Origin of the sequence: Celeribacter baekdonensis, from assembly GCF_003047105.1 — a bacterium.
In the GTDB taxonomy this organism is placed as follows: domain Bacteria; phylum Pseudomonadota; class Alphaproteobacteria; order Rhodobacterales; family Rhodobacteraceae; genus Celeribacter; species Celeribacter baekdonensis_B.
Map to the genome: position 1 here is coordinate 1 of NZ_CP028477.1, position 114,506 is coordinate 114,506.

A 114,506-nucleotide genomic window follows, 5' to 3' on the forward strand; every position below is an offset into this window, starting at 1 on the left:
TGTCGGTACGGACCTTCCAGTGCTGGGGTGCCAATGATGGCGAGGTCAAGCTTTGCATCAAGCAGGTCTGGGGGGCGGCGGTGTAGCGTGACATCGACAGTCAGCCGGGATAAAGCTCCAGGAACTCGATCAAGAGCGGTAGCAGCACTCGCCGACCGTACGAATGCGGCGCAGAAATTCGCATGGTCCGGAGATACGCGGGAGCTCTCCGTGGGCGACGCGCATCACTCGGCGCGGGCGTCCAACATGTGTCGTACATGAGGTATCAGTTCCTCCGCTTCTCTCGTCGGGTACATTCGCCGGGTGGAACGAATGAAAAGCTGAATTCCCAGAGAGGCTTCGAGCGCGGCGATCTGCTTGCTGACCGTAGCCTGCGGAACGTTCAATGCTCGTGAGGTCTGGGAAAAATTCCTGCGATCCATGAGTTCGGCGAAGATTTCGTAGGCCTGAAGCCGATCGCTCATATCGATTTATTCCATTTTTGATAAGTCATATGCGATAATTTATCTTTCATTGACCGACCTGTCGATCTATTTTTACACAGGAGATCAAGGGAGGAAGCTATGACAAAGAAAATTGCCATCATTGGTGCGGGCACTGCGGGCTGCAACTGGGCTCTACCTGCTGCAAAAAGGGATCACACCACGTCTGTACACAGACCGTGCTCCGAGGACTACGCAGGTTCGCGATTGATGAACACGGTCGCCCACCACCATGTTACGGTCGAGCGTGAGGATTATACTCGGATGCAATCACTGGCCATCGAAGGAATACGGCTATTTCGGTCACTACTACTACATCGCACGCCGGACCCGATCCATATCTTGGCGACTTGGCGCAACCCAGCCGCGCCGTCGACTACCGCATCTATCAGCCGGCGCTCTTGCAAGACTATATCGACCGCGGCGGCGAGGTGGTTTACGGTCCTGTTGAGCATGACCAGATCGAATGCATTTCTGACGAGAGCGACTTACCGTAATTTGTACCGGCAAAGGCGCGATCGGACAGATGTTTGGCCGCGATGACAGCTACTCTCCTTACGAACGCCCGCAACGAATGCTCTGCGTCGGTTTGTTCAAAGGCATCGCTGAGACCGAAACGCGCGCTGTGACGATGTATTTTTTCTCCTGGCGCGGCGAACTTATCGAGATCCCGACGTGGTCGTTCAACGGGTTCTGCAAGGCTCTCGTCTTTGAAAACCACATTGGCGGAGATCTTGAGATCCTCGCCCGCACCAAATATGATGATGACCCGCGTGCGTTCCTTGATCTGATGCTCGAGAAGATCAAAGCACACTACCCGACTCTTTATGCGCGCATTGATCGCGATGAGTTCGATCTTGCCAATTCGCCAATGGATATTTTGCAGGGCGGTGTCACCCCCACTGTTCGCAAGAGCCACACGCGGCTTGGCAATGAAAGTTGGCAATTGCCCTGGGTGACGTCCATGCTGTCGTTGATCCGGTGCTGGGCAAGGGGCCAATATGGCATCCTATGCTGCGGTCATTCTTGGTGAGGAGATCGTTGAAAACGACGTCTTCGACCAGCGTTCCTAGAGAAGTTCGATGCACGCCGTGGCGACCGCGTCGTATGCGCAACCCGCTGGACAAACTACATGCTCGACAATTTGGCGTCTCTCGATCCGAGTCTGTTGGAGTTCATCGGCGGCATGGCGCAAAACGCGCACTGGCAGATCAGTTCACCGAAGGCTTCAACCATCCTGAGCGTCAGTGGGATATCTTCTCCAGCCCTGAGCGTGTGAGGTCCACCATAGCAAGCGCACAGCAGGCGATGGCGGCCGAGTGAGGAAAATCGGTGCAGCGTGCAACCTGCGCCAGTTTTTGCCAGGGTTTTGCTAGGAAAAAATAGATTATGAAAACCAAACTAATCTGCGCGCAGCACTGCTTGCTGCAACCGCCACACATGTGCAGGCTCAGGATGCTGGGCCCTGGTCGCTACGGCTCGGGTTGTCGCATATCGGGATGAATGAAAGCGCCGACATTTCACTGGGAGTGCTACGGTTCCGGGCGCGAGCTTCACCACTGACGATGATTTGACGCGACAATTGGCATCGGATATCGCTTTTCGGAGCGTTTTTCGGCAGAGTTAACTGTTGGTATCCCACCCACCGCACCTTGAACGGTTCAGGGCCACTCTCTGGCCTCGAATTGGGCAAGGTCACTTATGGGCCGGCCACATTGACCGGACTCTATCATTTCCCTGAATTCGGCAATGGCCTTGATGCCTATGTCGGCGGCGGCGTGAATTATACGATTATTTTTGACACGAGTGATGGCGCGATTGATGGCTTCGACGTGGACAATGCGTTTGCGCCGATCATTCAGGCTGGAATTGAGGGACCCTTGGGCAACAAGACGGGATGGTTCCTCGATGCGAAGTACATCGCACTTGAGACCAAGGCGCGTGGTACCGTTGGTGGGGTGCCAGCAGAAGCAGACATTACGCTTGATCCCCTGATCGTAACTGCGGGCGTCGTCGTACACTTTTAAATTTAAAAGCATTGACGCTCATCATTTCTCACAGGGCAAGCAAGAAAAAAGGAGAAGATCATGGTTGATGATCAAACATTTCGCGCGGCTCTCGCTGAATTGGCTGCGGGGTAAACATCGTAACCACTCGCCTCGGAGAGGAGCGCCGAGGCATCACAGCGACCGCTGTCTGTTCAGTATGCGCAGAGCCCGCAACAATTCTGGCCTGCACTAACCAAAACACCGGGACCTTCAAGATGATCCGCGACGCGGGTCATTTCGCAGTCAATATTCTCGATTATGAACACCAGAACACTGCTGAAACTTTCGCCGGGCGGAGTGGGCTTCAAGGCGATGATCGGTTTGAGTCGTCGGCTTGGGCAAATGGAGATGTCCTGGGATGCCAGTTCTGAATGGCGCAACCGCCTTGGAATGCGAAATTTCAGAGATCGTCAATTCCGGGACGCATGCAGTAATATTCGGTCGCGTAGTTGGCGCCAAGGTTCAGGGTATCACGCCCTTGGTTTACCATGGCGGTAGCTTTCGCGGCCTGACCGACGCCAACAAACGGGTGCCAGCCTGAGATTTCCGGGTTCGTAGAAAAAATGTCACGGACCATCAACACTAAGGGAGGATACTATGACTGACGAACACGTCGAACCGTGGAAGCTTACACTCCGCGACATTATGGCCGGGAACGGTGTACTGATGATTTTTGCTGCACTGGTGGGTGGGCTTGGCTACTGGATGTTCTTGCTGGGCGGCTTCGAGATTGTCCCGGGCTTTTTCGTCTCCTTTCAACTGCCCGGCACCGAACATGGATGGCGCGGAACCCATACCGGGCCAGTCTTGAACGGTCTTATGACAATCGCAGTCGCATTTGTTATACCTCATCTGAATTTCTCGGAAAAATGGGGTAAGATTTGGGGCTGGATCGTCATGCTGGACGGTTGGTCGAACGTTGTTTTCTATTGGGGATCCAACTTTTCGCCGAACCGGGCCCTAGCATTTGGCGACACGCCAATCGGCCCGTCCAACATTTTCAGCTTCATCGGACTCGCTCCGGCGTATGTGTTCGGCGTGCTGAACATGATCGCTCTGGTGGCGATTGGGCGTCAGGCAATAATCGTCGCAAAATCGCGCCGTGACAGAGGTGACCTCGCTGTAGGGACCCGCGGCGTCGTTTGACGGCAATGCCTCATCTCATAAAAGGAGGGATCTATGTATTGTCTTTGCGTTGAATATCCCACCCCGGTCGACCCGGACTACTTTAGGAACTATTACGATACGAGGCATCTCCCACTTGCGCAGCGACTCCCAGGTCTGATTTCCTACGAAGTGGCCTATCCTTCGCCGCTTAGGGAAGGTGCGCACTCGCCCTTCTGTGTCTTTCGCGCCTATTTCGCGTCGCCTGACGACATGCAGAAGGCCCTGTTTTCGGAAGAGGGGTCGGAAGTTGCCAGCGATGTGCCGAACTACTCGCCGAATGGGTGTCATATGTTTCACCATCCGGTCAATCTCACAAAGCAGGCTGCGGCATGACGCGGGTTCACAGCACAAATCCGCGTTGCATGGGAAAGTTGGCAGCGAGCCTGTTGGCCAATTCCTATCCCGCGTTTTGCACTTCTTCAGAGGAAATTCCACCATGTCCACGACATTAAGCCCGAACGTCCCATGTCCACAAATGGGGCGACCTTTCCTGTCCTCAACCCCTCGTCGGGTGAGGTAGCAGGATATGCCCCGAACGCCTCGCTCGCCGATCTCGATATTGCAGTGGCCGCTGCACAAGCCGCATTTAAAACTTGGTCCAAACTGTCTTCTGACGAGCTTCAAGCATATTGTGAAAAGGTCGCGACCACGATTGGCGAACATGCCGAGGAGCTGGCCGTTCTGATCACCAAGGAACAGGGCAAGCCTCTGAACGGACTTGGCTCGCGCTGGGAACTCGGTGGCGCGCAGGCTTGGGCCGGCTATTCCGCAAGCCTGTCGCTGCCAGTCAAGATCCTTCAAGACAATAACGAGGGCCATGTCGAACTGCACCGTAAACCCCTTGGCGTGGTCGGCTCCATCACCCCGTGGAACTTCCCCGTGATGATCGCGATTTGGCACATCATGCCGGCGCTGCGCACCGGCAATACCGTGGTGGTCAAGCCCTCACCCTTAACGCCACTTTCAACCATACGTCTTGGGGAGATTATGAGTGAGGTCCTGCCCTCAGGCGTGGTCAATGTCGTGACCGGCGACGACAAGGCGCTCAACCTCGGAGCCGCCATGTCGGCCCACACGGGCATCCGCAAGATCGTTTTCACCGGCTCTTGCGCGACGGGTCAGAAGGTCATGCAATCGGCCGCCGAAACCATGAAGCGTCTAACGCTGGAGATGGGCGGCAATGACGCCGGTATCGTCCTTCCCGATGCTGATCCCAAGGCGATTGCAGAGGGGCTGTTTTGGGGCGCGTTCATCAACAACGGCCAGACTTGCGCGGCCATGAAGCGCCTGTATGTACACGACTCGATCTATGACGAGGTCTGCGAAAACCTGGTCGCCTTTGCCAAGAACATTCCGGTCGGCGACGGGATGAACGAGGACAGCGTCCTTGGGCCGATTCAGAACGCCATGCAATTCGACAAGGTGCGGCGGCTTGTCGATGCGGGCGAGTCTGAGGGCCGGGTGCTTCTCGGCGGCGTGCCAGGCGAGGGTCTGTTCTTTCCGCCCACCATCATCGCCGACCTGTCGCAAGACAACCTTCTGGTCACCGAGGAGCAGTTTGGCCCGGTGCTTCCTGTGATCCGCTACACGGATGTGGAAAAGGCCATCGCGGCGGCGAATGACTCAAACAATGGTCTGGGAGGCTCGATCTGGACCTCCGACATCGAGAAAGGCCGCGAACTTGCCAAGCGGATGGAATGCGGATCGGTCTGGATCAACAAGCACGGTGCCATCCAGCCAAACGCGCCTTTCGGTGGGGTTAAGCAATCTGGCCTTGGGGTCGAGTTTGGCGAAGAGGGTCTCGCTGAGTATACTGATATTCAGGTGATCTTCTCTTAAACTTAGGATCGCAAAATCAAAGGAGCGGAACTCGAGATCGATCCGCTTCCACTTTCACGGATCGAATTCCCCCTCGGTTCGGGTAAGTTAAAATATTTGTATGGTCCAACCGAATGAAGGAGATCTGAGTGCTGGAATATCTTTAAATGTTCAACTCTCATTGAAAAAGAGCCAAAGAAAGGGAAGCCCGGGTGCCGGGCTTGAAAGGATAGAGAGAGTCTCATCCGGGCCCGGCGTGACAAGGACCCTGACCATGGCCAAGACCACTACCGGACCGAAACCCGCCACCGCGACGAAAACCGAAGCCGCCGGATTGGCAACGCCCGCCAGCGCTTCCGATATCCGCCTGATCCCGCTCGACCAGTTGGAACCCAGCCCGCTCAATGTCCGCAAAGTCGCCACAAGTGAGAAGGATGACGCGGAACTCTTCGCAAGTATTCGAGAGACTGGCATCAAGCAAAATCTGGTGGTCCATGCGCTGTCAGAGACACGTTTTGCGGTCGATGCTGGTGGTCGCCGTCTCAAGGCGCTGAAGCAGCTTGCCGATGACGGTATCATCCCCGCAGATCATCCTGTGCCCTGCCTCGTCGAAGATGAGCGCAATGCCATCCTCACCTCCGCCACAGAAAACCTCCAGCGGGTAGCGATGCATCCGGCTGACCAATTCGAGGCTTTTGAGGCGATGATCGCCGAGGGACGCAGCGAGGACGAGATTGCGCTGAAGTTCGGCGTTTCCGTCGACCTGGTGCGCCGCCGCCTCAAACTCGCCCGTGTCGCGCCGGAGATCATCGAGCAGTTTCGCGCGGGCGATTTGACCCTCGAATGCGTGATGGCCTTCACGCTGACCGACGACCATGATCGCCAACTGGCGGTCTGGAACGCGGTAAAGGGCGGCTATCACATCCATCCCCAGAGCATCAAACGCCACCTGACCGAGACCGCGCATTCCGCCAACTCGGCCCTCGGGCGCTTTGTCGGTATCGAGGCCTATGAGGCGGCCGGTGGCGTCCTGCTGCGCGATCTCTTCGACGATCGTGCCAGCGCCCATATGGAAAACCCCGAGCTCCTAGAGCGTCTCGCCATCGAAAAACTGCAGGCTGCGGCCAAACCCTTCGAGGCGGAGTGGAAATGGGTCGAGGTGCATCTCTCGGTGGATTACGGCGCGTTTCGCAGTTTCGGGCGGGTCTATCCGCGGGACATCGAACCCGATCCGGACCTGCTTGCCGAAGAAGAGCGTCTCGTCGCACGCGAAGAAGAACTGGCGGCGCAGAATGACGGTGAGGATTGGACGGACGCCGAGACCGACGAATACTATGCCATCGAGCCGCGTTTGCGTGAGATTGAAGCCCTTCAGCGCGAACGGCAGCCCTATGCCGACGAGGATCGCGCCATCGCCGGCGTGGTTCTGACCATCGGCCATGACGGGGCGTTGCGCGTCGAGAAGGGCCTCGTGCGGCCCGAGGATATTCCCGCCGCGCCCGAACCTGACGAGACCACCGCAGATGCGGATGGCGCCCCCTCCCCTGCCCACCCACACGTGACGCCGCCGACCTCCTCCACGCCGGTGCCGAGCTCCGACCCGGCCGCGACGTTGCGCAAGGCGGACGGGATTTCAGCGAGCCTCGCCGACGATCTGCGTGCGACGCGCCAGCATATCCTGCGGGCGCATCTGGCGGCGGATTTCGAGGTGGCGTTCGATGCGATGCTCTATGCGCTCTGCGAGCAGGCTCTGGGGCGGTCCTACAACAACGAGGCGCTCGACATCTCGATCCGGCCTTTCCAGGCGCAGAACCGCGAGGTGCTGCATGGGGATACTGTCGCCCAGAAGATGCTCGAGGCACTGGAACAGGACCTCGCCACCGACTGGATGAAGCTGGAGAAGCCCGAGGACTTCCGTGCGATGTCGGCGCTGCCTGTCGCAGACAAGCAGGCGCTCTTCGCCTGGGCATCAGGTCTGGCGCTCAAACCGCAGCTTTCCTCCGACAATCGCCCCTCCCCGATCATCGAGGAGATTGGCGCGCGTCTTGACGTCGATTTGGCGGCCTGCTGGCGCCCGACCGCGCAGAACTACTGGGGTCGGGTCAACAAGGGCCATGCAGTGGCCACGGCGCGCAAGCTGATCGGCGCGGATTACGCCGAGGATCGCAATCGCGAGCGCAAGGCTGATCTCGCGGCCGCGATGGAGCGGGCTTTCGCGGAAACGGCCGGGCAGACGGAAGGTTTCGACGCCGCCACGGTCGCCAGGACGACACGCTGGCTGCCCGAAGGCATGGTGTTTGCCGGTGCGGCGGACGTCGGTGCCGACATGGTTGGTGATGCGTCGGAGACCGACGAAGGGGACGTGCCCGCCACCGATCCTCTGACCGAGGCGGAGAGCGACGAACCGTCATCCTTGCCCGCCTTCCTCAGTGGGCATGCGGCCTGACGAAGCAAACACCGATCTGATTGCCACATGAGCTTTGGGCCGCCCTCACATCGAGGGCGGCTCTTTCCGGCTGACGGGTTGCCTACAGCCGATATCGGATCGGCTGGCCCGTCCCGGAGATATCCCATGACCACCACACTCGACCTTGACCCTGTGCGGGAAGCCGCGCTGATCGCCGCGCAGAATGACGCGTTTCGACGTTCCATCCTTGGCAATACCCCGGTCGCCGATGCCCCGCAGGGCCAGTTCGTGATGACACGCGGCGTCGCGGCACTTGGGCCCGACGCCCAACTGGAACTCACCGGCCGCGTCGCCGCGTTCGACGGGTTCAATGCCGATAGCGACCCGCAGGGCTGGCACGAGATGGGGGTCATCGAATTCAATGGCACGACGATCTGGTTCAAGCTCGACCTCTATGACGTCGACTACCAATACGGCTCGCCGGAGCCCTCCGACCCCGAACAGACGCGGCGGATTCTGACCCTGCTTCTGCCGTCGGAATACTGACGCCCTCCGTCCCTAATCACCGCCCCGGACCACCCTTGCACAAAGGGCGGTCCTTTCGGGCTGGCGGGTTTCCAAGGGCCGCGATGGTTGCGTCCCGCCCGCCGCAGGAGACCAGACATGCCCAAGACACTCGACTACCAGATCACTCTGTACCCGGCTCATCGCGATGGCGCATTTGTCGTCACCCAGTTCCAGATGTTGGGGAGCTACCCCGAGAAGCGCGTCCAGGCTGCGGGCATGGATGACCTTATCGACAAGGTGACGCAGTTCGCGATGGAGCATGGCGAGAGCTGCAGTGCCTCGGTGCGCTGCCTCGCCCCGCGCAAACCGCCCGGGTTCAAACGTGCGACCGAGAACCTCTATTTCAACCTGGTTGACCGGACGACTGAGAAACGCGGCGACGCCGCGGCCTGAAGCCTCCCCAACGGAAACCTCCGGGGCGGCCTCGCGCAACGGTCGCCCTCCCCTTCCCTTAATTCCAAAGGACCAAAGACATGACACAAGTGAATGATTTCTACACGCAGATGCTCGAATCTCAGAGACGGGCTGCCGAACAGCGGGTCGAGACCCGCGCGGCGCTCCTTACCGAGCTGCGCGCCCTCGGTGTGAGGAGCATCAAGGTGCAATACGAAGGCTACGGCGACTCCGGCAATGTCGAGGATGTCGTCGTGAGCCCTGACACGATCACCCTGACAGAAGAGTTGCGGCACCGGGTCGAAGACTTCGGCTGGGACTTCGCCTATGCGCTGAGCCCCGGTTTCGAGAACAACGAAGGCGGCTATGGCGAACTGACCTGGGCGCTCGAGGTGGACAAGATCGGTGTCAGCCACTCGAACCGCTATATCGAGACCGACACCACCGAACACGAGGGGCTCTGACATGGCGCATCCCCTCCACCACGCCGAAAGCTCTGCCCGCAAGTTCGGCGGCGTGCCTGAAGATTATCAGCATGTGCATGACTGGTTTGACTCATCCAAAGAGCACCTCGCGATCTTTACGCATCGTGCACACCGGCACCACGCGCTCGGGATCTTCGAGGCCGAACGACTGTTTGGGCGCAGCCTGACCAACAGCGCTGGCCGGGTCGTCCCGATCCGCTGGATTGGTGAGCAGCATGTGCGCGAAGACTGTCAGGGCCGTATTCCATCGCTGGCGGATTGGCTCGGACGCATTCAGCCGGAACCATGGATGGCCAATGGCCGGATCGACAACGATCCAACGCAGATCGGCAGCGATCCGCGCGCGGCCTGGATCGAAGCAGTCGCCAATCACCAGACCATTCTCGGCTTTGAGGATTGGCTGCTGAAGGTCTCGGTTGAGCACACCCAGCATCGCCAGAACCGCGCCGCCGCCTGAGCCGCCGGGCGGCAAGCTTACGAACCATCTGACCACGTCCAGATCGACCCGCTCGAGCCGCAACCGGCTCAGCGGGTCGATTTCGTTTCAAGAAAGGAGATCGAGATGCACGACCCGGTCCATCAGGAGGCCTACCAGGGCCACACCATCAAAATCTACCATGATCCCGATACTGAGAGCCCACGGGAGTGGTCCAATCTCGGCACGCTGATTTGCTGGCACCGACGCTATCGGCTGGGTGACAGCCATCAGTTCGACAACCCCGAGGCGTTCCTGCGCGACCTCTCGGGCGTCTCGGCGCTGAGGGAACTTTCAATCGAACAGCTGCGCGACCGCGCCGCGCGCAAGGCAATCCTTTTGCCCGTGTTTCTCTATGATCACTCTGGCCTCGCGATGAACACCATCGGGTTTCACTGCCCGTGGGATTCCGGTCAGGTGGGCTTCATCTACGTGACGCTCGCGGCGGTCCGGACGGAGTTTGGCGTGGAACGTGTCACCAAGGCGTTGCGCGAAAAGGCCGAAGACATCCTGCGCGGTGAAATCGTCAGCTACGACGCCTATCTCGACGGGCGGGTCTATGGCTATGTGATTGAGCAGGACGGCGAAGAGGTCGATGCCTGCTGGGGGGTCGTCGGCGATTATGTGACCGACTGTTTGCCGGAGGCACGGCGTGCGGTGCCTGATCATGAGCCGAAACAGTCAACATATTCCGATATGGCTCAGGCCCACCCATAGGCAAATCGGTCTGCTACGGCGGGCAGGATTTACAGCGCGGCCTTAGCAAGCTTGATGTTCCGTCAATGCTGCAATGCAGAAATAACATAGGGCAGCTATTGTGCAGGCGCAGCATGGCCCCTATCTTAAGTCATGTGATCAGTTCCTCCTCCTCCCTGAGCTGATCCAGAATAATCGGCGGCATCCACCTCCTCCCGGATGCCGCCTTTTTATTTTGTGGCGATTTCACAATCGGCGGATTCGGGCCACTAAACGCTCAACACTCTGAGGTATCAACAGGTTTTAGAACTCGGTTGTGTTCGATGTCTGGCTGCAGGTCTCTCGAACAGCAACAGAAGTTCCCTACCTGAGACTGGCTTGTAATACGGCGCTCATCGTTTGCGGTGTCCGCCCGAGGATACGTGACAGTGTGGGATCGACCGTTGAGAATTCACCCGCCCGCGCCGCGCGGTAGTAGCCCAACATAACGGCGGTTGAGCCTTCTGGAACACCGGAGGCCCGCGCATTTGCTTGCAGGACATCTTCGCTGATCAAAACGCGTTCGACAGGCCTGCCCATTATCTGACCCGCGCGCTCCGCCAGCTCGGCAAGGTCGAGCGCTTCAGCCCCGGTCAACGGCGGCGTCGGGCCGTCAATCACCTCCTGCCCCGCGAGCAAGGCTGCATCCACCGCAGCGAGATCGTCATGGGTCGTCCACGCGACTTTCCCATCTTGCGGGGCAGCCAATCGCCCCGCTTTCAAGCCCTTGGCATTCATCATCACGGCACTCGCCGCGTAAAAACCGTGGCGCAAGGCCGTCCATGACATCCCCGATGTCGCGAGCATCGCTTCCGTTGCCGCATGATCGCGACCCGGAGAGAAATGCGAGTCCGGCGAACTGGACACCTGACTGGTGTAAAATATGCGTTCCACCCCAATGTCGCGGGCCACGTCGATGGCCGTCGCGTGTTGTGGCAAAGGATTTCCCCCGCTCGCTGCAGCGTTCGAAGACACGAGAAGCAAGTGTTCGGCCCCGTCCCAAGCGTGGCGCAAACTCTCTGGATCGTTATAATCGCCTTGGCGTACGCGCACACCAAGCGCCGTGAATGCCTCGGCATTTGTGGTGTCGCGGACACTGATCCCGATGCGCTCGGCGGCGACGTGATGCAGCAGATTTTCAACAATTTTGCGGCCAAGCTGGCCCGTTGCCCCGGTCACAATCAACATGGCTTTGTCCTTTCCATTTCTGTTTGCCGGACCCACATATCGGCCGGCACCGGTTACACTAGGAGTATCCACTGTTCTTTGTGCCTTTGATAATCTGACAAATATCGAATAGTCTGTTCTCCATGAAGAACAGTATATCCCAAGACGATCTGATCGTGTTTTTGACGGTCCTTGACGAGGGGGCTTTCGAGCGGCCGCGCGGCGTCTCGGGGTTGCGCCGTCAAACGTCAGCACGACGGTGTCCCGCATCGAGACACAGCTCGGTGTCCCGCTTCTGTTGCGCACGACGCGCAGCATGCGGGCGACGGACCAAGGCCTAGCACTGGCCGCACGGATCGCGCCACTGATGGCCGAGGTGCGCGCGGCTTGTGCTGAAACTGCAAGCTCGACGGGTCGGGTGAGCGGCCGGTTGAAGATCAATGTGCCGGGCGCGGTCATGCCCGATATCCTGCCGCCTATTATGGCCGCGTTTCAGCATCGACACCCGGCTGTGGAGGTCGAGCTTGTTGTCGACAACGGCTTGGTCGATATTGTTGCGTCTGATTGCGATGCGGGAATTCGCTACGGCGCATCGCTTGAAAAGGACATGATCTCCATCCCCATTGGACCGCGCCGCCAGCAGATCGCGCTCGCCGCCTCGCCCGCCTATGTGGAGGCACATGGTTGCCCAGAGACTCCTGCACAACTGACCACCCATGATGCGATCCGATATCGCCTGCCGGGTGGGCCTCTGCTCCCGTGGACATTGCAAGCCGGAGGTAAGGCCATCACGGTCGAGCCTGCCACACGCTTGGTCCTCAGCGTGAATGCCCTGAACTCTGGGTTGAGTTATGCCAGGGCGGGAATGGGGATCATCGCCATGTTCCGCAATTGGCTCGAGGACGATTTTCGCGCACAGACGCTTGTGCCGATCCTGAAAGAGCACTGGCATCCTTTGGATGGGCCAAGGCTCTACTACCCCAACCGGTTTACATCCAACGCGTTACGGGCATTCATTGAGACCTGCCAGAGTAAGGTCTCTGGGGATGAATAAGGTTGCAAATTACCAGTGAAAATTCGGCTGCTAGCACATTCTCTGTGAGCGCTGTTAGGACCTGCCCAAAAGAGCGAGAGGCAGGGCGGGAGGGGTGACCCCTCCCGGGTGAGAGAGTGCGCACGGGGTTTGGGGCCAACCCTCAACTCCGGAGATTGCCGATGAACGCTTACCCCCATTCCGCCCCGCTTGCGCCCGAGCCCGAGGCCCCTGTCCGCCCGGAAGCCTCGCGCTTCTCGCACAACCTGATCCAGGCTGCGAAAACCCTCGTGCCGCAGTTCGAAGCGGGCAAACCCGTCGATGCTGCAGCCCTGCGCGCCGCGATGGAAGATGCCTTTGGCGCTAGCGACACGAGCGGCGCCTGGGTCTGGAAGGATGCCTATGAGGCAGCCGAGATCGCCCAGATCCTGATTCTTTGGCGCTACGGCGCATTGATGCAGCGCCAGGCCGCCTCACCGCAGGCCTTCCTCACCATGATCGAACGCCTGGCCAGTCTGGCCCCGCCCCACACACGACGTTCCGAAGACAGTGTGCGTTTGCAACAATTCTCGACCCCCCTACCCCTTGCGGCCATTGTCGCGCAGGTTGCTGGGCTGCATGCTGACGATCTGGTGCTCGAGCCCTCGGCGGGCACCGGCATGCTGGCGATCTTCGCGCGGATCGCAGGCGCGCGACTGGCGTTGAACGAGCTTGCGGAAACCCGCCGCGCCTTGCTGGGGCACCTGTTCCCGAACACCGTCGTGTCGGATCACGATGCCGCCTCGATCGACGATCGTCTCGACCGGTCGATCACGCCTTCTGTCATCGTAATGAACCCGCCGTTTTCGGCTGCGAACCATGTTGAAGGCCAATTCCGGCAGGCCACCAGCCAGCATGTCCTGTCCGTCTTGGCGCGCCTCGCGCCGGGTGGGCGCCTTGTCGTCATCACTGGCGAGAGTTTTCGACCTTCCGCGAAATCCTTCCAGTCGACCTTTCAGCGGATCGCTTCAAGCGCCGATGTAGTGTTTTCCGCCGCGATTGAGGGCAAGGTCTTCGCGCGACATGGCACCACGGTCGACACGCGGCTCACCGTGATCGACAAGTGCGCGGTCGACGAACTTGAGACCCCAAAGGTCGACATCGACGCCGCCTATCATCCGATCTGTGACACGACCGCTGAACTTCTCTCCGCAGTTCTCACTCATTGCCCCGAGCGCCAGAGTCCCCAGCCCAGCCCGACTAGTTCGGCGCTATCGGTGCCATCCCGACCGACGCGCATCAACTTGCACGCCCTGCGCAACGCCGCTCGCAAGGAATCTCGTGCCCTCGCTGAGGAACGGGCAAAGCACCCGTTCGACGACATCGAGACGGCCTTGCTCGACTACCTACCGAAAGCTTGGAGCGAACCCGACGGCACGCTGCAGGATGCCGTCTACGAAGCCTATGATCTTCAGGCGATCCGGATCGACCGCGCGGCGGAGCATCCGACAGCACTTGTCCAATCCGCCGCCATGGCCTCGGTGCCACCACCCGTGCCGAGCTACCGTCCCGTCTTGCCGAAGACCCTCGTCGCGGATGGCCTTCTCTCCGCCCCGCAGCTTGAAAGCGTCATTTATGCAGGCAATGCGCATCAGACGCATCTCAAGGGCTGGTTCACGCGCGGCGAGATCGAAGGCCATCTGATGGCAGCGGCCGAGGGTGACGAGGGCGCCTTCCGCCTGCGCAAGGGCTGGTTCTTGGGCGATGGCACCGGCTGCGGCAAGGGCCGGCAAGTTGCGGGCATCATCCTCGACAATTGGCTACAAGGCCGCCGCAGGGCGGTCTGGGTCTCAAAAAGCGACAAGCTCATCGAAGATGCGCGGCGCGACTGGATGGCGCTCGGGGGGCGCGAGGGCGATATCGTGCCGCTCTCGAAGTTCCGCCAGGGCAGCGACATCCGCCTGCCCGAGGGTATCCTCTTCGTCACCTATGCCACGCTGCGTTCGGCCGAACGCGAGGGGAAAGCCTCCCGCCTTGACCAGGTCACGTCTTGGCTCGGCGACGGGTTCGACGGGGTCATTGCTTTCGATGAGAGCCACGCCATGGCGAATGCCGCCGGCGAAAAGTCCGACCGCGGCGACAAGAAGGCGTCCCAGCAGGGCCTCGCTGGCCTCGCGCTGCAAAATGCCCTGCCCGATGCGCGCGCGCTCTACGTCTCAGCCACCGGCGCGACGGTCGTCGGCAATCTCGCCTATGCTGCGCGTCTCGGCCTCTGGGGCACGGGAGATTTCCCCTTTGTGACACGGGCCGAGTTCGTCGCCGCGATGGAGGCCGGTGGCATTGCCGCCATGGAGATGATCTCGCGCGACCTGAAGGCGCTCGGGCTCTATCTCGCGCGGTCCCTTTCCTATGCCGGGGTCGAATACGACATGCTCGTGCACGAGCTGACACCCGCCCAAGTCGCGATCTATGACAGTTATGCCGACGCCTATCAGATTATTCACACCAACTTGGAGGCAGCGCTTCAAGCCTCGGGTGTTTCCTCTGAGACAGGCACGCTAAACGCCCAGGCGAAATCCGCGGCGCGCTCCGCTTTCGAGAGCAACAAGCAGCGCTTCTTCAATCATCTCATCACCGCCATGAAATGCCCTTCGCTCATCCGCTCGATCGAAGCGGATCTGGCGGCCGGTCATTCGGCGGTGATCCAGGTCGTCTCGACCAGCGAGGCGGTGATGGAACGCCGCCTAGAGGACATCCCACCCTCGGAATGGGACGACCTGCAGGTCGATTTTACCCCACGCGAGAACATCATGGACTACCTGATGCACAGCTTCCCGACGCAGCTCTTCGAGCCCTACACCGACGAAAACGGCGACCTGCGGTCTCGCCCTGCTCTCGACGGCGATGGCAACCCGATCATCTGCCGCGAGGCGGAGCGGCGGCGGGATGATCTGATCGAGCATCTGGGAGCTCTCGCCCCGGTGCAGGGTGCGCTCGACCAAATCCTTTGGCATTTCGGCGGAGACGCTGTGGCCGAGGTCACGGGGCGCAAGCGGCGCATCGTGAAGACGCGTGAAGGGCGGCTCAAGGTCGAGAACCGCCCCACCTCCTCCAATCTGGGAGAAACCCAAGCTTTCATGGATGACGCCAAGCGGATCCTGATCTTTTCCGATGCGGGGGGCACCGGGCGCAGCTATCACGCCGATCTCGGGGCAAAGAACCAGCGCCTCAGGGTGCACTACCTGCTGGAGCCCGGCTGGAAGGCCGACAATGCGATCCAGGGTCTTGGACGCACCAACCGCACAAACCAGGCGCAGCCGCCACTCTTCCGGCCAGTGGCGACCAATGTGAAAGGCGAGAAGCGGTTTCTCTCCACCATCGCGCGACGTCTCGACACGCTTGGGGCCATCACCAAGGGCCAGCGCGAGACGGGCGGGCAGAACATGTTCCGCGCCGAGGACAATCTCGAGAGCCCCTACGCACGCGCGGCGCTGCGGCAGTTCTTCTACAAACTGCGTGCAGGCAAGATCGAGGCCTGTTCCTACGCGAAGTTCCAGGAGATGACCGGTCTGACGCTCGATGAGGCGGACGGCACCATGAAAGAAAACCTGCCGCCGATCCAGCAGTTCCTGAACCGCTGTCTGGCGCTCCGCATCGACATGCAGGACGCGATCTTTGAGGCCTTCGGCGGGTTTCTTTCCGCCATCATCGAGGATGCGCGCCAGGCGGGCACGCTTGATGTCGGGCTAGAGACCCTGCGCGCGGAAAAGTTCGTGATCACCGATCGTAAGGTCATCTTCGAGCATGAGGCGACTGGCGCTGCGGCCACCGCCCTGACCGTGGAGCGCACGGATCGCAACGATCCGCTCACCCTGCCCCGGGTCAAGGCCATATGTGCCGATTCAGAAGGCGCGACGCTGTGCTGGAACACGACATCTAAACGCGCGGCGCTGATGGTGAAGGCGCCGGCCTGCATGGACGAGGACGGCGTGCCGATCCTTCGCGTGAAGCTCCTGCGGCCCATGGCGACCGAGATCCTCGCGCTCAGCGAGTTCTCGAAATCGCACTGGGATGAGATCGATGATGCGATGTTCGAGCAGCTCTGGCAGGCCGAGGTCGAGGCAGTGCCGGAATTCACCACGTCGAAAATCACTCTGATCTGCGGTCTTCTGCTGCCGATCTGGGACCGGCTGCCCGTCGACAACATGCGCATCTATCGTCTGCAGACCGAGGATGGAGAACGCGCCATCGGCCGTCTGGTCAGCCAGGAACAGCTTCTCAATGTTTACGCGCGCCTTGGCCTTGACTGCCAGATCGAGATGTCGCCTCAAGAGGTCTTCGCCGCGGTCATGGACGCGAAGACGACCCTCAGCCTGCTCTGCGGCTACCAGCTGCGCCGCTCATTGGTCATGGGACAGCCGAGGCTCGAGCTCATCGGCGCGTCGGGCGCGGCCCTGCCGGGACTGAAAGCCTTGGGTTGCTTCACCGAAGTGATCCAGTGGAAAACGCGGGTGTTCATCCCGGTGGATGGCGTCGATGTGGTGGCGCGCGTGCTCGCCGAGCATCCGGTTGGCGCCAGCGGTGCGGATGCTGCCGCATGAGCGCGCGGCGCAGTATCGCAGACCTCTCGGCCGATCTGGCAGACCGCGCCGAAAGTTTCTGCCGCCAGTATTTCCCCAAGGGGCGCAAGCAGGGCAATTATTGGCAGGTCGGCGATACCTCTGGCGCCAAGGGTCAGAGCCTCGCCATCCGGCTCCAGGCGCAAGGTGGTCGTAAAGCCGGGTCCTGGACCGATTACGCGACGGGGCAATATGGCGATCTGATCGACCTGCTGCATGAACGGCTCGGGTCGGTCACGCTGAAGGAAACGCTGAGGGAGGCCCGGTCCTTCCTCGGCGAGGCCCCCTGCCCTGCCGTACCTCGTGAAACCCCAAGGGCTGAGCGCCCGGATGCAGCCCCCAGCAAACGCATCGCGCGGGCGCGGAAACTCTTCGCCGCTGGCAAGCCGGTGTTCGGCACATTGGCTGCCACCTATCTGCAAGGGCGCGGCATCACACGTCTTGGTCCGGCCCTGCGCTATCACCCGCGGGTCTTCCTGCGGCAGGGCGAGGACGACCCGGATCCGCCGCAAAGGGCCCCTGCCCTGCTCGCGAAGATCACCGACAATCGGGGCCAGATCACCGGATGCGCGCGCACCTATCTCGACCTGTCCACCGGCGGGTTGGCCGAGATCGAGAGCCCTAAGCGGATCCTCGGGCAACTTCACGGTCATGCCATCCGCTTCTGGTCCGGCATCTCTCGCACTGATCTCATCGTCGGCGAAGGTCTCGAGAACACCCTCTCGATCGGCACGGCTCTGCCAGAGTTCGATCTCGCCTCCTGTCTCACCGCCACCCATCTCGGTCTCTTCATCCCGCTGCCGGGGATCAAGCGCATCTGGATCGCGCGGGACAATGACGAAGCTGGACGTAACGCATCAAAGAGATTACGTAACCGACTGGAATCGCTTGGAATTACCTGTGGTGATCTCGTGCCAAACATGGGTGATTTCAACGGCTATCTGCGGGCTTTCGGCAAGGATGCGCTGCGCCGGTCCCTGCTCAAGGCCATGAAAGCACAAGGTCTGGAGATTGAGGGCGGCTGACCGCCAACTTCCTCAGCGAAGTCCGAAAGGGCAAAGGTTCCGCCAGTTCGATCTGATCCCGTTTGGACAAGGGGAGCGATGGACCGGCGGGTCGGGGCCCAAGAAAGCTGAAAGAGGGGCCCCTCGCCCGGGCAGCAATGCGCCCCGAACCAGAAAATTCCCCTGCCCCACCACATGACCGTGGTGGGCCATTCCTCGCGGGAACAATTTTCCGGCCCGCGGCGCATTCTCCGCTGCGCTCCGATCCTGACGGATGCGGCCCGGTCGCCGCCGGTCCTGTTATCGCCCCATCCAAATCGGGTCAGATCAAACAGAGGAACCAGATAATGCCCCATCAGACAGACATCCAGGAGGAGACCGGCGTAACCTCCGCCATCCTCGACCACCTGGCACTTCATGGCGCAACGCCCGGGCCCGGCGATACCGATCATCGCCCCCTGCCCCAGCCCGACGAGGTCGAGCTCGCCATGGCGACCCTCTTCGACACGACCATCGGTCTCCTCACTGGCAGCCAGTTGGAAGACACTCTCGAAGAGGTGCTCTGGTCCCTCACTTCGATCTTCCATCGTCGGCTCACCCATATCCAGAAGCTTCTCGACGACAATGAATTCGAGGTCCGGGAAAGTATGGCCATCCAGGACGGCTCCGAGGTCGCCTCGGTCGAACTCGAGCGCCTCCAGATGATCGGGCTGAAGCTCTGGGACCATCGCGACGCTTTCGAGCAGATGCGCGATCTAGCCGTGGACCACTTCTCTGCCGCCACGGGCTCGCCCTGGCTGCCCCGCACCGGATCCAAGGTCTCGCATCGCGGCTTGACCTCCGCCGTGGTGGACAGCCGGGCCTATCTCTCGGCCAAGCGCCGCAAGGAGACCGAGGTGCATTGCCCTGAAGGCACTCGGATCGCTTTCTCAGGCGGTGACTATCACGCATATGATCTGATCTGGTCCGTCCTCGACGCTACGCACGCTAAATACCCCGACATGGTGCTCTTGCACGGTGGCACACCCAAAGGCGCCGAGATGATCGCGGCCCGTTGGGCAGATACCCGGGGTGTCACCCAGGTGGTCTTCAAACCCGACTGGAAGAGCCACGGCAAGGCCGCTCCCTTCAAGCGCAACGACAAGATGCTCGAGACCATGCCGCAGGGTCTGATCGCGACACCTGGTTCCGGTATCACCGAGAACATCGTCGACAAGGCCCGCAAGCTCGGGATCCGCATCAAGAGGATCGGGGCTTAGGCCCCGATTCACGCGCCGCGCAAGAGATCCTGCACGACAGAAGGCTTCTTTGCGATCAATGCGAGCAGTACCTGCGCCGGGCCTGTCGGTTGCCGACGTCCATGTTCCCAGTTCAGCAGCGTGCCTTTCGCGACGCCAATGCTCTTGGCGAACTCTGCCTGCGACAGGCCAGTTCGTTGCCGGACTTCGGCGACATCGACCTCCGCCACGGAAAGTTCATGTACCTTCGCGCCTGCCAAATCGCCATCTGCGAAGGCCAGAGCCTCTTCCAGCCCCTTGGTGATGGATTCGAATGCACTCATGTTGCGTCTCCATATTTCGCGACAAGCGCCTTGCTCATCTCTACCGCCGCGGCCTGCTCAGACTTCGACAGGTTGGCTTTCTCATTCTTGGCAAAGACCGTAATCAGAAAGATCGGCATATGGGTCCCGCCAAAGACATACACCGTCCTGAAGCCGCCGCTCTTTCCGCCCCCCTCTCTCGGGATGCGGACCTTCCGAAGTCCGCCGCCAAGAGAGACTCCAGCTTCCGGATTGGCGGCGATGAAGTCGATCGCGGCCTCTCGCTCCTGGTCCGACATGATTGCCTTGGCGCGCCTCTGAAATTCGGGCAGTTCGACCACTGTTTGCAATCGTGTCATCTCTTGTCCCATATAGGTTTCGGCAGTGTATGTGTCAATGACGTATAGCATGAGCACTGGAAGGACAAGTCGGCGACGCTTGCCGGAGCTAGAGAGGATGTCCCGTCCGTTGGTAGCGGCGGCCCTTGGTCAAATGTCCTGTCGCATTTTCTGACCTAGCCAACCAGCCGGGCTGTCATCTAGGGCTATTGGGTGGTTGCGGTGTCTCGTGGCGAGCCGGCCTTTCGTTCCACGCTCTTATCGCGCCGAGCACACCTCCGCATCGTGGGCGCTTCAGCGAAGACTATCGGCACGTTAGTGATCCTGGGGATGCGACTTTGACGTCTGGACTATGTCTCATCTTCGGAGAATTAGGAAGGAGCCAAGACCTTCGTGGCATCTCCCTCGGCTGTTCACCCTGTTTCATTCGCAGCCATCGCACTTCTCCTTTTGTCTGAGTTGCATGACATGCTGGTCGCAGCTGTCGTCCCGTCCACAAAGGTTGTCGCCGATCTTTTTCCCCTGACCCTGCGGGTTATTCCTCGCGGATCAAAAAGACCGGCGCCTGCCCCTCTCCAGCTCACGCTCCGCCTTCGGTGTGTCCGGGCCTTGGCCAGCTGCAAGGTGACCATCATTGCAACGCAAACAAGGAGAAGAGCAATGACCACGAACTGCATCAAATTCACCAGCGCCGACTTTGAGACCGCCAAGGGCGTCGGCTCCATCTCGACCCTGACTTTTGATCTCGACATCACGGTCGAACCCGTCGCGAGCGCGAACCCGATGGCCCCCACGCACCGCGTCCTCGGCCGCTCCCCGCGCGGCAAGCTGGTCGAGTGCGGCGGCATCTGGAAGAAGCAGAACAAGGAGACCGGCGCCGACTACTACACGCTGACCATCCGCGATCACGGCTTCAACGCCAATCTCGGCAAGGCCGCGAACCAGGACGATCTGTCCCTGCAGGCCGTCATCCCTTGGGGTCCCAAAGACGCCACCTGAAACCAAAGTTGGCGGGGGCTTACCTCCGCCAATTCGTTTACAGCTGTAAAATCAACCTAGATCGCGGTCGTGGATATAGTCTCTTCAAGCGTTGATAGACACTAAATAGAGGAAAAATCTTGACTTAGTCGCGTGAATCACTGCTTTTATCCCCAAGTGGCGCGAAAAAGGCCACATTTTCGAAATTGGGGCAACCAGATGATTCCTGTGACACCATTGGCAAGTGAGCGCCCTTCGGCTCTTGCAACGGAGATTTCCGAACGACTCAACGCTGCCATCAGGGAACATCTGCTCTCTGCTTTTGCCCCAGACAACACTAAGACGCTACGCTCTTTTTCGGCACCTGAGGCCGCTGAGCTCTTGGGAGTATCCGGACAGTTCATGCGAAAGGTTCACGCTGAGGGTACAATCCCTGAACCAGACGATATCCGGGGTGGCCGGCGCTACTATACAGCCCAAGAGATATGGGACGCGCGCGAAGTTCTAGAGAAGACCTCTCGGAAGAAAGGCCGTTATCTGCCTCGCCGCTCGGGAGAGGAGCAGTTGCAAATTTGGCAGCTGATGAATTTCAAAGGTGGTTCTAGTAAGAGCACGACGAGCGTCCACCTCGCTCACTACTTTGCTCTTCGAGGATATCGGGTCTTGGTTGTTGATCTGGATCCTCAGGGATCTCTCACATCAATGTGCGGGATCAGCCCTGAAATCGAGTTCGATGGACTGACTGTCTATGATGCGATCCGCTACGACGAGCCGGTGAACATGGCTGATGTCGTCGTTCCAACATACTTTCCAGGGCTCTCGATTGCGCCGTCCCGCTTGATGCTGTCTGAGTTTGAGACTGAGTCGGCCGTTCATTCGAACCCAGACCAACCATTCTTTACTCGTATCCGAAATGCTTTGGCACAGGTAGAAGATGATTTTGATCTGGTGTTGATGGACAGCCCGCCACAGCTTGGTTTCTTGACCATTGCTGGGATGGCTGCCGCTAGTTCTTTGATTGTCCCTCTAACGCCATCGATGTTGGACGTTTCGTCAACTGCTCAGTTTCTTGAGCTAGCCGGAGCGTATATGGGTGTGATTGAGGATGCTGGCGCAACTCTCCAATATGATCACTTCAAATTTCTGATCACGCGAGACGAACCGACGGACGTTCCCTCTCAGCAGCTAACGTCTTTCATGCGGGCTTTGTTTCAAGACCGTGTCATGTCGGCAACCGCCTTGAAGAGCACAGCGATCAGTGACGCGACCATGCTAAAGCAGTCGATTTATGAGGTGGTCCGTTCCGAAATGACACGGGCCACATATGACCGTGCAAAGGGTTCCATGGATGCTGTGGGACATGAGGTCGAAACGATGATCCAACAATCGTGGGGGCGTAAGTAATGGCTAGGAAATCACTTCGCGATATGTCCGGAATTGCAAATACGATCGCTCGTTCTGGCGGCGCGCCGTCAGAGAGGTCGTCGAAGACCAGTGCTCCGGCTTTGGGTGCCCTTCAAGGTTCTCTGGCATCTATCCGAGAAATTGATCCCAATATAATCGACGATTGGGGGCCAGTAGATCGCCTTGAAGAGTTTACAGCTGTAAACGTCGAAGACGATGACGAGAGCTTCGAAGGACTAAAGAACAGCATCCGAGAAGGTGGTCAGCAAGTGCCCATTCTCGTTCGGCGTTCAAAGGCGATTGAAGGGCATTTCGAGGCTATTTACGGGCGGCGGCGCTTAAAGGCCTGCCGCGAAATCGGAATCAAGGTTCGCGCGAACGTCCAAGATATCGACGATGCTACGGCTTTGCTGGCGAAAGGGCTGGAAAATGCCGCGCGCCGGAACCTCTCTTTTTACGAGAAGGCGCGGTTCGCCGTGGCCATCCAGACAGCGGGCCACGACGCGGCAACTGTTCGGCAGGTTCTCAATCTCTCTCCGTCGGGTCATTCGCACCTTACAAAGGTAACACAGAACGTCCCGGTCAAGATCGGCGACCTGATTGGCGCGGCACCAAAGTCCGGGCGTCCAAAATGGACGGAGCTGGCTGAATTATTTCTCTCAAAGAAGCTAACTGAACGCGTAGCGCTCGATATCTTGGCCAGAATCAGCGCCTCATCGGGTTCGGATGATCGCCTCGAATTTCTCATTAGGGAAGCGACTAAGCGCGGTGCGAAGACGTCGAGCGGGGTTAGAGAGATAACGCCGTTGGAAGGCGTGACTATCAAAGCTGGCCGCGGAACATTGTCATTGTCAGTCAAGAAGTCTGGCGCGAACGCTGAGTTTGCAACCTGGCTTGAGAGCAATCTCGCAGAGATAATCAAAAAATCCTATGCCGAATTTACAGATGTAAATTTGGTGGATGACAACTGAGGACGAGCAGAAAGGAGGAACGGCAAACAAAGAAAACCCCCGAAACCGGAGCTTCGAGGGCTGCTGCGCAGAGCGCAATTCTTAGATTAGACACCTGGAATCTAGCAGCCAACGAATCACCACACAAGAGAAAACGCTTCTGAGCGAACGGGATTTCTTTGTTGCTGGCATAAAGATGGAAAAAATTAGTGATGCTCCACAGGGAGCGGCTGAGACAGTCATGTCTCAGAACAAGAGAGTTATGTCTAACATAAGCCATCCGTCAGGGTGGCGAAAAGCAACGGCCGGGCTGGCTACGGCTGAGCAGCTTGCCCTAGCCGGTGAACGGGTGGCAGTACCCAAAACGCGGGCCTTCGTCGCCGTGAAGCGGGTGGGGGCCTACATTGGCCTCAAGGCAGGAGACATGATGCTCCTCGACACGCTCGGGGCCTTTACCCAGGCTCAAGACTGGGAGGAAGGGCAGCGTCCGATCGTCTGGGCGTCGAACGCCTATCTGACGGAGCAGACCGGGTTCTCGCTCTCCGCGCTCAAGCGCCATGCACGGCGGCTTGCTGAGATCGGCGTGATTTCCTTCCAGGATAGCCCCAATGGCAAGCGCTGGGGCCGCAGGAACGCAGATGGGCGTATCGTTGAGGCCTACGGCTTCGATCTGTCGCCGCTTTCGGCGCGTGTCGATGAGTTCGAGGGACTTCATGCCGAGTTGCAGGCCGAGCGCGAGCTCTGCCAGCGCCTGAAGCGTCAGATCACTGTGGCGCGCCGGATGATCCGAGCCCGGATCGAGGCGGCTATCAGCAACGCGCTGCGCGGGCCCTGGAGCCAATTCACGGGGCTCTTTGAGGAGCTCTTGGACCGTCTTCCGCGCCGTCAGGAAGCCTCCGAGCAGCTTGTACGTTTGCTCACCTGGTTCAAGGAACTCCAGGAACGGGTGGAGGCGGCCTATCTCAAAGCGACTGGCACGGCGAAGCTTGTGGAAAACACTGGTAATATTGATGCCCAAGTCATGGAGAAGACTCAAGAAATGAACCCCAAGGAGGCCATTTTCGAACCTCACATACTAACTACAAATCAACTTAATCCTGTAACTAGTAATTCCTCTGAAAAAGAGGAAACGGCGGGTGTGGTGCACAATCCTCTACCCGAAGAGCAGGTTGATAGGGATCTGGAAGACTGGGTTGCCGAGGTGCGCAAGAAGCGGATGGCGCTCGATCTGCCGACAATCATGCAAGCCTGTCCGGAATTCGCGTCCTGGGCCCGCAATATGGGTGGTTTCCTTAAGGATTGGGGCGATCTGCACCGGGTTGCCGGCCAGCTTAGGCCAATGATCGGTATCTCTGAGCATGCCTGGAACGTGGCGCAGGATCAAATGGGCACCCAGGTGGCCACGGCCGCGTTTGCGCTCGTTTTCGAGAAACACAGCGCAGGCGAGGTTGCCTCACCCGGCGGATATCTGCGGGGTATGCTCGAGAAAGACGGGGCAGGGGAGCTGCATCTCGAGCGCAGCTTTTATGGTAGGCTCAGTGGGCAGGCGGCATGACGTATTGATCAATAAGTGGCGTTGGCATATATTGCCAATAAAGGAGACCTGACCCATGGTGACACGCAACGTTGTCCTGACTGAAACCCAAGACCATCTGGTTCAAGCACTAGTGGCGTCCGGGCGCTACCAGAATGTGAGTGAAGCAATGCGCGCTGGCCTGAGGCTGCTCGAGCAGGAAGAGGCGCAGATCACGAGCATCCGCCAAGGGCTTCTCGAAGGTCTGGCGCAGGCCAAGGCGGGTGATCTTGCTGAGGGCAGTGGCAAAGATGCGATCCGTAGGGCCTTTGCGGCTGCGCACGCGCGTTCATGAGCCGATCCTTCCGGCTGACCCGTCGTGCGGAAGCCAGCCTCACTGAAATCGCCAGATGGACGGTCGAAACTTTCGGGCTGCGCCAAGCAGAGCTTTACGAGGCCGAATTGCTCAACCGCTGTGAAAGTATCCTGAATGGCCAAGCCCATAGTCGGAGTTGCGCAGTTCTCGTTGATGATGTCGAAGATCTGCGGTTCATAAGGGCAGGAGAGCATTTCCTGGTCTTTCTGGATCGATCGGACGAGGTCATCATCGTGGATATAATCCATTCCCGCAGCGATCTCCCTCGCCATGTTGCCTCACTTTCGGCTTTGAAGTCCGAGGACTCCTGATCCACGTCACAACCCGGCTGCCTTCGTCAGGTTCACCCGGAACCGGTCGCGGCGACGCTGATAGCGGCGGGTCATTTCGGCCGAGGCATGCCCGAGCTGTTTCTGGACGTAGCGCTCGTCGACTTCGGCAGAGCTGGCGAGACCGGCGCGCAAAGAATGGCCGGAAAACAGCGCCAGGCGCTCTTTCTCGGGCAGGTCAGATCGGATGCCGGCGTCCAGGACCGTGCGCTTGATCAGGCGCGCGACATGTTTATCGTTCAGTCTCGTTTCGGATGCCCTTTTGCCATCGCGCGAGGTGCCGACGAATACTGGGCCGAAGTTGATTTTCGCGAAGTGCAGCCATTGCTCGAGCGCGTGCACCGGGCAGGTTTGATCCTTGGAGCCGCGACCGACCTCGACCTCGCGCCAACCGGTCTTGGCGTTGAGCGTGAGCAGGGCACCTTTGTCCAGTACCTCAATCCAGCCGCCAGAGTCCGGCGTGTCGTCCTTGTGCACATCAAGACTGACGATTTCCGAGCGGCGCAGGCCGCCAGCATAACCCAAGAGCAGGATCGTCCGATCCCGCAGCCCGCGCAGATCGTAGGGCAGGGTGGCTACCATCACGAGAATGTCTTCGGCCAGGATCGCTTCTTTTTGCACAGGCGGGCGCGCATGCTTGCGCTTGATCCCGGCCAACACCGTGGCGATATGGCGGTTCTTGCGATCGAGGGAAAAGCCGCGCTGTGCGTAGTTCCAGGCGAGGCCCGAGAGGCGCCGGTCGATGGTGCTGACGGATAGCGCAGGGGAGGGGCCCGACCCGGAGGCCAGATCCGCCAGATAAAGCCCGATCATATCTGACGAAGGCGGCAGAGGCTCGGTGCCCTTCATCCGGCACCAGCGTGCAAAATGCGCCCAATCCTTCGCGTAGGCCTTCAGCGTGTTGTCGGAGGCGGCGGCACGCGCATAGTCGCGGGCGGTGTCCACCAGGTGATCGAGCGAGCCGGAGCCAGCCACATACGCGGGCAGGGCGATCCCATCGCTTCTGTCTTGACCTCTCTCGTCGCCTTGAGCATCATCAGACTTACTAGAGTGCGATGACATCGAATTCTTGTTGTCTGAGTCCATTCATTCCCCGAAAATGTCGGTCTGCCGGAATTCTTGAGACTGCGTTCCATGTGTTTTCAATAGCTTGCCTGTGTCGCATTTCTGAAACCGATTCAAGGTATGTGAGACTGGACGCCGATTTGAATCACCATTGGTGAGACTATCCGGCATCCATGCACTGAGTAAGTTATGTCCGATAATTTTCCAGCTGACAAGGATTGGGAAGAGGCGGAGTTTCGCGCCCGGGTGCTCGCGGAGCTGCCGGCCCAGCTGACTCAGGGCAATGTCGACTGGGCCATACGTCAGCTAAATGTCAGCCGATCCACGCTTTTTCGTCTGGTGAAGCAGTTCCGCGAGGACGGGCGGACCAGTGCACTTCTGCCGGACACCCGGGGCCCCAAACCTGGCATGCAGCCGCTGGACCCGGCGGTGGAAGAAATCGTGTCCCGCCACTTCAAGGGGCTTTATGCCACCCGCCGCAAACCTACCAGAACGCGGTTCTGGCGGGAGGTCGCCGCCGATTGTCGGGCTCAAGGGCTGGCACCGCCCTCGATCCGTCGTCTGGGGCGCTGGCTGGAGCAACATGACCAGGCTAAGCTGATGGCCCGGCGAGAGGGCAAGGACAAGGCCGACCGGCGCTATCTGGCCACGCCTGGGGGGCTGGTCGCCAACGATCCGCTGGATATCGTCCAGATCGACCACACCAAGGCTGACGTGACAGTGGTAGATCCGGTGACACGACGCCCGCTCGGTCGGCCAACGCTGACGGTCGCGATCGACGTGAATACCCGCATGGTTCTGGGCTTCCACTTGTCCCTGGAACCGCCCTCGCTGCTCTCCGTCGCCCTCTGCCTGACCCATGCGGTGATGGAGAAAATGCACTGGCTGACGGCGTGCGGGATCAGCACGGAGTGGCTGGCGCGGGGCATCCCGACCGCGATTTATGTGGACAATGGCGCGGAGTTCCATGCCCGGGCTTTTCAGCTTGCCTGTTCCGAATACCAGATCGACCTGCAGTACCGTCCGCCCGGCACGCCGCGCTATGGCGGGCATATCGAGCGGCTGATCGGCACGATGATGGGCGCGATTCACCTGCTGCCGGGCTCGCATTTCTCGAACATCTTCGAGCGCGGCGATCTCGATGCCGAAGCCGAGGCGGTGATGACCTTGCGCGAGCTGGAAACCTGGCTGGCGCTGGAAATCACCGGCTCCTACCACGCGCGGGTGCATAGCGCGTTGGAAATCACGCCCTCGGCGGCCTGGGCAACACGGGTGGACGAAGTCAGACTCCGTATACCCGCCGATCTGCGCCAGTTCTTGGTCGATTTTCTGCCGTCTGAGCAGCGGGTTTTGCAGCGCGACGGCCTGCATCTCTTCCACATCCGCTACTGGGCGGACGAGTTGCGTTGGCTGATGGGCCGGGAAAGCCGCAAGTTCACGCTCAAATACGATCCGCGCGATCTCTCGCGCATCTTCGTGCTGACAGAGAGTGGGATCATCGAAGCCCGACCTGCTGATCTGACACGGCCTGCGATCACGCTCTGGGAGCACCGCGCGGCGCGGCGGGCCCTGCGCGAGGCTGGACGTCATTCTGTGGACGAGGAGTTGATTTTCAGGACGATCGAGGCGCAGCGCGACCTCGTCGACACCGCGGTACGGCAGACCAAGGCCACGCGGCGTCATCAGGCGCGGCGGGCGCATCTGGCACCCCGGCGCATGATCGACGTGACACCGGATGACGCCGCGCGAGATGCCTTGCCCGCGCTGGAAGGGGAGGGGAGCCCGTTCCTCAGCCATCCCGGCTTCAAGGTCGAGGAATGGTACGACGATGACTGAGTTCCCGCATCTCTACCCGGGAGCCGGCAAGATCGCCGCGCTCAGCGCCGACGAGCGCATTCACCGGATTCGCGCCGACCGCTGGGTCTCCTATCCCAGGGCCGAGGCGGCCTTGGAGAAGCTGGAAACGCTGATGTCGTTTCCCGAGCGCGCCCGCATGCCGAACCTGCTCATTGTCGGTGACAGCGGCATGGGCAAGACGATGATCATCGAGAAGTTCACCCGCGATCACGCGTCGAGCTTCGACGAAGCCAGTGGACGGCTGCATATGCCGGTCGTTGCGGTGCAGATGGTCTCGGGGCCCGACGAGTCGCGCTTCTACCGCCGGATCCTGGCGGCGATTGGAGCCCCCGAGCCGCCGCGGGCGACACTATCTGTACTTGAGAGTCTGGCCTTGCGACTGCTCGCCGAATTGCGCCCGGGGATGCTGGTGATTGACGAGATCCACAGCCTGCAGGCGGGCACGATCCGCGAACAGGCGCGATTCCTGAACATGCTGCGCTTTCTGGGCAACGAGCTGCGCATCCCGCTGGTTTGCGTCGGCACCGCACAGGCCCGCAACGCGCTGCGCACCGATGATCAGCTGGTGCGTCGCTTCGAGGCCTTCGCATTGCCGCCCTGGCGGGAGGGCGAGGATCTGAACGGGCTGATGAGCACGCTCACGCGCACGCTGCCGCTTCGGCGCCAAAGCCAGATCGACGGACACGCGCTCGCGCGGATCATCAAGGTGACTGGCGGCATCACCTCGGGCATCTTTTCGATCCTGTCGCAGCTGGCGATCGCCGCCATCGAAAGCGGCGAGGAACGCATCCTCTCGCGCGATATTCTGGGTGGCGACCGGTTGCAGGCGGTCCTGGGAGAGCCGGTGTGACGGGGTGCGGGCGCCTGCCGGTTGTTTACGCCCCCGAGGTCGACGAACGACTGTCTTCCTGGGCCGCGCGCATGGCCCCGTTCTACGCCATGACGGTTTCGGAATTCGTTGCAGCGCTTGGCCTGAAGGGGCACGACGTGTTCGACCTGGAATGGCGTCTTTCGGAAGGGCAGGGGGCTCTGATCGCGGCTTGGACCGGCCTTTCGCCTGAGACCGTGCAGGCCATGACCTTCCGGGAGTTGGGGTCTGCGGCGCGCATGATGATCGCGCGGAAGAACCGGCATACGTGTCCGCTCTGTCCCGAAGAGCTGCATCGCAAATCCGCCGCGCTGCCGTGGCGATTCAGTTGCCCGGTGCATGCTGTGGAGTTTCGGGACGCGACCGGCGAGACCCTGTCCGACCGGTTCGGTGCGGATTGCTTTAAGAAACTTGAAGGGCATGCCGAGGCCGGTGCCGCGTATCTGGATGCCTGGGCGCGCAGCGCGGGGCAGGGAGACCTGGAAGCGCCCGAAGTGCTTCAGGTTCTGACGGCGCGGCATCGCCGGGCCTCGCCGCCGAATGTCGACGAGCAACCGCGGATGTCGCTCCAGACCCGGCGGGACTACCATGATTTCCTCACCACGCCGATCCTCCGGCAGGCGCTGACGGTCGTCGTTCCCGAATACGATCAGGTGGCGCCAGTCCTTACCAAGCCGGTGCGCCCCGGTCTCCACGCCCTGGCGCAGGGCTCGCTGTTACAGGCCTTCGCGCTGACGGTTGGCATCGACCGGATCATCGAGGATCCGGTCAAATGGGCGATCTCAATCAAGCTCATGAGCGACGCGGAAGGGCAGGGACGGGTCCGGGAAGCGCTCCGATCATGGCCACTCTCGTTGAGGCGACGCATCTCGGCCCGGTTCTGGCGCGCTGAGCGCGACGAGAGCGCACGCCAGTCTGCCGAAAAAGCCGCGAGACAGCGCCAGTCTCACAAATACCGCACCATCCAGTCTCATAAATACCGGTACAGAATCTCATGAACCCCGACTCGCTTTTCAGGGAAGTGCTTGAATCTCATGAATTCCGGCCATCCGACATCCGGGGTGTTTTTTGGGCGTTGCGGCATGCGTTTCCGGCCATTTCCATCTATGTCTGATAATGCAAACTTATTGGACATAAAAAGATCGTGCAAGGCGGGGCGGTTATTGTGCTATTGGCTGGCTTAAAGCGCCGTGATGATATAGGCTGCAGGCATGACATTTGCCCGACCGGATCACTCCATCGACCTAGACACACTACCCCGGATCCCTGCCTGGGTCACCTCCGCGCGTGCTGAAACCCTTGAAGATGTTGCGTTTTTGTCAGGTGCGGCGCTGAGCCACCTGCATGTAGTGATTGCAAGTGAAGCTGTCCCCCAAGCCTTGTTGCGGGACCGGCTGGCACTGCGCGCGGCGGAGGCTTGTGTTGCGTTTTCCGGGCGTTCGGAGTGGACAGGGGAGTTGCGAGATGCGGTGCACCTGATGCGCCCGGGCGATTTGCCGGGTCCGGCGGGCGAGGTTCTGCTCGCCTGGCGGCACGCGGTGGAACGGCCGGTGTCGGTCAAGGCTTTGGGTCGCGCCTTGCCCAGTGTCGCGCCGGCGCGGCTTGCGGCGTGGTTGGATGCGGGGCCCAGAGGCGGATGGCGGGCTCCGGTGACCCGTGCCGCGATGGTGCTGGAAGCGGTGCTGACGGACGAACGTCGCGCAGAGGCTGCGGCGCTGATCCTGGCGGATGCGGCGCTCGCCCAAGCGCTCGGTTGGACGCATCTCGTACCGCTTCTGGCCGCAGGCCTGAAACGCGCCGATCTGCGCAAGCGCGGTGACGACTTGCGGTTCGTCTGTCATCGCGCACTGGTCTTGTCAGTGGGCGAAGCCGTGCGCCTCGCCGCAGATCTCGCGCGGCGGGCGGCGCATTTGAAAGCGGTTGCGCCGAAGCTTCGCGCCAAGGGTGCGGGCGACGCGGTCGCGATGTTCCTGAGCCGCGATGCCGTGGCGCCTTCAGCCTTGCCTTTGCCGGATCGCGCCGCGCGGCGGCTCTGCGACCGGCTGGTCGACCTCGGCGCCGTACGCGAACTGACCGGGCGCGATACCTTCCGGCTCTATGGGGTGTGAGCATGGCGAAGGATCGCTCTGACCCTGAACTGGATCGCGAGCTGCCCGACCTGCCGCCAGAGTTGCGCTGGCAGGAATGGATGCGCCGGATCGAAGGAGTCCTCTTTGCCTCTGCCTCCCCTGTGTCGCGCGAGGACCTGGCTCGCGTGGTGGGGCAGGGGGCCTCAGTCGACTTGCTGGTCGAGGATCTCTCCGCCGAACTGGAAGGGCGAGCCTTCGAGATCGCCCAGGTCGCTGGCGGCTGGATGTTCCGGACGCGGGCGGCCTACGCGCCCGCGATCCGCGCGGCGGCAGATGTCGGCAATCAATTACTGGACTTGAGTGAATTCGACGTCGCGGTGCTGGCGGCCATCGCCTATCATCAGCCGATAACCCGCGACGGGTTGAAGGATATCTTTGGCAAGGAAATCAGTCGTGACCTGATCGGTCGGCTGCATGCGCGCGACCTGATCGGGACAGGGCCAAGGTCGCCGCGTCGGGGGGCGCCCTATACCTTCGTCACCACGGAGCAGTTCCTTGTTGCCTTCGGTTTGGAAAACCTGCGCGATCTTCCCGATCGGGAACAGTTGGAGGATGCGGGGGTTGTCGACCAAGCACCACAGGTCGATTTCGGGTGACGCATTGCCGATGCTGAGAGTGAAGTCCGCCGCTCTGCTTATGGTTTCATTTGCCGTGCAACGATTCTTCTGCGTTCTCCAAAAAGCCGCATGATTGCAATGTGAAAATCGTTTCATTATTTCTGAACGAAGCCTCGTGCAATTCTAGCGACAAGGCATTCCCTCCTCGTCGTTGTGGGCGGATTGTGTTGAAAAACTCTTGCTTGATCGAAGGGTCGATCGCTGATTTAATTCCTTTATTGATTGGGGGATTTGGCGATGATGGGACCAAAGCAGGAGGCGCAGGCGGCGCTGTTCTATGAGTTCTCACTGGAAGATCATGTCCCGAAAGATCACCTTTTGCGGTCGATTGATCGGTTCGTTGATCTGAGCAGTATCCGTGCGCATCTTTCAGACTTCTATAGTCACACCGGTCGCCCCTCTATCGATCCCGAGTTGCTGATCCGGATGTTGCTGGTTGGCTATTGTTTTGGCATCCGCTCTGAGCGTCGGCTTTGCGAGGAAGTCCATTTGAACCTTGCGTATCGCTGGTTCTGTCGCCTAGATCTGACCGACCGTATCCCTGATCATTCTAGCTTCTCCAAAAACCGTCACGGTCGGTTCCGCGAGAGTGATCTGCTGCGCCATGTATTCGAGATGACCGTTGCGCGCTGCATGCGAGAAGGGTTGGTGGGCGGTCAGGGCTTTGCTGTGGATGCCAGCTTAATCAGCGCGGATGTTCAGAAGCAGAACTCCAGCAATCCTGATGATTGGGCCGCGCGCGAGATCTCCCCAGACGATGCGCCACGTGCGGTGCGCGAGTATTTGGATACCTTGGACGACGAGGCTTTTGGGGCGGCGACCACCGTCAAACCCAAGTTCACTGCCCATGCCGATCCGGCGAGCCAATGGACTGCCGCACGCAAAGGCCCAGCATTTTTTGCCTATTCTACCAATTATCTGATCGACACCGATCACAGCATCATCATGGACGTAGATGCCAGCCGGTCCAACAAAACGGCCGAGGTCGGTGCCATGCGCAAGATGATCGACCGCACCGAAGAACGTTTTGATGTGAAGCCCGATTGGATTGCTGCGGACACCGCGTATGGATCAGAAGACAATCTTGTCTGGCTTGCGTTAAAGCGCCAAATCCTTCCCTTCATCCCCGTTTTTGATAAGGGCGAACGGAGGGATGGAACCTTCTCACGATCGGACTTCACATGGGATGAGGAGAACGACCGCTATATCTGTCCGGGCGGCAAAGAGATGAAACACACCTGGCGCACCTATTCTGACCCCGCGCGAAACGCGCCAAACTGGAAAGCCCGCAAGTATCGGGCGCTGAAGTCCGATTGCAGCGGGTGCGCGTTGAAGGAAAAGTGTTGTCCCAACGCAGAGGCCCGCGCAGTCCATCGCGAGAAATACGAGATCGTCAGAGACTTCGCCCGCCAATGCACTGCATCAGAGTTCAATGTCACGGCGCAGAAACGACGAAAAAAGGTCGAGATGCTCTTCGCCCACCTCAAACGCATCCTTGGCCTTGGACGGCTTCGATTACGTGGACCATGTGGCGCAAACGATGAATTCCTCCTCGCAGCAACCGCCCAAAACCTTCGCAAACTAGCCAAGATCTTTCCTGCACCGCAGCAAACGCGCAAAGCCTGATAGGAAAGGTGCTTACGCCGTGTTCAAAGCCCTACTTTCTGCGCCAGCAACACGTTGTTTTTCCACAGAATCGGCGGAAAGCGGTCATTCGCTGCGCCGGTCGCGGAGGTCAGCTACGGGTCGCTGGGTTAAACTGATCATGCCGGACAGTAAGCTTGCGGTTGCGTGACGAAGCAACACGGTGGATTGTGGCTGCAATTTCACCGCCCCGAACGACGTGCTTACAATCCACTGTAAGCAAATTTTGCATGAATTGTAGATAGGGAAATAGCGCTAGTGCGATCCGAAGAACAGTGCTTTCAAGAGTTGATGGAAGTTTGCCGAGCTCCTGGCTTTGCTCATGCGATCGCGATGTTCTGTTTCCGGGATAATTGGATCGGCTTCAAAGATCAGATGACCGGAAAGTTGCTTGCTGACAAGAAAACGCCGGAGCGCCTAATAAGAACTGAAATCGCGTCGTTGATCGGCGGCCTGCTCGGAGGCGCAGGTTCGACTGAACTCCCAGATCAAGCGGTGATGGTGAATTATCTAGAGCAAGCAGAACGCTTGCTTGAAGAAATTCATCAATGCATGGTCGCAGACGCTTTCTCTGACTTGAAGGCGCATAGTTCACCCCTTTCTACCGGAGAGGCAATCAGAGAAGCAGCGTTTTATGCGACCGAAAGCGCATATGCATTCCAGTACAAAGACTTCGCGGAAGTTCGCTACCAGCAGGATGAGCAATGGCTGGCAGGCAACGTAGGCTTCACGTTGAAAGACGCCAAGTTAATCGCCGATGTAATCGTTGATATCCAATCAAAAAAAGCGATGGATCACCTCGCAAATCTGAGGAAGACTGACCCTACGCTTTGGACGATGCTCCCGGCATTCGAGCTGGTACCGGAGGAAGTGAGTGGCGCTTCGGGTTTGCCCATAAAAACTGTTAAGAGGTTATTCGCTGCATTCTCATGTGATGTCAAAAATGAAAATGCGAACTTTCGATCAGTAACGGACTTCAATATTACTTCGGCAAAGCCCATCGTCCTCTTGGAAGGACAGTACTTTCTCTTTCAGTACGTCAGCCTTATGGAAGCGATTTATGAGTGTCCGGCTCACTGGATGTACCAAGACGCGGCATATAGAGCGGCGGCATCCCAAAATAAGGGCCACTTCACAGAGGCCATGACCTTCGATTTCCTGAAAAGGATTTTCGGCGAGGAGTATGTCTTCCAGAACCTGGACCTTTACAAAGGCATGAACAAAGTCGGCGAAATAGATGTTTACGTATCGTTTGGTGAGGTTGGGATCATCTGTCAGTGCAAGTCACAGAAGCTTACGGTCGCCTCCCGGAGCGGCAACTTAGTCAGAATCAAGAAAGATTTCCAGCTCGCAATTCAGGAGGCATATGATCAGTGCCGTGTGTGTTTTGATGGGCTTCTAGATCCGGATGTAATTGCAAAGGACGCTGCCGGAAATGTCGTGGACTTGCAGAGACCAGAGCGTGTCTTCCCGATTACGGTTATTTCAGATCACTTTCCGGCACTGAGCATTCAGGTTCGGCAATTCCTGGCAACGAATACTGCTGAAGGCTTTGAAGAACCGCTTTGCGTCGATCTATTCACCTTGGACGTGATATCGGAACTGGTCCCCTCTCCCATTCGGGTCTTAGCCTACCTAGAGCGCCGTTCCTTATACTACGATAGGATAATGACGACTAACGAATTGGGGGTACTTGGGTATTTCCTGAGAGTGAACCTTTGGCTCGAAAGTGAAAATGATTTTTTGAACCTAGATGACAGTCTGGCGAGCGATATTGATTCCGCCATGATCGTGCGGCGGGAAGGTCTACCTGGCAAAGATACTCCCGAAGGACTGCTGACGCGTTTCAAAGATACTTTTGTCGGCCATGTGATCGATGATGTTGATCGAAATCCGAACGCGCTCTGTGTTGAGTTGGGGCTGTCTCTACTGGAGATGGGAGAGGATGGGATCAACGATGTTGAGGCGTTGGTCTCACGGATGTCGGCACGAGGACGGGGTGACGTAACGCTACCTATGGAAAATCGTTCGTCAGGCCTGACCATCCACTGCAACTCTGATCCCCAATACATTGCCGAGCCTTCTCTGCGAAAGCACATGGTGCGTCGCAAGTATTATCAAAAGGCTGACAAATGGTTGGGTCTCAATGTTGATCCATCGACCAAGCTGGTACGTTTCGGCGCATATGCGCGGCAGAAGCACGTATTCAACTATGAACTGGAAGCATTGATGGCTTCAGCGCCGCCCTTGGTGAAAACTAAGGATGTCTTGCGAGGAGTGCCACGGCGAAAAGTTGGGCGGAACGAGAAGTGTCCGTGCGGAAGCGGCAAAAAGTACAAGCATTGCTGCGGCAAGGGCTAGACTCTGGACTTCGATAAAGTGCGCGACCGGACGCAATGGCTGTCGCCCTTCGCACCTTGAGCATACGGTGGCGCCACCTTCGGCGCGCTGGTAGCTAAATGGCTGACTCCGGCCATCCGTCGCCCCCTGCCTGAAAATCTGGAAAGGGCCGAATTAAGGCCGCAAATTTTTGACTTACTTGAAGGTGCCACGGCCTTTGGCCCAGCTTTCTCCCACCACAAGCTTGATGCCATCAGGAAAGTACCCTTTCTCAATCAACTCTTGGCGGCTCCTGTCAGCTAGCTCTTTGGCTTTGGACCACTGCCCTTGCACAAGTAGCTCATAGATGTGTGGAGCAATCTCTACAGAAATGCCGATTTCGTCGGTGCCGTTGGGCTCGTCCAATCCTTCGCTTTGGCTAAACGACAACGCTGGAAGGTAATAGTGTTTCCAAGCATCTTCCGGGAGCCTCACCTCAAATGGCTCCTCTTTGATCGGCGCAGGGTCACGCCAATAAAACTCTAAAGTTTCGCTCCGGAAGAAAGAAATTGCACCAATGTGCAGGCGGCAATCTTGGCCGTCAACGCGAACCAACCTTTGCGCCTGCTGCTTGGCCTTTTGCTTTGCATCATCATTTGGGGAGCTTGACCGTCCTTTGCTCTCAAAGGCGTGCCAGTCCCCTGCATCATTCTGACCGACAAGGTCAGGTCGAGATTTCCCCGTGCGCAATTCTGGGTTTAGTTGGTCTTTGAATACATCAAGGTGAAGCAGCCAATGAGTGTTCAGCAACTTGTGCGCAAAGAGCTTACAGAAGGCCATGCCCAGTGCGTAGCTCACTGCACCCTTCTCGGTTGGATCGAGCTGGCGAAAGGCGTTGGTTCGATAAAGATGTTGACTAAAGGTTTCTTGGGTTAGTGCCATGCGCATCTGAGAGATACGGTAGAGTGCTTCGAACAGAGAGGCCAATCTATGCTGAAAGATAAAGCTTATGCTCGGGCGCCCAACGGTTAAGGCGGCCCATAGTATTTCACGCCAGGTTGTTGAAAGAACCTGAAAGCCATTGGCAGGACCGATACTTGTGGGAAATCCTTCGCTCTCAAAATCAATCAATAAAGAACTAGAAAAAACGCGGGTTCTGTTGATTATCGGGCTCACTTCGTCACCTCAAACGTTATTCAGCGGCACTATTCCAAGGATGTTATCCGTGTGCCAGAACAATCTTGATGGCCAGCGTTGAGCGTCCACTTTCAGGGGCCGCACTGCAGCCAAAGCCTCCTTCGTCAAAGTCCGCTAAGGGCCGTTTACGTTGCTTGGCTCTTGTGAGCCTGACCGCGTGAACCCAATTGGTCATGATTTCCTATCGTCACGAATCCTTCCTTTGCCTGAACACTTTTGGGACGGCGGCTTCATTGTGCGATCTGTTCCAGGCCCAGCGTGAGCCGCGGAAGCTTAGGCTTGAAGCGGTCAGAAACTAAGCTACATATCTGACACTTGGAGGCGATCATGCAAACCACATCCCAAGCGATCAAGGCCTATGCTGAAGCATTGCCGAAGGGTGCGACCCTGTCGGCGCGGGAGTTGTTGCACCTCGGAGAGCGTGCGGCGGTCGATCAGGCGCTGTCGCGGCTGGTGCGGCGAGGGGAGCTTATGCGTGTGAGGCGAGGATTGTTCGCGTCGCCTGTGAAGACCCGCTTCGGGAACCGGGCGCCCTCGGTTCAGGCCGTGGTTGAGCACATTGCGAAATCAACCGGTGAGCGCGTGTCGCAAAGCGGAGCGTCGGCAGCGAACCTGCTCGGCATTTCGGCGCAGAATCCTTCCCGTCAAGTGTATTGGACCTCCGGGCCGAGCCGTCATTTGAAACTCGGAGTGCAAAGCGTCGAGCTTAAACATGTGCCGAGCTGGCAGCTTCGAGCACCCATCAGTCGTGCCGGGTACGCCTTTCGGGCGCTCGCCTATTTCGGCAAATCCGAAGCTGCTCAGGCATTGAGGCGTATCAAGGCGACGCTGAACGAAGAGGAGCAGCGCGAGCTTCTGAGCCTTCGCGCCTGTGCGCCAACCTGGTTGGCCAAGGAACTTAGCGCGCTCGCGTCATCGCAATGACAGAAAGCCAAACTTACTTTTCCCTGTCGCGCGAAGACAAGATTGACGCGCTGGAAGTGGCTGTCTCGAAGCTGGGGCGGCCCGCAGACCTCTTGGAAAGCCGAGCACATCAACAACCGTGACCAAGCATTCTTCATGATCGGGATCGTTCTCAAAATCAGTCATCTCTGATCCATCTTCAGCCGAGGAGCTTCTCTAACTCTTTGCCTTGGGCGGCATGCTTCTTGGGGTTTTCTGCTTTCAGCTTGTTCACGTTGATCAGCTTCCATCTGACCGCCGGAAGCTCGGCCGCTTGAGGGCGATCGATCGCGTCGAAGTCGGGATCGCCTTCATGCAGGGTTCTCAGAAACCTCTTCGCGTCTTCATCCATTCGGGATTGTATGTCGCCTATCAGGCGGTCGCGCGTTGCGATCAATTCCGTAAGGTCGACCGCCTCCTTCGTCATGCCCTCGAATTCTCGCGCATAGGGTTGATCGATATTGATCAGGTTGGGATTCAGCAATTCATGCGGCGGGCGCGGTGAACTCGCCACATAGATCAGGAAGGTGCGGAACAACTCGTCGGTAAACCCTTCGTTCTCGTAGAGGAGCTTGACGTCATAGAGATCCCGCGGGTGCTGGCGATCGACGGCCGCATGTAGCTTACCGCCGAACAAATCCTCGAAGGAGACGATGTTCATCATCGCGTATCCGAACTCTTCCTCGACGGCTTCCGAGACTTCGCGTTGTTCCGGATCATGCACGACGCCGCGGGTGACAGGGGAGGTTTCGATCTTGATTTCGGCTGCACCGAGGCGTGCGAGCGCGCGTGTGGCGCCGCCGCCACCGCCCGCAATACGCTGCGCGTTGGCACCGGTGATGCCGTCTTCGATGGCGGCGGCAATCCGGTCCATCGCGTCGTTGATTTCGGCGAGGCTTTCGGCGCGGTCTTTGACAGGCAGATAGGTCAGATCGATATCGACCGAGAGGCGCGGAAGGTCGCGATAGAAGAGGTTGATGGCCGTCCCGCCCTTCAGCGCAAATATCTCTTCCTTTGCGACATACGGCAGTATGCGCACGAGCAGGGCCACTTGGGCGGCATAGTCTTCACGCGCCATGACCACGTTCCTTTCTTACAAACTCTTCGGGCACCATGATCCTGTAGCGCGGATGTATCTTGCCGCCTTTAACCAATGCGCGGTCGCCGCTGCCGAGGTCGAACTCTTCCGGATCGAGTCGCTTGCGCCAGGCATGGTCGTGGCGGTCGGCGAACACGAAGAACAGGCGTTTGACCTTGATCTTCTTGCAACTGCTGAGCAGCGCCGCGAGGGTTCTCGGGCGCAACGTCGTCAGGCTTTCGAACGCCATGTCGAGGTTGTGAAAGCTCTCTTGATCCGGCAACTCGTCCAGCGCCTCAAAGATCGCGCGTTCCGGCGAGGACATCACCAGTTTCCAGTCCCATGGCAGGGACGATGCTGTCTCGTTGAGATTATTTAGTGTGTCAGCGACACCCAACTCCGGATCGGAGAACAGCGATACGCTGCGTGGGCGGAGTTCGGCGTTGAGCGGCAGTTTTTCGAGCCAGTTGGGAATTTTTGAGCCGTAGAGCCAGACCGTGCTCTTGTCTCCGAGGGAGAGATAGTGCGCATAGCCTTGCAGGCTCAATGCCGTCACCCCGCCGATATGGACAGGGTAGTGCATGATGTGCTGGAGCGAGAGCAGGCAGGTCTTCCAGTCGAGTGTGTTCGTGGTGGCGCTGCTTGGTGAGGGGCGGCGGAAGATGCCGCGGCCAAGGCGTTCTAGCCAGCCGCGTTGGACATAGGCGTAGGACGAACGCCGGCCTATCCCGTGGTGCTCAAGCCAGACGGAGTCCACGAGGAACCCCGTGGGGACAGCCTCAAGAAGGTTCTTTAGTTTTTCGTGTTCTTGTCCGCTCATAAGCGACACAATGATATATTTTTAAAGAGACCACCACTTGTTTCTGTGAAAACCTGTGAGATAGTCCGTAAAGGATGGACAAATTGTGACACTCTCGAAGGGGTTGGCTGTTGTCGGCTCTGAAGCTCACCAGCGAAGCAGGGCGGGGATGCCCTCGAAGGGCTGAGAAGACACTCTGTCATTCGGATCGAAAAGTTGAAGCTTTGTGCCCATGTCGAAGCAGCTGCGCCAAACCAGAGCCAGGTTTCACTTTCGATCGCGGCGCTCTTTTGCCCAAACAAACATCGCACCGACGGCTGCATTGGCTTGCTGCACGCTGAACACTTCCGGTTCGAACGCGCCAGCCCATTGCTTTGTATCACGATGTTCCGGGTGGTGTTTGTCGGTCAGCGCGTCGAGAAATTCTTCGTAAGAGTAGGGCCCGCCACTGTCCTCTGGCGGACACGCGCGCTCTCCGGCAACACAGGCGGGAAAGTCCTGATCTGGTCTTCCGGTTAATTTGCCAACCTTCTCGACAGTGACGAGATGTCGCCAACTATCGCCGAAATCGTAAGTATATGTGAACTGACTGCCTTTCTTGACCAGCTCTCCAAGAGTAAACCTCTTCTCGTCCTTCCGGCCATCGTTTGGATCCCAGCTATCGTCACTCTCGTCGCGGGCCTCGAACCTGTCCTCGCCAATCTCGAACTCATGCAAATGATAGTCTTGCCACGGCATAGCGCCCTGAAGAACGGAATGCAGGATGTCCAAGCTGATATCATTCGGCACGAAGATCCGGCGCCAGATGGGTGGTTTGATGCCAATAAGTTCGATTTTCAGTTCAATCAAAATGTGTTCCGCCTGTTTCGATGGCCTTGTCGTTGAAGCAACCTTTGATTTTTTGGACTGAAGCATTCAAGGGGAAACTTGATTGTCGTTGCCTTGAGGTCATCTGCTGCGGCACCCGTCCTGCCAATTGAGTCTGCATTTCCAGTGGTCACGATATTGGCCCCGCTTATTGCGACCGATATGAGGGCACGCCTTAGTGAAAATCCCGGCTTGGAAACAACTTCTTTCCCTGTTCACGCGGATGCCGGGCCGTTGAACCGCGGCCGCCGAACGTGGCGTGGCCTACTGAACCGGGCTGGCGACCTCCTGCGTCGGTGGCCGGTCGCCCAAGGCTCGAAAGCATCGGCGAGATGTCCTCGATCCGCTCGGCGATCACATGAACGACCTGTCCCTCGCGTTCGATCCGGCCAGTGACGCGCAGAAGCCGCCCGGCGATCACCGCCTTGCGAAAGGTCTCGTATACCCGGCTCCAGACCACAACGTTGGACACGCCAGTTTCGTCCTCCAGCGTCAGGAAGATCACGCCCGAGGCCGTGCCAGGCCGTTGCCGCGTGATCACGAGACCCGTCACCGTGATGCGCCCGGTGGTTCGATCCAGACGTTCATGCGGCAGACTGTCCGGCAAGCGCGGCCGCAGCAACTCCATCGGATGGGCGCGCAGAGAAAGCCGCAGTGCCAGGTAGTCCTCGATCACCTCCTGCCCGAGCGTCATCGCCGGCAGCGTAACCTGCGGTTCCGCTTCGCCCTCACCGTCGGCCCCGAAAAGGGGCAGGGGCTTTGGCCCTCGCAACGCCCGGGCGGCCCAGAGCGCATCGCGCCGATTGAGACCGAGCGAGGCGAAGGCATCCCCTTCCGCCAACCGTTCCAGCGCGACCGGCCTGACACCAGCCCGGCGCCACAGGCTTTCGACGTCCACGTAGCCGTTGCCGCGGGCGGCCTCGATCCAGACTGCATCCTCCTCCCGCATGCCTTTGATCTGCCGAAACCCGAGCCGCAACGCCAGCGTTCCGTCGCCGCGTGGCTCGAGGGTGCAGTCCCAGGCCGAATGATTGACCGAGACGGCCCGGATCTCGACGCCATGCTCACGCGCGTCGCGGACGAGTTGCGCGGGGGCGTAGAAGCCCATCGGCTGGCTGTTCAGCAGGGCACAGGTGAAAACCGCCGGATGGTGGCGCTTCAGCCAAGCCGAGATATAGACCAGCCGCGCAAAGCTCGCCGCATGGCTTTCCGGAAAGCCATAACTGCCGAAGCCTTCGATCTGGGCGAAACATCGCTGCGCAAACCCCGCCTCATAGCCGCGGGCCAACATGCCCGAGATGAACCGCTCGCGGAATGCGCCAATGGTGCCCATCCGCTTGAAGGTTGCGAGTGAGCGGCGCAGCCGGTCCGCCTCGCCCGCCGAGAAGCCGGCCGCGACCACCGCGATCTGCATGGCCTGTTCTTGGAAGAGGGGGACGCCATAGGTGCGCCCCAGCACCTCCATCATGGCGGGGCCGAGGTCTTCGACCTTTTCCTTGCCCTGACGGCGGTTGATGAAGGGATGAACCATGCCGCCCTGGATCGGGCCGGGGCGGATGATGGCGACCTCGCAGACCAGATCGTAGAATTTTCGCGGCTGCATGCGCGGCAGGAAGTTGAGCTGCGCCCGACTTTCGACCTGAAAGACCCCGACCGCATCGGCTTTGCAGAGCATATCGTAAACCACAGGATCCTCGGATGGCACATTGGCGAGGCTCAGCTTCAGGTGACGGTGATCCTCCAGCAGCCCGAAGGCCTTACGGATGCAGGTCAGCATGCCGAGCGCCAGCACATCGACCTTCATGAGCCCGAGCGCGTCGATATCGTCCTTGTCCCACTCGATAATGGTGCGATCCTCCATCGCGGCATTCTCGATTGGGCAGAGCTCGTCGAGCCGGCCATGGGTGATCACGAAGCCGCCGACATGCTGGCTCAGATGCCGGGGAAATCCAATGATCTCGCCGATCAGCTTTGCTGCCAGCGCCACGCGCCCGTCGGCCGGATCGATCCCGGCGTCGCGCATTCGATCGTCGCCCGGGGCGCTGGACGACCAGCCCCAGATCTGGCCCGAGAGCCGCGCGATTATGTCTTGGCTCAGCCCCATGACCTTGCCGACCTCGCGGATCGCGGCACGTGAGCGGAAATGGATCACGGTCGCGGTTAGCCCGGCGCGATGGCGTCCGTATTGCTCGTAGATCCATTGGATCACTTCTTCGCGCCGCTCGTGCTCGAAATCCACGTCGATATCCGGCGGCTCGCCGCGCTCTTTTGAGATGAAGCGTTCAAAGATCAGGGTGATGCTCTCGGGGGGCACTTCGGTCACGCCGAGCAGGTAGCAGACGACCGAATTGGCGGCCGACCCGCGGCCTTGGCACAGAATGCCCTGCGCGCGCGCGAACACCACAATGTCATGGACCGTCAGAAAATACGGCGCATACGCCATCTCGCCGATGAGCTTCAGTTCCTTGTCGACCCGCGTCACAATGCGGGCGGGCGGCCCCTCTGGATAGCGCCAATGCAGCCCCTCCCGCGACAGCCGTTCGAGCCGCGCCTGCGCGGGCTCGCCGTCCCGCGCCTCGTCGGGATATTGATACCGCAGATCGTCCAGCCGGAAGGCGCAGCGGTCGGCGATCTCCAGCGTGCGCCGGATCGCTGCCGGATAGCGATGGAACATCCGCGCCATCTCGTCCGGGGATTTGAGCCGGTGTTCGCCATTGGTCAGCCGACGCTCCCCGATCGTGTCGACGGTGCAGCCGATCCGTAGGCAGGTCAGGACATCGGCTAGCGGACGCCGAGACGAGCGATGCATCATCACCTCGCCAAGGGCCACCAGCGGCAGGCCGGTGTCCTGGGCGATCCGCGCCAGCTGGTCGAGGCGGCTTGGGTCGCGGCCGTCATAGCGCGGGGCCGCGCCAAGAAAGCACTGGCCGGGGAAGGTGCGCAGCATATGCCGCAGATCACTGGCACACGCTCGGACCGGGTGCTCCATCGGGTCGGGTGGTAGCGCGATTAGCACCATGCCCTGACCCCACTCCGACAAATCCTTGCGCGTCAGATGACATTCGCCTTTCGTGGCTCGCCGCTTGCCGAGGGACAGAAGCCGGGTCAGCCGCGACCACGCCGCAATGTCCGTGGGCAGGGCGAGCCAGTCGACCTCGCTGTCGGTCAGCACGATCCGGGCGCCCGGGATCAGCTTCGGCAACACCATGTCCGGCCGAATTCGGGGGGCATCGCCTGCCGGCATGTGCTGCATCGTCTGGCGGCTGGAATGATCGGTCACCTGCCGGGATCGGATCACCGGACCGGCCTCGGCCCCCTCGCTCGCGGCGCGGGCCTCCTCGCGCAGGCGGGCCAGTTCCTTCAGGGCCGAGAAGGCCCGCACCACGCCCGCGACCGAGTTGCGGTCGGTGATGGCGATGGCCCTCAGGCCCAACTCGGCGGCACGCGTAACCAGTTCCTCGGGGTGCGAGGCCCCGGTCAGAAAGGTGAAATTGCTCGTCACGCAGAGCTCCGCATAGCCGGTCATGCGAACTCTCCCTGCGCGAACCAGCTCTGCGCGGGCCAGGTCGGGGCCTGTGGCGTGTGGTAGAGCCAAAGCCGTGGGCCCTCCTGGGTCTCTACCCGCCAGTAGTCGCGCAGGCCCGAGCGCCAGGCCGGATCGTCGAACCACCATTCCGGCGCGATCCGTTCCGGTCCGTCCGCACGGAGCGTGGTGAAAGACATGCGCCGCCAGGCGAACCGGGCGGGGGGATGGCCGGGCTGTCCAAGCCCTTTCGTCGTGACCAGCTCAGGCGGAAAGATGATGATCGGTCGATCTGGTCCACGATGTGGCGGCGGAGATTCAGCTGCGCTGTAGGCGGCCGGTGCTACTAAAAAGCTCCGCTCGGGGATTTTGCTGGCGGCAGGCAGGAGCCGCAGGACCCTGTCGAAGCCCAGCCGGTTGCCGAGCCGCGAGAAGAGATCGGCCAGCGCGTCCTCGCGGTCTATCGTTCGGGGTCCGCCGATCTGCTCAGGTGGCAGGTCTTCGGTCACATGGGCAACGAGGCGCAGCGCTTCGATCCCGAACCCAGCTTCGACCTGCGACACGCCTTTTGCAAAGAGCGCCGCAATCCGCTCGGGATCACGCATCGGCCGGGCCAGCCCGATCTCGACTTGCGCGGTTTCCCGGTCGACCCGGTGCAGTTCAAGCCGCAGCCGCCGTGCGCCGCGATGGTGTTGGGCAAGTGTGCTGCAGAGTCGGCCTAGCAAGCGCGCGAGGCCCGACATGACATCGGCCTCGAGGCCGATAGGTTCCGGCATGGTCAGCCGCACCCCGAAATACGGCGCGTCCGCCTCGGGAGAGACCGGCTCCGGTTGAAGGCCGAGCGCCTGGTCGAGACGCAGCACCAGAGCCGGACCGAACCGTCGCGCGAGGGGCGCACGCGGCAGATCGGTGAGATCGCCGATCCTGTTCAGCCCCATCCGGGCGAGACCTTCCGCCACATCGCTCCCGATCCTCAGCGCTGAGACGGGTAGGCTCGCGATACCCTCCTTCGCCCCGCCCTCGGGCAGGATGCCGCCGCCATGACGGGCCAGCGCCTGGGCTGCGCCACGGGTTTCGGCGATGGCGCTCGAGAGGGTCAGGCCGACCCGTTCCAGCCGCGCATGAAGGTCGGCCCGCATTTCAGTCTCGCCGCCGAAGAGATGCGGCACACCGGAGATATCGGCGATAAGCCCGTCTGGGCCGTCGCGCGCCACCATCGGCGAATAACGCCCCGCCCAGCGTCTGAGGCCTGCCAGTGCGGCCGCCTCTCGCGCCAGATCGGCGGGCCGCGTGATCAGCTCGGGACAGATGGCGCGCGCATCGGCCGCCGCCATGCCGAGGCGCAATCCCCGCGTCTCGGCGGCTTGGTTCAGACAATGCACATGATCGGCATTCCCTGACCTATGGATCAGGGCGAACGGTCCCTCAACGGGACGTCTCCGCTGGCTCGTGTCGCTTGCAAGCCGCGGAAACCGGATCGACAGCAGCCGTCTTACCATTCCAGTGCACAGTCCAAGCTCTTAATGTTTCCCTTTTGTTCTTAATAAGAGCCCATTGATGCAGAGTCGAGTCCCGCCGTTCCGCCGCAATCGGGGTACAATGCCAGCGCGTCTCTGCAGCATTGCTGCCCTGGCCTTCACGGATCAGCATGAGCCCGGTGGTTCGCCCAGCTTCCGCGGCCAGTTGCAGGCGTCGCCCGGCGATCAGGGAGAGGGGCTTTTCCGGCTCCGCGATTACCAGTCCGACCCCTTCGGATCGTAGCGCTTCCTCCGCGGACCAGAGCAGATCGGTCTCGTTTGCAGGGCGAATGAGATGCAGCCGCTCCCCGACGCCTTCGGGCAGACCCCGGAGCATTGGCTGGTGCGGGGCATGACCGGGAATGATCCAGATCAGGGCCTCGGTGTGTCGGGCGGCTTGCAACAAAGCGAAGCTGCGCCGTCCCGGACCTTCCGCCTCATGGACCCGGTGCCGGACCAGGGCAAAGAGCTCGCTCGGAGCGGACTCAAACCGCATCCTCGCGCACCCCCTCGGCAACGATCTTCAGCATCCCGTCCGGCAGGGGCCGCTGCAGCTTCAGGGCGTCCTCGGCCGGTGCGGTCAACCAACGTCGCCATTCCTCGGGCTGCGTGAGGACGACGGGCATGGCTTTGGGGTGGATCGGCGCAACTTCGGCGTTGGGCGGGCAGGTCAGGAAGCCGAAGATCTCCGCTGTCACCTCGCCTTCCTTCAGCTTGCGCACCGAGGTCCATTCCGTCCGCAGCCCAGCGAAAAAGGCGAGCGGCCGATCCTCGTCCAAAGCGAACCAGACCGACGAATTGCGCGGCGCACCCCGGCGCCCGTCAATCTCCGAAAAGCTCGTGAAGGGCACGAGGCAGCGATGTTCGACACCGAGCCAGCGCCGCCAGTGGGGAGAGCCGACGTTGCGGATATTGGTGACACCCTTGTCGGTACGTTTGCCTTCGAGGAACTTCGCAGGGGTCGGCATGCCCCAACGGGCCATTGTCAGCGCCCAGGCAGCGCCCTCACCATGCCGGATGATCGGTGCTGGATAGTCAGGCCAGATGTCGGTCAAAGGAGGGAGGTTCCCAGTAGCGTCAACCAGATCCTCGTCCTGCTCAAGCATGTTGTCGAACAGGTGACGCACCGCGTCCTGGCTCTTTGTCTGGGAGTAGAGGTTGCACATCTGAGGTACACTCGGGAATCGGAATACGGTTTCGAATGAGAACAATAACAGAACATGCGGCTGCTGGAAAGTGTGGCGGATTTAGCCAGCGCCAACTTCACGAGGAAGGGTGACACAAAAAGAGGCTTACGCAATGCACCTTTCTGAGATCTGTTCTAGGCGCAGTCAATATCAAGGTAAGATCTTGGCCCCTCCTGCCTTTTGATCAGGACCGCGCCCTACTCGGTCGGCTGCACGCAGCCGCCCTCCCCGAGCTGAAACGTCGCCTCTCCCTGCGACGTGCTGCTGGCCGGGCACTCTCCTCCGGAGCCAGCCCGACCAGCCGTCGCATGGTCGTGGCAACGCTTCATCGCGGCCGTTCCGGTAACGGTCGCTGGGGCGGGGGGTGTCTTAAATGGCCTCGTCCCGCGCGTCCCAGCCCGTGATAGTCCTCGCTTTGCCCGATACGCTGTTCTGCGCTGTCATTGCCGGCTACAAACGATGTTCGACGACCACCGGATTGCATTGGTCGTAGCTGGCAGAGGGCCGGGAGTCAGCGCGATGCAGGAAACAGCTAGCTATCGCAACCGCTTGTCTGTTCCGTTCGACGCCCGGATGAACCGCGCCAAATGCAGATGCCTCGACGGTCTTCTTGGGGATGGCCTGTCAGATGACACACATCGCGTTGGCACGGATGCTAGCCGTCGCGACACGTTGGGCAGGGCTCGGCAAAGCTCTAACTCGTCCGGGTACGGCTCGGGGCGAGAGGGCAGAAATGACGCCGCCCCTGGCATCTCTCTCAGCGGTTCCTCCACTTTCGTTCATGGCCCCCGCACTTCTCCCGATGTCTGAGTTGCATGACATGTTGGTCGCAGCTGTCGTCCCGTCCACAAAGGTTGTCGCCGATCTTTTTCCCCTGACCCACCAAAGAACAGGGGTGGGCCATTCCTCGCGAGGCAAAAAGACCGGTGCCTGCCCCTCTCCGCTGCGCTTCGCCTCCGGTGTGGCCGGGCCTTGGCCAGCTGCAAGGTGACCATCATTGCAACGCAAACAAGGAGAAGAGCAATGACCACGAACTGCATCAAATTCACCAGCGCCGACATTGAAACCGCCAAGGGCACAGGCTCCATCTCGACCCTGACCTTTGACCTCGACATCACGGTCGAACCCGTCGCGAGCACGAACCCGATGGCCCCCACGCATCGCGTCCTCGGCCGCTCCCCGCGCGGCAAGCTGGTCGAGTGCGGCGGCATCTGGAAGAAGCAGAACAAGGAGACCGGCGCAGACTACTACACGCTGACCATCCGCGACCACGGCTTCAACGCCAACCTCGGCAAGGCAGCGAACCAGGACGACTTGTCCCTGCAGGCCATCATCCCCTGGGGTCCCAAAGACGCCGCCTAAGCCAGGAGCCAGACCGCTTCGGCGGTCTGGCCATTTCTCGTTCTTGGGTGCGCCCGATGGGCGGGCCAAAAAGCCGATGTCCGAAGAACGCGGCATATTTCGGAAGCGGACGCAGAGGCGGGTCGTCAGACCGGATAGGTCGCGGATGCGACTCCGATCATTCAGTTCAGTGACAGCGTGGATCACGCGCGGCGGAGGCTGAACCGAAAGTCAGTAGGGAAAACTGGGAGCCCACTTAGCGAGCCAAGCGCACCCCTTCCGTCGGTCGAGCAACCCGCGCCAGGGGTGTCTTTGCGAGGCTCCCAGGGGCGGCGACCTCGCCCTTTGCCGCAGGCAACGATATCGCAAAATCATCGTCATGCATCCCGGGGCAACGTCTCACACCGGGGTCACCACCGCGCGCCTTTCCGTCGACCTGTTGGCCTTTCAGATCGCTAGCCCGGGGTCGAGCGGTCGGCAACGCCGGGGCAGGTTTCTGGACGGCTGCGCCTTGAGCGCTGCGGGGCATCGCTCACAACAAACCTGCCACCGGCGTGCTCCATTTCATTCCGCCCCGTGCCGGGTGCAGCCCGCTCTCATTCCCCCGGTCTTTTCCACGATCCGTTTGGGCGACGATCGTTGGGCCGGATCACACCATGACACTCGAACAATCCATCGACCTCGCCGAACTGCAAGCCGACATGGCCTTCGAGGCCTACCTTGCCGCCTTCGATGAAGACGCCCATCCCGAGACGCTCGACAGCCTCGAGACCGAGGCGCTGATCGCCCGCGGCCGCTACGACGGCCTGCGCTCTCAGGGACTGGGTCAGTGACCCAGACACCCCTGCGGGTCTTCGGATCCGCAGGGGTCAGACGCGGTTTCGTTCAAGCTTCATGAAGCCCTAAGTGGGCGTGATCCGCACCATCTCGCGCGGGCCATTTTCGTGTTCCTGACGCCCGATCCGTGATCGGCTCGGGCGCTCGGTTTGCCTGTCGTCGCGTGCGTCTTGAACACAAGTTTTGGCAGCTTTTTCGACCTGGTTGTCCTGCATCGATGCGGGCTGCACCGTTCCATGTCACGCTGCGCGGCGGCTTTGAACGCGCCCTATTTCAAGCAAAAAGACACAACATGCAAAACGTAATATTGCACAATGTGATGTATTGACGTATAAGCGAAGGAGAGAAGTAAGACGTTGGCAGGATATGGCCAATGTTTGCACATTTTGTCCGAGGGGTCTGAAGATGGGCGTTTCCCGCAAAGCTGAATGCTCCGCCGCACGCGAACGCGATTGCGGGCAATCGCTGCCTCGCGTGCGTCTGCGCATGCATCTTTTCCCTGGAAGCGGGAGAACGTCCTAGTGCCGAGGCCAGCGAAAAACCTGAAGCTTGAACAGCGCATCGAAGTGGCGCGGCGCTATGCGGCGGGCGAGAGCGCGAAGGATTTGGCGGCGGTGTTTGGCATCTCTCCGCGCCATGTGAATCGGCTCGCGAAAGAAGAGGCGGGCGAGGGCATTGCGGTGCGCGATCCGAGTGAAACGGTGGCGTTCCGGGCCAGCCGATCCGAGCTGGACGCCTTCGATGCGGAGTGGCGCGATCGGGGCTATGCCAACCGCTCGCAGGCGCTCAATGCGGTGCTGCGCGGGCGGTGCGGGTTCCTCGATGTGCCGCGCGACCTGGTCGCGGAATTCTGCGACGTATGGCGTCAGGCGAAGGATGTGAGTGACGCTGGACTGGCGCTCGCCAAGGCGGTGCATCGCGGTCGGTTGGAGGTCTCGGAGGCGGATCGCGCAGTGCTGATCGAACTGCTTGATCTGGCGCGGCGGATGAGCCGAGAGATGGGCGAGATGAAGGATGCGGCGCAGGCGCTGCGTGCTCAGGAGTGGCCGGAAAAAGAAGAAGAGCAGGGGGCGGATGGCGTGGTTCTGGAGGATGACCCGCGCGTGATCGGGAGCGGTCTGAGGCTGGTGCTAGACAGTTCCGGTTCGACATCGGATCGGGGTTCGCTGCCTCTCGGCAAGCCTCGAACGCGAACGCCGATGCATGATCGTTCGCTCGCGAACCGGAACTCTCGAAATGGCTGATCCGCTCGCCCTCTACGCCTCGGTCATGGGTCGGCTCTGGGAGGATGAGCGCATCCGGGGCCAGGCCGCGGCGCGGATCGACGCGCGGCTGGCGGGCCGTCGGCAGGGCCGGAGTTTCGCGCGCGTCGGATCCCTGTCGGCGCGCAATGCGCTGAAGGCGGCGTCGGGCCAGAGCCGCGCGGCGGTGTTCAAACGGATCCGGGCAGGGGGCTGCAAGACGCGTGCCTCGCTCGGGGCGCAGATCTCCTACATCAACGACAAGGCCATCTACACCTACTCGACGATGACCAACGCTCTGACCGATGCGGCGGTGCTTTCTGAGGAGCAGAAAGAGGACATCATCGAGGACTGGGCCGGGACCTGGCGCGGCTCGACCAAGCTCGGTTTCACCTCGCACATGCTGCTCTCGTTCCCGACCGATGTGACCGTCGACCAGGTGCGCGACATCGCGATGGACTGGACGGAGCATTTCTTCGAGAGCGGCGAATATGGCGATCAGTGGGACTATGTCCTCGCGCTGCATGACGACCGGGCGCACAAGCACGTCCATATCATCCTGAACAATCGCGGCGTCGAAAACGGCACCTGGTTTTCGTGTTGGGCCGAGGGCGTGATGTCGCCGCAGCTCATGCGGGAGAAGCAGGCCGAGATCGCGGAGCGCTATGGCGTGATCCTCGACGCCACCACCCGGCTCGAGCGCGGCATCTTCGAGAGGCCAGCCGGGATCGAGGAGATCTACCGCGCCAAGGAAGAGGCCCGCCTGCCGCGTGAAATTGTCATGACGGCCCAGGAATCCGCCATCGCGCAGGCGCAGGTGGTGGGCTTCGCCAAGGACTACAAGAACCTCGCCGACCTGCTGGACCGGATGGACCAGCGCCACATGGCGCGCGCCGTACGCGGCATGGCGGAGGGGCTTGGCTCCGGCACGCCGTGGAACTTCACCGAAGGAGAGATAGACATGAAGGACATCAAGACCGTCGGTGATGCGATCGACTATTCCGAGCGCACGATCGAGGCGCTCAGGCTCAAGGCCGAGGAACTGGATCCGGCCGAACGGGCCGCTTTTGAAGCCAAGGCCGCGCCGATCATCGCGGACCTTTCGCAGATGGTGCCGGACCCGGACCTGCGCGCGCGCTTTGGCAAGCAGCTCGAAGAACCCTATCCGCCGGGGGCGGGCAGCGAGGTGCTGATCGCCGCGCTGCAGTCCGGCAATGATGAAGGGTTGCGTGACGTGCTCGAGCGCGCCGAGGAAGCAGGCATGGACAGCGAGGAGCTGGTGGCCCGGATCGCGGCGGGTGGCACGCGGAACTACGGTATGGCGCAGGACTGGGTCGAGCGCGACATGAACGCGGTGCTGGCGAAGGACGGTCTCAGCGTGGAGACCGCGAGTGACGACCAACTCGACGCTGCACTGGAAAAGGTCGACGGCGTGATGGACGCGCTGATGGAACGCGCCAAGGAACTGGGCGTCGAGATCGGTCGGACCCTCGCGGACGAGGAGGAGGAGATCCTGCCGCTTATTGATGCGGACGACCGGACGCCCAATCCCTACCTGCAGGACCTCGCCGACATGCTGCGCGATGGCAAGCTCACCGAGGCGCAGGAAGAGGTGGTCGAGCGGACCCTGCAATCCGAGCTCTTCAAGGAACTGGGCGAAGAAGGCTTGGCCGAACTTCGCCGCGGCAACTACGAGGTGCTGGATGCGGCCCTGCCGAGCAAGCTCGATCAAATCACCGTCACGCAGGAGTTCCTGGAGATGACCTTCGAGGAAACGGGTGATCAGGTCTTCACCGATCGCGCCGCCGGGTTGCAGCAGGACAAGGCGACAGAGGTGGCGCGGCTGCGCGGTCAGCAAGAGGCGCAGGAGCTGGGTCGCGACCGCGGTCTCGATGACGAGATGGAATTCTAAAGGGGAGATGACCACCATGACCAAGACACTTCCCCTCTGGGCCGCACTTCTCTTCGGTGTGATCTGCGGCGCTGTCATCGGCAGCATCGTTGCCGCCTTCTACCTGACCCTTGCCCTGAAAACCGGATTTCAGAGTTTCGACATGCTGGCGCTCTGGAAGGCGAGCGCGGGCACGCGCGCGGCACATCCCGAGGCCTTCAAGGTGGGCTTTGGCACCGTCGGTTTCGGGGCCATCGGGCTTGGTGCCCTAGCGCTGGCCTGGACCTGGAAGAAGGAACGGGACGATTACGGTTCCGCCCACTGGCAGACCAAGGCGGAACTGAAGAAGAACGACATGCTGCAGACCCCCGGCAAAGGCTTCGTCTGCGGCAAGCTCGGTGCGCCGAGCTCGAAGGCGGAGTTCATCTCCTCGACCACGATCCCGCACGTGATGATGGTGGCGCCGACCCGGGCCGGTAAGGGCGTCGGCTTCGTGATCCCGAACCTCCTGAGCTTCGCGGGCTCGGTCGTGGTGCTCGACGTGAAGGGTGAGAACTTCGAGAAGACCGCGCGGTTGCGGGCACTCAACGGCGACGAGGTCTATCGCTTCAGCCCGTTTGATTGGGCCAATGCGACGCATCGCTACAACCCGCTCGCGCGGATCGCCAAGGCCCCGAGCTTCGCGCAGCGTTTCACCGAGGTCTCGATCCTGGCCGACCTCTTCCTCGACAAGGACAACAAGACCCTCGACACCTTTTCTGAGGCCGGCAAGTCGATTTTCGTCGCGGCCTGCTTGCTGGCGATCCAGCGTGGCACGCCGAACCTTGGCGAGGTGAACAAGATCGTGGCCGGGGGCGAGTACAAGAATGCCCAGTACAAGACCTACGCCGATGAGGCCGAAGAAGACATCCTGCGCGAGCTTTGGACCAATGCCGCCTCTGCCTCCTCGCGGCTCCTGACCTCGAACATCCAGGCTCTGATGACCGCCGGTCTCAAGCAATGGGACAACCCGGCGGTGCGCTCGGCCACGCAAGACAGCGACTTCGATTTCTCGACGTTCAGGAAGACCCCACAGTCGCTCTACATCGCGGTGTCCGAAGATCACATCGCGACGCTGGCGCCGCTCTTGCGCTTGATGTTCGCGGATCTCATCGCCTCTATCCGGCTGAATGAACCGGGCCCGGACGAGCCCTGGCCGGTCATGATGATGATCGACGAATTCCAGCAGATGGGGGCGATGCCCTATCTCGAACGCGCGATCCACTCACTGGCGAGCTATGGCGGCCGCGTCGCGATGATCGCGCAGTCGCTGGCCTCGCTCGACCGGATCTACGGACCCGAAGGCCGCGAGAGCCTCGAGAACGGGGCAGGGCTCAAGCTCTACATCACCCCGCGCGACCAGCGAACCGTGAAGGAGGTCTCCGCCGCGGTCGGCAGCACCACCCGCGAGGCGGTCACCCGGATGTATGGCCGCAACAAGGGCTTCCTTGGCGCGACTTCGACCTCGGCGCGTCTGGAAGAGCGGCCTTTGCTTTCTGAAACCGAAGCGCGCCTGATGGATCCTGACGAGGTCATCATCCTCGCCTCGCCCCAGCACCCGATCAAGGCGAGCCGGATCAAGTATTACGACGATCCATTCTTCAAGGAGATGCTGGCACGACAGGAGGGCAAGCCCTTCCCCTATCCGCCGAGCGTGCAGGGTGTGGGGCCTTGGGGTAGCGACGGTGGTGACGAGGTCGGCGCGGACGAGCAGGCGAAACCAGCCGAACGCGCGCCTGTCCGGGATCGATCACGGCGCCGCGAGGCGCGAGCTATGAGCGTGATGGCGATGGAGGCCAGGCGCGGTCAGCATCAGCCCGAGACGCTCGAGCGGGAAGCGGCCGTGCCGAAGGAATGGGAGGCGGCGCTCGACCGGCAGGAGGATTTCATCGAGGATCTGTTGGGAGGATGACTGTGGTCACGTTGTGCATCGTCCAAAGGACAGGTGTGCGAAGTGCAGTAGGCGACAACTGTAGTGCGCTCACCCATATTGCTCTGCGTCCACAAAACCCTGTCGGTTGCTGCCGCAGGCTCCACCAGGAATTAAAGCGGCGCCACAGGGCATGCCAAACTGATGGCACCACTCGCCATCGTCCCCAGCGTGCACGCAGCCGGTGCAACCCGTCTCGCGGTCTTCATTCAAGCGGTGGATGCGGTCGTGACAGTCACCACACAATGCCACTAGTTCGAACAGGAACTCGTTACCCCAATTGCGATAACTGAGGTGATGTACCTCGGCTGCTCGCGCTTTGCGGCACCCCTCGCATAGGCCATTGGTACGATCCATCACTAGCGATCGCCGATCAGCCCACTCGTGGGATGCCAGATAGTCGGCATGAGACCTTTGGAAGTATGATTTGCCCTCCACACTGCCGCGCCACCGGCTCTCTTGGACGGCGACGTAGCGGCGGCGCACTGTGTCCCACTCGCCCTTCCGCTTCGCCTCGTAGGCCGGGTTTTGCGCTTCGTCGATCTCGGGCAATAGCTCAGTCTCGGTCGTGCGCTTCACCGGGTTGCCCAGAAGCAAGCCGCAGTCGAGGCACTGCTTTTTGACGATTGGTCCGCCGCCCTTGTTGAAGCCACGACGAAGTTCGCTGCGCTCGTGCTGGCACTCGGTCGCGTTAAAAGCGTTCACCTCTTTCGCATATCGCTCTGCAAGATCGCGATCCAAGGGGACGCGCTGGTTGGTGTCGGGATCAATTATCGCCATGTGGCGTCTCGCCTCGCTCGTCTATGAACTGTTTTGTCGCCGCCCAACCCCCAGGATGCCAGAGTGAAACCTGAAAAATATTTGACCAAGGTCGGTGCTATTGACCTTGCTCGACCCATTCCTATCACTCGCTTCCAGCGAGCAACGCCACTGTGCGAATTTCGAAAAGCGAATGGGGCATCTTATTCAGTTCCTAAAGATTAATTCCGGAGTTGGTCAGAACTTCACCTTTCGAAGGGCCCATTCATGCATCCACCTCTTCAATTGTTTCCAATTCCAAACGCGCCTTTTCCTGGTTCAGTCGCCATCGTCTAACGACATAAAACACGAGCGCCTTGCGCGTTTCGATGAGTAAGTGCGTCTTTTCGTCAAAGCCGTACTCCAGCCGGACGGCTCGCGCTTGTGCATCGGATAGATCTGAACGCGGGCGTATCCACAAGCGCACCAAGCTGTTCCAGTCCGTGTCAAAAGGCAGGGGAGCAGGCCGCTCCCGCGTTTCCAGCTGGGTTTGTTTCGTTATTCGTATTGGGAGATAATCGCGGTACGCTTCGTGATTATAGCTCCAGGCGCGGAGATAAATTGCCTCTCCGTCAAAATGAAACTGAACTGGACTGATCCACTGAGGGTCGGAGAGGCCGCTTGTCATCGAGGTGTAGGTGATCTGGATGTCTCGTTCGCCCTTCATCGCGCGGTAGAGCTGTGCGACGATGGTGGAATCCATCACGCGAGTGGGAAGCGGGATGCTCGCGCCAAGCGATGCAGCCTTGCCATCGAGCAATTCGAAAACTTGTTTCGGGCCAGCATCAGTCAATGCGCAGTGGTCGCCGGTCGAGAAGTAGGCCTTATCCCCAGCATCGTAGACTGGCGGCGTATTCGTCAGCGAGAGATAGGTTCGAAAGTCAACGGCAGCCTGTGCCATAGAGATATTGAATCGTTCCATCAAGTCACGACGGTTCGCCTGACCCCTCCAGGTCAGGCATTGGTCGAGGAACAAAATTCGCTCGCGTTGCGCGTGTTTGAGGTCTTCTAGGGTCATGCACGAAGCAGTACTTGACTCGGCTCACAAAGTCCATACATTTACTATACGTATAGAATGTGGATTGATCTGATGCGAATACTTCATACAGCGGATCTGCACTTGGGGCGGCAGTTCATGGGGTTGAGCCTTGAGGAGGATCACGAGGTTATCCTGGGTCAGATCCTTGAAACGCTTGTGGCCGATCGGGTCGATGTTCTTGTCATCGCCGGAGACGTTTTTGACCGTGCCTCGCCGCCCAATTCGTCGATCCGGCAGTTCAATCGTTTCCTCAAGCGCGTGGCGGAGGAGACCGAAGCCGCTGTGGTGATGATCTCTGGAAACCACGATTCTGGCGACCGGATCGAGGCAATGTCTGTCTTTTCCACCGCGTCTTGTGTGCTGGTGCGCGGGATTGCCGACGCGGTAGAGGCGCCGCTGGTGCTGCGTGACCCGCAAGGCGAGATCGCCTTTTCCGCACTGCCCTTTTCCTATGAATACGCCGCACGCGAGGTGTTCGGGGATGAAAGCATTGATGCGCCAGCGGAAGTCGTTGCCGCTCAGATCGCTGCGGCGAGGAGGCAGGTGCCTGATGGGGCGCGTTGGGTCGTCGTGGCCCATGCTTTCGTCGCGGGGGGTGCGGTTGGCGAGACCGAGCGCGCCCTGACGCGAGTCGGGGGTATCGAAACTGTTCCCTCCAATGTCTTCGACGGGGCGGACTATGTTGCACTAGGACATTTGCACAAGCCGCAGGAAGTCGGCGCGAGCCATATTCGTTACTCCGGCGCACCGCTCGCTTTCGGGTTCGACGAGGCAGGAAACGAAAAATCCATGACTGTCGTCGATCTGCAGGCTGAAGGGGCCGAGATCCGCACCGTACCGTTCCGACCGATCCGGCAGGTTCGCTCGCTTACCGGGGCATTCTCGGATCTTCTGGAAGGAACGCCGTCTGATGACTTCATCCAGGCGATCCTGACGGATGAAAACCCTCTGATCGATCCGATGAAGCGGTTACGCGCGACCTATCCCAATGCTTGCCATCTGGCCTATGCCCGGCAGGAGCGCGCTGCGGAGACCAAGGTGCTCGGCAGTGGGCGGGCCGCGGTCACGCCAATCGAGATGATTGGCAACTTCGTGAAAGTTGTGCTCGGCCGGGAACCATACGCCACCGAAGTCGCGATCGTCGCGGAAAAGCTCCACGCAGGAGCCTCCGGGGAGGAGCAGACATGAGACCCATTCGCCTATCGCTTCAAGCCTTCGGGCCATTTGCGACAACCGAGGTAGTAGATTTTCGCTCCGCGCTGGAGACAGGGCTGTTCGGAATCTACGGCCAGACAGGGGCTGGGAAGTCGACGTTGTTCTCGGCGATGTCTTTCGCGCTTTTCGGGGCACCAACCAAGACCGATCAGGAACCACGTTCACTACGCTCGGATCACGCCGCTTCGGATCTACCTACCGAAGTCGAATTTGTCTTTGAGCTGGGCACCAAGGCCTACCTAATCCGTCGTCGTCCGGCGCAGGAACGTCCGAAGGCACGCGGTGAAGGGACCACTGAGGACGCGGCGGAAGCCTCTTTATTCGACGTCACCGGGATTCCGGTGGACACTCTTGGTCCGAGTCAGTCCGGCCGTGTCATTGCGGAAAAGAAGGTCTCGCTAGTAGGGCAGCAGGTCGAGGCGCTGCTTGGCTACGGGGCGGATCAGTTTCGACAGATCGTGCTCTTACCGCAAGGCAAGTTCGAGACGTTCCTGGCCGCAAAAACGGATGCGCGGGTCGAGATATTGCGGGATCTCTTCGACGTGAAGGTCTATCGCGATCTCGCCGCAAGGCTGAAGGAAGAAGCCTCAGCGGCAGAACGAGCGTTGCGCGACCAGCGTGCGCTCTACCTGGCTCGACTCGAGGAGCGCGGGTTCGAGAGCGCCGAAGCGCTTGAACTTGGGATTGTCGCAGCCGAAGCCCAAGTCGAACAAAAGCAGGGCGTTCAGCGTGGTGCGGAGATGGCAAACGAAGCTGCGCGTAAAGCTCTGACCGAAGGCGAGCAAATCGAAAAGGCATTTTCTTCTGCCGACACGGCACAGCAGGCTGTCGATGATCTAGAAAAGAAAACGATCGAGGTCGAAGAGCTAGCCAAGCGCGTTGAGGCTGTCCGGAATGCCTTGCAGGCCCGTGATCTTGAGACGGCTTGGCGCAATGCGGAGCAGGATAGCCTGAAAGCGGTGGAGGCTGTCACGAAGGCCGAGGCGGAACTCAACATCGCCACTGGCGCGAAGGAGTTGGCGGAAAAGAAACTTGCTGAGGCACAGTCTGGCGAGGACCGACGGCAACAAGTTCAGGCTGACCTGACAAGGTTGGAGGCGATCGAGAAGCAGGTCGGGCAGGCAGCGGATCTTAGAAGCGCGTTTGACGACGCTGTAAAGGACGAAGCTTCAGCGAAGAAGGCTCTGACCGAGGCCATTGATGCCCGAGAGAAGCTCAAGTCTCAGCGCGATGCGACCGATCTGGCGCTTGATCAAGCGCGAAAGACCGAAACGGAGCGAGGCCAGCTGACCGGTGAGCTGGCCGAGTTCAACCGAGAAAGGGTCAAGGCAGCGGCGTATGCTAAGGCGCAAGAAGCTGTCGCAGATGCTCAACGAAAAGTCGAAGCGGCATCGAACGAATTGGCGACAAGAACCGACGCGGCGCGAACCGCTGACGCGGGCTTGCTAGAAGCCGAGGCACGGCTTTCGCGCACGCAAGCGATCATTCTCGCGGAAAAGTTGACCGAAGGGGCGCCCTGCCCTGTCTGTGGTTCCCATGATCATCCGGCGCCTGCCCATGGTGCGCCTGAACAATCTGGTTTGACAGAAGCGTTTCGGAGCGCTCAGGTTCAGGCGAGAATCGCCTCCGAAGCCAGGGTTCGGGCGGAAAGCGAACTCGGCAATTGCCGAACGCGGCTAGACGAAAAGAAACGCGCGCTGGACGAACAGGAACGCCCTGAGCGCACGTTGGTGGAACTCGAAGCGGAAATCGTACGGCTGGAAGGCACTGTTGACGCGCTTGGAGAGGCTATCGCCCTTGACGCGATGGCGGAGCAGCTGGCGGATTTGAAGCGGAAAGTGACCGAAGCCGAGACTGCCGAGGCTAAGGCGCGCGCTGCGGCAGGACAGGCTGAGACCACTCTGGCCGAAGCGCGCGCCAAGCGCGATACAGTGGTTGAGGCCTTACCGGAAGGGCTGCGCACGCTCCAGGCGGTTGTCGCGCGAAGGGAGGCTTTGCAGAGAGAGCAAAGGCAACTCTCCGAGGCGCTGGAAGTGGCGACGCAACGGGACCGAGCCGCCAGTGACGCGCTCACCCGTGCGCAAGAGCAGCTTGAAGCAGCTAGGCGGGCGCGCGACGCGCAGCAGCAGCGCGTGAAAAAGGCGCAAGGTGATTTTGGCGCGCGGCTTGCCGAAGTCGGGATGGACAAAGCGGGATATGATGCTTGCAAAGGGCATTTCCCGACTCTCGACGCCGACCGCAAGAAGGTGGCCGATCACCGCGATGGATTGATCGCTGCTCGCACGACATTGCAGAACGCCACAGCCGCTTGCGCAGATCGTGAACGCCCGGATCTTGCCCCGCTTCAGCTGGCGTTGGCAGACGCCACCCAGACCTTGAACGCGGCCAACGCTGCACTCGCCACAGCGAGAACGGATGTATCGTCACTGACAAAATTCAAGGAATCGCTTGCCGCGGCCTTGGCCGAAACCGAGCGGCTTGAAACCGAGACCGGTCCGCTCCGGGGGCTGGCCGATCTGGCTAACGGCAAGAACGATTTCAAGATGACACTCGAGACCTTCGCGATCGGTGCAATGTTCGACCAGGTTCTCGAGGCGGCGAATATGCGGCTCGACCCTATGACACGTGGTCGCTACCGGCTGGCGCGCGGGCTTGAGGCATCTGGCGGCCGCGGCAAGCGTGGGCTCGAAATCGAGGTCTTCGACATCAACACTGGCAAGGCGCGCCCGACAGCAACGCTGTCAGGCGGCGAGACCTTTATCGCGGCACTGGCCCTCGCGCTTGGGCTAGCTGATGTGGTCGAGAGCCTTTCGGGCAAGATCCGGATGGACACAATTTTTATCGACGAAGGCTTCGGGAGCCTCGACACCGAGAATGGGGCGGGCACGCTGGATCAGGTGATCCAAGTTCTAGCTGCGCTGACAGAGGGAAGTCGTGCCGTGGGCCTAATATCCCATGTGGGGCTGGTGCAAGAGGCTATTCCACAAGGCTTCTACGTGCGTTCAACCCCAAGCGGCAGCCGGGTCGAGGAAAGAAGGGGGCTGGGATGACGGACCGTTGGTATTACCGTAAAGCACACACCCGCCGCCTTTCAACGGGGCGCACGGTATCCGTCCGCGGCGGTTGGGCAGTTCGGGGCGACCGTGAAAGCAAGAGGGGCGCATCGTTCAGGCGGACTTGTCCAATATGTGGGGCGCCAATCGTAAGTGTGGGCATGCCCAGAGGTGGATGGGTCCATTTCGAGGGCGGAAGAGGTCTGACGCGCATCAAACACCCATGCTTGCATCTCGGCGAAGGAATGAGCAGGCGGCGGGACGAAGACACGCCGGACCTTTTTGAGGCGAGGCTATAATTTTGATTTTTTACTAGTGAAGCTTGCGGACAGTTGGCTCCAAGCCCACATCTAGACTCTCTAAGCAAACCAAACACCACATGGAGGTTATTATGGCGGTGAATCGTAAAGGAACTTCAACCAAGGTTGCCTCGCTTGCAGCAGACACCCTGTTCAAACCTGGCTCGTCACAGGTTGCCCGCAAGCTTGCTGGTTCGGCGTTGTCTCAGTCCAATACCAATCGACAAACAGGTGCGAATATGGAAGATCTCGCTTCAAAGGTACTTCGCAGCGATCGCTATTCTGAAAAGACAAAGGCACTTGCCGGTTCGGTGTTGTCCCAGTCAAACAAGAAGCGCTGATTTCGAACGATAAACCTTCGCAAGCCGGGCGATATTCGAACTGCAAAAAAGCTTCACGAATCCCTGCACCAAAGCCGGGTCAGGGAATCTGGTCATAGCCAAAGCTGCACGCGAGCAGGATATCGGTGGGCTGATAGACGTCGTTCTGTCCCCGCCGCCGGCCCGCTTCCGAGATGAGGTGTAGGTTCTTCTTCGCTCGGGAACAAATCACGTAGAGGAGCTTGCTAGCGGCCGCGATTTTGTCGTCCTCATTGAAGTGCGGGACCATGCCTTCGAGCAGACCGAACGCGATCACTGCCTCGAACTCAGCACCCTTCACGCCGTGAATCGTTGAAACGGTAATCCCGGTCTTCTCATCGAAGACTTTCCGGAACATGGCGACCTCCGCGATCGCGGTAGCACCGTCCGCGACGAGCCGGTCCAGCCTTCGCTGCGATCCTTCAACGAACGCATCAAAATGTTCGACCAGCATGGGGGAGCTGGCGCGATCGATGCCGAGCGCTGCAAAAAGTGCGTCGAAGCATTCGAGCAGATATTTCAGACCGTCAGTTTCGGCGGAGGAGATGGCATTCGACGCGCGGAGCAGGCTTTTCCTAGTGATCGCAGCAGTGTTGATGCCGGCCAAGTCGAGCGCAGCGATGACTTCACCGGCCCAGCGGCTGCGCCGGATGTAGAGTTGCGGCGAAGCCTCAGTCAGGATGATCCGCGCGAGCTTGTACCAGAAATTGTCGATATCGCGGGCAAAGGGCACCATTCCGGGGCCAGAAAAACTGTAGTCCGGCAATGCGGCCACAAGCTGGCGTGTCATGCTTGCAAGCGGCAGCCATTGCGGCCCAACGATGCAAACCTCGCCTGGGACGATCCCCATGGTCTCGACGTTGTAGCGGATCAGCCGCACGACCTCGTCCACCAGCTTAGTGCGATGTGTCGCATAATCGTAGGAGATCGCGCTCACGAAGGTCTTGTACTTTCCGCCCGCGCTGATCTTCGAGGTGAGCTGGTTGTAGTTCTCGAAGTAGGTGACGATGCGGTCGGACGAGCGGTAGTTCACCGACAGGTCCATCTCGGTAAAACTGACTCCGCTAAGCGCAGAGAATTCGGCAGGCATGATCGCATAGCCGCCGAGCGAGCCATATATCGCTTGATTGGGATCGCCGACGATGAAGGCGTTTGCCTTGCCATTCGAAGCCTTCAGGATAGTGCCGAGTATCGCGTATTGAATCTCCTTGGTGTCCTGATATTCATCGACCAGAACAGTCGCGAAGATCGATCCCAGCAGAATGCCGATTGAGGGAATATCGCGAACCAGCTGATAGGCGTAGTCGAGAATCATTTCGAAATCGATCTGTCGATTGGCGCGTAGCTCTGCCCAATATTGCTGGAGCACTGCCTCGACCTTCGCGCGCTTCCAATCCTGGCAAGAGATGACATAGCCAGCAGACGTGAAGTAATGGCCACAGTCGAAGATGCGCAGACCCCCACCATGCTGGCTGCATAGCAGTTCGTGGGCGCGCTCGGTGTCATGCGCGTTGATCACCCGAAATCCATGTTTCAGCTCGGGGTGATAAATGGCGTATGGGCGCAAAATCCATTCGAGGCAGAAGGAATGGATCGTGCCGATCCAGAGCTGGGTGGTATCGACGCCGAGCTGTTCGATCCGCTCCTGGATTTCGTCGGCGGCGCGGTGGGTGTAAGTGATTGCGACGACACGCTGCTTGTCGGAGGTGAGCAAAGACAGCTCACGCGCGATCTTGTAGGTCAGCGTACGGGTTTTGCCGCTCCCGGGGCAAGCGGTGAGGAACACGCTGCCGGGCTGCTCGATCGCCTTGACCTGGTCCGCATTGAGGTCTTCCGCATTCCAGACGAACATCAGAGCGTCGCTAGCAAGGTGTTGATCCGGTCGCCTGGAAACGCCTTGAGCATCTCGGCACGCACCGCGTCAAAATCGATCTCGCCTCGTCGAAAGCGCCCGACATGGTCGGACATGGCGTCGATTTGCGGCAGGGAAACCAGCCCCGATTTAAGCTGCACCTTCAACCGATGCTCAAAAATGCTCGCCAGTGATTCGACGGAGATCGGCCGATGTGCGCTGAACAGGGCGGACAGCAGATAATTGGGAAGGTGCACATCGGGGGTGATTGCCTTACCGAGAATAATCGCGAACCAGCCCTTCCCGACTTGCTTCGCCATCGTCAGCACACGCGCGCCGTAGCGGGCAATGTCTCCGGACTCGAGGTCAGCCTTGGCCTGGGCGATGGTTCCGGCGTCGGTGTAGACGTCGTTGAGGACGGACACGACGGCAGCGCTGTTGCCAGCCAAGATGAAGTCGACCTCGAAGGTATGCTGCGCAAAATGGGCAGTCAGCCAGGCATTGCCGTGGCAAAAGGAGTTGAGCCGGATAGACCGGGCCGCGCCGGATGTCTGCGAGCCAAGAGCCCTCTTCTTCGCCTTGATCTTGGCATCGCTGTCGAGGGGATCAGGCGTCAGGTCAATGAATGCGTGGTCAAGGTCAGTGATGATCGCGCAATTCTTGCGGATGCGCAGGTCGTGGAATAGCACCCCGACATTCTCGAAGCCGGTGCTGCGAATATTGATCAGGCTGATGCCGAGCTCATCCAGACTGAGTCCGAACACCTGCTTAATCAGGATCGGGACTAGAATCTCCTCGGCATCGCCTTCGACCAGCAGCACGCTCTTCGCGAAGAGCAAATTGCTGCGCACGGCGTCGAGATAACGCTGGATATTGCCGACCTGGCCGGGATCGAGGCCAGCGGCGGGCTGGAAGACTTCGCAAACGCCACCATCGCGCCCGAGGATGTTTATATTTTCGACGTTGCTGACTTCCGAAATGTGGGTCGAATGCGTCGAGTAGATGATTTGCGTGTCGTCATACTTCAGGCGATCGAATAGAGTCTTTTGGATATGGGTGTGGATGTGTGCCTCGGGTTCTTCGACGACGAGGAAATTGGCGAAGGTCTGCTTGACCTTCTGATATTTGAATTCGAGGAGCTTGAGCGTCAGGTAGATGAGATTCGCGCCGCCGAGGCTCAGCTCATGGATCCCACCCTCATAGCCGGCTTCGGACTCGCCTACAAAAAGCTTTAGAGACTGAAAAAGGCGATCAGCCTCATCGGACAGGTCGGACCGGATCGACAGGGATTTCGGCGAATAGGTTTCGCCAGCGGCATCGGTGATGGTGTCGCGGATATCGGTGCGGATCGCGCGTACATCGTCGAGAGCTTCTATCGCATTGTTAAGGTTGGACACCAAAGCGCTGATCGGGGCGAAGGCCGTGGGGTCGATCTCGCCGCTCTTGCCTTTGAGTAGCGTCAGCAGCGGATTGGTACGGTTGTTTTGGAACTCGGCCACGACGTCGCGGAGCGCTTGGACGAAGGTGAAGCCGATCTCTCGCGCTATCGAGAACATGCCGGGGACGATCCCGCCGATGTCTGGCGAGGTGAGCTCGGTCGGAAAGATGACCGCGTCAAAGTCACCTACCAGTGATCGATATACTTTGGGGTTGCAAAAATCGGCGCTGCTCTTGCCGGTGAAGATCGTCTCGTAGTCCGCGAGGCTCATCTCGCTGCGGAGCGCCGCCAGGCCGGCATGATCGCCGGCGGCAAGCTCGCCAAGCTTCTGCCGAATTACAGCCTTTGGTCGAAAAATCAGATTGTAAGTCGCCCGATCGACGGTAGCGGCGGTGATGTTGCCGGCGCCGTGCAGGAACAACGACTGGATCGTCTCGTCCTGCGAGACATCGGTGAATTCGAGGCTGATAATGATCCAGTGCCCGCGCCACTCGCCGATGCCGCGATGGAAGTCGCGTTCGTCAAGACGGTGAGCCATGCGGAGCAGATTATCGTCGAGCAGCAGCCGGATCGCGCGAAACAGATTCGTCTTGCCCGACCCGTTCTCGCCTATGATTGTGTTTACGCCTTTTTCGAACTTCACCGTCGCGCGGGCAAAGTTTCGGTAATTGACCAGCTGCAGTTTTGATATGTGCATGCATCCCCCGGACTGGAATTTTTGTTGTGATTAGGCGCAATCGGAAAAGCGGCGGATCGGCGGTTTTGGCGAAGGGCGATGATGACTGGTTGAGCGTGTGAGCCCCACGTAACGGTAGAGCAATTACCACAAATGACACTATCTGTTTGTTAATGCGAGATATAGAAAGCAAATATGTGCGGCAATCGGCTGTGTTTGGCGGGATGTGTGGGATTCGAAAGACCTTTATAGGTCAATCGTCCAACGCCCATGTAATGTCGGAAAATGCCGATGGCTGGTTTTCTGTAACCTAAACGAATGACGACTACCCAAGTACTGCTGCGATTGCCATGCTGCGGTACAGTCAGACCGTTTTCCGCCCACCCTGTCGAAGGTCGTCATAGTCCAGGCAGATAGAACTCCGTAATCCCCCGCTTCCCCTCGGCCCGCCCGAGCTGAACGATCACATCGATGGATTTACGGATGTACTCCCGCACCTCGGCAAAGGTCAGCGGCGTGCCGGCCTGCAGCACCATGATCGCCAACCGGTCGATGGCGAGTTCTGCGGTTTCGGCATGGATCGTGGAGACCGATCCGCCATGGCCGGTGTTGATCGCCTCGAGATAGGTCAGGGCCTCGGCGCCGCGCAGCTCGCCGACGATGATCCGGTCAGGTCGCATGCGGAGGGAGGCCTGCAGAAGGGCGTTGGCGCTGCGTTGTGAGCCGGAACCGCGGTCGGCCAGGAGGGCGACGGTGTTGGGCTGGCCGGGGAAGAGCTCAAAAGCGTCCTCAATGGTGATCAGCCGTTCGTGCTCACTGACATGGGTCAGGAGGTGGCGAGCGAACGTGGTTTTGCCGGTTGAGGTGCCGCCGCTGATCAGGACGTTGAGCCGCGCCTCGACCAGGGTTTGCAGCGCGGCCTCAAGGTTCTCTTCGGCGAGGGAGGCGATGTTTTTCATCTTCTCGGCGCGGAGGGCATCGAGCGAGACGGCCTTGCCGAACAGATATGTCGGCACGTAGTCCCGAACGTTGCCCGAGGCGAAGAGGCGGATTGTGATCGAGGCCCCGCGATCTATGGCGGGCGGCACGGCGACCTGGACACGGAGGGGGCGGCCTGCATATTCCACCTTGCCGGAGACGAGAGGGTTCTTTTCAGAGACGCGGGCCTTGGCGTCGCCGACGATGGTCTGGGCCATGTTGAGGGCGGTGGTGCGATCCACGGTCTGACCTTCGTGGCGCATAGTTGCGTCGCCTGCGACTTCGAGCCAGACCTTGCCGTCCGGGTTGATCGCGATCTCGACCACGTCATCGCGTCTCAGAAGGTCGCGGAACGGGTCGAGATAACGCTCGAGGTAGGAGGCTGGTGACGCCTGCTCCATCATTTCGGTGGTTCCGGTAATATTGAATCTGGTTTCGCTGCCTCTCGCCTGCGGCTCGAACGCGAAACCCGATGCTTCTTTTTCATTGTGAACCGGAACCCCCGTAGATCACCACATCCCGGTCCACGAGCACGGTGACCGAGGCGCCCTGATCGACATAGATCGTCGGCGCGATCGAGACCTGATCGGCGATGACGGACCCGACCGCGTCCTGCAGATCGCTGCCGACATCGCCCAGAACGATGCTGGTCGTCTCGTTGTTGGTGCTTTCTGCCGCCACGGCAGGTGCCGCCCCGATCACGGAAATCAGCGCTGCCCCGCCGAAGCGTTCAGCGAACTTGGTGTCGACCAGACCGGTCAGGCCCGAGCGGCCGAGCTGGTCCCCGCCCACGGCGGCGATCTCCATCGAGGTGCCGTCCGGGGCCAGGACGCGGGTCCAGAGGATCAGGATGCGCTTCTGGTGCATGTCGATCCCGGAACGGTATTGGCCAAAAAGGCGGGAGCCACGGGGGATCAGGATCCGGTCCCCGGAAAAGGCCGGGACCGGTTCAGACACGACGGCGACGACGGACCCCGGCAGGTCGCTGTTGATGGCGGTCTGAAGCGCGGCCTGGATGACAGACCCTTGGGTCAGGGTGCGCTCGGGATGGGTGAGGCGCGCGGCCTCCTGCACTTCGAGTGGGCGCGCGCTTTGCAGGAACTGCTCATTTCCCGAGAGGGCTGGCCCGCCAGTGCCAGCAGGATCGGCCACCGCCGCGCCACTTTGGCCGCCACGCGGACCGTCGGCATAGACCACTGCGGGGGATTTGATCTGCGCAGTCAGAAGCTCCGCGGCGACCCTTTCGGCCTCGCGCTGGCGCTGTTCCTCTTCCTGGCGGCGGCGTTCTTCGAGAAGGCGCTGGTCGGCGATCAGCCCTTCGCGGTCGAGCTCTGCCTCGAGACCCTCGCGCTGCGCACGTTCGGCATCAAGCATGGCCTGCAGCCCTTCGATGCGGCTCTCGGTCTGGCGTTGCAGGTTGGCCAGTTCGGTTTCCTTGGCGGCGAGCGTCGCTTCAAGCGCCTCCTTCTGTTCGTCGAAGGCTTCGCGCAGGTCCGCGACGGCGGACTGGATTTCCGAATTCCGCGCCGCCTGGCTGGCGGCGAGGGCTTCGCGGAGCTTGGCGATCTCGGCCAGCACCTCGGCGCTTGGCTCGGGGGCAGGGGCGGCGGGCATGTCGAGCGCCTCCTCGACGGCGATCAGCGCGTCATTAACCCGTTGCTCGGTCTCGTCGGGCGGGAACTCCAGCCGCCCGCCTGTGCCGGTCCGACGGTCCTGGAAGGTCTCGACGTCGGAGGTCTCGAGCGCACTGTCGCCCTCCTGCAGACCGGTCGCCAGGAAATACGCGACCCCGGCGCCGCCAAGGGCGAGGGCCGCGGCGAGGGCACCAACCCCGAGGCTGTTGCCGCGGCGTTTGGATTTGCCGCGTTGGCTGAATTGATCGAGGCGGTCTTGGAGATCAGGAGGAGTTTGATCGGCCATGGTCAGTTGCTCACGTAGATGGCGCTTTCGTCGCGCCAGGCGCAGATCGCCTCGTCGCCGATGCGTAGCGTCCAATAATCGTTTACCCCGAGCACACGGACCGTGTTGCCCTGTTGGGTCCAGTTGACCGTGCGCTCGCGACCCTGGTTATCGGCCTTGAAGAGGGCGGGCTGGCGGCCATTCTCCGGGAAAACGAAATACGTGTAGCGCCCGTCGTCATAAATATGGCTGGGGCGGAAGTCGCCTTCGCCCGAGACGCGGTAGTTGTAATTGCGCGGGGCCTCAAATCCTTTAGGCTGCGTGGCCGCCAGCGCGCGGCGTTCTTCGTCGGGGTAGCGGAAGCGGACCTCGAAGAACATGCCGGTGCGGTTCGGGATCGAGCCCTCGCGCAGGTGGAAGGAGTAGGTGCGCCGGTTGGTGATCACCGTCATGTTGGTCGAGGCATTGGCTACATGTGGCTTGATGGTCAGCACGTTGCCAAGCTCGGGGATCGGATCGACCTGGAAACTCTCGGTGTCACCGACGATCACCGCCTCGAAGCGTTCCCCCGCCCCAAAATGAATGGTCGTCGAATGCCTAAGATCGGTTTCGATCCGGTAGACCTGGTTCTCGTTATAGACGGCGGTGCGGATGCGGATGTCGAGCGGGCCGCCTTGCGGCGTGGCCTCGGCGAGGGCTGCAACAGGAAGAGCAAGCGCTAGGAGAAACGTGGTGAGGAGCGCGGGCAGGGATTTCATCTTGGTCAGTTCTCCAGGGTCTCGGCGTCGACGCGGTAGGAGGTCACCACGAAGCCCAAGGGGTTGGCCCAGACGTCCTGAAGGCGCTGGCGGGTTTCGGGTTGAAAGTCGTAGCCGACGGTCGCGACGTAAGACCGGGTGACGGTGCGGGTGTCGCGCGGGCGGCGCAGCGTGCGGGTAAAGCGGACCTGGGCCACGCCGCGCTCGATCTGGTTGACGGACTTGATCACCACCTCGATCTTGGCGTCACGCCCGTAAACGGTGATCGGGTAGTCCTCGTTGGTCGAAGACCAGAGATCGCGCAACGTGCGGGCGGCATCGCCGTCCGAGCGGTCGAGCACCGAGTTGATGCGCTGCTCGCCGTCCGTCAGGTCATAGGTCTCGCGGTCGTCAACATAGGCCACGAGATTGGCCTGAATGATGGCATCGCTTTCCGAGAGCGTCAGCGCCTGGACGGCGGCGACCCGGTCCATCTCGCCAGTTTCCTTGTCGACCACGACCACAAAAGTTTCGGTTGTCTTGAGCGGAAAGAGGCTCGCGCCCGCGACTATGCCGGCCACGCCGACCAGTACGCCTGCCGCCGCGACGAACCAGGCGAAGCGCTCGCGCCGCCGTGGCCCGTAGATGAAATCCGCTTCAAAAGCGTCGCGGTCATGGCTCGCGGAACTGGGTACGGTCTTCTTCAAGTCAGTCGTCTTTCACATCAGGGTCTGCGGAAGGCCTTGGCGGCGGAGAGAAGCGCGCCGGGGCTTTGCCGGATCATCTCGCCTGTCTTCACCACACCCGCATTGGCCATCTGGTTCAGTTCCTGCGGGGATTTGCCGGTGGCGAGGCGCGCGGTCGCGCCGGTGCCATATTGGCGCGTGTTCACGAAGCCCTGCCGCGCAAGGCCGGTGAGGCCCACGGCGTTTGAGGCAATGCCCACGACGCCTGTGAGGTTGGAGGCGATGTAGGGCACCGAAGCCATGATCCCGGCGCTGAGGATCAAGATGACGAGGAAGGGCAGGATGAGGCTGACGGTCTCCACATCGTTTGGCGCGGCGGAGGCGTCCCCGATGGCTTCGGCGATGGCAACAATGATGCCTGCGGCCCCCGCGGCGGCGACGGGCATGAGCGCATAGCCGATGGTGGCCCGGGTCCAGGCCTCGAAAAGCGATTGGGTCGGTTTGAAGAGCGAGGTCACGATCATGAAGGGGGCGATCACGATCATCAGCGCGAAGACGATCCGTGCGAAAGCGATGATCCCGGCGGTGACCGCGGCGAAGATGGCTGAGAGGACGAAGAAGATCGCACCGAGAACAGCGCCGAAGACCCAGCCCGCGCGGTCGCCGATCGTGTCGCCATAGGCGGTGATGCGGGCGACCATATTGTCGAGGCTCGCGTAAACCCCGGCCTCGTCACCCGAGCCGGTGAGCGCGAGGATCGAGGCGCCAACGGAGTCGGGCACCCGCGTGACGATGTCATAGATGACGCTGAAATTGTCCCAGCTCTGCGCGAAGATCCCCACGAGCGCGATCTTCATGCCGAAAGCAAATCCGGTGCCGAAGGGCAGGGGGCGGAGTTGCATGACCGCGTTGATCCCGAGCAGCATGATGAGGAGCGCGGCCCCGGCGGAGATCACGTCGCCAACCGCGCCCGCCGAGGAGACAAAGCCGTCCTGCGCCACGGTATCCACCGCGGCGTCGACCTGGCTCAGGATGTCGCGAATGACCCCCATTTACTCCGCACAGGCCTCCACAACTTGCGCCTCGAGCGCGTCTGCCTTGGCGTAGAGCTCGAGCACCTTGAAGGGCAGGCGTGGGTTGTCCGAGGTCTGGAACCGGGACAGGGCGGTGAGCGCCTGATCCCAGGTGAACTGGTCCAGCAGGCAGGTACAGCTCTCCGAGGCGAGCGCTTCCTCGGCGATCAGGATACGCAGGATTGCGCGGTAGCCATTGCGCAAGTATGCGGTCTCGGCGAGATCCACCGGCGGTTTGGGGACGCGGCACGCATCCTCTTCGTCTCGTGTGATCTCCATCGAGGTGAAGGGCCGATCCTGACCTGATGCTGCGTCAGGCAAGACGAGGATGCCGAACGGCAGGGCAAGCGAAAGGCTCAGAAGTCCGGCTTCCATCAGGGTGAAGCGGCTTGGGGTTAGCTTGGAGGTCCTCATGGATCCACCGCCATCGACCGGAACTTGCGCTCATCCGCGAGGGTCGCGGCGTCGACGACGCCGAGCTGGCCGGCGCTGACGCCTTGCGCCGCTTCCAGCCGCCAGATCTGGGTCAGGATGATGCCCAGCTCGGCGGTGACGCGGGTGTTGAGATCGACGGCAGCCTTCAGCCCGTCCTGATCGTCGATTTTGCCAACCATCACTTCCAAGCGCTCGAGACTGTGTCCCGCTTCTTCGTGGCTTTCCTGCGCCGCGACTGACAGCATGGCGCTGGCCCCGGCGGAAGCGGCGATGCGGTTGTCGGCGGGCTGATCGGAGCCTGAGAGCGTGCTCAGGCGCTCCGAGGTGAAGCCACTGCCCGAGAGCACCCGCTCGACCGAGGCCGAGAGTTCCGCACCTGGATTGAACCCGCTCAGGAAATCGCCGCTGGCCAAAGACTGCGCGGTGTTGAGGGGGCGACCAGTTTGCCGCGCAGCGCACGGAATTCTTCGACCGTGGCGAAGAGTTCTCCGAGCCCGCTGCCCTCAATGAGCGAGGTCAGTTGCGCCTCGAGGTTCGTCAACTGCGACAGCTGGGTTTCCAGTTCCAGCCGCATGGTCGCGAGCTGCTGCATCTGCACATTCAGGTCCTCGGCCATGTGTTCGAGCTGGGCCACGAGTTGGCCAAGCTGCGACCCATCGAAAGTCGGCACGCCTTGGGCCGTGGCGGGCGAAGCAAACCCGAGTGTGGTGACCGCCGCGGCGGTCAGGAGAAGGTGTCTCATTCGGGAACTCCCATCTGCATGAAGTCGCGCTCGGCCAGGCGGTCGGCGACGAGGTGTTGGGCGAAGGCCGCCTCGCGCTGCTGGTTCGCCGCCATCAGCCGGACGCGAAGGTTGAGGATGCGACCGATCTCGGCTTTGGCATAGGTGTTGAGCTCCCAGGCCGCCTTGGCATTGGGCTGCGCATCGATCTGCAGGATGATGGCGCGCAGGCGATTGATAACTTGCTCAGTGGTCGCCGAACTGTCGGCGGCGTAATAGACGCCCGCCTCGGAGATGCTGGCATATTCGGCGAGCGCAAAATCCGAGGGAGAGAGCGTGCCGAGCGCGTCGGCACCGCCCACGACAGCCAGGTATTCGTTGTAAAATTTCGAGATGTTGCGCACGTAGCCCTGCGTCTCGGCAAAGGGCGGCACGCCCCCGTATTCGGTCACGCGACCCGGCCCTGCGTTATAGGCCGCGAGCGCATGGGGGATGTTGCCGAAGCGGTTGAGCTGCGTGGTGATGTATCGCGCGCCGCCGCGGAGGTTGTCTTTGACATCGTATCGGTCGACGCCGAGATCAGAGGCGGTGCCGGGCATGAGCTGGGTCAGCCCATAGGCGCCGACCGGGCTAACGGCTGCGACATTGAAGCGACTTTCCTGCTTGATCAGGGCCTGGAAGAGGCAGCGCCACTGGGTGGCCGAGAGACCGGCGCGGGCCACACCGGGGGCGTCTGCGAACTCGCCCGCGATCTCGACGATCATCATCTCGACCGTCTCGCGGCCTTCGCCGAAGAGGCGGTTGTTCATGGGGCTCGCATCGGTATTGGGATAGACCGCCGCCACCCCGAAATCCGCATTGCCCTCGAGCGCGCGGATATCGAAGCCGGGACCGGTGATGGCGGCGGTCATTTCCTCGAGGACGCGCAACTGGTCGGCCTGGACATCCGCCAGCGTGGACTCGGTGCGGTCCTTGTCCTGCTGGACGCCAAGATCCTCGGCGAGTGCCGTCACCCGCGCGATGGCGCGACCGATCGCGGAATTATCCTGCGTCGGCACGCCCTGGGCATGGGCGGGCAGGGTACCGAGGCCAAGGCAGAGCCCGGCGGATATGATCGCGGCGCGGCTCATTCCGGACGGGTCAGGGCGTCGAAAGTGCAGTCGGGTTTGGTCTCTTGCTGAACCGGAGCGCCCATGGTCGAGACCGAAAACGCGGAGCGCGTCACCTGCGGCTCGCCATTGCGGCCAAAGCAGGGGAGGTTTTCTCGGTGTATTTCTCGCAAGCGGAAAGAAGGCCTGCGGCGGCGCAAAGCGCCAGGAGGGGTTTTGAACTCATATCACATGTCTCCAGAAATCGGGATTGGCGCGCCAATCGGCGGGCACGCGCGCCTCGCCGGTGGCGCCACCGCCAAGGATGGGGAGGAGGTGGCCCAAGGCGGAGAGATCGGCATCGACGAAGACGCTGTCGCCCGCCGAGCGCACAAGCGCGATGCGCTGGCCAATGGTGGGCTGAACGAGAAGGACTGCTTCCTTGGCGTTCACGCGCAGGAAGTCGTAGTCCGAGATGGTGGCGCGATCGTTCGGGAAGAGGATCTGGGTTGGCACCGTCTCGACGATGGTCTTGCCGACGCGACTGTCGCGCAATTGGCTCGGATATTGCGTCATCATGATCACGACGCAGTTCATCTTGCGCAGCGTCACCAGCCAGTTCTCGAGCCGTGCCCCGAAATACGGATCGTCCAGGAGCTTCCAGGCTTCGTCGAGCACGATGATGGTGGGGCGGCGGTCCTCGACCACGCGTTCGATCTGGCGGAAGATGTAGGAGAGCACCGCCATGCGCTCGGTGGTCATGTCGAGGATCTCGGTCATGTCGAAACCGATGATGTCGCCCGAGAGCTTGAGGCCAGCGCCGCGTTCGGGTTCATCGAAGACCCAACCGTAGCGCCCGCCCGGCGCCCATTCGGTAACGCGGCTCTGCAGCTCGCCATCGTCATCGAGCGACTGGAACAGGGTCTCGAAACTGGCGAAACGCTGTAGCGCCGCGCCCGCGTCGGCGTTCTGGCCGACCGCGCTCTGGATGTGGCGGGATTGCTCGCCCGAGAGCGTGCCATTGCGTGTGAGAAGGGTCGCGAGCCAGTCCGAGAGCCAGGCGCGACCGCGTTCGTCGATCTCGGTGGCGAGCGGGTTGAGGCCCGTGGGCACGCCAGCCCGGATTTCGTTGTAGCGGCCGCCAAGGGCGCGGACCGCCATTTCAAGACCGCGATCCTTGTCGAAGAAGAAAAGCCGTGCGCCGACCCGCTGCGCTTGGGCTGCGAAAAAGGCGGTGGTCAGCGTCTTGCCTGTACCGGTGCGACCCAGCACAAGCGTATGCCCGACGGTCGGTTCCTTGCTTGGGGCTCCCGCCTCGTGGAAATTGAACCGATATCCCGAGGTGCCGACCGTGGGCAGGACCGAAATGGTCTGACCCCAGGGGGATTGGTCAGGACCACGTCCCTCGACGCTGCCGTGAAGTGCCGCGAAGTCGGCGAAATTAATCGAGGAAATCGGCGTCTTGCGGGCGCGGTAACCAAAGTTACCGGGCGACTGCGCGAAGTAAGTGGCTTTCAGGGCCATGTTCTCGCGCACGATGACCGACATGATCTCCTGTCCGACGCGCTTGATCTGGGCGGCAGCGCGCTCGAGCGTGTCGCGGTCAGGCGCATAGACCGCGATGGAGAGATGATGGTCACCAAAGGCGATGCGCCCTGCCTCCTGGTCGTCGGCGGCTTGGCCCAATTGTTCCCGCAGAGAGACGGCAGCATCGTCGGAAGCGTGCATCTGGCGGATGATCCGCTGGATGCGCTCGGCCATGATGTTGTTCGGGATCGGGCTGAAGGAGTTGGTCAGCACGATGTCGAGAGGCAGGTCGAGCGCGTCGAGAAGCGTGACATCCGTGAGGGCCGGATAGGTCTTCATCGAGAAGAGCGCACCGTATTTGATCTGACCGGTCACGGCGTCGGTCAGGGTGACGACGTCGCCATCAAAGGTCGCGCGGCAGTTGCTCAGGGTATGCGAGAGGGGCAGGGCGCTTTGCCCGAAGGCAATCGGGGAGAAGCTGCCCGCGTTCAGCGTATTGAGATAGCCCAGCCATTCACCGCCCGACTTCGTGAGCCGCACAGGGTTGGCGGAAGCGAGCGCCACCTCGAAGAAGCCCATGACCTCGTTCAGCTCCTGCAGGCGCGTCGCGCGATCCTTGACCCAGGCCTTGCGGGCCAGCGCGCGCAGGAGCGGAATACGGGCCGAGATATCAGGCCGCCGGATGACGCTGAGATAGAGCTGGCGCTTGGCGGGACGGAGGTCTTTGACATGGGTCTGCCAGCGGGCGTCTATTGCGGCGGCGAAGCTGTCCCCTCGATGGGACGCATCCCGAGATCCTGCGGCACGGAAATGCGGTGGATGTAGAAGCCGAAGGCGTTGCCGGTCTGGGCGACGATGGCCGCGACCGCACGTTTGAGCGCGTCGAGCCGGGCATCCTCTGTCGTCATCGGGTTCAGACCATCAAGGCGCAGGGTCGCCAAGAGGTCGCCCTCGCGCAGGACCATGACATCGTCATCCGCGAGCGCGAAATACGGCAGGTGTTCCGCGAGGTAGCTCTCCCGCGCAAACTCCCCGCCGCCCGCCTGAAGGAGTGCCGTTCCGTGAGTGGAAAGAGTGCCTGCATCAAGCGCCAAAGCTGTCGCCTCCGTGCAGGGCCCGGTTCTTCGTCGGGCGCACCGAGCCATACGACACGCGCAGGACCTCAAAGAAATGCGGCTCGCGGTCGGCGATGAACCAGAGGATCGGATAGGCAACGAGGCCGACTAGGAAGAACAACATCGACTTGGTCCAGATGAACGGCAGAACGATCCCGGTCGCCAGAACCACGAGGTATCCGACAGGGAGGCCCAGATACTTGGGCGGTCGGGCGAGGCCCAGAAAGAGGGGGGATCGTTCTGCCAACTCTATTCTCCAGCTTTAGGAGAATCCGTCGACGATGGTGCCGGCCGAGAAGATCAGCACGATCCCGATGATGACCGAGGCGAACCAGCCCCAGTTCAGCCGTCCCATCATGCACATGAAACCGGTGCCGATGACGGCAAGCGTGGCAACCGCGATCCCGATGGGTCCGGTCAGCGCGGCCTCGACGGTTTCCAACATGGTCTGGATCGGTGACAAGTCTTGCGCGAGGGCGGGGTTTGCGAAAGCCGCCAGGCCCAAGGCGACTGGCAAGAGGCGGCTGAGGCGATGTCTGAGCATGCGAAGTTCCCTTGTTTTATTGAAGATCGATGAGGACGGGCGCGCGGGCTGGAACCCGGTCTGCGACGCGGATGTCCGGAGCGGCAACAGGCGTACCCGCCAGCCGGGACCGGATCCGGTAGATGCGCGCGATGTAGTCGCGGGTCTCGGTGAAAGGCGGGATGCCGGAATACTCGACCACTCGGTGCGGCCCGGCATTATAGGCTGCCAGCGCCAGGTCGATGTCCTTGAACGTGGCCAGCTGCGCGAGCAGATAGCGCGCTGCGCCATCGAGGTTCTGGGACGGATCGCGCGGATCGACCCCGAGGCCGCGGGCCGTGTCCGGCATCAACTGTCCCAGGCCATAAGCACCCTTGGGGCTGACGGCGGTCGGGTTGTAGCTGCTTTCGGCCTCGACCAGGGCCTGAAAAAGGACCTGCCAATCATCCGCATCGAGCCTGACCTGCCGCAGGGCACGGTTCCCCTGGTGGCGATCTGCGGTGGCGCGGATTAGAGCAAGGATTCCGCTGTGACTGGAAGGCGGCGTGGCGTCCAACGAGGCCAGAACGACCTCGGCCTCAGCGCTATGTTCCAAACCAGCACATGCAGGCCTCGTCCCGTGGAAAGTCCAGCCCGAGGTCCGGGCCGTGCCGTCACGGCCGAAGGCGATGACGTCAGCCGCGCTCCTCGAGGGTGATGCTGTAGTCAGGACCAAAGCGCAGATCGCGCCCGTCACCGAACTCGAGATGATGTTTGAAGAGCCCAGGCCATATGTTGAAATACCGCGGCTCGGGCCCGTGCGGGGTGATCCGGGTCGAGACCAGAATGGCTTCCGGCTCGCCCTCGCGCAGGTAGATGCACTGGTAGCGCGGCTTGCCATCGTCCGTGAACCCCACGAGTTCATACCGGCAGCGGAACGCGATGCCCTTTTCGGACAGGTCTTTGACACCATCGATGGTGATCAGGATCTGGTTACGCGCTATCGGCATGTTCGGACTCTCCCCACGAGAGCCCTTCTACTGGATGACACTAAGGCCATAAAGTCATATGGAGTCAATACGACATATTGCAGAAAAATACATATTGCGCGATAGTTGCCGCAACTTTTGCGGGAGAGTGGCATGAAGCGGCAGGTGATGGCAGCGGCGATGGGGGTGATGGCGGTGTTCGGAGCACCTGAGAAGGCGCAAGCCTATGACATCGACTGCGCCATCATGCTCTGCATGGCGGGTGGATTCCCCCCGAGTGCGGTCTGCGCACGCGCCTATCGCACCATGATCCGCCGCATCACCCCCTGGCCGAGCCTGCCGCCCTTCGGGGTCTGCACCTTTGCCCATGTGCCGGTCGAGCTGGGTGGGCCCGGCGGAGAGGGGGAACTCGACACCAATCTACCGGAATACGAATGGCTTAACCGCACCCATGTGATCTGGTTCACCGGGCAGTCGTATGAGACGCGCGACGACGGTCGGAAGTGGAGATGGTCCATCAAGTCATGCGATCGCGAGAACCGGATCTGCCGATACATTCAACGAGTCAGCGGCGCGGACAGGCCTTGGTCGGAAACATTCATTTCTGAGGGTGGGCAGGTGGTGAAGTTTCCGTCACGCGGTCGTGGTGAGTTCTACACCCGAGGCGTCTTGGTCGAATACGGGGACTATGAGGGCAACATGGGCCACTCAGAGTGGTTTTCCTACTGATCTTCGTTATTGGGCATCTTGAGTGAAAACGGTCGCACAATGACACGCGTAACGTCGTAGCTGTCTGGGTCGACAAAGTGGCGCCGACTCACGGATCCATCGTCCCAACGGTAGTCGGTGAACACATGGGTTTTCTGCGTTCCGTCGATGATAAACCCTTCCTGAAAGGGGCAACCTGTCTTTCTTTTCGTCATAAATCCGCGCCACTCGTACTGTTCTTGCCGTTTTGTCTTTCGTGTTGGGGGGGATCAAACCCGGAGGAAACGGACTAGCGCTTCACAAAAAGCTCGACGGGATCGACATTGAGCGCCTTGGCGATGCGTTCGAGAAGATCGAGGGAGGCCGCGAACTTGGCGTTCTCGACCTTGCCCATATGGCCGCGGCTCACGTCGGCCCGATGAGCAAGCTCCTCCTGGCTGAGGCCGCGGGCGCGTCTCAAGTCCTGGATGTTCAGTGCTACACGGTCCCGCAAGTTCATGCCGCTGAGACGGACATGGTGCGCGAAATATCGCCACGCGATATATGTTACATTTGGAGCTGTAGAGAAGAATTCTTGGAACGGCGCGAGATCGCCGGAATGGAATGCCTGCCGATACGCAGGTCACGGGATGATCCGTCTCGCAAACATTATGGGCCGTTCAATCGTTCTTTCGGAAAAGGGCGGCACCGGCAAAACCGGTGCCGCTAGGAATTCGCCCACAGGGAGGTTGTAGAGGACGAATTCTACACGGAAATTTGGGTCAGCCAAAAATCTCATAATTATATCTATGTAAAAATTTTCCAGAGATAGAACAACTGGGGCTTATCTTGTGGTATGCTGACTCGCATCTCGAAACCACATTGGCCCACCTTTCCACCGCGGAAATCCATAGCCGTGGATTTCAACAAGGTCGATATCGGCGGGATTCTGCGCGATACCCTCGTCTAAGATCATCTGTCCCTCTGCGGCCATTGCCCCGATCAGCCTGTCAGCGATTTCCTTATGCGTCGGGCTATACGCGCTGGTGATCCGGTACTTCAGCAATTTGGACACTGTTGAAGATGGCTTCGGGCCGCGACTTCCTTCGACGTAGTCGTACCATCCGCCCATGGTCTTCTGCCCCTTGCGCCCCGCGCCGACGAGGATGTCACTCAGAGTCTCTGGCACGTCTTGGCCGGCAGCCCTCGCTCCCTCGCGCTGTAAGAAAGCGATGTCGAGGCCACCCAGATCTTGGGCCTCGAATGGTCCCATCTTCAAACCAAAAGCGCGCATTGCTTGGTCGATCTCGGAAATCGGCACGCCGTTTTCAACGAGCGCCTCGGCTTCGGAACGATAGCGTTTGAGGATGCGGTTTCCGATGAAGCCTTCGCAAATCCCCGCCTGCACTGGAATCTTGTTTAGCCGCCCGGCCAGTGCAAATGCCGTAGCCAGGACATTTTTCGCCGTATCCTGTGTCGGTACAATTTCGAGCAGCCGCATCAGATGGGCGGGGCTGAAAAAGTGCAGTCCGATGAACCGCTCAGGGTTGGGAAGGCCTTGGGCTATCTCGCGTGGGTCGAGATAGGAGGTATTGGTTGCCAGCACTGCATTCGGCGCGCACACTTCACCCAGCTGAGCGAACACCGCGCGCTTGACGTTGATTTCTTCGAACACGGCCTCGATTATCAGATCGCACCCGGCAAGCTGCGCATACTCCGTGGATCCGGTTACCCCGTCCATCTTTAGGGTGCGGCTCTCTTCGCTGAGTTTTCCCCGTCTCACGGCCGCGGCAAACACATTGTCGATGTTGGCAAGGCCGCGGGCCATGGCGGCATGGTCACGCTCGATAAGCATGATACGCATTCCGGCATTGCGACAGGCCGCCGCAATGCCTGCGCCCATGGTTCCCCCACCGATCACACCGACCGTTTCAAACGGGCGCGGTTCTACGCCCTTTAGCGTGACCGGGCGCGGTGCCGCACGTTCGGCGAAGAAAACATGGCGCAAAGCGGCGGCCTCGTCTGAAGTGCGAAGATCGAGAAACGTCTCACGTTCCTTGGCCATAGCATCAGAGAAGGATGCCTCGGTCGCAAAGCGCAGACAGTCCAGAGCGCGCAATGGTGCCTGATGGCCGGCTTTGGCCGCAGATTTGCGGGCCTCGGCCCAGAATTCCTCAGGCATGGGTGATATGAAGCGTTCCGAGACAGGCGGTGGCTGGGAAGCGCTTAGCGACTCACGGGCAAAAGAGATGGCCGCGTTTTCCAGATCGCTATCCACCACGGCATCAATCAACCCGGCCCCAAGCGCTTTGGCCGCTGACCAAGGTTTGCCGGATGTGACCAATTCGACGGCCGCCGAAACACTCACAAGGCGCGGGGTGCGCACGGTGCCCGAGGCGCCCGGAATAACGCCTAAGGTTACCTCAGGCAGTCCCAGCTTGGCGCCGTCCAATGCGATGCGAAAACGACAGCCCATAGCCACTTCAAGACCGCCGCCCAGAGCCGCACCATGGATTGCGGCCACCCATGGCTTTGTGGCGGCTTCGATCCGCGCCACCACATCGGGCAGATGCGGCGGAACAGGCGGCGCGCCGAACTCGCGCACGTCAGCGCCAGCGATAAAGGTTCGGCCGGCGCAGATCAGCACCACGGCTTTGACTGCAGGATCATCGTCCAATGTTGGGACCATGTCCCACAGCCCTTTGCGGACAGCTTCGGACAGCGCATTTACGGGCGGGCTATCAACTGTGACAATGGCGATTTCACCCTCGTGGCGAAGTCTCAGTACGGTCATGATTATAGTCCCAAATAAGCTTCGCGGATGCGGGGGTCGGCGATCAGTTCGGGGCAGGACCGGTTATTGTGACCCGCCCCGTTTCCATCACATAGCCGCGGTCGGCAATCTTCAGCGCGCCGTAGGCGTTTTGTTCCACCAGAAGGATTGTCACGGCCCGCTCCTTGAGCAATTTCACCACGTCAAAAATTTGCGCAACCAAAAGTGGCGCCAAACCCATCGAGGGCTCATCCAACAACAGGCAATGCGGCCGACCCATCAGCGCGCGGGCAATGGCTAGCATTTGTTGTTGCCCACCCGATAGGCCCCCTGCAGCAAGGTTGCGTTTTTCTTTGAGCGCGGGGAACATGGTGTACGCATCCTCCATGTCCCGCTCCACCCGATCATCGGTGAACAGGAACGCGCCGAGGCGCAGGTTCTCTTCGACCGAGAGATTGGTGAAGATCTGTCGACCCTCCGGCGATTGCGCGAGGCCACGGCTCAAGCGTTTATGTGCCGGAACGGAGGCAAAGCTTTCGCCGCGAAAGACAATGTTGCCCTCACTCACCGGCTGGGTGCCGGAGAGACATTTCAGCAAAGTGGTCTTGCCCGCCCCATTGGCTCCCACGACGGTGACAATCTCGCCGGAGTTCACCTCAAGATCGACGCCGTGCAGTACTTCGATGCGCCCGTAACGTGAGCGCATGCCCTCAACCGTCAACATGAGCGGCCTCCCCTTCTTCTGTGCCAAGATAAGCGGCGATGACGTCCGGGTTACGCGAAACGGTCGCCGGATCGCCCTCTGCAATCTTTTCACCATGGTCCAGCACGACGATATGGGTCGAGATGCGCATGACCATTTTCATGTCGTGTTCAACGAGCAGAATGGCGATCCCGGAGGCGGCCAGTTCCACAATAAGATGGTCAATTTCTTCGGTCTCGACGGCATTGCACCCCGCCGCTGGTTCATCGAGCAACAGGATTTTGGGGTTCAACGCCAGCGCACGGGCGATTTCGAGCCGCTTAAGTGCGCCGTAAGACAGGTTGACCGCCTCTTGTTCGGCGGCCTTGTCCAATCGGACCCGTTGCAACAGCTGGCGCGCACCATCGCGGGCTTCAGTTGCGCGCCGTTTGACGGAGGGCAAGGCCAGAAGATCGGCCCAGACCGACCCGCGTTCTTGGAGGTGATAACCGGCCAGGACATTATCAAGAACGGTCATCTCTTGGAAGATTTGCAAGTTTTGAAACGTGCGCGACAGGCCCATTTCGGCCAGCTTGTTGGGCTGTGTTCCGGTCACCTCTTGACCGCTCAGGGATACAGATCCCATACTCGGCAAATAAATACCGGAGATCATATTAAACAACGTGGTTTTTCCTGCTCCGTTCGGGCCGATAACCGAAACGATTTCACCTGGTTTCACCGAAAAACTCACATCGTTGACAGCCTTCAGCCCGCCGAAGCTGATGCCAAGGCCCTTGACGTTCAAAAGGGTCATTCACCTGTCCCCCGTAGCCGACGTGCAATTGAGGGCAAAAGCCCCTGTGGCAGAAAGATCATGACGACAATCATCACCGCACCCAGCACAAGTTGTTCATATTCTGCAAAAACAGTGAGCACCTGCGGCAGCAGCGTCAGGATGACGGCGCCGAGGCTCGCCCCAAGCACAGAGCCGACACCACCGAGCACTGCCATGGTAACCATTTCGACCGAATGCAGAAAGCCCGCCACGTCTGGGGTGACATATTGATTTTGCAGCGCCAAGAGCGAACCTGCGACCGAGGCATAAACCGCCGAGATCACAAAGGCGCGCAGTTTCAGTTTGGCCACATCGACGCCCACGGTCGCGGCCGCAACTTCGGATCCATGCAGTGCACGCATGGCGCGGCCTGTCGGGCTGTCGAACAGGTTGAGCGCGATCCAAGCCCCGATCAACAGGATGATGCCAGAGAACATATACCAGAACTCGCCACCAGACAGTTTCCATCCCATATCCCGTAGCAGGCTACGCAGACCAAGATCGGCCACGGCCATCCCGTCCGGTCCCCCGGTCAAAGCCCGCTCATTGGTCAGGACCATCGACACAAGGATGCCAAAGCCCAGCGTCGCAACGGCCAGATAGTAGCCCTTAAGTCGCAGGATCGGTTTGCCGATCAACGCGGCCATGACTGCGGAGAGCATCGCGCCCAACATGACAGCTAGGCCGGGATGCAGGCCGAGATGTTCGGGGGTAAGCGCACAGGCATAGGCCCCTATCCCGGCAAACCCAGCATGGCCAAGGCTGATTTGCCCCGCATAGCCGATGAGAACGACGAGTCCGATCACCGCCAGCGCATTGACGAAAATCAGCGCGCCGACCCGGTAGTAATAGCCCGAGGGAAAGAAGGCGGGCAGCACAGCAATTAGAACCGCCAAAAGCCCAAGTTGAATCCATTTGTTTCGGGAGGTCATCATACACGCTCCGTCGTTTTTTTACCGAAAATGCCTTGCGGCATGACGAAGAGCACCCCGAGGATAACGATAAAGGCCATCGCGTCCTTGTATTGCGAACTCAGATATCCGGCGGTCAGAGCCTCAAACAGACCCAAAAGCAACCCGCCCAGAAGCGCGCCTTTGGGGTTGCCCATCCCGCCCAGCATGGCGGCGGCAAAGCCTTTGAGGGCGAGCGCAACGCCCACATCATAGCTCACCAGCGTGATCGGTGTGACCAGCACACCTGCGAGCGCCCCAATGGCGGCAGATAGCCCGAAGGACAGGGTCATCACCCAGCCGGTGTTGATCCCGACAAGCTGGGCGGCGAGCCGATTGTTGGCCGTGGCCAGCACCGCTTTGCCGGTGAGCGTATGGGTGAAAAACAGCCATAGGCCAACAAAGACCGCAATGGCCCCGCCGATCACCCACAGGCTTTGCGGTAGGATTGTTGCACCAAAAATGGCAATCGGGTCATCGCCTGAAAAGCTTGGAAAGCGGTGCAATTGTTTGTCAAAGACCAGCTGAGCGGCCCCGCGGATCAGGATTGAGGCTCCGATGGTGATGATGATCAATGACACCACGGGCGCGCCGCGTGCGGGTTCGATTGCCAGCTTGTTCAGCGCCACACCAATCGCGGCAGTGACAAGAACCGCGATCACGGCGGCCAACGGCAGGGGCAAACCCGCCTCAAAGGCGAAGACGGTGATCATCCCGCCCAGCATGACAAATTCGCCTTGGGCGAAATTGACCACGTCGGAGGCATTATAGATGATTGTGAATCCCAGCGCGACAAGTGCATAAACAGCACCCACGGTCAGGCCGGAGAATATGAATTGCAGCAGGGCGTCCATTGGGGCTCCCGAAATAATGTGGCGTTATGAGGAGTGCGGCCGGAGTGGGCCCCGGCCGCGAGGATGGATCAATCAGCAGAGGTCCAGCGACCGTCCTTGATCTCAAGCATCCGGAAAGCGCTGAGATCGAGGCCAAGATGATCCTCGGGAGAGAAAGTATAAATGCCGGTGGTGCCAACGAGGCCGGAGGTTGCCTCAAGCGCATCGCGGATATCCGATGGGTCATCACTTCCCGCGCGTGCCATCGCGTCGGTCATCAACGCAAAGGCGTCATGCGCATAACCGCCAAAGGCCGAGACATCCTGATCGTATTTCGCTTTGTAGGACGAAATATAGGAGGTGACGACCGCGTATTGAGGGTCATTTTCGGCCAAGAGATCCGCGATCAGAAGTGCGGTGCCCGGCAAACGTACGCCTTCTGCGGCCTCAGGCCCGGCCAATTCAATGAACGCATTCGATGCAACGCCGTGGCTTCCATAAAGCGGGATGTCAAAGCCCAGTTGTGCAACGTTGCGGGTGACGATGGCGGGCCCTTGCCCAAAGCCTGGGTTGAGAACAGCCTGCACCCCTTCGGTATTGCGGATGCGGGTCAATTGCGGCGTCACGTCGGCGTCCTGCGGGCCATAGGTCTCGTCGGCGAGAACAGTGATGCCATAGGTGCCCGCAACATCCTTACACTGCGCCTGCATGGAGGCCCCGAAACCGTCGGTGCCCGAAATCATGCCGATGTTGGTGATGCCCTGCGCCGTCATGTCCGCAAATATCTTTTCACAAGCCATGCGGTCGGTGTGCGGTGTCTTGAACACGTTGACCCGCACCGGATCAATGATCGAAATTGCACCGGCGAGCGAGATAAAGGGGATGCCCTCGTCATCGGCCACCGACAGGATCGACATGGTGGTGCCGGTGGTCGAACCGCCGATAATGGCCACGACCTCGTCATCCTCGACCAAACGGGTCGCAAAAGTGCGCGCCTTGTTTGGGTCGCCACCGTCATCATAAAGCGTCAACTCAATTTCTTCGCCGTTGATGCCGCCGTTTGCGTTCAGTTTTTCGACCAGCATCTCAAGCGTTTTCGCCTGGGGGTCGCCCAGAAATGCCGCAGGGCCGGTCGCGGACAGGCTGGCGCCGAGGCGAATTTCGGCCTGTGATGCTGTCGCACCCAGTGCGATGAGCGTGGCCAATGCCGTTGTGTGTATGGTTTTGGCTTTCATGGTCTCTCCTCCCATTAAACTTTTTTGAAAGCTTGGATTAGGCTGCTTTAGGCCTTCGGATCATGACGCGCCGGAAACGCGGCGCGACAAAGGCGGCATCGGTCAGGCTGGCATTGCCAGCCGGGTTCGCGCCGGTGACGTGAAAGTCTGAAAATGCCGCCGATTGGTTGACGTAAATGTTGCCAGTGAGATTCACCGAAAGGTTCACGCCCGCCTTGGCAAAGGCTTTCGCGGCCGCATCAATCAGCGCGTCGTCCTGAGCATAGAGGGCAGCGGTGATCGCCCCTTTGCGTTTGGCCACATCCGCCGCGCGGGAAATCGCTTCCGCAGCATCGGCACAGGGGATGATAAAGGACACAGGTCCGAAACATTCCTCGTCTTGCGGACCCTGTATGCCATCAACCACAATCATCAGTGGCGTTGCGCTCTGGCCCTGCCCGGTCTCACCGCTCTCACGGATTACCTGGCCCGCCGCGCGCGCCTGGCCTATGCGCTCAAACGTGGCAGAGTTGATGATCGTGCCACAGACACCTGCCGCCCGGTCCGGGTCATCAAGCAGGGCGTCGATGGCCGAGGCAATACCGGCCACAACGTCGTCAAATCTTTTAGGCTCTTCGTCGGTCCCAATCCCACCCTCAGGAATGTAGATATTCTGCGGCGAGGTGCACATTTGACCGGAGTAAAGCGACAGGGAAAAAGCGAGGTTCGCGCACATCCCTTTGAAATCATCTGTTCCGGTGATGGTGACCGAATTCACTCCAGTTTCTTCGGTAAATACCTGTGCGGGTCCGGCATTGGCGCGGATCCAATCGGCAAAGCCCGAGGAGCCCGTGTAGTCGATGATTTTCACATCCGGGTGGCTCACGAGGGTTTTGGTGATTTCCGCTCCGGGCGCATCTGAGGCTAGAAGCACGGCATCTTGGGGCAATCCCGCTTCAGCAAATACCTCACGCAAAACACGGACGGTCAAGGCCAGCGGCAGAATGGCGCGGGGGTGCGGTTTGATGATCACGGGGTTTCCGGTGGCAAGGCTGGCGAAAATGCCCGGATAGCTGTTCCATGTGGGAAAGGTGTTGCAGCCAATGGTCAAAGAGACGCCACGCGGCATCAGATGCCACTGTTTTTCGATCACGATGGGGGCATGTTTGCCCTGTGGCTTTGTCCATGTGGCTTGGGTCGCGCTGCGGGTCATCTCACTCCAAGCCATGGCCAAGGCTTCAAGTCCACGATCTTGGGCGTGGGGTCCACCTGCCTGAAACGCCATGGCAAAGGCCTGTCCGGTTGTGTGCATGGTCGCGTGACCAAGCAGGAAACTCATTTTGTTGAGGCGGACCAATGCCTCAAGCAAAGCCCCCACGCGCACTTCAGGCCCAGCCTCGGCAAATGCCTCGGTCACGGCCTGTGACGCCATGACGAATGCGGCGGCATCTGTGGTGGGATAGGACATCGCCATATCCTTCCCCCAAGGGGACATCTCTGCCCCAACGCGGGCCGTCTCAGGATGCCCGGGTATTTCAAAGGCCTGTCCTATCAGGGCCTCAAAGGCGGCGTCGGCTTCTGCTCTCGCGGAGTTGCCATAGATTTTACCGCTGGGAATTTCGGGAAAAGGCGTCCAGAATTCACGCGTCTCCAACGCCCTCAGGGCGTCCTCAAGCAATCCGCTGTGGCGGTCGAACATGTTTTGCATTGTTCCTCCCAAAACTTGAATCACATTATTGACCGACCGGACGGTTTATGCAACAACAAATCTCATTCGCTCACTGGAGGGGGCTGGGAGGAACCGAATGATCACATCTGATACTATGTCTGATACCGTGCTGGCGTCGCTTGATGCCGGTGTTTTGACCTTAACACTGAACCGTCCGGATAAATTGAACTCCTTTAACCAGGAAATGCATCTTGCCCTGCGCGCACAAATCACCCGCGCTCATGAGGACAGTGAGATACGCGCTGTGCTTTTGACGGGTGCGGGTCGCGGGTTTTGTGCGGGACAGGATCTTGGCGATCGGGACCCCCGCAAAGGGGGCCCAAAACCCGATCTCGGCCATACGATCGAGACCTTTTACAATCCCACCCTGCGTTTGATCCGGGCCCTGGAAAAACCCGTCATCTGTGCTGTAAACGGTGTGGCGGCCGGCGCCGGGGCGAATATCGCTTTTGCCTGCGACATCGTCCTGGCGGCGAAATCGGCCAAATTCATCCAGGCTTTTTCCAAGATTGGCCTCATCCCCGATGCCGGTGGCAGTTGGACCTTGGCCCGCATCATCGGAGAACCGCGAGCCAAAGCTTTGACCATGACGGCCGAGCCTCTCATGGCTGAGACAGCGGCCGATTGGGGTCTGATTTGGAAAGCGGTGGAGGATGATGATCTTTTGGCGGAGGCTACGGCTTTGGCCGGACGGCTGGCGGCAGGACCAACGCTGGGTCTCGGACTGACCAAGCGAGTGATCCAAGAGGCCGCGACCACGGACCTCGATACTCATCTGGACCGTGAACGTGACCTTCAACGCGAAGCAGGGTACTCAGAGGACTATGCCGAGGGTGTGACCGCCTTCCTCGAAAAACGCGCTCCGACGTTCAAGGGGCGCTGACCCATGACAGATGTCACGCAACTGTCGCCACAGGCGCTGGCTGAGGCCTGTGCCAAGGTCATGTGGAATGACGATTCCGCCAGCCAACGCCTCGGTATGACCCTTGACCATATCGCCCCGGGTAAGGCTAAGCTGTCGATGACCATCACCAAAGCCATGTCAAACGGTCATGGAAATTGCCATGGTGGGTATCTCTTTACCTTGGCGGACAGCGCCTTTGCTTTTGCCTGTAATAGCTACAATCAGATCGCTGTGGCACAGCAGTGTTCGATCACCTACCTCATCCCCGGGCGCATCGGCGACCGGATGACGGCTGCCGCCTGTGCTGTGTCGCAACGGGGACGGTCCGGCCTCTACGATATTCGCATTACCAACCAAGACGGCGCGCATGTGGCCGAATTTCGCGGCCATTCTCGCACCATCAAGGGCACCCATCTGTCGATCGACACTTGATCGCACACTGACATTGCAAGGGAGGAAACCATGCAAAATCTGACACCGTCGCCCAAGGACCTTGATCCAATCGAAATCGCCTCGCGCGATGAAATCTCTGCGTTGCAATTTCACAGGATGAAACGGTCTCTCAGACACGCGTTCGAAAATTCACCGTTCTACCGCAACAGATTTATTGAATATGATGTTCACCCCGAAGATTTGAAGTCTCTTGAAGATATCGTCAAATTTCCCTTCACCAAAAAGCAGGATCTGCGCGACACTTATCCCTTTGGCATGTTTGCCGTACCGCAATCAAAGTTGGTGCGTATCCATGGATCGTCCGGCACCACCGGAAAACCAACCGTGGTCGGCTACACGGCCTCAGACATCGACCATTGGGCAAATCTGATCGCACGCTCAATCCGCGCGGCGGGCGGACGTCCCGGCGATATGCTGCACAATGCTTATGGCTATGGCCTGTTCACCGGCGGGATCGGTGCGCACTACGGGGCGGAGCGCCTCGGCTGTACCGTGGTCCCGATCTCTGGTGGCATGACTGAACGTCAGGTGACGTTGATTGATGATTTCAAGCCGCGCATTATCATGGTCACGCCTTCCTATATGTTGTCGATCCTCGATGAGTTCCGTCGTCAAGGTCTGGACCCGCGCGAAAGCTCACTTGAGATCGGCATTTTTGGTGCTGAACCGTGGACCAACGCGATGCGTGAGGAAATCGAAGAGGCGTTTGATATGCATGCCGTGGACATCTATGGCCTGTCCGAAGTGATGGGGCCCGGCGTGGCACAGGAATGCGTCGAGAGCAAAGATGGGTTGCACATATGGGAAGACCATTTCTACCCGGAAATTATTGACCCGATGACGGGGGAGACGCTGCCCGATGGTCAAATGGGGGAGCTTGTGTTCACCACGCTGACCAAAGAAGGCTTGCCGATGGTCCGCTACCGGACCGGTGACTTGACCCGCCTCTTGCCAGGCACGGCACGCTCAATGCGCCGGATCGAAAAAATCACGGGCCGCTCAGACGATATGATCATCCTGCGTGGCGTGAACGTGTTCCCAACCCAGATCGAAGAGCAGATTCTGAAATGCAAAGGCTTGTCCCCGCATTTCCAGATCGAGCTGACCCGCGCCGGCCGGATGGACACTCTGACGGTCCATGTCGAATGTGCACCCGGCTCAAGTGATGAAAGCACGCGCGAGGCTTCGGCCAAAGAGCTTGCTCACCACATCAAATCGGTTGTGGGGGTATCCACAAAGATCGACGTGCAGGATCCTGAGCAAATCGCCCGCTCAGAAGGCAAAGCCAAACGGGTTATAGACAACCGTAAAAATTGACTGCCCGTCCGGCTGGTCAATGAATTGCAAACTCTGTAAGCAGGGGGTAAAGAACCCCCTGCTTACCCGTTTCTAGGAAGTTTTCTGCTTATGGCCAGGACCCGCGCAAGTGATTTTGAAGAAAAACAAACCAGCCTCTTGTTGGATGCCGCTCATGTTTTTGCCACACTAGGCATGGAGAAAGCCTCCATGTCCCTGATCGCCTCAACGGCGGGGGTCTCAAAATCTTTGCTGTATCATTACTACCCCTCCAAGAGTGCCTTGATTTTTGCCATCATTCACACCCATTTGGAAGCTTTGGAGACGGCCCTCGCTCAGGCCAACGATGAATCGCTTGTCCCGGAAAAGCGCCTGGAAACCTTGGTGAGAACGGTGATTCAGGCCTATAAGGGCGCGGACGATCAGCATAAGGTTCAGCTGAACGCCGGAGCCGCGCTCTCAGAAGAGCAAAAGCAAAAAATTTCCACGCTTGAGCGACGGATCATTTCCTATTTTGCAAACGTCATCCGTGAGATCCATCCCAAGCTTGATCGTCCAGAGCGCCCGCTTTTGATGCCCGTCACCATGTCGCTTTTTGGTATGATGAACTGGGTCTATATGTGGTTTCGCGATGATGGCCCGATTGCCCGCGAAGACTATGCTGAAATCGCAACGACTCTGCTGCTTGAGGGCGTCAAGGCGGTGCGCTAAAGTCTTTGCGCTCCAACACCAGCGGATCAAAACGCGGTGCCGCCACACGACGCCGATTCGGCTCAACCTCGGAGAGGGGCGTGGCGGAGGCGAGTTTGTCTTTGGCCTCCAGGGCAAGCTGTTGATAGACGCCGGTGCCCCGACGTTTCCAATCAATTTCCACTTCGGTCAACTCACGAACCACGCGAGCCGGCGAGCCAACCGCCATGCAGTTGGGCGGAATCAGTGCCCCGGCCTTCACGAATGCCAGCGCGCCTAAGATGCTGTTCTCCCCGATCACCGCCTCGTCCATGACCACCGCATTCATCCCGACCATGGCGTTGGGCCCGATCCGACAGCCATGCAGCACAGCTCCGTGACCAATATGGCCAAGTTCTTCGACCAAAACGTCCTTCCCCGGAAAGGCATGGGCGACACAGGTTTCCTGCACATTCGATCCGGGCCGCAACGTGATCCGCCCGTAATCCCCGCGCAGCACTGCGCCGGGACCGACATAACAGCCGGCCCCCACGATCACATCCCCCACCAGCACCGCCGTTGGGTGGACAAAGGCCAGCGGGTCGATCACCGGCACCACGCCATCATAGGAAAACACCTGTGCCAAGGGGATCACACTTCTTCCGGCAAGGGCCAGGTTTTGGCGACCATGGTTAGCACATCATATTGCGCAACCACTTCGTCGCGCTGGTTGGTCACGCGACAGTCCCACCGCACTTCGCCATAGACCGCCGCCTCACGCGGGTTGATTTCTTTGCACGTCAATCGCACCCGGAGACTGTCGCCAAAATAAACCGGCGTCAAAAATCGCAGGTTGTCGACACCATAGTTCGCCAACACAGGGCCGGGGTTGGGTTCAACAAACAGCCCCGCCGCGAAGGACGCGATCAAATACCCATGTGCCACACGATCCTCAAAGAACGGGTTCGCTTTGGCTGCGGCGCTGTTCATGTGAGCATAGAAGGTGTCGCCGGTGAACTCGGCGAAATGTTCCACGTCTTCCTTGGTAACAACACGCGCCTCGGTGACAATCTGCTCGCCCAGCCGCAACTCCGCCAACGATTTGCGGAACGGGTGTTCCCCCGTTTGCGTGTCCGCGCCCTCAAGCCACTGTCCGGTGACTGCGGACAAAAGCCGCGGCGTACCCTGAATGGCCGTGCGTTGCATAAAGTGTTTGACCCCACGCATGCCGCCCATTTCTTCGCCGCCGCCTGCGCGTCCCGGACCGCCATGCACCAGCGGGGCCAGTGGCGCGCCGTGTCCGGTCGAAGATTTCGCCGACGCGCGGTTGCCCAGCATGACCCGCCCATGAAATGGGGCCAGGCCAAGCGCCACATTCTGCGCCACCTTTAGATCGTCGGTGAACAGGGAACTCACCAAGGAGCCTTTGCCCATCCGCGCCAGCGTCACGGCCTCCTCAGCCTCCTCATAGGCCATAACGGTCGCGACGGGACCAAAGGCTTCGACATTATGTGGGGCGCGCGCCGACAGGGGATTGGCACAGCGCATCAGCACCGGATTGAGAAACGCGCCCTTTTCGGCGTCCCCCGACACCAATATCACATCACCCGGAGCGCCCCAGACGATTTCGGCCTCACGGGCAATTTCGGCAATTTTGTCGCGCACGCCATCCCGATCCGAAATCGAGGCCAAAGCCCCCATCCGGACCGCCTCATCTTCGGGCAAACCCACGCTGGTCTGGGCCAGCCGCGCCGAAATCGCCTCGATCACGGCCTGCTCATGGGCTTTCGGGACAATGAGGCGTCGGATTGCGGTGCATTTTTGCCCGGCTTTCACGGTCATCTCACGCACGGCTTCCTTCACAAACAGATCAAATTCGGGGCTGTCTGGGCCTGCATCGCTGCCAAGAATCGCAGCGTTCAGGCTGTCGGCCTCCATGGTGAACCGGGTGGAATTTGCAATCACAGCTGGATGTGCTTTGAGCTTATGTCCGGTCGCCGCTGATCCGGTAAAGGTCACCGCATCCTGTCCGGTGATATGGTCAAGCATATCACCCACCGATCCACATATCAGTTGCAAAGCGCCTTCGGGCAAGATCTCCGTCTCGAGCATCCGGCGCACCACCAGTTCGGTCAGATAAGCGGTCTGCGAGGCGGGTTTGACCAGACAGGGCACGCCGGCAATCAGCGCAGGCGCAATTTTTTCCAACATGCCCCAGACTGGAAAGTTGAAGGCGTTGATATGGATTGCGATGCCGCTCAGCGGGGTCAGGATATGCTGCGCGACAAAACTGCCGTCGCGGGACAGTTGCTCGACGTCACCTTCGGGCAGGACTTTGGTGTTGGGCAATTCACGGCGTGCCTTGGAGGCAAAGGCCAGCATAGTACCGATGCCGCCGTCGATATCGACAAAGCCGTCCTTGCGCGTGGCACCAGTGGCAAAATTCTCCTGATAAAACTCTTCTTTCAGTTCCATCAGTTTGAGCGCGACCGCTTTCAGCATCAGAGCGCGTTCATGGAACGTATAGCCGCACAAGGCGGCACCGCCAACGTCGCGGCCCCAGTCCAGCGCCCCGGCAAAATCGATCCCGTCAGAACCGATAAAAGCATGTGTCACGCCCGTGGCAGCATTGGCCAGCGGTTTGCCCTCACCCTGCCCTGAGCGCCAGGCCCCTTGCACGTAACTTTCCAGCCGTCGCGCGGTGCGTCCCGTATCCAGCATTGCCTTGTCCTTCCAGTCTGTCTTTATATCAGCTTCAACGCCGCAAGCCGGGTTTCGGCATCGGCCCGCCACGCTTGCCGCAGGGTTTCATTGTCGGTTCGGCGCAGCCCCATCTCGCACAGCCGTGCAAAACGATCTGATTGCGCCGGACCAAAGGTCTCCGCCACGCGCGGCATCCAATACGCCACAGAGGCCCGTGCCACGGTCTGCTCTATGGCGTCTGTTGCGATCTGCTCAAGCGCTTCGAGTCCCAGCGCCATATGCCGTTGTTCGCAGGGCAAGATGTCGTGCAAAACCTCGGCCAGCGGCTGATATGAACAGTGAGACAGCTCTTTGAGGCTGTGCACCGTCGCGAGCCCCATCAGCACATTCATCACCACGGCATCGGTCCAGCCGGTGAGAGGGTAATGAAACACAGACAGGCGCATATCGCCGCCATGACGCTTGGCTTCCAGCGAACTCTCCCGGTTGACCCGCGCGGCCCAGTTGTGCGCTTTTTCGTAAAGTACTTTGTCGGTGCCAAAAGCCTCCATCAGATCAAGCACCCGCTCGGCGTGATCCGCCTTTTCCAACGTGATCCGGCTGGCTGCGATGCGCGCCTTGATCCCCGGTGCCATGTTGATCGTCGCCGCGAAACCGGCGGAACCTGCCAGTTCGCTGTCCACAAAGGACGACATCAACCGCAGCAATTCCCCGCGATAGCGAGAGGCCACATTTTCGGGTGAGCTTAGGCGACCCCCGCGGGCAAGATAGGCGCCAGTGTCCATGGTATCAGGATCATTCGTCATAGCTCAGCACCACCTTGTCAGAGAGCGGAATACATTGGCACGACAGGACATAGCCGGCCCGCACTTCGTAATCCTCAAGCGCGTGGTTGATTTCCATCTCGACCTCACCCTCAAGCACCTTGGCGCGGCAGGTCGAACACACGCCGGCCTTACACGCATAAGGCGCGTCCATATTGTTGCTGAGTGCCGCGTCCAACACGACCGTGCCGTCTTTAGGCATCGTGAAATTGCGCGTCACCCCATCGAGCGTCACTGACACGTCACAGGTGTTTCCCACAGACCCGGTCCGGTGTGACACAGCCCGTTTTTTGGCGCGCCCGCCCTGTCCCGAGGCGAACAGCTCGAACTTAATTTGCGCGTCGCTCAAGCCCTGTTTGCGCAGGCTGTCAGCGATGGTCAGCATCATCGGTTCTGGACCACAAATAAAGGCGGTGTCGATGCTGTCGGCGTCGATCCAAAGACGGAACAGCATATCCATTTTATCCGCGTCGATGCGCCCGGTGAACAGGTCGATTTCCTGACCTTCACTTTCAAGGATATGCACCACAGAAAAGCGGCCAAGGTAGGTGTTTTTGAGATCTTCCAACTCTTCGCGGAACATGATCGAGCCAACCTGCCGATTGGCATAGACCAGGGTGAAAGCGGCCTTTGGTTCGCGCGCAAGCACGGTTTTGATGATCGACAGAACCGGAGTGATCCCCGACCCGCCAGCAAAACCAAGGTACTCTTTGGCCTTCTCAGGTTCGATCTGGGTATAGAATCGGCCCTGCGGCGGCATCGCATCCAAGGTGTCGCCGAGTTTGAGTTCTTCGTTCATCCATGTGGAAAAGGTGCCACCATCGACACGCTTGACGCCGACCTTCAGGCATCCTTCGTCAAGCCCAGAACAGATCGAGTAGGAACGGCGCAATTCCTCCCCCTCAAAATCGCGGCGAAACGTTAGGTATTGGCCCTGTGTAAAGGCAAAGACCGTAGCAGCGGCCTCTTTTGATTTCAAAGTAACAACCACGGCATCGCGCGTTTCGCGACGGATATCCATGACCTCAAGGGGATGAAAACGGGACATATCAGACCTCCTCCTGTCCGAACAAATCGTGAAATGATGAACAGGGCGATTTAAGTCGCCCCGACGTCGGCCTCAGTGGCATTTGAAATAGTCAAACGGCTCAAGACAGTCCTTGCAGCGGTAGTTGGCCTTGCACGGTGTGGAACCGAACTGACTGACTTTCTCGGTGTGGGTCGAGCCACAGCGCGGACATGCAATGACAAGGTTTGCCCCCCCCGCAAGCCGCTCGGCGCGCGCCGCCAGATGACCATCTGATGCGGTCCCGTCGACCGGTGGCGCAATGCCATAGTCCTTAAGTTTGTCGCGCGCTGCGGGGGTGATCCAATCGGTGGTCCAAGGCGGCGACAGGCGCCGTTCCAGCCGCAGTTTTTCAATGCCTTTGCTACGCAGATGCGTCTCGATGTCAAAATCGATCACCGCCAAAGCGGGGCAACCGGAATAGGTTGGCGTAACCGCCACCATCAACGTGTCGCCCTCATAGGCGACCTCGCGGATGATACCTAAATCTGTCACCGAGATCACCGGAATTTCCGGGTCAGGTACTTCACCAAGCCAGTCCCAAACTTGATCAACGGAGGGCAGTGTGCGATTCATTCAGATCACCATGCAGCCCCGGGATAGGCCCGCTGCAAAAACTGCATTTCCGCCAGAATAAAGCCCAGATGCTCGGTGTGCCGCCCTTGCTTGCCGCCGCGGTGTACATCGGCCGAGCGTTCCGGCAGGGACAAGGTCGCCTCGTTCAACACCTCACGCAAGGTCGCGGTCCATGCGTCTTTGATCTCGGAAGGGCGCGGTGCGATCCCGGCCTTGGCAACTGCCGCGTCCACGTCATCCTCCAAAAACAACTCGCCCGTATAGGGCCAAAGGTGATCAAGCGCGGCCTGCATCCGAACATGGCTTTCGTCCGTTCCGTCCCCGAGCCGGATCACCAGATCGGAACTGCGCTCAAGGTGATAGGCCACCTCTTTCAACGCTTTCACGGCAATCTCTGCCACGCGCGGGCTTGCAGATGTGGTGAGCCGCGTCAGCAGCTCATAGTGCCAGGCATCGTATAAGAATTCACGCATCAGCGTCTGTCCGATGTCACCGTTGGGCACTTCGACAAGCTGCACATTTCGGAACTTCATCGCGTCGCGAAGATAGGCAATATTGTCTGCGGTATGGCCTTTGCCTTCGACCTCGGCGGCGAGACCCAGCCACATTTGAGTGTGGCCAATCAGGTCAAGCGCGGTGTTGGCCAGCGCAATATCCTCTTCCAGTGCGGGCCCATGACCGCACCATTCCGAGGTCCGATGGCCAAGCACCAAAGTGTTGTCCCCGATCCGACAAAGCCAATCAAAAAAGACGGGTTTGAATGCCTCGTCCGTCACATAGGAATCCTGGGGATCCTGCGAAGCCGATCCAGCCACGCCCGGTTCCCGTTCACTCACGGCCGACATCACATATGCCCCACTTCGTCGGGAATATCGAAAAAGGTCGGGTGGCGATAAACTTTGCTTTCCGCCGGATCAAACAGCGGCCCCTTATCCGACGGGGCCGATGCGGTGATTGCCGCCGACGGCACGACCCAGATCGAAACACCCTCCTTGCGACGCGTATAAACGTCACGGGCATGGTTGATCGCCATTTCTGCGTCCGACGCGTGCAGGCTGCCCACATGGCGGTGGTTCAGACCGTGCTGGCCTCGAATAAAAATTTCCCAAAGGGGCCATTCTTTTTTTGACATGTCGTGTCCTCCTCACTCCACTGTGTTCACTCGGCAGCCAGGCCGGCCGTCTTCCGCCGCTGTACGGCTTTGTCTGCATAGGCAACCAGCCCGTCGCGAAACCATTCCCCGTCGTCCCAGGCTTTTTTCCGCGCGCCAAGACGCTCTTCGTTGCAGGGGCCGTTGCCTTTGATCACCTCGAAAAACTCGGCCCAGTCGGGTTGTGAAAAATCGTAATCCCCACGCTCTTCGTTCCACTTGAGATCCGGGTCCGGCACGCTCAAACCAAGGTATTCGGCCTGCGGCACAGTTTGGTCGACAAACTTCTGGCGCAGCTCGTCATTGGTATCGATCTTGATTTTCCACGCCAGAGATTGAGCGGAATGCACCGAATCCTTGTCCGAAGGACCGAACATCATCAACGCCGGATACCAAAAGCGATTAAGCGCATCTTGGGCCATTTCTTTTTGCTCGGGTGTGCCATTCGCCATCTTCATCATGATGGAATAGCCCTGTCGCTGGTGGAACGACTCTTCCTTGCAAATGCGGATCATCGCGCGGGAATAGGGGCCATAAGACGTGCGTTGCAACGGCACCTGGTTCATGATGGCGGCACCATCGACCAGCCACCCCACAGCGCCCATATCGGCCCAATTCAGCGTGGGATAGTTGAAGATCGAGCTGTATTTCATCGCGCCAGACAACAGTTTTTCGGTGAGATCATCACGCGACACACCCAGCGTCTCGGCGGCAGAATAAAGATATAGCCCATGCCCCGCTTCGTCCTGCACTTTGGCCAAAAGGATGGCCTTACGCTCCAACGTCGGCGCGCGTGTCACCCAATTCCCTTCAGGCAGTTGGCCGACGATTTCCGAATGGGCGTGTTGACCGATCTGGCGGATCAGCGTTTTACGGTAACCCTCCGGCATCCATTCCTTTGGTTCGATTTTTTCGTTGCGGTCGATCCGCTCCTGAAAGACGCGTTCCTCGGGGGTCATCCCCTCCGGGGACTTCATGCCTTCCGATTCCACCATCTGTGCATACATAGTCGTGCCTCCCTAAAAGGTTCAAATACGTTCGATAATCATGGCGATACCCTGCCCGACGCCCACACACATGGTGCAAAGCGCATAGCGCCCACCCGTGCGGTGGAGTTGTCGGGTCGCCGTCAGAACCAGACGCGCGCCTGACATACCCAGCGGGTGACCTATCGCAATGGCCCCACCATTTGCGTTTACATGGGCGGCGTCATCGGACAGGCCAAGTTCGCGCAGCACGGCAAGCCCCTGTGCGGCAAAGGCCTCATTCAATTCAATCACGTCCATCTGTTCAAGGCTCATTCCCGCACGCGCCAGAACCCGGTGTGTTGCGGGCACCGGTCCCACCCCCATGATGCGCGGCGCAACACCTGCCGCCGCCATGGCGACAACGCGCGCCTTAGGCGTCAGACCATTGGCCTTAGCCGCAGCTTCTGAGGCAACGATCACACCCGCAGCGCCGTCATTCACGCCGCTGGCATTGCCCGCTGTCACGCTCAGTTCCGGGCCGTTCACGCCACGCAATCTCGCAAGGCTCTCAGCCGTCGTACCCGGGCGCGGATGTTCATCGGTGTCTACAATCAGCGGATCGCCCTTGCGTTGCGGGATGCGGACTGGGACTATTTCCTCGGCAAACACACCAGCCGCCTGAGCCTTGGCCCAACGGGCCTGACTGCGCGCAGCAAACGCATCCTGATCGGCGCGGCTTATGCCGTACTCCTCGGCCACATTGTCAGCGGTTTCCGGCATTGAATGCGTGCCAAAAACTGTGTCCATCTTGGGGTTTTTGAACCGCCAGCCGATGGTCGTATCGTAAATCTCGGCATTGCGCGAAAACGCCGATGTGGCCTTGGCGACCACAAAGGGTGCCCGGCTCATGCTTTCAACGCCTCCCGCCAGCAAAATGTCTCCATCGCCAGCGCGGATGGTCCGGGCGGCAAGCCCGATGGCATCCATCCCCGACCCACACAAACGATTGACGGTGGTGCCCGGCACTTCGATCGGGACACCGGCCAAAAGTGCCGCCATGCGCGCCACGTTGCGGTTGTCTTCGCCGGCTTGGTTTGCACAGCCCAAGATCACGTCATCAATCTGTGCCCAATCCACGTCGGGATTGCGGTCGATCAACGCGCGCAATGGGATTGCGGCAAGATCATCCGCCCGCACCCCTGACAGCGCTCCGCCATATCGGCCGACCGGAGTCCGCACCGCATCACAGATGAAAGCTTCTGGCATATATATCTCCTCCGCCACGATTCGGTCCACCCCTCAAATTGATCGACCGATCGGTCGTTGATATAGATGAGCAAACATCACATGTAAATCAGAATTATTTTTTTTTTGTGATGTTTTGAGGTGCAGCGCTGCTAAAGCTGCCAACGAGTCATGCAAGCGACGCCCGTAACCGGGCAAGTCTGGTCAACGTGGCCTTGGTATCGCGTGGCAGAAATCCGCTCTGATTCTGGAACTGCGCGGCAATATGCCTGTCGGCTGCCGGAGAAAGCGCGAGATACAATCGCGTGAAAAGATCCTGGGCCGCATCGGCAGGCCATTCATCCGGGCAAGCATGCAGTGGCAGTTGCGGATCCGCCAACGCGGCACGCCGATAGTCATCGACAAGCCTTAGCCGCAATGTCAATGCCGTACTCCCACTGGCCGTCGCTTCATCAAGCCGCTCCATCAGATGAGCGTAGCGATCAATGACACGCTTGTAAGCGGTGGCGACATCGCACAGGGGCCAGTTCTGCGCAGCCAATGCAGGTATGTGTCCGGACACGGGATGCGCTTCAAAGATCACGCCATCAATGGCGCGCAAGTCGGTCCTTGCTGGAGCCAGAGCAACACCCGAGGCTAGACGCACCCATGGGAATGGCGCTTCGCCGCAAGCATCGGGCTCACGAAGCGCGACGAGCCAGCTTTCGGGTGTCGGGGGTGAATCGAAAAGAATGCGAGCGGCATCGCGAAATTCGGCTTGGGCAGCAGTCGAGAGGCGGTAAAAACTTTTGCGTCCCAAGCGCGCACCCTCCAGCCGTCCCGAACTGACGAGCCGCGACACGGCGGTGCGCACTAAGCTTTCGCTGATACCGTGTTCAGCACAACACTCAATGAGCGCGCCCATCCATAGCGTTCCGCCGCGAGGTTCAACCACGTCGCCGTATATCGTCACAATAAAATCGGGCGCGCGGGGGGGCGATACGGTGAGAAGAGGGTCGGTCATTCGGTTTTCACGTTATCCTGTTTATGACTCTTTAGTAATTTGCTTGAACCCGGTTACATACTGCCGACACGCGAGATCAGAAAATCTATGAGCGCACGGAGTCGACGCGGGAAAATTTTGGCCTCAGGAAAGACTATTCGGATCGGAATTGGTGCCAGCACATAGTCGGGTAAAACTTGTTCGAGTGCTGGCTTAGAATGAATAATCCAATCCGGTAAAATTGCCAGACCGACGTTTTGCCATGCAGCGCCTTCAGCAAAATCGACATCGTTCCCCTGCAACCTTGAGCAAATGGTGATCGACTGGCGTCCGTCCTCCGAGTCGAAGGTAAGCACATCAGATGGGTAAGCCCGTGGCACGAGGAGCGCATGCTGCTCTAGCTCGAGCGGAATCGACGGGCGCCCGTGATTTCTCAGATAGTCCGGCGCGCCCACCACAATCCAGTGATGATTGCTGAGCAAGCGCTGTCGGTACGGACCTTCCAGTGCTGGGGTGCCAATGATGGCGAGGTCAAGCTTTGCATCAAGCAGGTCTGGGGGGCGGCGGTGTAGCGTGACATCGACAGTCAGCCCGGGATAAAGCTCCAGGAACTCGATCAAGAGCGGTAGCAGCACTCGCCGACCGTACGAATGCGGCGCAGAAATTCGCATGGTCCCGGAGATACGCGGGAGCTCTCCGTGGGCGACGCGCATCACCTCGGCGCGGGCGTCCAACATGTGTCGTACATGAGGTATCAGTTCCTCCGCTTCTCTCGTCGGGTACATTCGCCGGGTGGAACGAATGAAAAGCTGAATTCCCAGAGAGGCTTCGAGCGCGGCGATCTGCTTGCTGACCGTAGCCTGCGGAACGTTCAATGCTCGTGAGGTCTGGGAAAAATTCCTGCGATCCATGAGTTCGGCGAAGATTTCGTAGGCCTGAAGCCGATCGCTCATATCGATTTATTCCATTTTTGATAAGTCATATGCGATAATTTATCTTTCATTGACCGACCTGTCGATCTATTTTTACACAGGAGATCAAGGGAGGAAGCTATGACAAAGAAAATTGCCATCATTGGTGCGGGCACTGCGGGGCTGCAACTGGGGCTCTACCTGCTGCAAAAAGGGATCACACCACGTCTGTACACAGACCGTGCTCCCGAGGACTACGCAGGTTCGCGATTGATGAACACGGTCGCCCACCACCATGTTACGGTCGAGCGTGAGGATATACTCGGATGCAATCACTGGCCATCGAAGGAATACGGCTATTTCGGTCACTACTACTACATCGGCACGCCGGACCCGATCCATATCTTTGGCGACTTGGCGCAACCCAGCCGCGCCGTCGACTACCGCATCTATCAGCCGGCGCTCTTGCAAGACTATATCGACCGCGGCGGCGAGGTGGTTTACGGTCCTGTTGAGCATGACCAGATCGAATGCATTTCTGACGAGAGCGACCTTACCGTAATTTGTACCGGCAAAGGCGCGATCGGACAGATGTTTGGCCGCGATGACAGCTACTCTCCTTACGAACGCCCGCAACGAATGCTCTGCGTCGGTTTGTTCAAAGGCATCGCTGAGACCGAAACGCGCGCTGTGACGATGTATTTTTCTCCTGGCGCCGGCGAACTTATCGAGATCCCGACGTGGTCGTTCAACGGGTTCTGCAAGGCTCTCGTCTTTGAAAACCACATTGGCGGAGATCTTGAGATCCTCGCCCGCACCAAATATGATGATGACCCGCGTGCGTTCCTTGATCTGATGCTCGAGAAGATCAAAGCACACTACCCGACTCTTTATGCGCGCATTGATCGCGATGAGTTCGATCTTGCCAATTCGCCAATGGATATTTTGCAGGGCGGTGTCACCCCCACTGTTCGCAAGAGCCACACGCGGCTTGGCAATGGAAAGTTGGCAATTGCCCTGGGTGACGTCCATGCTGTCGTTGATCCGGTGCTGGGGCAAGGGGCCAATATGGCATCCTATGCTGCGGTCATTCTTGGTGAGGAGATCGTTGAAAACGACGTCTTCGACCAGCGCTTCCTAGAGAAGTTCGATGCACGCCGTGGCGACCGCGTCGTATGCGCAACCCGCTGGACAAACTACATGCTCGACAATTTGGCGTCTCTCGATCCGAGTCTGTTGGAGTTCATCGGCGGCATGGCGCAAAACCGCGCACTGGCAGATCAGTTCACCGAAGGCTTCAACCATCCTGAGCGTCAGTGGGATATCTTCTCCAGCCCTGAGCGTGTGAGGTCCACCATAGCAAGCGCACAGCAGGCGATGGCGGCCGAGTGAGGAAAATCGGTGCAGCGTGCAACCTGCGCCAGTTTTTGCCAGGGTTTTGCTAGGAAAAAATAGATTATGAAAACCAAACTAATCTGCGCGGCAGCACTGCTTGCTGCAACCGCCACACATGTGCAGGCTCAGGATGCTGGGCCCTGGTCGCTACGGCTCGGGTTGTCGCATATCGGGATGAATGAAAGCGCCGACATTTCACTGGGAGGTGCTACGGTTCCGGGCGCGAGCTTCACCACTGACGATGATTTGACGCCGACAATTGGCATCGGATATCGCTTTTCGGAGCGTTTTTCGGCAGAGTTAACTGTTGGTATCCCACCCACCGCCACCTTGAACGGTTCAGGGCCACTCTCTGGCCTCGAATTGGGCAAGGTCACTTATGGGCCGGCCACATTGACCGGACTCTATCATTTCCCTGAATTCGGCAATGGCCTTGATGCCTATGTCGGCGGCGGCGTGAATTATACGATTATTTTTGACACGAGTGATGGCGCGATTGATGGCTTCGACGTGGACAATGCGTTTGCGCCGATCATTCAGGCTGGAATTGAGGGACCCTTGGGCAACAAGACGGGATGGTTCCTCGATGCGAAGTACATCGCACTTGAGACCAAGGCGCGTGGTACCGTTGGTGGGGTGCCAGCAGAAGCAGACATTACGCTTGATCCCCTGATCGTAACTGCGGGCGTCGTCGTACACTTTTAAATTTAAAAGCATTGACGCTCATCATTTCTCACAGGGCAAGCAAGAAAAAAGGAGAAGATCATGGTTGATGATCAAACATTTCGCGCGGCTCTCGCTGAATTGGCTGCGGGGGTAAACATCGTAACCACTCGCCTCGGAGAGGAGCGCCGAGGCATCACAGCGACCGCTGTCTGTTCAGTATGCGCAGAGCCCGCAACAATTCTGGCCTGCACTAACCAAAACACCGGGACCTTCAAGATGATCCGCGACGCGGGTCATTTCGCAGTCAATATTCTCGATTATGAACACCAGAACACTGCTGAAACTTTCGCCGGGCGGAGTGGGCTTCAAGGCGATGATCGGTTTGAGTCGTCGGCTTGGGCAAATGGAGATGTCCTGGGGATGCCAGTTCTGAATGGCGCAACCGCCTTGGAATGCGAAATTTCAGAGATCGTCAATTCCGGGACGCATGCAGTAATATTCGGTCGCGTAGTTGGCGCCAAGGTTCAGGGTATCACGCCCTTGGTTTACCATGGCGGTAGCTTTCGCGGCCTGACCGACGCCAACAAACGGGTGCCAGCCTGAGATTTCCGGGTTCGTAGAAAAAATGTCACGGACCATCAACACTAAGGGAGGATACTATGACTGACGAACACGTCGAACCGTGGAAGCTTACACTCCGCGACATTATGGCCGGGAACGGTGTACTGATGATTTTTGCTGCACTGGTGGGTGGGCTTGGCTACTGGATGTTCTTGCTGGGCGGCTTCGAGATTGTCCCGGGCTTTTTCGTCTCCTTTCAACTGCCCGGCACCGAACATGGATGGCGCGGAACCCATACCGGGCCAGTCTTGAACGGTCTTATGACAATCGCAGTCGCATTTGTTATACCTCATCTGAATTTCTCGGAAAAATGGGGTAAGATTTGGGGCTGGATCGTCATGCTGGACGGTTGGTCGAACGTTGTTTTCTATTGGGGATCCAACTTTTCGCCGAACCGGGCCCTAGCATTTGGCGACACGCCAATCGGCCCGTCCAACATTTTCAGCTTCATCGGACTCGCTCCGGCGTATGTGTTCGGCGTGCTGAACATGATCGCTCTGGTGGCGATTGGGCGTCAGGCAATAATCGTCGCAAAATCGCGCCGTGACAGAGGTGACCTCGCTGTAGGGACCCGCGGCGTCGTTTGACGGCAATGCCTCATCTCATAAAAGGAGGGATCTATGTATTGTCTTTGCGTTGAATATCCCACCCCGGTCGACCCGGACTACTTTAGGAACTATTACGATACGAGGCATCTCCCACTTGCGCAGCGACTCCCAGGTCTGATTTCCTACGAAGTGGCCTATCCTTCGCCGCTTAGGGAAGGTGCGCACTCGCCCTTCTGTGTCTTTCGCGCCTATTTCGCGTCGCCTGACGACATGCAGAAGGCCCTGTTTTCGGAAGAGGGGTCGGAAGTTGCCAGCGATGTGCCGAACTACTCGCCGAATGGGTGTCATATGTTTCACCATCCGGTCAATCTCACAAAGCAGGCTGCGGCATGACGCGGGGTTCACAGCACAAATCCGCGTTGCATGGGAAAGTTGGCAGCGAGCCTGTTGGCCAATTCCTATCCCGCGTTTTGCACTTCTTCAGAGGAAATTCCACCATGTCCACGACATTAAGCCCCGAACGTCCCATGTCCACAAATGGGGCGACCTTTCCTGTCCTCAACCCTCGTCGGGTGAGGTAGCAGGATATGCCCCGAACGCCTCGCTCGCCGATCTCGATATTGCAGTGGCCGCTGCACAAGCCGCATTTAAAACTTGGTCCAAACTGTCTTCTGACGAGCTTCAAGCATATTGTGAAAAGGTCGCGACCACGATTGGCGAACATGCCGAGGAGCTGGCCGTTCTGATCACCAAGGAACAGGGCAAGCCTCTGAACGGACTTGGCTCGCGCTGGGAACTCGGTGGCGCGCAGGCTTGGGCCGGCTATTCCGCAAGCCTGTCGCTGCCAGTCAAGATCCTTCAAGACAATAACGAGGGCCATGTCGAACTGCACCGTAAACCCCTTGGCGTGGTCGGCTCCATCACCCCGTGGAACTTCCCCGTGATGATCGCGATTTGGCACATCATGCCGGCGCTGCGCACCGGCAATACCGTGGTGGTCAAGCCCTCACCCTTAACGCCACTTTCAACCATACGTCTTGGGGAGATTATGAGTGAGGTCCTGCCCTCAGGCGTGGTCAATGTCGTGACCGGCGACGACAAGGCGCTCAACCTCGGAGCCGCCATGTCGGCCCACACGGGCATCCGCAAGATCGTTTTCACCGGCTCTTGCGCGACGGGTCAGAAGGTCATGCAATCGGCCGCCGAAACCATGAAGCGTCTAACGCTGGAGATGGGCGGCAATGACGCCGGTATCGTCCTTCCCGATGCTGATCCCAAGGCGATTGCAGAGGGGCTGTTTTGGGGCGCGTTCATCAACAACGGCCAGACTTGCGCGGCCATGAAGCGCCTGTATGTACACGACTCGATCTATGACGAGGTCTGCGAAAACCTGGTCGCCTTTGCCAAGAACATTCCGGTCGGCGACGGGATGAACGAGGACAGCGTCCTTGGGCCGATTCAGAACGCCATGCAATTCGACAAGGTGCGGCGGCTTGTCGATGCGGGCGAGTCTGAGGGCCGGGTGCTTCTCGGCGGCGTGCCAGGCGAGGGTCTGTTCTTTCCGCCCACCATCATCGCCGACCTGTCGCAAGACAACCTTCTGGTCACCGAGGAGCAGTTTGGCCCGGTGCTTCCTGTGATCCGCTACACGGATGTGGAAAAGGCCATCGCGGCGGCGAATGACTCAAACAATGGTCTGGGAGGCTCGATCTGGACCTCCGACATCGAGAAAGGCCGCGAACTTGCCAAGCGGATGGAATGCGGATCGGTCTGGATCAACAAGCACGGTGCCATCCAGCCAAACGCGCCTTTCGGTGGGGTTAAGCAATCTGGCCTTGGGGTCGAGTTTGGCGAAGAGGGTCTCGCTGAGTATACTGATATTCAGGTGATCTTCTCTTAAACTTAGGATCGCAAAATCAAAGGAGCGGAACTCGAGATCGATCCGCTTCCACTTTCACGGATCGAATTCCCCCTCGGTTCGGGTAAGTTAAAATATTTGTATGGTCCAACCGAATGAAGGAGATCTGAGTGCTGGAATATCTTTAAATGTTCAACTCTCATTGAAAAAGAGCCAAAGAAAGGGAAGCCCGGGTGCCGGGCTTGAAAGGATAGAGAGAGTCTCATCCGGGCCCGGCGTGACAAGGACCCTGACCATGGCCAAGACCACTACCGGACCGAAACCCGCCACCGCGACGAAAACCGAAGCCGCCGGATTGGCAACGCCCGCCAGCGCTTCCGATATCCGCCTGATCCCGCTCGACCAGTTGGAACCCAGCCCGCTCAATGTCCGCAAAGTCGCCACAAGTGAGAAGGATGACGCGGAACTCTTCGCAAGTATTCGAGAGACTGGCATCAAGCAAAATCTGGTGGTCCATGCGCTGTCAGAGACACGTTTTGCGGTCGATGCTGGTGGTCGCCGTCTCAAGGCGCTGAAGCAGCTTGCCGATGACGGTATCATCCCCGCAGATCATCCTGTGCCCTGCCTCGTCGAAGATGAGCGCAATGCCATCCTCACCTCCGCCACAGAAAACCTCCAGCGGGTAGCGATGCATCCGGCTGACCAATTCGAGGCTTTTGAGGCGATGATCGCCGAGGGACGCAGCGAGGACGAGATTGCGCTGAAGTTCGGCGTTTCCGTCGACCTGGTGCGCCGCCGCCTCAAACTCGCCCGTGTCGCGCCGGAGATCATCGAGCAGTTTCGCGCGGGCGATTTGACCCTCGAATGCGTGATGGCCTTCACGCTGACCGACGACCATGATCGCCAACTGGCGGTCTGGAACGCGGTAAAGGGCGGCTATCACATCCATCCCCAGAGCATCAAACGCCACCTGACCGAGACCGCGCATTCCGCCAACTCGGCCCTCGGGCGCTTTGTCGGTATCGAGGCCTATGAGGCGGCCGGTGGCGTCCTGCTGCGCGATCTCTTCGACGATCGTGCCAGCGCCCATATGGAAAACCCCGAGCTCCTAGAGCGTCTCGCCATCGAAAAACTGCAGGCTGCGGCCAAACCCTTCGAGGCGGAGTGGAAATGGGTCGAGGTGCATCTCTCGGTGGATTACGGCGCGTTTCGCAGTTTCGGGCGGGTCTATCCGCGGGACATCGAACCCGATCCGGACCTGCTTGCCGAAGAAGAGCGTCTCGTCGCACGCGAAGAAGAACTGGCGGCGCAGAATGACGGTGAGGATTGGACGGACGCCGAGACCGACGAATACTATGCCATCGAGCCGCGTTTGCGTGAGATTGAAGCCCTTCAGCGCGAACGGCAGCCCTATGCCGACGAGGATCGCGCCATCGCCGGCGTGGTTCTGACCATCGGCCATGACGGGGCGTTGCGCGTCGAGAAGGGCCTCGTGCGGCCCGAGGATATTCCCGCCGCGCCCGAACCTGACGAGACCACCGCAGATGCGGATGGCGCCCCCTCCCCTGCCCACCCACACGTGACGCCGCCGACCTCCTCCACGCCGGTGCCGAGCTCCGACCCGGCCGCGACGTTGCGCAAGGCGGACGGGATTTCAGCGAGCCTCGCCGACGATCTGCGTGCGACGCGCCAGCATATCCTGCGGGCGCATCTGGCGGCGGATTTCGAGGTGGCGTTCGATGCGATGCTCTATGCGCTCTGCGAGCAGGCTCTGGGGCGGTCCTACAACAACGAGGCGCTCGACATCTCGATCCGGCCTTTCCAGGCGCAGAACCGCGAGGTGCTGCATGGGGATACTGTCGCCCAGAAGATGCTCGAGGCACTGGAACAGGACCTCGCCACCGACTGGATGAAGCTGGAGAAGCCCGAGGACTTCCGTGCGATGTCGGCGCTGCCTGTCGCAGACAAGCAGGCGCTCTTCGCCTGGGCATCAGGTCTGGCGCTCAAACCGCAGCTTTCCTCCGACAATCGCCCCTCCCCGATCATCGAGGAGATTGGCGCGCGTCTTGACGTCGATTTGGCGGCCTGCTGGCGCCCGACCGCGCAGAACTACTGGGGTCGGGTCAACAAGGGCCATGCAGTGGCCACGGCGCGCAAGCTGATCGGCGCGGATTACGCCGAGGATCGCAATCGCGAGCGCAAGGCTGATCTCGCGGCCGCGATGGAGCGGGCTTTCGCGGAAACGGCCGGGCAGACGGAAGGTTTCGACGCCGCCACGGTCGCCAGGACGACACGCTGGCTGCCCGAAGGCATGGTGTTTGCCGGTGCGGCGGACGTCGGTGCCGACATGGTTGGTGATGCGTCGGAGACCGACGAAGGGGACGTGCCCGCCACCGATCCTCTGACCGAGGCGGAGAGCGACGAACCGTCATCCTTGCCCGCCTTCCTCAGTGGGCATGCGGCCTGACGAAGCAAACACCGATCTGATTGCCACATGAGCTTTGGGCCGCCCTCACATCGAGGGCGGCTCTTTCCGGCTGACGGGTTGCCTACAGCCGATATCGGATCGGCTGGCCCGTCCCGGAGATATCCCATGACCACCACACTCGACCTTGACCCTGTGCGGGAAGCCGCGCTGATCGCCGCGCAGAATGACGCGTTTCGACGTTCCATCCTTGGCAATACCCCGGTCGCCGATGCCCCGCAGGGCCAGTTCGTGATGACACGCGGCGTCGCGGCACTTGGGCCCGACGCCCAACTGGAACTCACCGGCCGCGTCGCCGCGTTCGACGGGTTCAATGCCGATAGCGACCCGCAGGGCTGGCACGAGATGGGGTCATCGAATTCAATGGCACGACGATCTGGTTCAAGCTCGACCTCTATGACGTCGACTACCAATACGGCTCGCCGGAGCCCTCCGACCCCGAACAGACGCGGCGGATTCTGACCCTGCTTCTGCCGTCGGAATACTGACGCCCTCCGTCCCTAATCACCGCCCCGGACCACCCTTGCACAAAGGGCGGTCCTTTCGGGCTGGCGGGTTTCCAAGGGCCGCGATGGTTGCGTCCCGCCCGCCGCAGGAGACCAGACATGCCCAAGACACTCGACTACCAGATCACTCTGTACCCGGCTCATCGCGATGGCGCATTTGTCGTCACCCAGTTCCAGATGTTGGGGAGCTACCCCGAGAAGCGCGTCCAGGCTGCGGGCATGGATGACCTTATCGACAAGGTGACGCAGTTCGCGATGGAGCATGGCGAGAGCTGCAGTGCCTCGGTGCGCTGCCTCGCCCCGCGCAAACCGCCCGGGTTCAAACGTGCGACCGAGAACCTCTATTTCAACCTGGTTGACCGGACGACTGAGAAACGCGGCGACGCCGCGGCCTGAAGCCTCCCAACGGAAACCTCCGGGGCGGCCTCGCGCAACGGTCGCCCTCCCTTCCCTTAATTCCAAAGGACCAAAGACATGACACAAGTGAATGATTTCTACACGCAGATGCTCGAATCTCAGAGACGGGCTGCCGAACAGCGGGTCGAGACCCGCGCGGCGCTCCTTACCGAGCTGCGCGCCCTCGGTGTGAGGAGCATCAAGGTGCAATACGAAGGCTACGGCGACTCCGGCAATGTCGAGGATGTCGTCGTGAGCCCTGACACGATCACCCTGACAGAAGAGTTGCGGCACCGGTCGAAGACTTCGGCTGGGACTTCGCCTATGCGCTGAGCCCCGGTTTCGAGAACAACGAAGGCGGCTATGGCGAACTGACCTGGGCGCTCGAGGTGGACAAGATCGGTGTCAGCCACTCGAACCGCTATATCGAGACCGACACCACCGAACACGAGGGGCTCTGACATGGCGCATCCCCTCCACCACGCCGAAAGCTCTGCCCGCAAGTTCGGCGGCGTGCCTGAAGATTATCAGCATGTGCATGACTGGTTTGACTCATCCAAAGAGCACCTCGCGATCTTTACGCATCGTGCACACCGGCACCACGCGCTCGGGATCTTCGAGGCCGAACGACTGTTTGGGCGCAGCCTGACCAACAGCGCTGGCCGGGTCGTCCCGATCCGCTGGATTGGTGAGCAGCATGTGCGCGAAGACTGTCAGGGCCGTATTCCATCGCTGGCGGATTGGCTCGGACGCATTCAGCCGGAACCATGGATGGCCAATGGCCGGATCGACAACGATCCAACGCAGATCGGCAGCGATCCGCGCGCGGCCTGGATCGAAGCAGTCGCCAATCACCAGACCATTCTCGGCTTTGAGGATTGGCTGCTGAAGGTCTCGGTTGAGCACACCCAGCATCGCCAGAACCGCGCCGCCGCCTGAGCCGCCGGGCGGCAAGCTTACGAACCATCTGACCACGTCCAGATCGACCCGCTCGAGCCGCAACCGGCTCAGCGGGTCGATTTCGTTTCAAGAAAGGAGATCGAGATGCACGACCCGGTCCATCAGGAGGCCTACCAGGGCCACACCATCAAAATCTACCATGATCCCGATACTGAGAGCCCACGGGAGTGGTCCAATCTCGGCACGCTGATTTGCTGGCACCGACGCTATCGGCTGGGTGACAGCCATCAGTTCGACAACCCCGAGGCGTTCCTGCGCGACCTCTCGGGCGTCTCGGCGCTGAGGGAACTTTCAATCGAACAGCTGCGCGACCGCGCGCGCGCAAGGCAATCCTTTTGCCCGTGTTTCTCTATGATCACTCTGGCCTCGCGATGAACACCATCGGTTTCACTGCCCGTGGGATTCCGGTCAGGTGGGCTTCATCTACGTGACGCTCGCGGCGGTCCGGACGGAGTTTGGCGTGGAACGTGTCACCAAGGCGTTGCGCGAAAAGGCCGAAGACATCCTGCGCGGTGAAATCGTCAGCTACGACGCCTATCTCGACGGCGGGTCTATGGCTATGTGATTGAGCAGGACGGCGAAGAGGTCGATGCCTGCTGGGGGTCGTCGGCGATTATGTGACCGACTGTTTGCCGGAGGCACGGCGTGCGGTGCCTGATCATGAGCCGAAACAGTCAACATATTCCGATATGGCTCAGGCCACCCATAGGCAAATCGGTCTGCTACGGCGGGCAGGATTTACAGCGCGGCCTTAGCAAGCTTGATGTTCCGTCAATGCTGCAATGCAGAAATAACATAGGGCAGCTATTGTGCAGGCGCAGCATGGCCCCTATCTTAAGTCATGTGATCAGTTCCTCCTCCTCCCTGAGCTGATCCAGAATAATCGGCGGCATCCACCTCCTCCCGGATGCCGCCTTTTTATTTTGTGGCGATTTCACAATCGGCGGATTCGGGCCACTAAACGCTCAACACTCTGAGGTATCAACAGGTTTTAGAACTCGGTTGTGTTCGATGTCTGGCTGCAGGTCTCTCGAACAGCAACAGAAGTTCCCTACCTGAGACTGGCTTGTAATACGGCGCTCATCGTTTGCGGTGTCCGCCCGAGGATACGTGACAGTGTGGGATCGACCGTTGAGAATTCACCCGCCCGCGCCGCGCGGTAGTAGCCCAACATAACGGCGGTTGAGCCTTCTGGAACACCGGAGGCCCGCGCATTTGCTTGCAGGACATCTTCGCTGATCAAAACGCGTTCGACAGGCCTGCCCATTATCTGACCCGCGCGCTCCGCCAGCTCGGCAAGGTCGAGCGCTTCAGCCCGGTCAACGGCGGCGTCGGGCCGTCAATCACCTCCTGCCCGCGAGCAAGGCTGCATCCACCGCAGCGAGATCGTCATGGGTCGTCCACGCGACTTTCCCATCTTGCGGGGCAGCCAATCGCCCCGCTTTCAAGCCTTGGCATTCATCATCACGGCACTCGCCGCGTAAAACCGTGGCGCAAGGCCGTCCATGACATCCCCGATGTCGCGAGCATCGCTTCCGTTGCCGCATGATCGCGACCCGGAGAGAAATGCGAGTCCGGCGAACTGGACACCTGACTGGTGTAAAATATGCGTTCCACCCAATGTCGCGGCCACGTCGATGGCCGTCGCGTGTTGTGGCAAAGGATTTCCCCCGCTCGCTGCAGCGTTCGAAGACACGAGAAGCAAGTGTTCGGCCCCGTCCCAAGCGTGGCGCAAACTTCTGGATCGTTATAATCGCCTTGGCGTACGCGCACACCAAGCGCCGTGAATGCCTCGGCATTTGTGGTGTCGCGGACACTGATCCGATGCGCTCGGCGGCGACGTGATGCAGCAGATTTCAACAATTTTGCGGCCAAGCTGGCCCGTTGCCCCGGTCACAATCAACATGGCTTTGTCCTTTCCATTTCTGTTTGCCGGACCCACATATCGGCCGGCACCGGTTACACTAGGAGTATCCACTGTTCTTTGTGCCTTTGATAATCTGACAAATATCGAATAGTCTGTTCTCCATGAAGAACAGTATATCCAAGACGATCTGATCGTGTTTTTGACGGTCCTTGACGAGGGGGGCTTTCGAGCGGCGCGCGGCGTCTCGGGGTTGCGCCGTCAAACGTCAGCACGACGGTGTCCCGCATCGAGACACAGCTCGGTGTCCGCTTCTGTTGCGCACGACGCGCAGCATGCGGGCGACGGACCAAGGCCTAGCACTGGCCGCACGGATCGCGCCACTGATGGCCGAGGTGCGCGCGCTTGTGCTGAAACTGCAAGCTCGACGGGTCGGGTGAGCGGCCGGTTGAAGATCAATGTGCCGGGCGCGGTCATGCCGATATCCTGCCGCCTATTATGGCCGCGTTTCAGCATCGACACCGGCTGTGGAGGTCGAGCTTGTTGTCGACAACGGCTTGGTCGATATTGTTGCGTCTGATTGCGATGCGGGAATTCGCTACGGCGCATCGCTTGAAAAGGACATGATCTCCATCCCCATTGGACGCGCCGCAGCAGATCGCGCTCGCCGCCTCGCCCGCTATGTGGAGGCACATGGTTGCCCAGAGACTCCTGCACAACTGACCACCCATGATGCGATCCGATATCGCTGCCGGGTGGCCTCTGCTCCGTGGACATTGCAAGCCGGAGGTAAGGCCATCACGGTCGAGCCTGCCACACGCTTGGTCCTCAGCGTGAATGCCCTGAACTCTGGGTTGAGTTATGCCAGGGCGGGAATGGGGATCATCGCCATGTTCCGCAATTGGCTCGAGGACGATTTTCGCGCACAGACGCTTGTGCCGATCCTGAAAGAGCACTGGCATCCTTTGGATGGGCCAAGGCTCTACTACCCCAACCGGTTTACATCCAACGCGTTACGGGCATTCATTGAGACCTGCCAGAGTAAGGTCTCTGGGGATGAATAAGGTTGCAAATTACCAGTGAAAATTCGGCTGCTAGCACATTCTCTGTGAGCGCTGTTAGGACTGCCCAAAAGAGCGAGAGGCAGGGCGGGAGGGGTGACCCCTCCGGGTGAGAGAGTGCGCACGGGGTTTTGGGGCCAACCCTCAACTCCGAGATTGCGATGAACGCTTACCCCCATTCGCCCGCTTGCGCCCGAGCCGAGGCCCTGTCCGCCGGAAGCCTCGCGCTTCTCGCACAACCTGATCCAGGCTGCGAAAACCCTCGTGCCGCAGTTCGAAGCGGGCAAACCCGTCGATGCTGCAGCCCTGCGCGCCGCGATGGAAGATGCCTTTGGCGCTAGCGACACGAGCGGCGCCTGGGTCTGGAAGGATGCTATGAGGCAGCCGAGATGCCCAGATCCTGATTCTTTGGCGCTACGGCGCATTGATGCAGCGCCAGGCCGCCTCACCGCAGGCCTTCCTCACCATGATCGAACGCCTGGCCAGTCTGGCCCCGCCCCACACACGACGTTCCGAAGACAGTGTGGCGTTTGCAACAATTCTCGACCCCCTACCCTTGCGGCCATTGTCGCGCAGGTTGCTGGGCTGCATGCTGACGATCTGGTGCTCGAGCCTCGGCGGGCACCGGCATGCTGGCGATCTTCGCGCGGATCGCAGGCGCGCGACTGGCGTTGAACGAGCTTGCGGAAACCCGCCGCGCCTTGCTGGGGCACCTGTTCCCGAACACCGTCGTGTCGGATCACGATGCCGCTCGATCGACGATCGTCTCGACGGTCGATCACGCTTCTGTCATCGTAATGAACCCGCCGTTTTCGGCTGCGAACCATGTTGAAGGCCAATTCCGGCAGGCCACCAGCCAGCATGTCCTGTCCGTCTTGGCGCGCCTCGCGCCGGGTGGGCGCCTTGTCGTCATCACTGGCGAGAGTTTTCGACCTTCCGCGAAATCCTTCCAGTCGACCTTTCAGCGGATCGCTTTCAAGCGCCGATGTAGTGTTTTCCGCGCGATTGAGGGCAAGGTCTTCGCGCGACATGGCACCACGGTCGACACGCGGCTCACCGTGATCGACAAGTGCGCGGTCGACGAACTTGAGACCCCAAAGGTCGACATCGACGCCGCCTATCATCCGATCTGTGACACGACCGCTGAACTTCTCTCCGCAGTTCTCACTCATTGCCCCGAGCGCCAGAGTCCCCAGCCAGCCCGACTAGTTCGGCGCTATCGGTGCCATCCCGACCGACGCGCATCAACTTGCACGCCCTGCGCAACGCCGCTCGCAAGGAATCTCGTGCCCTCGCTGAGGAACGGGCAAAGCACCCGTTCGACGACATCGAGACGGCCTTGCTCGACTACCTACCGAAAGCTTGGAGCGAACCCGACGGCACGCTGCAGGATGCCGTCTACGAAGCCTATGATCTTCAGGCGATCCGGATCGACCCGCGCGCGGAGCATCCGACAGCACTTGTCCAATCCGCCGCCATGGCCTCGTGCCACCACCCGTGCCGAGCTACCGTCCCGTCTTGC

At 59.9% G+C, this 114,506-nt stretch carries 106 protein-coding genes and 6 pseudogenes; 62 read left to right on the forward strand and 50 right to left on the reverse strand.

The window, feature by feature from the left end:
- Positions 1 to 224: 224 nt before the first annotated feature.
- The gene (locus DA792_RS21555) at positions 225 to 464 is read right to left on the reverse strand and encodes a LysR family transcriptional regulator (protein WP_107722856.1); all 240 of its coding nucleotides are present in this window, start codon (positions 462 to 464) and stop codon (positions 225 to 227) included.
- A 544-nt stretch (positions 465 to 1,008) separates the two neighbouring features.
- On the opposite strand from DA792_RS21555, the gene DA792_RS22975 reads away from it, so the two are divergent.
- The 14 genes from DA792_RS22975 to DA792_RS21620 all read left to right on the forward strand — a co-directional run bounded on the left by DA792_RS22975 (position 1,009) and on the right by DA792_RS21620 (position 10,559).
- Complete coding sequence (locus DA792_RS22975) at positions 1,009 to 1,515, forward strand: styrene monooxygenase/indole monooxygenase family protein (protein ID WP_254679765.1); 507 nt, start codon at positions 1,009 to 1,011, stop codon at positions 1,513 to 1,515.
- A gap of 99 nt (positions 1,516 to 1,614) precedes the next feature.
- Entirely contained in the window at positions 1,615 to 1,761 is a 147-nt protein-coding gene (locus DA792_RS22980; RefSeq protein ID WP_254679766.1) for a hypothetical protein, read from the forward strand.
- Positions 1,762 to 2,134: 373 nt separating this feature from the next.
- A complete protein-coding gene (locus DA792_RS21565; protein WP_302667102.1) occupies positions 2,135 to 2,509 on the forward strand; it encodes an OmpW/AlkL family protein in 375 nt (124 codons plus the stop codon).
- A 116-nt stretch (positions 2,510 to 2,625) separates the two neighbouring features.
- Positions 2,626 to 2,901 (forward strand): flavin reductase family protein, encoded by a 276-nt coding sequence (locus DA792_RS23380; RefSeq protein ID WP_368074521.1) that lies wholly within the window; start codon positions 2,626 to 2,628, stop codon positions 2,899 to 2,901.
- On the forward strand, positions 2,889 to 3,071 hold the full coding sequence (locus DA792_RS21575; protein WP_107722859.1) for a flavin reductase family protein: 183 nt from the start codon (positions 2,889 to 2,891) through the stop codon (positions 3,069 to 3,071). The genes DA792_RS23380 and DA792_RS21575 overlap by 13 nt, the downstream gene beginning before the upstream one ends.
- A gap of 56 nt (positions 3,072 to 3,127) precedes the next feature.
- A complete protein-coding gene (gene styC / locus DA792_RS21580; RefSeq protein ID WP_226946403.1) occupies positions 3,128 to 3,676 on the forward strand; it encodes a styrene-oxide isomerase StyC in 549 nt (182 codons plus the stop codon).
- 33 nt (positions 3,677 to 3,709) lie between these two features.
- Positions 3,710 to 4,030: an EthD family reductase gene (locus DA792_RS21585; protein WP_107722860.1), complete on the forward strand. Its 321-nt coding sequence runs from the start codon at positions 3,710 to 3,712 to the stop codon at positions 4,028 to 4,030.
- A 132-nt stretch (positions 4,031 to 4,162) separates the two neighbouring features.
- The gene (locus DA792_RS21590) at positions 4,163 to 5,536 is read left to right on the forward strand and encodes an aldehyde dehydrogenase family protein (RefSeq protein WP_107722861.1); all 1,374 of its coding nucleotides are present in this window, start codon (positions 4,163 to 4,165) and stop codon (positions 5,534 to 5,536) included.
- Positions 5,537 to 5,789: 253 nt separating this feature from the next.
- Positions 5,790 to 7,961 carry a ParB/RepB/Spo0J family partition protein gene (locus DA792_RS21595; RefSeq protein WP_107722862.1) on the forward strand — a complete coding sequence of 724 codons (2,172 nt, stop codon included), beginning with the start codon at positions 5,790 to 5,792 and terminating at the stop codon, positions 7,959 to 7,961.
- Positions 7,962 to 8,087: 126 nt separating this feature from the next.
- Positions 8,088 to 8,468 (forward strand): DUF3768 domain-containing protein, encoded by a 381-nt coding sequence (locus DA792_RS21600; RefSeq protein ID WP_107722863.1) that lies wholly within the window; start codon positions 8,088 to 8,090, stop codon positions 8,466 to 8,468.
- Positions 8,469 to 8,585: 117 nt separating this feature from the next.
- A complete protein-coding gene (locus DA792_RS21605; RefSeq protein WP_107722864.1) occupies positions 8,586 to 8,882 on the forward strand; it encodes a hypothetical protein in 297 nt (98 codons plus the stop codon).
- 80 nt (positions 8,883 to 8,962) lie between these two features.
- On the forward strand, positions 8,963 to 9,346 hold the full coding sequence (locus DA792_RS21610; RefSeq protein WP_107722865.1) for a DUF6878 family protein: 384 nt from the start codon (positions 8,963 to 8,965) through the stop codon (positions 9,344 to 9,346).
- Position 9,347: 1 nt separating this feature from the next.
- Complete coding sequence (locus DA792_RS21615; RefSeq protein WP_107722866.1) at positions 9,348 to 9,824, forward strand: DUF6915 family protein; 477 nt, start codon at positions 9,348 to 9,350, stop codon at positions 9,822 to 9,824.
- A 105-nt stretch (positions 9,825 to 9,929) separates the two neighbouring features.
- On the forward strand, positions 9,930 to 10,559 hold the full coding sequence (locus tag DA792_RS21620) for a hypothetical protein (protein ID WP_107722867.1): 630 nt from the start codon (positions 9,930 to 9,932) through the stop codon (positions 10,557 to 10,559).
- 342 nt (positions 10,560 to 10,901) lie between these two features.
- On the opposite strand, the gene DA792_RS21625 is transcribed toward DA792_RS21620, so the two are convergent.
- Positions 10,902 to 11,765: an NmrA family NAD(P)-binding protein gene (locus DA792_RS21625; RefSeq protein ID WP_107722868.1), complete on the reverse strand. Its 864-nt coding sequence runs from the start codon at positions 11,763 to 11,765 to the stop codon at positions 10,902 to 10,904.
- 295 nt (positions 11,766 to 12,060) lie between these two features.
- On the opposite strand from DA792_RS21625, the gene DA792_RS21630 reads away from it, so the two are divergent.
- The 4 genes from DA792_RS21630 (at position 12,061) to DA792_RS21645 (ending at position 19,638) form a co-directional block, all read left to right on the forward strand.
- Positions 12,061 to 12,798: a LysR substrate-binding domain-containing protein gene (locus DA792_RS21630; protein ID WP_254679767.1), complete on the forward strand. Its 738-nt coding sequence runs from the start codon at positions 12,061 to 12,063 to the stop codon at positions 12,796 to 12,798.
- Between the two features lie 161 nt (positions 12,799 to 12,959).
- Entirely contained in the window at positions 12,960 to 17,357 is a 4,398-nt protein-coding gene (locus tag DA792_RS21635) for a strawberry notch-like NTP hydrolase domain-containing protein (protein WP_107722869.1), read from the forward strand.
- Positions 17,354 to 18,400 (forward strand): DUF7146 domain-containing protein, encoded by a 1,047-nt coding sequence (locus DA792_RS21640; RefSeq protein WP_107722870.1) that lies wholly within the window; start codon positions 17,354 to 17,356, stop codon positions 18,398 to 18,400. Before DA792_RS21635 ends, DA792_RS21640 begins: the two co-directional genes overlap by 4 nt.
- Positions 18,401 to 18,726: 326 nt before the next feature.
- Entirely contained in the window at positions 18,727 to 19,638 is a 912-nt protein-coding gene (locus tag DA792_RS21645; RefSeq protein WP_107722871.1) for a DUF2493 domain-containing protein, read from the forward strand.
- An 8-nt stretch (positions 19,639 to 19,646) separates the two neighbouring features.
- Here DA792_RS21645 and DA792_RS21650 read toward each other — a convergent pair whose 3' ends face one another.
- Both DA792_RS21650 and DA792_RS21655 read right to left on the reverse strand, forming a co-directional pair.
- Entirely contained in the window at positions 19,647 to 19,940 is a 294-nt protein-coding gene (locus DA792_RS21650; RefSeq protein WP_107722872.1) for a helix-turn-helix domain-containing protein, read from the reverse strand.
- Complete coding sequence (locus tag DA792_RS21655; protein ID WP_067263192.1) at positions 19,937 to 20,278, reverse strand: type II toxin-antitoxin system RelE/ParE family toxin; 342 nt, start codon at positions 20,276 to 20,278, stop codon at positions 19,937 to 19,939. The genes DA792_RS21650 and DA792_RS21655 overlap by 4 nt, the downstream gene beginning before the upstream one ends.
- A 639-nt stretch (positions 20,279 to 20,917) precedes the next feature.
- Here DA792_RS21655 and DA792_RS21665 point away from each other — a divergent pair.
- From DA792_RS21665 to DA792_RS21690, 6 genes are all read left to right on the forward strand, one after another.
- Positions 20,918 to 21,256: a DUF736 domain-containing protein gene (locus tag DA792_RS21665; RefSeq protein WP_107722873.1), complete on the forward strand. Its 339-nt coding sequence runs from the start codon at positions 20,918 to 20,920 to the stop codon at positions 21,254 to 21,256.
- A 198-nt stretch (positions 21,257 to 21,454) separates the two neighbouring features.
- Positions 21,455 to 22,639: a plasmid partitioning protein RepA gene (repA, locus tag DA792_RS21670; RefSeq protein WP_107722874.1), complete on the forward strand. Its 1,185-nt coding sequence runs from the start codon at positions 21,455 to 21,457 to the stop codon at positions 22,637 to 22,639.
- Positions 22,639 to 23,610 (forward strand): plasmid partitioning protein RepB, encoded by a 972-nt coding sequence (repB, locus tag DA792_RS21675; protein WP_107722875.1) that lies wholly within the window; start codon positions 22,639 to 22,641, stop codon positions 23,608 to 23,610. The genes repA and repB overlap by 1 nt, the downstream gene beginning before the upstream one ends.
- Positions 23,611 to 23,851: 241 nt before the next feature.
- Positions 23,852 to 25,144: a plasmid replication protein RepC gene (repC, locus tag DA792_RS21680; RefSeq protein WP_107722935.1), complete on the forward strand. Its 1,293-nt coding sequence runs from the start codon at positions 23,852 to 23,854 to the stop codon at positions 25,142 to 25,144.
- 55 nt (positions 25,145 to 25,199) lie between these two features.
- On the forward strand, positions 25,200 to 25,457 hold the full coding sequence (locus DA792_RS21685; RefSeq protein ID WP_107722876.1) for a type II toxin-antitoxin system ParD family antitoxin: 258 nt from the start codon (positions 25,200 to 25,202) through the stop codon (positions 25,455 to 25,457).
- A complete protein-coding gene (locus DA792_RS21690) occupies positions 25,454 to 25,789 on the forward strand; it encodes a type II toxin-antitoxin system RelE/ParE family toxin (protein ID WP_107722877.1) in 336 nt (111 codons plus the stop codon). Before DA792_RS21685 ends, DA792_RS21690 begins: the two co-directional genes overlap by 4 nt.
- Positions 25,790 to 25,795: 6 nt before the next feature.
- Here DA792_RS21690 and DA792_RS21695 read toward each other — a convergent pair whose 3' ends face one another.
- Positions 25,796 to 26,893 (reverse strand): tyrosine-type recombinase/integrase, encoded by a 1,098-nt coding sequence (locus DA792_RS21695; RefSeq protein WP_107722878.1) that lies wholly within the window; start codon positions 26,891 to 26,893, stop codon positions 25,796 to 25,798.
- A 168-nt stretch (positions 26,894 to 27,061) separates the two neighbouring features.
- On the opposite strand from DA792_RS21695, the gene DA792_RS21700 reads away from it, so the two are divergent.
- The 7 genes from DA792_RS21700 to DA792_RS21730 all read left to right on the forward strand — a co-directional run bounded on the left by DA792_RS21700 (position 27,062) and on the right by DA792_RS21730 (position 36,348).
- Entirely contained in the window at positions 27,062 to 28,708 is a 1,647-nt protein-coding gene (locus DA792_RS21700) for a Mu transposase C-terminal domain-containing protein (RefSeq protein WP_074646626.1), read from the forward strand.
- On the forward strand, positions 28,701 to 29,579 hold the full coding sequence (locus tag DA792_RS21705; RefSeq protein WP_074646627.1) for a TniB family NTP-binding protein: 879 nt from the start codon (positions 28,701 to 28,703) through the stop codon (positions 29,577 to 29,579). Before DA792_RS21700 ends, DA792_RS21705 begins: the two co-directional genes overlap by 8 nt.
- Positions 29,580 to 29,650: 71 nt before the next feature.
- A complete protein-coding gene (locus DA792_RS21710) occupies positions 29,651 to 30,595 on the forward strand; it encodes a TniQ family protein (RefSeq protein ID WP_245708054.1) in 945 nt (314 codons plus the stop codon).
- Between the two features lie 213 nt (positions 30,596 to 30,808).
- On the forward strand, positions 30,809 to 31,705 hold the full coding sequence (locus tag DA792_RS21715; RefSeq protein ID WP_107722879.1) for a DUF1403 family protein: 897 nt from the start codon (positions 30,809 to 30,811) through the stop codon (positions 31,703 to 31,705).
- 2 nt (positions 31,706 to 31,707) lie between these two features.
- Positions 31,708 to 32,322: an SMC-Scp complex subunit ScpB gene (gene scpB / locus DA792_RS21720; protein ID WP_107722880.1), complete on the forward strand. Its 615-nt coding sequence runs from the start codon at positions 31,708 to 31,710 to the stop codon at positions 32,320 to 32,322.
- Positions 32,323 to 32,580: 258 nt separating this feature from the next.
- Positions 32,581 to 33,969, forward strand: a complete 1,389-nt coding sequence (locus tag DA792_RS21725; RefSeq protein WP_107722881.1) for an IS1182 family transposase — start codon at positions 32,581 to 32,583, stop codon at positions 33,967 to 33,969.
- A gap of 276 nt (positions 33,970 to 34,245) precedes the next feature.
- On the forward strand, positions 34,246 to 36,348 hold the full coding sequence (locus DA792_RS21730; RefSeq protein WP_159075362.1) for an SEC-C metal-binding domain-containing protein: 2,103 nt from the start codon (positions 34,246 to 34,248) through the stop codon (positions 36,346 to 36,348).
- 174 nt (positions 36,349 to 36,522) lie between these two features.
- On the opposite strand, the gene DA792_RS21735 is transcribed toward DA792_RS21730, so the two are convergent.
- Complete coding sequence (locus tag DA792_RS21735; protein ID WP_159075363.1) at positions 36,523 to 37,482, reverse strand: hypothetical protein; 960 nt, start codon at positions 37,480 to 37,482, stop codon at positions 36,523 to 36,525.
- A gap of 348 nt (positions 37,483 to 37,830) precedes the next feature.
- On the opposite strand from DA792_RS21735, the gene DA792_RS21740 reads away from it, so the two are divergent.
- The gene (locus DA792_RS21740) at positions 37,831 to 38,427 is read left to right on the forward strand and encodes a DUF6088 family protein (RefSeq protein ID WP_107722884.1); all 597 of its coding nucleotides are present in this window, start codon (positions 37,831 to 37,833) and stop codon (positions 38,425 to 38,427) included.
- Positions 38,428 to 38,605: 178 nt separating this feature from the next.
- Here DA792_RS21740 and DA792_RS21745 read toward each other — a convergent pair whose 3' ends face one another.
- The 7 genes from DA792_RS21745 to DA792_RS21775 all read right to left on the reverse strand — a co-directional run bounded on the left by DA792_RS21745 (position 38,606) and on the right by DA792_RS21775 (position 47,395).
- Complete coding sequence (locus DA792_RS21745) at positions 38,606 to 39,523, reverse strand: nucleotidyl transferase AbiEii/AbiGii toxin family protein (protein WP_107722885.1); 918 nt, start codon at positions 39,521 to 39,523, stop codon at positions 38,606 to 38,608.
- A complete protein-coding gene (locus DA792_RS21750; protein ID WP_107722886.1) occupies positions 39,513 to 40,343 on the reverse strand; it encodes a type IV toxin-antitoxin system AbiEi family antitoxin domain-containing protein in 831 nt (276 codons plus the stop codon). The genes DA792_RS21745 and DA792_RS21750 overlap by 11 nt, the downstream gene beginning before the upstream one ends.
- A 246-nt stretch (positions 40,344 to 40,589) precedes the next feature.
- On the reverse strand, positions 40,590 to 41,237 hold the full coding sequence (locus tag DA792_RS21755) for a plasmid pRiA4b ORF-3 family protein (RefSeq protein WP_107722887.1): 648 nt from the start codon (positions 41,235 to 41,237) through the stop codon (positions 40,590 to 40,592).
- Between the two features lie 127 nt (positions 41,238 to 41,364).
- Positions 41,365 to 44,715: an error-prone DNA polymerase gene (locus tag DA792_RS21760; RefSeq protein WP_107722888.1), complete on the reverse strand. Its 3,351-nt coding sequence runs from the start codon at positions 44,713 to 44,715 to the stop codon at positions 41,365 to 41,367.
- Positions 44,712 to 46,211, reverse strand: coding sequence for a Y-family DNA polymerase (locus DA792_RS21765; protein ID WP_107722889.1), 1,500 nt, complete (start codon positions 46,209 to 46,211; stop codon positions 44,712 to 44,714). Before DA792_RS21765 ends, DA792_RS21760 begins: the two co-directional genes overlap by 4 nt.
- Complete coding sequence (locus tag DA792_RS21770) at positions 46,138 to 46,725, reverse strand: ImuA family protein (protein WP_107722890.1); 588 nt, start codon at positions 46,723 to 46,725, stop codon at positions 46,138 to 46,140. The genes DA792_RS21765 and DA792_RS21770 overlap by 74 nt, the downstream gene beginning before the upstream one ends.
- Positions 46,715 to 47,395 (reverse strand): SOS response-associated peptidase, encoded by a 681-nt coding sequence (locus DA792_RS21775; RefSeq protein ID WP_107722891.1) that lies wholly within the window; start codon positions 47,393 to 47,395, stop codon positions 46,715 to 46,717. The genes DA792_RS21770 and DA792_RS21775 overlap by 11 nt, the downstream gene beginning before the upstream one ends.
- Positions 47,396 to 48,439: 1,044 nt before the next feature.
- On the opposite strand from DA792_RS21775, the gene DA792_RS21785 reads away from it, so the two are divergent.
- The 5 genes from DA792_RS21785 to DA792_RS21800 all read left to right on the forward strand — a co-directional run bounded on the left by DA792_RS21785 (position 48,440) and on the right by DA792_RS21800 (position 54,677).
- Entirely contained in the window at positions 48,440 to 48,778 is a 339-nt protein-coding gene (locus DA792_RS21785; protein ID WP_107722892.1) for a DUF736 domain-containing protein, read from the forward strand.
- Between the two features lie 635 nt (positions 48,779 to 49,413).
- Positions 49,414 to 49,590: a hypothetical protein gene (locus DA792_RS22510; protein ID WP_199908217.1), complete on the forward strand. Its 177-nt coding sequence runs from the start codon at positions 49,414 to 49,416 to the stop codon at positions 49,588 to 49,590.
- 525 nt (positions 49,591 to 50,115) lie between these two features.
- Positions 50,116 to 50,838: a helix-turn-helix domain-containing protein gene (locus DA792_RS21790; protein ID WP_107722893.1), complete on the forward strand. Its 723-nt coding sequence runs from the start codon at positions 50,116 to 50,118 to the stop codon at positions 50,836 to 50,838.
- A complete protein-coding gene (locus DA792_RS21795; protein WP_107722894.1) occupies positions 50,831 to 52,747 on the forward strand; it encodes a relaxase/mobilization nuclease domain-containing protein in 1,917 nt (638 codons plus the stop codon). The genes DA792_RS21790 and DA792_RS21795 overlap by 8 nt, the downstream gene beginning before the upstream one ends.
- A 16-nt stretch (positions 52,748 to 52,763) precedes the next feature.
- A complete protein-coding gene (locus DA792_RS21800) occupies positions 52,764 to 54,677 on the forward strand; it encodes a type IV secretory system conjugative DNA transfer family protein (RefSeq protein ID WP_107722936.1) in 1,914 nt (637 codons plus the stop codon).
- A gap of 69 nt (positions 54,678 to 54,746) precedes the next feature.
- On the opposite strand, the gene DA792_RS21805 is transcribed toward DA792_RS21800, so the two are convergent.
- Both DA792_RS21805 and DA792_RS21810 read right to left on the reverse strand, forming a co-directional pair.
- Positions 54,747 to 55,475: an HNH endonuclease gene (locus tag DA792_RS21805; RefSeq protein ID WP_107722895.1), complete on the reverse strand. Its 729-nt coding sequence runs from the start codon at positions 55,473 to 55,475 to the stop codon at positions 54,747 to 54,749.
- 244 nt (positions 55,476 to 55,719) lie between these two features.
- Positions 55,720 to 56,511, reverse strand: a complete 792-nt coding sequence (locus tag DA792_RS21810; RefSeq protein WP_107722896.1) for a WYL domain-containing protein — start codon at positions 56,509 to 56,511, stop codon at positions 55,720 to 55,722.
- Positions 56,512 to 56,583: 72 nt separating this feature from the next.
- Between DA792_RS21810 and DA792_RS21815 the strand changes: the two genes are divergently transcribed.
- From DA792_RS21815 to DA792_RS21825, 3 genes are all read left to right on the forward strand, one after another.
- Positions 56,584 to 57,720: an exonuclease SbcCD subunit D gene (locus tag DA792_RS21815; RefSeq protein WP_074646983.1), complete on the forward strand. Its 1,137-nt coding sequence runs from the start codon at positions 56,584 to 56,586 to the stop codon at positions 57,718 to 57,720.
- Positions 57,717 to 60,797, forward strand: a complete 3,081-nt coding sequence (locus DA792_RS21820) for an AAA family ATPase (protein WP_107722897.1) — start codon at positions 57,717 to 57,719, stop codon at positions 60,795 to 60,797. The genes DA792_RS21815 and DA792_RS21820 overlap by 4 nt, the downstream gene beginning before the upstream one ends.
- A gap of 394 nt (positions 60,798 to 61,191) precedes the next feature.
- Entirely contained in the window at positions 61,192 to 61,440 is a 249-nt protein-coding gene (locus DA792_RS21825; protein WP_199908216.1) for a hypothetical protein, read from the forward strand.
- Positions 61,441 to 61,519: 79 nt separating this feature from the next.
- Here the strand turns inward: DA792_RS21825 and DA792_RS21830 are convergent, their stop codons facing one another.
- The 15 genes and pseudogenes from DA792_RS21830 to DA792_RS21905 all read right to left on the reverse strand — a co-directional run bounded on the left by DA792_RS21830 (position 61,520) and on the right by DA792_RS21905 (position 77,195).
- Positions 61,520 to 63,310: a UvrD-helicase domain-containing protein gene (locus tag DA792_RS21830; protein ID WP_107722899.1), complete on the reverse strand. Its 1,791-nt coding sequence runs from the start codon at positions 63,308 to 63,310 to the stop codon at positions 61,520 to 61,522.
- Complete coding sequence (locus DA792_RS21835; protein WP_107722900.1) at positions 63,310 to 65,445, reverse strand: ATP-dependent nuclease; 2,136 nt, start codon at positions 65,443 to 65,445, stop codon at positions 63,310 to 63,312. The genes DA792_RS21830 and DA792_RS21835 overlap by 1 nt, the downstream gene beginning before the upstream one ends.
- 377 nt (positions 65,446 to 65,822) lie before the next feature.
- Positions 65,823 to 66,803 (reverse strand): P-type DNA transfer ATPase VirB11, encoded by a 981-nt coding sequence (virB11, locus tag DA792_RS21840; protein ID WP_107722937.1) that lies wholly within the window; start codon positions 66,801 to 66,803, stop codon positions 65,823 to 65,825.
- An 82-nt stretch (positions 66,804 to 66,885) separates the two neighbouring features.
- On the reverse strand, positions 66,886 to 68,322 hold the full coding sequence (locus DA792_RS21845) for a TrbI/VirB10 family protein (protein WP_107722901.1): 1,437 nt from the start codon (positions 68,320 to 68,322) through the stop codon (positions 66,886 to 66,888).
- 2 nt (positions 68,323 to 68,324) lie between these two features.
- Positions 68,325 to 69,059, reverse strand: coding sequence for a TrbG/VirB9 family P-type conjugative transfer protein (locus tag DA792_RS21850; RefSeq protein WP_107722902.1), 735 nt, complete (start codon positions 69,057 to 69,059; stop codon positions 68,325 to 68,327).
- Between the two features lie 5 nt (positions 69,060 to 69,064).
- A complete protein-coding gene (locus tag DA792_RS21855; RefSeq protein WP_107722903.1) occupies positions 69,065 to 69,745 on the reverse strand; it encodes a virB8 family protein in 681 nt (226 codons plus the stop codon).
- A 17-nt stretch (positions 69,746 to 69,762) separates the two neighbouring features.
- Entirely contained in the window at positions 69,763 to 70,776 is a 1,014-nt protein-coding gene (locus DA792_RS21860) for a type IV secretion system protein (RefSeq protein ID WP_107722904.1), read from the reverse strand.
- A complete protein-coding gene (locus tag DA792_RS21865; protein WP_254679759.1) occupies positions 70,777 to 71,211 on the reverse strand; it encodes a hypothetical protein in 435 nt (144 codons plus the stop codon).
- A pseudogene (locus DA792_RS23385) lies at positions 71,208 to 71,974 on the reverse strand (type IV secretion system protein). The gene DA792_RS21865 and the pseudogene DA792_RS23385 overlap by 4 nt, the downstream one beginning before the upstream one ends.
- The gene (locus DA792_RS21875; RefSeq protein WP_107722905.1) at positions 71,971 to 73,083 is read right to left on the reverse strand and encodes a lytic transglycosylase domain-containing protein; all 1,113 of its coding nucleotides are present in this window, start codon (positions 73,081 to 73,083) and stop codon (positions 71,971 to 71,973) included. The pseudogene DA792_RS23385 and the gene DA792_RS21875 overlap by 4 nt, the downstream one beginning before the upstream one ends.
- A 201-nt stretch (positions 73,084 to 73,284) precedes the next feature.
- Positions 73,285 to 75,713 (reverse strand): annotated as a pseudogene (locus DA792_RS21885) (type IV secretion system protein B4).
- Positions 75,652 to 75,930, reverse strand: a complete 279-nt coding sequence (locus DA792_RS21890; protein ID WP_107722906.1) for a type IV secretion system protein VirB3 — start codon at positions 75,928 to 75,930, stop codon at positions 75,652 to 75,654. The pseudogene DA792_RS21885 and the gene DA792_RS21890 overlap by 62 nt, the downstream one beginning before the upstream one ends.
- Positions 75,931 to 75,945: 15 nt before the next feature.
- On the reverse strand, positions 75,946 to 76,227 hold the full coding sequence (locus DA792_RS21895) for a TrbC/VirB2 family protein (RefSeq protein WP_107722907.1): 282 nt from the start codon (positions 76,225 to 76,227) through the stop codon (positions 75,946 to 75,948).
- Between the two features lie 16 nt (positions 76,228 to 76,243).
- Positions 76,244 to 76,801 carry a lytic transglycosylase domain-containing protein gene (locus tag DA792_RS21900; RefSeq protein ID WP_107722908.1) on the reverse strand — a complete coding sequence of 186 codons (558 nt, stop codon included), beginning with the start codon at positions 76,799 to 76,801 and terminating at the stop codon, positions 76,244 to 76,246.
- 79 nt (positions 76,802 to 76,880) lie between these two features.
- Positions 76,881 to 77,195, reverse strand: a complete 315-nt coding sequence (locus DA792_RS21905) for a hypothetical protein (RefSeq protein ID WP_008335576.1) — start codon at positions 77,193 to 77,195, stop codon at positions 76,881 to 76,883.
- Between the two features lie 132 nt (positions 77,196 to 77,327).
- Between DA792_RS21905 and DA792_RS21910 the strand changes: the two genes are divergently transcribed.
- Positions 77,328 to 77,903 carry a hypothetical protein gene (locus tag DA792_RS21910; RefSeq protein WP_107722909.1) on the forward strand — a complete coding sequence of 192 codons (576 nt, stop codon included), beginning with the start codon at positions 77,328 to 77,330 and terminating at the stop codon, positions 77,901 to 77,903.
- Positions 77,904 to 78,171: 268 nt separating this feature from the next.
- On the opposite strand, the gene DA792_RS21920 is transcribed toward DA792_RS21910, so the two are convergent.
- The 8 genes and pseudogenes from DA792_RS21920 to paaN all read right to left on the reverse strand — a co-directional run bounded on the left by DA792_RS21920 (position 78,172) and on the right by paaN (position 86,856).
- Positions 78,172 to 78,381, reverse strand: coding sequence for a helix-turn-helix domain-containing protein (locus tag DA792_RS21920; protein ID WP_107722911.1), 210 nt, complete (start codon positions 78,379 to 78,381; stop codon positions 78,172 to 78,174).
- Between the two features lie 324 nt (positions 78,382 to 78,705).
- Positions 78,706 to 80,655: a 3-hydroxyacyl-CoA dehydrogenase NAD-binding domain-containing protein gene (locus DA792_RS21925; RefSeq protein WP_107722912.1), complete on the reverse strand. Its 1,950-nt coding sequence runs from the start codon at positions 80,653 to 80,655 to the stop codon at positions 78,706 to 78,708.
- Positions 80,656 to 80,657: 2 nt separating this feature from the next.
- Positions 80,658 to 81,358 (reverse strand): annotated as a pseudogene (locus DA792_RS21930) (ABC transporter ATP-binding protein).
- Positions 81,345 to 82,130 carry an ABC transporter ATP-binding protein gene (locus DA792_RS21935; RefSeq protein ID WP_107722913.1) on the reverse strand — a complete coding sequence of 262 codons (786 nt, stop codon included), beginning with the start codon at positions 82,128 to 82,130 and terminating at the stop codon, positions 81,345 to 81,347. Before DA792_RS21935 ends, DA792_RS21930 begins: the two are co-directional and overlap by 14 nt.
- Positions 82,127 to 83,083, reverse strand: a complete 957-nt coding sequence (locus DA792_RS21940; RefSeq protein ID WP_107722939.1) for a branched-chain amino acid ABC transporter permease — start codon at positions 83,081 to 83,083, stop codon at positions 82,127 to 82,129. The genes DA792_RS21935 and DA792_RS21940 overlap by 4 nt, the downstream gene beginning before the upstream one ends.
- Positions 83,083 to 83,955, reverse strand: a complete 873-nt coding sequence (locus DA792_RS21945; RefSeq protein ID WP_107722914.1) for a branched-chain amino acid ABC transporter permease — start codon at positions 83,953 to 83,955, stop codon at positions 83,083 to 83,085. The genes DA792_RS21940 and DA792_RS21945 overlap by 1 nt, the downstream gene beginning before the upstream one ends.
- 68 nt (positions 83,956 to 84,023) lie before the next feature.
- Entirely contained in the window at positions 84,024 to 85,169 is a 1,146-nt protein-coding gene (locus DA792_RS21950; protein ID WP_107722915.1) for an ABC transporter substrate-binding protein, read from the reverse strand.
- Positions 85,170 to 85,206: 37 nt separating this feature from the next.
- Positions 85,207 to 86,856, reverse strand: coding sequence for a phenylacetic acid degradation protein PaaN (gene paaN / locus DA792_RS21955; RefSeq protein ID WP_107722916.1), 1,650 nt, complete (start codon positions 86,854 to 86,856; stop codon positions 85,207 to 85,209).
- 115 nt (positions 86,857 to 86,971) lie between these two features.
- Between paaN and paaG the strand changes: the two genes are divergently transcribed.
- The 4 genes from paaG (at position 86,972) to DA792_RS21975 (ending at position 90,241) form a co-directional block, all read left to right on the forward strand.
- The gene (gene paaG / locus DA792_RS21960; RefSeq protein ID WP_107722940.1) at positions 86,972 to 87,760 is read left to right on the forward strand and encodes a 2-(1,2-epoxy-1,2-dihydrophenyl)acetyl-CoA isomerase PaaG; all 789 of its coding nucleotides are present in this window, start codon (positions 86,972 to 86,974) and stop codon (positions 87,758 to 87,760) included.
- A gap of 3 nt (positions 87,761 to 87,763) precedes the next feature.
- Entirely contained in the window at positions 87,764 to 88,213 is a 450-nt protein-coding gene (paaI, locus tag DA792_RS21965) for a hydroxyphenylacetyl-CoA thioesterase PaaI (RefSeq protein ID WP_107722917.1), read from the forward strand.
- 30 nt (positions 88,214 to 88,243) lie between these two features.
- Positions 88,244 to 89,551 carry a phenylacetate--CoA ligase PaaK gene (gene paaK / locus DA792_RS21970; RefSeq protein WP_107722918.1) on the forward strand — a complete coding sequence of 436 codons (1,308 nt, stop codon included), beginning with the start codon at positions 88,244 to 88,246 and terminating at the stop codon, positions 89,549 to 89,551.
- Between the two features lie 90 nt (positions 89,552 to 89,641).
- On the forward strand, positions 89,642 to 90,241 hold the full coding sequence (locus tag DA792_RS21975) for a TetR/AcrR family transcriptional regulator (RefSeq protein WP_107722919.1): 600 nt from the start codon (positions 89,642 to 89,644) through the stop codon (positions 90,239 to 90,241).
- Here the strand turns inward: DA792_RS21975 and DA792_RS21980 are convergent.
- From DA792_RS21980 to DA792_RS22030, 11 genes are all read right to left on the reverse strand, one after another.
- Positions 90,225 to 90,845, reverse strand: a complete 621-nt coding sequence (locus tag DA792_RS21980; RefSeq protein ID WP_107722941.1) for an acyltransferase — start codon at positions 90,843 to 90,845, stop codon at positions 90,225 to 90,227. The two genes, DA792_RS21975 and DA792_RS21980, sit on opposite strands and share 17 nt — an antisense overlap.
- A 5-nt stretch (positions 90,846 to 90,850) precedes the next feature.
- Entirely contained in the window at positions 90,851 to 92,920 is a 2,070-nt protein-coding gene (paaZ, locus tag DA792_RS21985) for a phenylacetic acid degradation bifunctional protein PaaZ (protein ID WP_107722920.1), read from the reverse strand.
- Positions 92,921 to 92,943: 23 nt separating this feature from the next.
- Positions 92,944 to 93,708, reverse strand: coding sequence for a Phenylacetic acid catabolic protein (locus tag DA792_RS21990; RefSeq protein WP_107722921.1), 765 nt, complete (start codon positions 93,706 to 93,708; stop codon positions 92,944 to 92,946).
- On the reverse strand, positions 93,698 to 94,774 hold the full coding sequence (gene paaE / locus DA792_RS21995; protein ID WP_107722922.1) for a 1,2-phenylacetyl-CoA epoxidase subunit PaaE: 1,077 nt from the start codon (positions 94,772 to 94,774) through the stop codon (positions 93,698 to 93,700). The genes DA792_RS21990 and paaE overlap by 11 nt, the downstream gene beginning before the upstream one ends.
- Positions 94,775 to 94,846: 72 nt before the next feature.
- On the reverse strand, positions 94,847 to 95,368 hold the full coding sequence (gene paaD / locus DA792_RS22000) for a 1,2-phenylacetyl-CoA epoxidase subunit PaaD (protein WP_107722923.1): 522 nt from the start codon (positions 95,366 to 95,368) through the stop codon (positions 94,847 to 94,849).
- 5 nt (positions 95,369 to 95,373) lie between these two features.
- Entirely contained in the window at positions 95,374 to 96,144 is a 771-nt protein-coding gene (gene paaC / locus DA792_RS22005) for a 1,2-phenylacetyl-CoA epoxidase subunit PaaC (RefSeq protein ID WP_226946402.1), read from the reverse strand.
- Between the two features lie 68 nt (positions 96,145 to 96,212).
- A complete protein-coding gene (gene paaB, locus DA792_RS22010) occupies positions 96,213 to 96,500 on the reverse strand; it encodes a 1,2-phenylacetyl-CoA epoxidase subunit PaaB (protein ID WP_107722925.1) in 288 nt (95 codons plus the stop codon).
- A gap of 26 nt (positions 96,501 to 96,526) precedes the next feature.
- On the reverse strand, positions 96,527 to 97,525 hold the full coding sequence (gene paaA, locus DA792_RS22015; protein ID WP_107722926.1) for a 1,2-phenylacetyl-CoA epoxidase subunit PaaA: 999 nt from the start codon (positions 97,523 to 97,525) through the stop codon (positions 96,527 to 96,529).
- A gap of 21 nt (positions 97,526 to 97,546) precedes the next feature.
- Positions 97,547 to 98,752 (reverse strand): 3-oxoadipyl-CoA thiolase, encoded by a 1,206-nt coding sequence (pcaF, locus tag DA792_RS22020; protein WP_107722927.1) that lies wholly within the window; start codon positions 98,750 to 98,752, stop codon positions 97,547 to 97,549.
- Between the two features lie 148 nt (positions 98,753 to 98,900).
- Positions 98,901 to 99,734, reverse strand: coding sequence for a PaaX family transcriptional regulator (locus tag DA792_RS22025; RefSeq protein ID WP_107722928.1), 834 nt, complete (start codon positions 99,732 to 99,734; stop codon positions 98,901 to 98,903).
- Between the two features lie 53 nt (positions 99,735 to 99,787).
- Positions 99,788 to 100,666, reverse strand: coding sequence for a LysR family transcriptional regulator (locus DA792_RS22030; protein ID WP_107722929.1), 879 nt, complete (start codon positions 100,664 to 100,666; stop codon positions 99,788 to 99,790).
- A 99-nt stretch (positions 100,667 to 100,765) separates the two neighbouring features.
- Here DA792_RS22030 and styA point away from each other — a divergent pair, with 99 nt between their 5' ends.
- The 14 genes and pseudogenes from styA (at position 100,766) to DA792_RS23400 (ending at position 110,624) form a co-directional block, all read left to right on the forward strand.
- Positions 100,766 to 102,016 carry a styrene monooxygenase subunit StyA gene (gene styA / locus DA792_RS22035; protein WP_107722930.1) on the forward strand — a complete coding sequence of 417 codons (1,251 nt, stop codon included), beginning with the start codon at positions 100,766 to 100,768 and terminating at the stop codon, positions 102,014 to 102,016.
- A 66-nt stretch (positions 102,017 to 102,082) separates the two neighbouring features.
- Positions 102,083 to 102,724 carry an OmpW/AlkL family protein gene (locus tag DA792_RS22040; RefSeq protein ID WP_107722931.1) on the forward strand — a complete coding sequence of 214 codons (642 nt, stop codon included), beginning with the start codon at positions 102,083 to 102,085 and terminating at the stop codon, positions 102,722 to 102,724.
- A 60-nt stretch (positions 102,725 to 102,784) separates the two neighbouring features.
- A complete protein-coding gene (locus DA792_RS22045; protein WP_107722932.1) occupies positions 102,785 to 103,288 on the forward strand; it encodes a flavin reductase family protein in 504 nt (167 codons plus the stop codon).
- Positions 103,289 to 103,344: 56 nt separating this feature from the next.
- A complete protein-coding gene (styC, locus tag DA792_RS22050; RefSeq protein ID WP_226946403.1) occupies positions 103,345 to 103,893 on the forward strand; it encodes a styrene-oxide isomerase StyC in 549 nt (182 codons plus the stop codon).
- Between the two features lie 33 nt (positions 103,894 to 103,926).
- Positions 103,927 to 104,247, forward strand: coding sequence for an EthD family reductase (locus DA792_RS22055; protein WP_107722860.1), 321 nt, complete (start codon positions 103,927 to 103,929; stop codon positions 104,245 to 104,247).
- A gap of 115 nt (positions 104,248 to 104,362) precedes the next feature.
- The gene (locus DA792_RS22060) at positions 104,363 to 105,754 is read left to right on the forward strand and encodes an aldehyde dehydrogenase family protein (protein ID WP_254679768.1); all 1,392 of its coding nucleotides are present in this window, start codon (positions 104,363 to 104,365) and stop codon (positions 105,752 to 105,754) included.
- A gap of 253 nt (positions 105,755 to 106,007) precedes the next feature.
- Positions 106,008 to 108,179 carry a ParB/RepB/Spo0J family partition protein gene (locus DA792_RS22065; RefSeq protein ID WP_107722862.1) on the forward strand — a complete coding sequence of 724 codons (2,172 nt, stop codon included), beginning with the start codon at positions 106,008 to 106,010 and terminating at the stop codon, positions 108,177 to 108,179.
- A 252-nt stretch (positions 108,180 to 108,431) separates the two neighbouring features.
- A pseudogene (locus DA792_RS22070) lies at positions 108,432 to 108,685 on the forward strand (DUF3768 domain-containing protein).
- Between the two features lie 117 nt (positions 108,686 to 108,802).
- The gene (locus DA792_RS22075; RefSeq protein ID WP_107722864.1) at positions 108,803 to 109,099 is read left to right on the forward strand and encodes a hypothetical protein; all 297 of its coding nucleotides are present in this window, start codon (positions 108,803 to 108,805) and stop codon (positions 109,097 to 109,099) included.
- Between the two features lie 78 nt (positions 109,100 to 109,177).
- A complete protein-coding gene (locus DA792_RS22080; RefSeq protein ID WP_254679762.1) occupies positions 109,178 to 109,432 on the forward strand; it encodes a DUF6878 family protein in 255 nt (84 codons plus the stop codon).
- Positions 109,429 to 109,560 carry a DUF6878 family protein gene (locus DA792_RS23390; RefSeq protein ID WP_368074522.1) on the forward strand — a complete coding sequence of 44 codons (132 nt, stop codon included), beginning with the start codon at positions 109,429 to 109,431 and terminating at the stop codon, positions 109,558 to 109,560. The genes DA792_RS22080 and DA792_RS23390 overlap by 4 nt, the downstream gene beginning before the upstream one ends.
- Before the next feature lies 1 nt (position 109,561).
- Positions 109,562 to 110,038 (forward strand): DUF6915 family protein, encoded by a 477-nt coding sequence (locus DA792_RS22085; RefSeq protein ID WP_107722866.1) that lies wholly within the window; start codon positions 109,562 to 109,564, stop codon positions 110,036 to 110,038.
- A 105-nt stretch (positions 110,039 to 110,143) separates the two neighbouring features.
- Positions 110,144 to 110,434, forward strand: coding sequence for a hypothetical protein (locus DA792_RS23395; RefSeq protein ID WP_368074519.1), 291 nt, complete (start codon positions 110,144 to 110,146; stop codon positions 110,432 to 110,434).
- A gap of 37 nt (positions 110,435 to 110,471) precedes the next feature.
- Positions 110,472 to 110,624: a hypothetical protein gene (locus DA792_RS23400; protein ID WP_368074520.1), complete on the forward strand. Its 153-nt coding sequence runs from the start codon at positions 110,472 to 110,474 to the stop codon at positions 110,622 to 110,624.
- A 486-nt stretch (positions 110,625 to 111,110) separates the two neighbouring features.
- Here the strand turns inward: DA792_RS23400 and DA792_RS22995 are convergent, their stop codons facing one another.
- A complete protein-coding gene (locus DA792_RS22995; protein ID WP_254679763.1) occupies positions 111,111 to 111,326 on the reverse strand; it encodes a hypothetical protein in 216 nt (71 codons plus the stop codon).
- Between the two features lie 861 nt (positions 111,327 to 112,187).
- On the opposite strand from DA792_RS22995, the pseudogene DA792_RS23405 reads away from it, so the two are divergent.
- From DA792_RS23405 to DA792_RS22105, 3 genes and pseudogenes are all read left to right on the forward strand, one after another.
- Positions 112,188 to 112,283: pseudogene (locus tag DA792_RS23405) on the forward strand (hypothetical protein); the annotation flags it as partial.
- 98 nt (positions 112,284 to 112,381) lie between these two features.
- Positions 112,382 to 112,987 (forward strand): LysR substrate-binding domain-containing protein, encoded by a 606-nt coding sequence (locus DA792_RS23000; protein ID WP_439099401.1) that lies wholly within the window; start codon positions 112,382 to 112,384, stop codon positions 112,985 to 112,987.
- Between the two features lie 626 nt (positions 112,988 to 113,613).
- Positions 113,614 to 114,506: pseudogene (locus DA792_RS22105) on the forward strand (hypothetical protein); the annotation flags it as partial.

Coding starts and splice junctions, on each gene's coding strand:
- DA792_RS22975 (WP_254679765.1), top strand. CDS start 1,009: ATGTTTGGCCGCGATGACAGCTACTCTCCTTACGAACGCCCGCAACGA.
- DA792_RS21710 (WP_245708054.1), top strand. CDS start 29,651: ATGGCCCCGTTCTACGCCATGACGGTTTCGGAATTCGTTGCAGCGCTT.
- DA792_RS21620 (WP_107722867.1), top strand. CDS start 9,930: ATGCACGACCCGGTCCATCAGGAGGCCTACCAGGGCCACACCATCAAA.
- paaZ (WP_107722920.1), bottom strand. CDS start 92,920: ATGCTGGATACGGGACGCACCGCGCGACGGCTGGAAAGTTACGTGCAA.
- DA792_RS21865 (WP_254679759.1), bottom strand. CDS start 71,211: ATGAGGACCTCCAAGCTAACCCCAAGCCGCTTCACCCTGATGGAAGCC.
- DA792_RS21925 (WP_107722912.1), bottom strand. CDS start 80,655: ATGACCGTACTGAGACTTCGCCACGAGGGTGAAATCGCCATTGTCACA.
- DA792_RS21685 (WP_107722876.1), top strand. CDS start 25,200: ATGGTGACACGCAACGTTGTCCTGACTGAAACCCAAGACCATCTGGTT.
- DA792_RS21875 (WP_107722905.1), bottom strand. CDS start 73,083: ATGAGCCGCGCCGCGATCATATCCGCCGGGCTCTGCCTTGGCCTCGGT.
- DA792_RS21750 (WP_107722886.1), bottom strand. CDS start 40,343: ATGAGCGGACAAGAACACGAAAAACTAAAGAACCTTCTTGAGGCTGTC.
- repC (WP_107722935.1), top strand. CDS start 23,852: ATGTCTAACATAAGCCATCCGTCAGGGTGGCGAAAAGCAACGGCCGGG.
- DA792_RS21810 (WP_107722896.1), bottom strand. CDS start 56,511: ATGACCCTAGAAGACCTCAAACACGCGCAACGCGAGCGAATTTTGTTC.
- paaE (WP_107722922.1), bottom strand. CDS start 94,774: ATGTCCCGTTTTCATCCCCTTGAGGTCATGGATATCCGTCGCGAAACG.
- DA792_RS21760 (WP_107722888.1), bottom strand. CDS start 44,715: ATGACCGGCTATGCGGAGCTCTGCGTGACGAGCAATTTCACCTTTCTG.
- DA792_RS21830 (WP_107722899.1), bottom strand. CDS start 63,310: ATGTTCGTCTGGAATGCGGAAGACCTCAATGCGGACCAGGTCAAGGCG.
- paaG (WP_107722940.1), top strand. CDS start 86,972: ATGTCTGATACCGTGCTGGCGTCGCTTGATGCCGGTGTTTTGACCTTA.
- DA792_RS21690 (WP_107722877.1), top strand. CDS start 25,454: ATGAGCCGATCCTTCCGGCTGACCCGTCGTGCGGAAGCCAGCCTCACT.
- DA792_RS21800 (WP_107722936.1), top strand. CDS start 52,764: ATGACCAAGACACTTCCCCTCTGGGCCGCACTTCTCTTCGGTGTGATC.
- DA792_RS21910 (WP_107722909.1), top strand. CDS start 77,328: ATGAAGCGGCAGGTGATGGCAGCGGCGATGGGGGTGATGGCGGTGTTC.
- DA792_RS21695 (WP_107722878.1), bottom strand. CDS start 26,893: ATGGACTCAGACAACAAGAATTCGATGTCATCGCACTCTAGTAAGTCT.
- scpB (WP_107722880.1), top strand. CDS start 31,708: ATGGCGAAGGATCGCTCTGACCCTGAACTGGATCGCGAGCTGCCCGAC.
- DA792_RS21575 (WP_107722859.1), top strand. CDS start 2,889: ATGCCAGTTCTGAATGGCGCAACCGCCTTGGAATGCGAAATTTCAGAG.
- DA792_RS21950 (WP_107722915.1), bottom strand. CDS start 85,169: ATGAAAGCCAAAACCATACACACAACGGCATTGGCCACGCTCATCGCA.
- DA792_RS21975 (WP_107722919.1), top strand. CDS start 89,642: ATGGCCAGGACCCGCGCAAGTGATTTTGAAGAAAAACAAACCAGCCTC.
- DA792_RS21700 (WP_074646626.1), top strand. CDS start 27,062: ATGTCCGATAATTTTCCAGCTGACAAGGATTGGGAAGAGGCGGAGTTT.
- DA792_RS22995 (WP_254679763.1), bottom strand. CDS start 111,326: ATGGGCAGGCCTGTCGAACGCGTTTTGATCAGCGAAGATGTCCTGCAA.
- DA792_RS21715 (WP_107722879.1), top strand. CDS start 30,809: ATGACATTTGCCCGACCGGATCACTCCATCGACCTAGACACACTACCC.
- styC (WP_226946403.1), top strand. CDS start 103,345: ATGACTGACGAACACGTCGAACCGTGGAAGCTTACACTCCGCGACATT.
- DA792_RS21725 (WP_107722881.1), top strand. CDS start 32,581: ATGATGGGACCAAAGCAGGAGGCGCAGGCGGCGCTGTTCTATGAGTTC.
- DA792_RS23395 (WP_368074519.1), top strand. CDS start 110,144: ATGCACGACCCGGTCCATCAGGAGGCCTACCAGGGCCACACCATCAAA.
- DA792_RS21595 (WP_107722862.1), top strand. CDS start 5,790: ATGGCCAAGACCACTACCGGACCGAAACCCGCCACCGCGACGAAAACC.
- DA792_RS21705 (WP_074646627.1), top strand. CDS start 28,701: ATGACTGAGTTCCCGCATCTCTACCCGGGAGCCGGCAAGATCGCCGCG.
- paaD (WP_107722923.1), bottom strand. CDS start 95,368: ATGAATCGCACACTGCCCTCCGTTGATCAAGTTTGGGACTGGCTTGGT.
- pcaF (WP_107722927.1), bottom strand. CDS start 98,752: ATGCCAGAAGCTTTCATCTGTGATGCGGTGCGGACTCCGGTCGGCCGA.
- paaB (WP_107722925.1), bottom strand. CDS start 96,500: ATGTCAAAAAAAGAATGGCCCCTTTGGGAAATTTTTATTCGAGGCCAG.
- DA792_RS21600 (WP_107722863.1), top strand. CDS start 8,088: ATGACCACCACACTCGACCTTGACCCTGTGCGGGAAGCCGCGCTGATC.
- DA792_RS22085 (WP_107722866.1), top strand. CDS start 109,562: ATGGCGCATCCCCTCCACCACGCCGAAAGCTCTGCCCGCAAGTTCGGC.
- DA792_RS22030 (WP_107722929.1), bottom strand. CDS start 100,666: ATGAGCGATCGGCTTCAGGCCTACGAAATCTTCGCCGAACTCATGGAT.
- DA792_RS21585 (WP_107722860.1), top strand. CDS start 3,710: ATGTATTGTCTTTGCGTTGAATATCCCACCCCGGTCGACCCGGACTAC.
- DA792_RS22075 (WP_107722864.1), top strand. CDS start 108,803: ATGCCCAAGACACTCGACTACCAGATCACTCTGTACCCGGCTCATCGC.
- DA792_RS22065 (WP_107722862.1), top strand. CDS start 106,008: ATGGCCAAGACCACTACCGGACCGAAACCCGCCACCGCGACGAAAACC.
- DA792_RS21655 (WP_067263192.1), bottom strand. CDS start 20,278: ATGACACGATTGCAAACAGTGGTCGAACTGCCCGAATTTCAGAGGCGC.
- DA792_RS21610 (WP_107722865.1), top strand. CDS start 8,963: ATGACACAAGTGAATGATTTCTACACGCAGATGCTCGAATCTCAGAGA.
- styC (WP_226946403.1), top strand. CDS start 3,128: ATGACTGACGAACACGTCGAACCGTGGAAGCTTACACTCCGCGACATT.
- DA792_RS21825 (WP_199908216.1), top strand. CDS start 61,192: ATGGCGGTGAATCGTAAAGGAACTTCAACCAAGGTTGCCTCGCTTGCA.
- DA792_RS21835 (WP_107722900.1), bottom strand. CDS start 65,445: ATGCACATATCAAAACTGCAGCTGGTCAATTACCGAAACTTTGCCCGC.
- repA (WP_107722874.1), top strand. CDS start 21,455: ATGATTCCTGTGACACCATTGGCAAGTGAGCGCCCTTCGGCTCTTGCA.
- DA792_RS21555 (WP_107722856.1), bottom strand. CDS start 464: ATGAGCGATCGGCTTCAGGCCTACGAAATCTTCGCCGAACTCATGGAT.
- DA792_RS23000 (WP_439099401.1), top strand. CDS start 112,382: ATGTGCCGGGCGCGGTCATGCCGATATCCTGCCGCCTATTATGGCCGC.
- DA792_RS21990 (WP_107722921.1), bottom strand. CDS start 93,708: ATGACGAATGATCCTGATACCATGGACACTGGCGCCTATCTTGCCCGC.
- DA792_RS21785 (WP_107722892.1), top strand. CDS start 48,440: ATGACCACGAACTGCATCAAATTCACCAGCGCCGACATTGAAACCGCC.
- DA792_RS22080 (WP_254679762.1), top strand. CDS start 109,178: ATGACACAAGTGAATGATTTCTACACGCAGATGCTCGAATCTCAGAGA.
- DA792_RS21590 (WP_107722861.1), top strand. CDS start 4,163: ATGTCCACAAATGGGGCGACCTTTCCTGTCCTCAACCCCTCGTCGGGT.
- DA792_RS21755 (WP_107722887.1), bottom strand. CDS start 41,237: ATGCTTCAGTCCAAAAAATCAAAGGTTGCTTCAACGACAAGGCCATCG.
- paaK (WP_107722918.1), top strand. CDS start 88,244: ATGCAAAATCTGACACCGTCGCCCAAGGACCTTGATCCAATCGAAATC.
- DA792_RS22040 (WP_107722931.1), top strand. CDS start 102,083: ATGAAAACCAAACTAATCTGCGCGGCAGCACTGCTTGCTGCAACCGCC.
- DA792_RS21770 (WP_107722890.1), bottom strand. CDS start 46,725: ATGCGGTTTGAGTCCGCTCCGAGCGAGCTCTTTGCCCTGGTCCGGCAC.
- DA792_RS21845 (WP_107722901.1), bottom strand. CDS start 68,322: ATGGCCGATCAAACTCCTCCTGATCTCCAAGACCGCCTCGATCAATTC.
- DA792_RS22055 (WP_107722860.1), top strand. CDS start 103,927: ATGTATTGTCTTTGCGTTGAATATCCCACCCCGGTCGACCCGGACTAC.
- DA792_RS21935 (WP_107722913.1), bottom strand. CDS start 82,130: ATGACCCTTTTGAACGTCAAGGGCCTTGGCATCAGCTTCGGCGGGCTG.
- DA792_RS21795 (WP_107722894.1), top strand. CDS start 50,831: ATGGCTGATCCGCTCGCCCTCTACGCCTCGGTCATGGGTCGGCTCTGG.
- DA792_RS22045 (WP_107722932.1), top strand. CDS start 102,785: ATGGTTGATGATCAAACATTTCGCGCGGCTCTCGCTGAATTGGCTGCG.
- DA792_RS21820 (WP_107722897.1), top strand. CDS start 57,717: ATGAGACCCATTCGCCTATCGCTTCAAGCCTTCGGGCCATTTGCGACA.
- DA792_RS21815 (WP_074646983.1), top strand. CDS start 56,584: ATGCGAATACTTCATACAGCGGATCTGCACTTGGGGCGGCAGTTCATG.
- DA792_RS21775 (WP_107722891.1), bottom strand. CDS start 47,395: ATGTGCAACCTCTACTCCCAGACAAAGAGCCAGGACGCGGTGCGTCAC.
- paaA (WP_107722926.1), bottom strand. CDS start 97,525: ATGTATGCACAGATGGTGGAATCGGAAGGCATGAAGTCCCCGGAGGGG.
- styA (WP_107722930.1), top strand. CDS start 100,766: ATGACAAAGAAAATTGCCATCATTGGTGCGGGCACTGCGGGGCTGCAA.
- DA792_RS21850 (WP_107722902.1), bottom strand. CDS start 69,059: ATGAAATCCCTGCCCGCGCTCCTCACCACGTTTCTCCTAGCGCTTGCT.
- DA792_RS21740 (WP_107722884.1), top strand. CDS start 37,831: ATGCAAACCACATCCCAAGCGATCAAGGCCTATGCTGAAGCATTGCCG.
- paaI (WP_107722917.1), top strand. CDS start 87,764: ATGACAGATGTCACGCAACTGTCGCCACAGGCGCTGGCTGAGGCCTGT.
- DA792_RS21805 (WP_107722895.1), bottom strand. CDS start 55,475: ATGGCGATAATTGATCCCGACACCAACCAGCGCGTCCCCTTGGATCGC.
- DA792_RS21765 (WP_107722889.1), bottom strand. CDS start 46,211: ATGGTAAGACGGCTGCTGTCGATCCGGTTTCCGCGGCTTGCAAGCGAC.
- repB (WP_107722875.1), top strand. CDS start 22,639: ATGGCTAGGAAATCACTTCGCGATATGTCCGGAATTGCAAATACGATC.
- DA792_RS21665 (WP_107722873.1), top strand. CDS start 20,918: ATGACCACGAACTGCATCAAATTCACCAGCGCCGACTTTGAGACCGCC.
- DA792_RS21895 (WP_107722907.1), bottom strand. CDS start 76,227: ATGCTCAGACATCGCCTCAGCCGCCTCTTGCCAGTCGCCTTGGGCCTG.
- DA792_RS21645 (WP_107722871.1), top strand. CDS start 18,727: ATGCCCCATCAGACAGACATCCAGGAGGAGACCGGCGTAACCTCCGCC.
- DA792_RS21905 (WP_008335576.1), bottom strand. CDS start 77,195: ATGCCGATAGCGCGTAACCAGATCCTGATCACCATCGATGGTGTCAAA.
- DA792_RS21860 (WP_107722904.1), bottom strand. CDS start 70,776: ATGGGGGTCATTCGCGACATCCTGAGCCAGGTCGACGCCGCGGTGGAT.
- DA792_RS21920 (WP_107722911.1), bottom strand. CDS start 78,381: ATGAACTTGCGGGACCGTGTAGCACTGAACATCCAGGACTTGAGACGC.
- DA792_RS21605 (WP_107722864.1), top strand. CDS start 8,586: ATGCCCAAGACACTCGACTACCAGATCACTCTGTACCCGGCTCATCGC.
- DA792_RS22510 (WP_199908217.1), top strand. CDS start 49,414: ATGACACTCGAACAATCCATCGACCTCGCCGAACTGCAAGCCGACATG.
- DA792_RS22980 (WP_254679766.1), top strand. CDS start 1,615: ATGCTCGACAATTTGGCGTCTCTCGATCCGAGTCTGTTGGAGTTCATC.
- paaN (WP_107722916.1), bottom strand. CDS start 86,856: ATGCAAAACATGTTCGACCGCCACAGCGGATTGCTTGAGGACGCCCTG.
- DA792_RS21745 (WP_107722885.1), bottom strand. CDS start 39,523: ATGGCGCGTGAAGACTATGCCGCCCAAGTGGCCCTGCTCGTGCGCATA.
- DA792_RS21615 (WP_107722866.1), top strand. CDS start 9,348: ATGGCGCATCCCCTCCACCACGCCGAAAGCTCTGCCCGCAAGTTCGGC.
- DA792_RS21640 (WP_107722870.1), top strand. CDS start 17,354: ATGAGCGCGCGGCGCAGTATCGCAGACCTCTCGGCCGATCTGGCAGAC.
- DA792_RS21635 (WP_107722869.1), top strand. CDS start 12,960: ATGAACGCTTACCCCCATTCCGCCCCGCTTGCGCCCGAGCCCGAGGCC.
- DA792_RS21650 (WP_107722872.1), bottom strand. CDS start 19,940: ATGAGTGCATTCGAATCCATCACCAAGGGGCTGGAAGAGGCTCTGGCC.
- DA792_RS21630 (WP_254679767.1), top strand. CDS start 12,061: ATGCGGGCGACGGACCAAGGCCTAGCACTGGCCGCACGGATCGCGCCA.
- DA792_RS22025 (WP_107722928.1), bottom strand. CDS start 99,734: ATGACCGACCCTCTTCTCACCGTATCGCCCCCCCGCGCGCCCGATTTT.
- virB11 (WP_107722937.1), bottom strand. CDS start 66,803: ATGGAGCAGGCGTCACCAGCCTCCTACCTCGAGCGTTATCTCGACCCG.
- DA792_RS21625 (WP_107722868.1), bottom strand. CDS start 11,765: ATGTTGATTGTGACCGGGGCAACGGGCCAGCTTGGCCGCAAAATTGTT.
- DA792_RS21945 (WP_107722914.1), bottom strand. CDS start 83,955: ATGGACGCCCTGCTGCAATTCATATTCTCCGGCCTGACCGTGGGTGCT.
- DA792_RS21940 (WP_107722939.1), bottom strand. CDS start 83,083: ATGACCTCCCGAAACAAATGGATTCAACTTGGGCTTTTGGCGGTTCTA.